The following is a 110,933-nucleotide window of genomic DNA, read 5'->3' as shown; positions in this document are numbered from 1 at the left end:
TCAAGGCGACCACCGACCACTTCAAGCCCAGCGACAAGCCCTACATGATCAACATGCGCGTCGACGATCTCGACGGCGTGCTGGCCGCGTTGAAGGAAGAAGGCTGCCAGGTACTCGACGAGCGTTACTCGGACAGCGAGTACGGCAAGTTCGGTTACGTCGTCGATCCCGAAGGCGGCCTCATCGAATTGTGGCAACAACCGCCGGAAGAACCCGAGGCGTGAAACTGCTCGCATTCGAAACCGCGACCGAAGCGTGTTCGGTGGCCGTGTGGGTCGATGGCGAAGTGTGCGAACGCTTCGAACTCGCGCCGCGCCGGCACGCCGAACTCGCGTTGCCGTGGGCCGACGAAATGCTCGCGCAGGCCGGCATCGCGCGGACCGCGCTCGATGCCATCGCCGTCGGGCGCGGGCCGGGTGCTTTCACCGGCGTCCGATTGGCCATCGCCCTGGCGCAGGGCGTCGCGCTCGCGTTGGATCGGCCGGTCGTGCCGGTGTCCACGCTGGCCGCGCTCGCCTTGCAGGCGCGCGCGCCGCATGTGCTCGCCGCGATCGATGCGCGCATGGGCGAGGTGTACGCGGCCGCATTTCGTTGCGAAGGCGACAACGCGTTCGCGCTGGATGTCGAGCGCGTGCTGGCGCCCGATGCGGTGGTGCTGCCCGATGACTCGAACGATTGGGTCGGCGTCGGGACCGGCTTCGACGCGCTCGATGGCCACTTGCGCAATACGCGCGCGCATCGCTTCGCGCGCATCGACGCGACGGCCTTGCCGCGCGCATCCGACGTCGCGCGCCTCGCCGCGCAGGCATTCAAGCGTGGCGAAGGCGTGGCGCCGGAGCGCGCGGAGCCCGCGTATTTGCGCGACAACGTCGCGCTGACGCTGGTGGAACAGGAAGCGAACCGCGCAAAGCGGCGCTGAGGTTTTGCACGAAAGTACAATGGCGGATCGGCCGCCACCGGGCTGAAATGCGCCTTGCGATCGCGAATTGCGATCGGAAGCAAGGCGATGGACGCAGGTTCGAATTCTCCGGCGCTCGGCAGGGTACACGAACGCGTGGCCGTGACCTGGGGCGATTGTTCGCCGACGCACGCGCTGCAGGACACGGTGGAAGGCTTGCGTCGCTCCGGCTCGGCGTTTTCGTCGGGAATCGGGCGTGCACGGCGTTGCGCTCGCAATGTCCCGCACTGCCGGAGCGGGGCGTTGATCGCGTCCCGCATGTTGGCGGGGCCTTTCGAGGCGCTTCTCGCCAATCGCGTGCGACATCCGTTCCCGGTATCAGCGCGCGATGCTGGGCGCGTAGCCGGGGTCCTGCGCAAACTCAGCGGTCGATCAACTCACCGCCCGGCATGAATTGCCAGGTGCGCGTGACGTGCAACACGTCGACGTCTTCCGGCGTCTTGGGCAAGGGCGCGAAGGGTTCGCTGAGTTTGACGATGCGCATCGCGGCCTCGTCGAGCATCGGCACGTGGCTGGATTCGACGATCAACATCTTCTCGACCGTGCCATCGCGGCGGATCGCCACGCTGATGACGAGCAGGCCACCGATGCGGCGGCGGCGCGCTTCATCCGGATAGTTGAGATTGCCCACGCGCTGCACGCGGTCGACCCAATTGCGCATGTACGCGGCATACGCGTATTCCTTCGTGCTCGCCGAAACGAACTTGCGCTTCGGGCGCTTGGCGTAGGCCTCGCTGCGCAACTGGATCTCGGCGGCGCGGCGTGCCATCTCCATGTCGCGCTCGACCTTCGCGCGGCCTTCGGGGTAGGGCGCTTCGACGGGCGGCGGGGTGTCGAGAGGTTGCGTGGTGTGCGTGTCGCTGCGCATCGCGGTGATCACGCGCGCTTCGGGTGGCGGTTGCGGTGCCGGCGATTGGCGGCGCAAGGGTTGCGTGGCCACGCCCGGCGTTGGCCTGTCGGCGATGCCGATCTGCGCTTCGCCGGGGCGCGAGGCCCTGTCGTGTTCGCCGCCGCCGGCGTTGTTGGCCTGCGCGAGGAAGTCGGCCTGCTTGGCCGTCAGCGGGCTCTGGACCTGCGTGAGGATGACATCGAGCGTGGGCAGCACCGGCGCCGCATCGTCGAGCGCGAAGCCCACGCCCAGCACGAGGATCCCGTGCAGGATCAGCGAGAACACCGCCGTCGCGCCGAGACGTGCGTTGTCGCCGATCTGCGGCGGCGGGGGCGGGGCGGCGACGGCGGACATCGGGTCGGGCGGTCTTCGGCTCTGGCGTCAGCGTTTGGCGAAGGCCACCGCGGCGCGGCGCTCGATCGCGTCGAACAGCGTACCGGCGATGTTGATCCCGAACTGTGCGTCGAGTTCGCGGATGCACGTCGGGCTGGTGACGTTCACTTCGGTCAGCCAATCGCCGATGACATCCAGGCCGACGAAGACCATCCCGCGGCGGCGCATCTCCGGGCCGACCTGGGCAGCGATCCAGCGGTCGCGTTCGCTCAGCGGGCGGCCTTCGCCGCGGCCGCCGGCGGCGAGGTTGCCGCGGAATTCGTCGCCCTGGGGAATGCGCGCCAGGCAATAGTCGATCGGCTCGCCGTCGACCAGGAGGATGCGCTTGTCGCCCTGCGCGATCTCCGGCAGGTACTTCTGCGCGACGGCCTGGTGGCGTCCGTTGGCGGTGATGGTTTCCAGGATCACGTTGACGTTCGGCTCGCCGGCGGCGACGCGGAAGATCGATCGGCCGCCCATGCCGTCGAGCGGCTTGACCACGGCCTGGCCCACTTCGGCGACGAAGGCCTTCAGCGCCGTGGCATCGCGCGAGACCAGCGAAGGCGGGCAGCACTGCGGGAATTCGAGCGACCCCAGCTTTTCGTTGAGGTCGCGCAGGCCCTGCGGATCGTTGACGACCAGCGCGCCGGCGCCCTGCGCCAGGCCCAGGACCTGGGTGTCGTTGAGGTAGTCGGTATCGACCGGTGGGTCGGTGCGCATCAGCACCACGTGCCCCGAACCCAGCTCAAAGTGTGACGTAGTTCCCAGTTTGTAGTGGTCGCCGTAGGTGTCGCGCACTTCGAGCGGGGCCGCGGTGGCCCCCGCGCGCCCGTCGCGGACCCAGAGCCCGCCAGGCAGCACGTACCACAGGCGATGCCCGCGGCGTTGCGCCTCGAGCAGCATCGCGAACGTGGAATCCTTGGCGATCTTGATCGACCCGATGGGGTCCATCACCACGACGACGTCGAACATGTGGGCCTTGGCGACAGCGGCAATGGCGCCGGATGTTAGCAGGCGCGCATCCCGCGCCCCCGCCGGCATGCGTGTGAATGCGTTGCCTTGCGAATCAAGCTGAATTTCCGCTTGACGGCGATTCAATGGTCTGGGATATAGAGTGACCGCAGCGGCGCCGGGAAATGGGGGAGCGACGTGCGATTCGAAGGGGATCCCGTGATGCAGGAAGACGCGACGACCAACCTCAGTGGCTTGAGGGTGATGGTCATCGACGACTCGAAGACGATTCGACGCACCGCCGAAACGCTGTTGAAGCGCGAGGGTGCGGAGGTCGTCACCGCGACCGATGGTTTCGAGGCGCTCGCCAAGATCGCCGACAACCAGCCACAGATCATCTTCGTGGACATCATGATGCCCCGCCTCGACGGGTATCAGACCTGCGCGTTGATCAAGAACAACCAGATGTTCAAGTCGACACCCGTGATCATGCTGTCTTCCAAGGACGGCCTGTTCGACAAAGCACGGGGTCGCATCGTCGGTTCCGAGCAGTACCTGACCAAGCCTTTCACTCGGGAAGAACTGCTCGACGCCATTCGCAAGCACGTCACAGCCTGAACCGGGGGGTAGGGCAGCAACATGGCAAGAATCCTTCTTATCGAGGACTCGCCGACCGATACGGCGGTCCTCACGCAGCTGCTTGAACGCAACGGCCACCAGGTCCTTGCGTCGGCGAGTGCCGAAGACGGCATCGCCGTCTGCAAGCGCGAGCTGCCCGACCTCGTCCTGATGGACGTGATCCTGCCCGGCATGAACGGGTTCCAGGCGACGCGCGCGCTGTCGAAAGACGCCGCGACGAGCGCCATCCCCGTGCTGATCGTCAGCACGAAGGGAATGGAGACCGACAAGGCATGGGGACTTCGGCAAGGAGCCAAGGACTACATCGTGAAGCCGCCGAATGAGCCCAGCCTCATCGCGCGGATCAACGAACTTCTGGGTGCGTAAGGACATGGCCGTGATGACCGCTCCGACCCCACTGCGCCTTTCGCCGTACGAGGTCATCGCGGACTACGAGCGCCGCAGCCTCTCGCACGTCGCGGGCCTGCCCGAACAGCTCGAAGCGCCCGGCCTGTGGCGCGGCGTGGGCTATCGCATCGGCAAGCATCGCCTGGCCTCCGGCTTCGACGAGGTGGTGGAAATCCTGCCGCTCCCGCCGGTGACGCCGGTGCCCGGCGCGCAGCCGTGGATGCTCGGCGTGGCCAACATCCGCGGCAACCTGCTGCCCATCGTCGACCTCAAGCAGTTCCTCGAAGGCGAACGCACCGTGCTGCACGAAGGCCAGCGCGTGCTGATCGTGCGCCAGGCCGGCGGCGACGTCGCGGTGACCATCGACGAGCTGTACGGCCAGCGTTCCTTCGTCGACGAACAGCAGATCGCCACCGACGGGCTGGCAGAAGGCCGCTACTCGCATTTCATCGACCGGGCCTACCGCCTGGGCGAACACCCGTGGGGCGTCTTCAGCCTGTCGCTGCTGGCCCGCACTCCCGAATTCCGACAAGCCGCGGCCTGAGCCGCATCAGCAAGACATATAGAGGTTCGACATGAGCACGATGATGGAAAAGGGCCGCAGCATCGGCACGACGGCGTGGATCGGCTTGCTGGTCCTCTCGCTGGTCCTGCTCGCCGGCAACACGGGCGTCGCGACCTACCGCAGCAGCAAGCTGTCGGGCGCCAACGCCAACGCCGCGAGCCTGCAGGTGCTCTCGCAGCAGATGGCGGTCCAGGGCCGTGAAGCGGTCTCGGGCAAGCCCGAAGCCTTCGCGTCGTTCAAGACGACCAAGTCGGAAATCGAATCGAACGTGGCCCGCCTGCGCGAAGGCTACGGCGACCAGGCCGGCGTCTCCGGTCCGATCGAAAAGGTCGCCGCCACGTGGGCGCCGCTGGGTCGCAGCGCCGACCAGGTGATCGGCGCCGAAAAGACGGTCGTCGAATTCGCCGGCCACGCCGACAAGTTCACCGCCAAGGTCCCGCAGCTCCAGGCGCAGCTCGACGAAGTCGTGCGCGCGATGTCGGCCGGCGGCGCACCCTCCTCGCAGGTCTACATCGCCCTGCGCCAGGTGGTGCTCGCATCGACCATGGCCCAGCGCGTGACGCAGATCCGCGCCGGTGGCGCGACCGCCTCGCTCGCCGGCGACGCGCTCAAGCGCGATACCGACGTGTTCGAAAACGTCCTCAAGGGCCTGCGCGACGGTGGTTCGGCCAACGTGCAGAAGCTGTCCAACGGCGCGGCGATCAGCGCGCTGGGCCAGGCCAACGTCCTGTGGACGGAAATGAAGAAGGACCTCGACGCGATCCTCGCCGGTTCGGGCAACCTCTTCGCCGCGCAGTCGGCCGCCGCCTCGATCACGACCGGTTCGGACGCCCTGCTCGACGACAGCAAGAGCCTGTTCGACGCGCTGACCGCCTTCGGTTCGATCAAGAGCACCAACCCGGTCGGCCACCCGCTGGTCACGCTCGGCGCGGGTATCGCGCTGGTCGTCGCGCTCGGCGGCCTGTTGTTCTCCTTGTGGCGCCAGCAGCAGAAGCGCTTCGAAACCACCAAGGAACTCAACGACCGCAACCAGGAGGCGATCATGCGCCTCCTCGACGAAATGGGCTCGCTCGCAGAAGGCGACCTGACGGTGAAGGCGACGGTCACCGAAGACATGACCGGCGCGATCGCCGACTCGATCAACTTCGCCGTCGAACAGCTCCGCAGCCTCGTGGCCACGATCAACGACACGTCGGTGCAGGTCGCTTCCAGCGCACAGGAAACGCAGGCCACCGCCATGCACCTGGCCGAAGCCGCCGAACACCAGGCGCAGGAGATCAACTCGGCCTCCGACAAGATCACCGAAATCGCGGCCTCGATTAACCAGGTGTCGCGCAACTCGGCCGAATCGGCGGACGTGGCGCAGCGCTCGGTGCAGATCGCGACCAAGGGCGCCGGCGTCGTGCGCCAGACGATCGCGGGCATGGACTCGATCCGCGACCAGATCCAGGAAACCTCCAAGCGCATCAAGCGCCTCGGCGAAAGCTCGCAGGAAATCGGCTCGATCGTTGAACTGATCAACGACATCTCGGAGCAGACGAACATCCTCGCGCTGAACGCCGCGATCCAGGCGGCCTCGGCGGGTGAAGCGGGCCGCGGCTTCGCGGTCGTCGCGGACGAAGTGCAGCGACTCGCCGAACGCGCGTCCAACGCGACGAAGCGAATCGAAACGCTGGTCCAGACGATTCAGTCCGACACCAACGAAGCGGTGAGTTCGATGGAACAGACGACCTCCGAAGTGGTCGCCGGTGCACGCCTGGCGGAAGACGCGGGTACGGCGCTGGGCGAGATCGAAAAGGTGTCGTCCGACTTGTCGAACCTCATTCAGGGCATTTCGACCGCAGCGCAACAGCAGTCCGGCGCCGCGGCGAACATCACCGCCACGATGAACACCATCCAGCAGATCACCTCGCAGACCTCGCAGGGCGCGAGCCAGACGGCCGAATCGATCGGCAACCTGGCCCAGCTCGCTGCCGACCTGCGTCGTTCGGTCGCGGACTTCAAGCTGCCTGCCTAACAACGCGGCAGCAGCTGCAAGGGATCAAAAGGCATGACCGCGTTGCGCGACGCCATCGACACCACCACGCTCGGCTGGATCAAGCCGGAGATCGACGAGACCCTGCGCCAGGCGCGCAGGGACATCGAGGCCTTCGCCGAAGATCCCTCCGACACCAACTACATGCGCTTCTGCGCGAGCTTCCTGCACCAGGTGCACGGGACGCTGCGGATGGTGGAGCTGTACGCCCCGGCGATGGTCGCCGAGGAAATGGAGCGCCTCGCGCTCGCCCTGGTCGTGCCGCAAGGCGCGGCCGGTGCGGTGGCCGATCGCGATGAAGCCTGCGCTGCGCTGATGCGCGGTGTCGTGCTTCTGCCCGATTACCTCGAGCGCCTGCAGGGTGGCCACAAGGACATCCCGATCGTCCTGTTGCCGCTGCTCAACGAGCTGCGCGCCGCGCGCGGCGAAACGGGCCTGAGCGAAAGCGTGTTGTTCGCGCCCAACCTCGACCGCCCGCTGCCCGAACACCTGCCCGCGCCGATGGCGCTGCCGCGCCAGAGCCGCCAGCTCATGGCGGGCCAGCAGTTGTCCGCGCTGCGCGAAGCCCTCGCACAGTGGCCCGAAGACGGTGCGCCGACCAACATCGGCGGCATCGCGAAGGCCATCGACGGCCTGCTCGAAAGCGCCGACCACGAAGCCACGCGCCGCATGCTGTGGGTGGCCTCGTCGGTCGCCACCGCGCTGCGCGACGGTGCGTTGCCCGCCACCAAGGCGCTGCGCCAGGCCTTCGCCGGCGTCGAACGCGAAGCGCGCCACATCTTCGAAGGCGATGGTTTCAACGCGCCGCGCGGTGAACCCACCGCCGAACCGACGCGCCAGTTGCTCTACCACGTCGCCCACAACGAACAGGCGCACAACGCACTCGATGCCTTGCGCGACACCTTCGACCTGGCCGCGCAACTGCCGACCGAATCCGAACTCGCGCACGCACGCGGCAGCCTGAGCGGTCGCAATCGCGCGCTGCTGGACACCGTCGCGGCGGCGATCAAGGAAGACCTGCTGCGCGTCAAGGACGCGCTCGACCTGCATCTGCGCACCAAGCAGACCGGCGTCGCCGACCTGCAGCCGCAGGTGGAAGCGCTCAGCCGCGTCGCCGACACGCTCGGCATGATGGGCCTGGGCGTCGCGCGCAACGTCGTGCTGCAACAGCGCGATGCCATGCACGAAATCGTCGCGGGCAACCGTTCCGCCGACGAAGGCGCGCTGCTCGACATCGCCGGCGCGCTGCTTTACGTGGACGCCTCGCTCGACGACCAGGTCGCACGCCTGGGTCGCGCCGACAGCGAAGACTCGGACACCATCGGTTCCGAATCGCGCAAGGTGCTCGACATCCTGATCCGCGAGGCGATCGCCAACTTCGCCGACGCGCGCCAGGCCTTCGTCGCCTTCGTCGAAACCAGCTGGGACCATTCGCAGCTGACCGACGTGCCGCGCCTGCTGGATGAAGTCGGCGGCGCGCTGCGCATCCTCGAAGTGCCGCAGCCGGCCGAATATCTCGTCGGCGTCGCGCGCTACACGCAGAACGAATTGCTCGCGCGCAGGCGCGTGCCGAACGGCCAGCAGCTGGACACGCTCGCCGATGCGCTCGCCTCGATCGAGTACTACCTCGAAGCGATGCGCGACAACCGCCCGAACCGCGAGGGCATTCTCGACATCGCGCGCCAGAGCCTGGAAACGCTGCACTACTGGCCGCTGCCGGCAGTGGAAGCGGCGAAGGCTGCCGAATCCGAAGCGACGTTCGACATCGGCACCGACGTCGAAGCCGAATCCACGCAGATCGTCTCCACGCCGACGCAGCCCGTCGCCGCCGAGCCGGTTGCGTTCGTTTCCGAACCCACGCCGCCGGTCGCCACGCCGATCGCGCCACCCGCACCGGTCGCCACCGGCGCCGCGGGCGGGTTCGAAGCGACCAGCGACGACATCGACGACGAGATCCGCGAAGTGTTCCTCGAGGAATTCGAGGAAGAGATCGGCCATCTGGAATCAATGCTGCCCGCATGGCGCGCGGCACCGGAAGACAACGACAAGTTGCGTCCGATCCGCCGCGTCTTCCACACGCTCAAGGGGTCGGGCCGCCTGGTCGGCGCGAAGACGCTGGGCGAGTTCAGCTGGAAGATCGAGAACATGCTCAACCGCGTGCTCGACGGCACGCGCCCGCCGAGCGAGGCGGTCATCGCACTCGTCGACCAGGCCTATTACACGCTGCCGCACCTGCACGCCGCGCTGCGCGGCGAAGCGCCGCTGACGGCGGACCTGGCGGGCATCGAAGCCATCGCCGATCGCGTCGCCGCGGGCGAAGAGGTGACGTATGTCGCCGCCGCCGCGCCGGTGGTCGAAGTGGCCGCGCCGATCGCCGAAGCCACGGTCGAGAAGATCGTCGAAGTCGCCGAACAACCGGCGCTCGTCGCCGACGCCATCGTCGCCGACGAAGAACCGACCATCGCCGCGAAGGTCGACCCGGTGCTGCTCGAGATCCTCGGCACCGAAGTGGGCGGGCATCTGGTCACCATCGATGCGTGGCTCGCGCAGGCGCAGTCGCATCCGATCGCCGCCAACGATGCGTTGCTGCGCGCGATGCACACGATGAACGGCGCGTTCGCGATGACCGAAGTGCCGGCCATCACCAACCTGACGGGCCCGGCCGAAACCTACATCAAGCGCATGCTCGCCGCGCACGCGTTGCCGACGGTGCAGGGCGTGGCCGCGCTGGCCGCGACCGCCGAGGCGATTCGCCGCACGGTCGATGCGCTGCAGTCCGACACGCCGCGCGTGCCGGTGTTCGAAACGCTCGCGCGCCAGGTCGCCGAACTCCGCGACTCGCTGCCCGAAGCGAAGATGCCGCTGCTGCCGACCGAACCGGTCGAAATGGAAGCGGCCGAACTCACCGGTGGCATGGATCTGTCGGAGTTCACGGACCTCGCAGCGCAGGCGCCGGTCGATACCGGCCTGGAGTTGCAGGACGAAGCCGCGCAGCCGGAAAGCGAAGGCGTGGCGACGACCGATGCGATGGTCGTGTCCGAAGACCTCTCCGCCTTCCTCGACCTCGCGCAGGAGATCCCGGTCGACGCCGGCATCGTCGGCGGCGAAGCCGAAGACGACATCGAAGAGATCGTGCTCGAAGACATCGTGCTCGATGGCGAGGTCCAGACGCCGACGCACGATCAAATGCGCGCCGACCTGGCGTTCGACGAAGCGTCGATCGAATCGATCACGATGGAAGCGTCGGACCTGTCGCTCGAAGCGCCCGCGATGGAATCGGGCGAAGCCTTCGACGCGGCCGCCGTGGATGCGCAGGCCGCGCTGGAAGCCTCGTTGCTCGATGCCGAGCGCCTCGAATCCGAGCGCATGGAAGCCGAACAGCGCCTCCACGCGCTGGAAACCGCCGAGCGCCTGGAAGCCGAGCGTGTCGCCTTCGAACGCGAAGAAGCCGAGCGCATCGAAGCCGAACGCGTCGAAGCCGAACGCCTCGAAGCCGAACGCCTCGAAGCCGAACGCATCGAAGCCGAACGCATCGAAGCCGAGCGCATCGAAGCCGAACGCCTCGAAGGCGAGCGCCTCGAAGCCGAGCGCCTCGAAGCCGAACGCCTCGAAGCCGAACGCGTCGAAGCCGAACGCCTCGAAGCCGAACGCGTCGCCGCCGAAGAAGAAGCCGAATACGCGCGCATCGAAGCCGAAGAGGCCGCGCTGCGCCAGGCGCGTGAACGTGCCGAGGCCGAAGCCGCGCAGCCGATCGCACCGGTTGAAGAACCCGTCGAAGAACCCGTCGTCGAAGCGGAAGCCGAAACCGAATCCGAACCCGCCGTCGCGCAGATGCTCGCCGACGCGATGGCCGGCCACGGCGATCCGGACGAAGCGCTCGACCTCAGCGACCTGGACCCCGAGCTCGTCGACATCTTCTGCGAAGAAGGCGGCGACCTGCTCGACCATTCCGACGGCCTGCTCGCGCAGTTGCGCGAAGCGCCGACCGAGCGCGAACACCTGGTCGGCCTGCAGCGCGACCTGCACACGCTCAAGGGCGGCGCGCGCATGGCCGGCATCATGGCCGTGGGCGAACTCGGCCACGCGATGGAATCGCTGCTCGAAGCGGTGGTCGAACATCGCTCCGAACTCGGTCGCGACGGCATCCCGTTGCTCGAGCGCGGTTTCGACCGCCTGCATGCGATGGTCACGCGCGTCGCCGAACGTCGCGCGATCGCGATGCCCGATGCCCTGATCGCGCAATTCGACGCGCGCGCCAAGGGCCGCACCTACGAGCCGGAAGCCGAACCGGCTTACGAACGTCCGGTGCACACGCCGAAGGTCGAACTCAAGCCGTTGTCGGCGCCGGTGGATTCGCAGCCGGTCGGCGACGACGACGACGGCAGCGTGCGCGCCCCGCAGGAACAGGTGCGCATCCGCGCCGACCTGCTGGACCGCCTGGTGAACTACGCGGGCGAAGTCGCGATCTATCGCTCGCGCCTGGAACAGCAGCTCGGCGCCTTCCGCGGCGCCATGGGCGAAATGGAGCAGACCAACGCGCGTCTGCGCGACCAGCTGCGCCGCCTGGACATCGAAACCGAAGCGCAGATCATCGCGCGCTACCAGCGCGAGGACACGGCGGACACGACGTTCGACCCGCTCGAACTCGACCGCTTCTCCAACCTGCAGCAGCTCAGCCGCGGTTTGGCCGAGTCCTCCGCGGACTTGACGTCGTTGCAGGGCTCGCTCGAAGACCTGACGCGCCAGTACGAAACGCTGCTGCTGCAGCAGTCGCGCGTGAGCTCGGAACTGCAGGAAGGCCTCATGCGCACGCGCATGGTGCCTTTCGATGCACTCGTGCCGCGCCTGCGCCGCGTCGTCCGCCAGGCGGCGGGCGAAACCGGCAAGAACGTGCAGCTCAAGCTCGAAGGCGCGCAGGGCGAACTGGATCGCAACGTGCTCGAGCGCATGACCGCGCCGCTGGAACACATGCTGCGCAACGCGGTCGCGCACGGCCTGGAAGCGCCGGCCGAGCGCAGGAAGAACAGGAAGAACGAAGAAGGCACGATCCGCATCGCGGTGCGCCGCGAAGGTTCGGAAGTCGTGCTGGAAGTCGGCGACGACGGTGCCGGCCTCAACCGCAACGCCATCCGCAAGCGCGCCGAAGAACGCGGCCTGATCCGCAACGACGCCGTGTTGGCCGACGCCGACCTCGACGCGCTGATCATGGAGCCGGGCTTCTCCACCGCCGACACCGTCAGCCGCCTGGCCGGCCGTGGCGTGGGCATGGACGTGGTGGCCAGCGAAGTCCGCCAGCTCGGCGGCGCGCTCGACATCAAGAGCCGGCAGGGCGAAGGCACGACGTTCACGCTGCGCCTGCCGCAGACGCTCGCGGTCACGCAGGCGGTGTTCGTCAAGATCGGCGAAACCACGTACGCGGTGCCGATCGCATCGGTGCGCGGCGTGGGCCGCATCGGCCGCGAACAACTCTCCGGCGAAGAGAACTACAGCTACGGTGGCGAAGAGTACGGCCTGCACGATCTGGGCCTGCTGCTCGGCCACGCCGCGGCGAAAGCCGAAGGCCAGTTGCAGATGCCGCTGCTGCTCATCCGTTCGGGTGAACTGCGCGCGGCGGTCAGCATCGACCAGGTCGTCGGCAACCGCGAAATCGTGGTCAAGCCGGTGGGCCCGCAGGTCGGTTCGGTGCCGGGCATCTTCGGCGCGACCATCATGGGCGACGGCTCGGTCGTCGTGATCCTCGACGTCGCACCGCTCGTGCGCCGCCAGGCTTCGATGCCGCGCGACATCGCGCCGGCACCGCAGGTCGAAGCGCGCCGCGTGCCGCTGGTCATGGTGGTCGACGACTCGGTCACGATGCGCAAGGTCACCGGCCGCGTGCTCGAACGCCACAACTTCGAAGTCGCCACCGCGAAGGACGGCGTCGACGCGCTCGAGAAGCTCGACGAGCGCGTGCCCGACCTGATGCTGCTCGACATCGAAATGCCGCGCATGGACGGTTACGAACTCGCCACCGCGATGAAGGCCGATGCGCGCCTGCGCAACGTGCCGATCATCATGATCACCTCGCGTACCGGCGAGAAGCATCGCCAGCGCGCGTTCGACATCGGCGTGGAGCGTTACCTCGGCAAGCCGTACCAGGAGCACGAACTGCTCCGCAACGTGTTCGAACTGCTCGCCGAACAGGGTGGCCCGCGCAATGACTGATCCGTCCCCGCGCGTCGCCCTGCTCGCGCGCCCCGGTGAAGCCTGCGAGCGCTTGCGCGCCGCGTTGCGCGAAGCCGGCGGCGACGTGGTGATCGAAGCCGATCCGTCGGTCATCGATCCCGAAGCCCTGCGCATCGCCGCGGTGGAAACCGTGCTCGTCGCGCTGGACCCGGCGGTGGAAGACGCGTTGGAAAAGTTCGACGACGTGCTGGCCGACCGCGCGATCGAAGTGATCTTCGACGAAGCCGATCTCGCCGCGCGCCGCGAAGGCTGGGACGCCGCACGTTGGGTGCGCCATCTGTCGGCGAAGCTGCATCGCCACGACGACGTGTTGCCGCCGGGCCGCGAGCCCGACGCCGACCCGCTGCCTCGCCCGGGCCGTCCGGAAAAACCGGAAGATCGCCACGTCGACGCCGACATCGCGACCTTCGTGGCCGAAGCCGACGATCACGTCGCGCAGGTGCCGCGCGAAGAGGAGATCGGCGCGCCGCCGGCCGTCGAAGCGATGGCCATCGAAGCGATGGCAGTCGAAGCCGTCGCAGTCGAAGCGTTCGACCTTGGCGCCATCGAATTCGACATGCCGACCATCGACGCGGTGGTCGCGATGCCGGAAGTCGAAGAAATTCTCGAAGCGCCGGTCGCCGCGGAAACACAGGAAGACACCTTCTCCTTCGCGCTGCCCGATTTCGAAGCCGCCGAACCCGAAGCGCCCGCCATCGCAGCGGCGCCGCAACACAGTGAAGCGGCGTCCGAATACGGCGCGCTGTCCTTCACCGACGACATCAACGACCTGGACTTCGCCGGCGATACGCCGACGTTCGAAGCGGCCGCGTCGACCTTCCGCGAAGAACCCGCGCAAGACTTCGACACCTTGCTGCGCGACCTGGGCAACGCACCGACCGAAGAATTCGCGCCGAAGGAAGAACTCCCGAGCATGGGCTTCGACATCGCGCCCATCGACGCGCCGCCGACGCCCAAACAGGCCGAGCGCGCGATCCCGAGCTTCGGCAACCTTTCGCTCGAAGACCTGACCGATGCACCCGCGACCGCCACGCAACGCGTGGAGGAAACGCCGGTCGCCGCGCAGTTCAAGCAGAACCTCGACGCGCTGGAAAAGAAGATCTCCTCGCTCGCCCTCGTGGGTGCGGGCGCGTCGGGCGGCGAACACCAGGGCGCGGTGCTGATCCTCGCCGGCATCGGTGGCCCCGATGCGGTGCGCCAGATCCTGACCGCGCTGCCCGCGACCTTCCCGCGCCCGGTGCTCATCAGCCAGCGCCTGGATGGCGGCCGCTACGACCGCCTCGTGCAGCAGATGGCGCGTGCGTCGATCCTGCCGGTGCACCTGGCCGATGCGAGCACGAAGATCTTCCCGAACAACGTGTACATCGTGCCGCCCGAGCTCGGCCTGGACGGTACGCACGGCCTGAATTTCGCCGCGGGTTTCTCGCTGCTCGATGCGCTGCCGGCGGAGGACTCCGCCGTGTTGATGCTGAGCGGCGCCGATCCCGCGCTCGTCGATGCCGCGATGGCGCACGCCGCACGCGGCGCGCTCGTCGCCGGTCAATCGCCCGATGGGTGCTACGACGCGGCCGCGCCGATGGCCTTGTCCGCGCGCGGCGCCAACGCCGCGGCGCCCCAGGAACTCGTCCAGTCGCTGCTGCAGCGCTGGCCTGCTTGACGCATTCGAGAATGACCGCGATGTCCAACGTCCAAGCCACCGATCATCAAACGCACGACGTCCGGGGCGTGCTCATCCAGATCGCCGGCGGCCGCCTGCTGCTGCCGAACGCGACGATCGCCGAAGTGATGTCCTACGCCGACCCCGAGCCGATCGCCAACACGCCCGACTGGATGCTCGGCCGCATCCGCTGGCGCGGCTGGCAGTTGCCGCTGATCGCGTTCGCGCGCCTGTCGGGCATCGCCAGCGGCGAAGCCGGCGGCCTGGGCAGCAAGGTCATCGTGCTCAAGGCGCTGGGTGGCGATTCGAAGGCGCCGTACTTCGCGATGTTGACGCAGGGCTTCCCGCGCCTGGTGACGGTGTCGCGCGAGACCGTGATCACCGACGCCAGCGACCCCGACGAACAACTGCCCGAAGGCGTGCAGGCGCGCGTGCTGCTCAACGAAGACCACGCCCTGCTGCCGGACCTGGAACGCATCGAGGCGATGATCGGCGAAGCGTTGACCGCTTCGGCCGCGTAAGCCTCAGGCCAGATCCCCGAACCGGCCCTGCAACGCCGCGATCGCGGCGATGCCCGCGGTTTCCGTTCGCAACACGCGCGGCCCCAGGCGCAAGCCCGTGAACCCCGCCGCGTGCAATACGGCGCGATCGCGCTCCGACCAGCCGCCTTCCGGCCCCACCGCCAGCACGCACGCGCCCTCGATGGCCGGCAGCGTGGCGATCGTGTGCTGTGCTTCGGGATCGAGCAGGAAACGGTGCGGCGATTCCAATGCCTGCGCGACACCCGACAGCGGCTGCACGACCGCGATCGACGGCACCCTCGCGCGCCCGCTCTGCTCGCACGCCGACACCACCACGCTGCGCCAGTGCGCCAGGCGCTTCACCGCGCGGTCGGCTTCCAGCTTCACTTCGCTGCGGTCGCTTTGCACGGGAAGGACCGAGGCCACGCCGAGTTCGGTCGCCTTCTGCAGGATCCAATCCATCTTCTCGCCGCGTGCGATGCCCTGCACAAGCGCGATGCGCAGCGGCGATTCATTGTCGACCGCGCGACGCGCGCCGACCTGCACCTCCACGCTGCGCTTGTTGGCGACCAGCAGCGACGCCGCGTAATCGCCACCGTCGCCGTTGAACAACACGCACGCATCGCCTTCCTGCAGGCGCAGCACGCGGACCAGATGAGCGGCGGCATCGTCGGGAAGCGAGATGATCGCGCCCGCTTTCAAGGGCATGTCGACGAACACACGCGTGGTGCGCATCAGGCGGCATCCTTCGTGGCGTGGAAGATGGCCTCGCGCGTGACGCGCGCGAGCAGGTCGAGCTGATCATCGTCGGTGCAATACGGCGGCATCCAGTAGAGGATGTCACCCAACGGGCGCAAAACCACGCCGAGCTCCAGGGCCTTGCGATAGGCGTGCAGGCCCACGCGCGAGGCCGCGTCGAAGGGCGTGGCCTTGTCGCCGTGCTTCGTCAGTTCGAAGGCGACGATCATCCCGGCCTGGCGCGCATCGGCCACGTGCGGCGATTGCGCGACCGATGCCGCGAGTTCGGCCATGCGCGCGGCGCGCGCCTGGTTTCGCACGAGTACATCGTCTTCATCGAAGATCGCCTGCGCGCGCAGGGCGGCCGCGCACGCCAGCGGATTGCCGGTGTAACTGTGCGAATGCAGGAAGGCGCGCTCGCGCGAGTCGTCGAGGAAGCCGTCGTAGATCGCCTGCGTCGCAAGGACCGCCGCGAGCGGCAGGAAACCCCCCGTCAAACCCTTCGACAAACACATCAGGTCCGGCTGGATGCCCGCCTGTTCGCACGCGAAGCGCGTGCCTGTGCGGCCGAACCCCACCGCGATCTCGTCGGCGATGAGGAACACGCCATGCGCATCGCACAACTCGCGCGTGCGCTTGAGGTAGAGCGGATCGTGCATGCGCATGCCGCCGGCGCATTGCACGCGCGGTTCGAGGATCAGCGCACACACCTCGTGGCCGTGGCGCTCGAGAATTTCGCGCAAACCGTCTGCCGCGCGTTCTGCGCAATCGACCGGCGTTTCGCCGTCTCGTGCCAGATAAGCATCCGGCGACGGTGCGAAGAGCGCTTCGGCCAGCAGCGGCGCATACACGCGGCGATACAGCGGAATATCGCCGACCGCGAGCGCGCCGATGGTTTCGCCGTGGTAACCGTTCTCCAGCGCGATGAACTTCGTGCGCTGCGGCTGCCCCTGGTTGCGGAACCAGTGGAAGGCCATCTTCAGCGCGACTTCCACGCCCGCCGAACCGTTGTCGGCGTAGAAGACCTTCGCCAGCGGCGCGCGGCCGGGTTCGCGCGGCGCCAGTGCGAGCAGGCGTTCGGCGAGCGCGACGGCGGGCTCGTGCGTGAAGCCGGCGAGGATCACCTGTTCGAGCGTGCCCGCTTGCTGCGCGATCGCACGCGCGATGCGCGGCTCGGCGTGGCCGAACAGGTTGGTCCACCAACTCGACACCGCGTCCAGGTAACGCCGCCCGTCCATGCCGATCAGCCATGCGCCTTCGCCCCGCGCGATCGGCACCAGCGGCAGGGTGGCGGGGTGTTCGCGCATCTGCGTGCAGGGGTGCCACAGCACCGTCAGGTCGCGCGCTATCATCGGGTCGAAGCTGTCCATTCGTGCATTCTGCGTCCATGACCCGCCGCCTGCCCACCATCCACGGCATCACCGAGCACGACGCCGGCCCCTGGCGCATGGAGCGCCTGGACCTGGAGTTCGGCAACGGCGAGCGCCGCCGCTACGAACGCCTTCACGGGCGCGGCCACGGGGCCGTGATCGTCGTGCCGATGCTCGACGCCGACACCGCGCTGCTGGTGCGCGAATACGCCGCCGGCATGCACCGTTACGAACTGGGCCTGGTGAAGGGCCGCATCGACGCCGGCGAGACGCCCGAACAGGCCGCCGACCGTGAATTGAAGGAAGAAGCCGGCTACGGCGCACGCTCGCTGCAGGTGCTGCGGTCGATCACGCTCGCGCCCACCTACATGAGCCACCAGACGCACCTGGTGCTCGCGCGCGACCTGTACGAAGAACGCCTGCCCGGCGACGAACCCGAGGAACTCGAAGTGATCCCATGGAAGCTCGATGCGCTGGACCAGTTGATCCTGCGCGAGGATTTCTCCGAAGGACGGTCGATCGCGGCCCTGTTCGTCGTGCGCGAATGGCTGCGCACGCAGGCGACGAAGTGATGATGAAGATCGACGACACGCTGCGCGAAGGCGCGATCCGACTGGCCGAACAGGCCGCCGTCGCGATCCTCGCGATCTACCAAGCGCCCTTCGACGTGGAGCGCAAATCCGACCAGAGCCCGCTCACCGCGGCCGACCTCGCCGCACATCGCATCCTGGTCGAAGGCCTCGAAACGCTGACGCCCGACATTCCCGTGCTGTCCGAAGAAGCGGCCGAAGACACGACCTGGAACATGCGCCGCGATTGGCGTCGCCTGTGGCTCGTCGATCCGCTCGACGGCACGCGCGAGTTCGTCAAGCGCAACGGCGAGTTTTCCGTGAACCTGGCGCTGATCGAAGACGGCGAAGTGATTTTCGGCGTCGTGCAGGCGCCGGTCACCGGCGATCTGTGGCACGCCTCGCGCGGTGGCCCTGCCTTGCATCGCGATGGCCAACGCGAGCGCGTGATCGCCTCGCGCCGCCCCGCGACCGCGCCGCTGCGCGTGGCCGCCAGCCGCTCGCATCGCGACGAACGCACCGATGCGTTCATCGCGAAGCTCGGTCCGACCGAACCGCTGGGTTTGGGGTCGTCGCTGAAATTCTGCCGCCTCGCCGACGGCGGGCTCGATGTGTATCCGCGTTTCGGCCCCACGAGCGAATGGGACACGGCTGCCGGCCAGATCGTGCTCGAATCCGCCGGCGGCCTGGTCGTCGACCCGAAGGGCCGCCCACTTCGTTACAACCAACGCGAGACGATCCTCAACGGCGATTTCCTCGCAATCGGCGACCCGCAGCTGCCGTGGCGCGAGTGGCTGGCGGCATGAGCAAGCCCGACATCCAATCGCTGCTGCAGATCATGGCGCGCCTGCGCGATCCCAACGGCGGCTGCCCGTGGGATGTCGAGCAGACCTTCGCGACGATCGCGCCGTATACGGTCGAGGAAGCCTACGAGGTCGCCGACGCGATCGACCGCAAGGATCTGCCGGGCTTGCGCGACGAACTCGGCGATCTGTTGTTGCAGGTCGTCTTCCACGCGCGGATGGCGGAAGAGCAGGGCGCGTTCGATTTCGGCGATGTCGTGGAAGCGATCTGCGACAAGATGGTGCGCCGGCATCCGCATGTGTTCGCCGATGCGCAGGTGGGTGATGCGACGGCGCAGACGGTCGCGTGGGAAGAGCACAAGCGCCGCGAGCGCGATGCTGCGGGGCATGAGGATACGAGTGCGCTGGCGGGCATCGCGCGCGGGTTGCCGGAATGGCAGCGCGCGGTGAAGTTGCAGCACAAGGCGGCGAAGGTCGGTTTCGATTGGCCGGGGCCTGCGCCGGTGATCGAGAAGTTGCACGAGGAGATCGACGAGGTGCGCGCGGAGTTCGAGGCCGTTGCCGCGGATTCGTCGGATGCGTTCGCGCGGGATCGGCTGGAGGACGAGATCGGGGATCTGTTGTTCGTGTGCGCGAACATCGCGCGTCACGCGAAGGTGGATGTCGGGTCTGCGCTGCGGCGGGCGAATCTGAAATTCGAGCGGCGGTTCCGGATGATGGAGGTGATGGCGGCGGCGGAGGGCGTGCATCTGTCGTCGTTGGACCTGGATGCGCAGGATGCGTATTGGGTACGCGCGAAGCGGTCGGAGGCGAAATGAAGTTCGCGAGTTTCCGGGAGTTCTATCCGTTCTATCTCGGGGAGCATGCGAACGTGGTTTGCCGGCGGTTGCATTTTGTCGGGAGTCTCGGGGTGTTGGCGCTTGTCGGTGTTTCGATCGTTTCCGGGAACGCGTGGTGGTTGTTGGCGGCGCTGGGCTGCGGGTATGGGTTCGCGTGGGTGGGGCATTTTTTCTTCGAGCACAATCGGCCGGCGACGTTCAAGCATCCGGTTTATTCGTTTGTTGGGGATTGGGTGATGTTTGTGGATGTTCTGCGCGGACGCGTGAAGCTCTAAAGCGCGACACATTCACTGGCGCGCCGCCCGAACGTCGATGGTTCCAAATTTTTTTGGGAAAAAAATTTGAAACCATCAACGCTGGGGCATCACCTTGCGTGCGTCGCTTTCGATCGGGGCGCTTTCGCAGGGGCAGTCATTGGGGGCTGCACGCGCGCTTTGCAGGGCGCCGATCGTTTTCGTTGGGGCTCGAGAGCGCGCAGCGCTCTCTACGTTGCCGTTCGCCAATGGGAGAACGGAGCGCCTGGGACATCGCTCTTTCGATTGTTGAACCAGCGACGCGGGGGCTCCACCGCAGGATCCAGGTCGGAGGGTCTGCCGCGGTCGCGCATGAACTCTCGGCGGCTCAGGCATACGAATGCCGAGCCGGCGAGGCCCCCTTTGAGGATCTTGGCTTGTACGTCGGCGGCGAATCGTTCCACGCCCATCTCCCCCAGGAACTCCATCTCCCGGGCAAGCGGCTGCAGCAGCGTATTTTCGGCGCGCGGGACGACGATGTAGTGACCTGACTCGTGGCGATAGGAGCTCAAGCGCACGTTGTTTCCCCGCGGATCTCCATATCCAAGGCGATGTTGCTGATCTGGAGAACCATTTGCGGAGACTCAGGAAGGATCGAAGTAGATCGTCTGTGACTATGGACCTAATAATACTGGCGTGCCGGAAAGTGGCTTGTTTCGGATGGGCGGTCGTCGCGAAGAGCGCTACTCCATCAGGCTCTACTGTTGGTTGGCATAAATAAGATCTACGACGCAGGCAACCCGCTCTCAATGATCGACTACCTGCAAAGCTTCGCTTTGCAGCCCCCAACGACGGCTCGGGCGAAAGCCCCTTGATCGAAGCGACCCGCAAGGTGATGCCGCAGCGTGGAGAGTTTCAAATTTTTTTCCCACAAAAAATTTGGAACTCTCCGCGTTCCCGGCGGCGCGCAGATCGGTTTCGAAGCGGGCGTTACCGACGCACCCACACCGGACTCTCTCCCCAACCCCTCTCCCGGTAGGAGAGGGGCTCGAGCACAACTCATTCCTTCGGCGGCGTGACCTTCTTCGCCTCGCTCCCAAAATCCCCCTGCGCATCCGCAGCGAGATAAGCAAACACCGCATACGCCGCGACATTCTGCGCGAGCGCCTTCGGATCGATCTTGTCGAGCGTGTCGTCCGGCGTGTGGTGATAGTCGAAATAGTCCGTGCCGTCCTGGCGCAACGCACCCCACGCCAACCCGTTGGCGGCGAACGGACTCACGTCCGGCCCCGGCCCACCTTCCCCCGGCGTGTACGCAATGCCCAGCGACGCCAACACATCGGCGATCTGCTTCACCGCGCCCAGCGCACGCTCCGGCGCACTCGTGCTGAACGCGTAGATGCGCCCCGCGCCGAAATCACTCTCCGCGCCGATCTGATGCTTGCGCACATCCGGCCCATGCTTCAGCGCATACGCACGGCCGCCATGCAGGCCCTGCTCCTCGTTCGCGAACGCGACCACGCGAATCGTGCGCGCCGGGCGCTGCTTCATGTCGCCGATCAACTTGCCCGCGCCCATCGCGATGGCCACGCCCGCGCCGTCGTCGATCGCGCCCGTGCCCAGATCCCACGAATCCAGGTGCCCGCCGATCACGACCACTTCGTCGGGCTTGCTGCGACCGCGCATTTCGCCGATGACGTTGTACGACGTCGCTTCACCGGTCCAACCGCAATCCAGCGCGACCTTGACGCGGATCGGCTTGCCGAGCGCGACCAGGCGCGCGAGTTGTTCGGCATCCGGCGTCGACAGCGCGGCCGACGGAATCGGCGTCAGCCCTTCGTCGAAATGCGTGATGCCGGTGTGCGGGTTGCGGTGCGAATCGGTGCCCGCCGAGCGCATCAGGTACGCCGAAGCGCCGGCCTTGATCGCCGCGGACGGACCCGCGCTGCGGATCTGCGAGCCCATGCCGTAACCGCTGCCGTCCTTCGCGCGCGCCATCGGGAAATCGATGAAGGCGATCTTGCCCTTCAGCGAATCGGCGGGCGCGGCCTGCAGCGATTTCAGATCGGCGAAACGCACGACTTCGCCTTCGACCGTGCCGCCGGGGCTGCCGCCGAGCGCGGTGAGGGTGAGTTTCTGCGAATGCTCGCCGAGGACTTCCGCGTGCTCGCTGGTGCGCACCCACTTCGGGAACGTCACCGGCTCGGTCCACACCTTGTCGTAACCGAGCGATTTGAACTTCGCGACCGCCCACGCGACGGCGCGCGCATCGGCTTCGCTGCCCGCCATGCGCGGCCCGACTTCGGTCGTCAGCGATTCGACGATCGCATAGCCGGTGTTGTCGTCCACGGCCTTGTCGCGCAGTTGCGTGGCGCGCTGGATGGACGCGGAAGAAATCGTGGTGCTTTGCGTCGCCGGCGTCGCGGCGTTGGCGGCGGCGATCGTGGTGGCGAGGACGGCGGCGAGCATCGTCGGAACAAGGCGCATTGCGGACACACCCCAGGATTGCGGAAAGACGCCGAGCGTAGCAGCGGACCCCTGCGGGGCAGGGGTGCTGGTGGTCATGTTTCGCCTATCGCGACTTCAGGGAATCGCGGATTTCGCGCAGCAGCACGATGTCCTCGGGCGTCGCCGCTTCGGGTGCCGGTTCGCGCAGGCGGTTGTAGGCCTTGAGGACCAGGAAGATCACGAAGGCGATCAGCAGGAAGTCGATGCAGGTCTGCAGCACGAGGCCGTACTTGAACGCGACTTCGGGCGTCAGCACTTTGCCCGCGGCGTCGGTGACGCCGGGCGTGACGACGTACTTCCAGTCGGCGACGCTCGCGCCGCCGGTGATCATCGCGATGATCGGCATGACGATGCCGTCGACCAGTGCGGTCACGATCTTGCCGAAGGCCGCACCGATCACGACCGCGACCGCGAGGTCGACGACGTTGCCGCGTGCGATGAAGGCCTTGAATTCCGAGAGCATGCCCATGCGTCGTCCTCCCCCCGGCGACAGGCCGGTGGGGCGAGGTTATCGCAGGGGCGGATCGATGCGGCCGTGGAGGGCGGGCAGGTCGTCGATGCGGGCGGTGAAGACGTCCTCGGGCTGCAGGGGGCCGACGCCCGCGGGCGTGCCCATGAAGACCAGGTCGCCGGCCTTCAGGGCATACAGCTTGCTCAGCTCGGCGAGGATCTCGGGCACGTCCCAGATCAGCTGGTCGAGCGTCGAGGCCTGGCGCTGCGTGCCGTTGACCTCGAGGGAGATACCGCGCGCGGCGAGCGGGCCGATGGCATCGGCGTGAACGAGTTCGCCCACCGGTGCGGAGAAATCGAAGCCCTTGCCGGTATCCCAGGGCAGGCCCTTGGCCTTCGCGGCCGATTGCAGGTCGCGGCGCGTGAGGTCGAGGCCGACGGCGTAACCGAACACGCTTGCGCCTTCGCCGAGGGCGACGACGAGTTCGACTTCATGGTGCAGGTCGCTCGTGCCCGGCGGGTAGGGCACGACGCCATCGATCACGACGGCATCGGCGGGCTTGGCGAAGAACACCGGCGTGCCGCGGTCGGCTTTCGATGCGGGCACCGCGGCGCCCATTTCCTTCGCGTGGTCGGCGAAATTGCGGCCGACGCAATAAACGCGGCGCACGGGAAACGTGCCGCCACCGCGCACCGGGATGCGCACCGGCGCGGTCGGCGCGACGACGTCGCTCATGCGGAGGGGAGGGCGTGCTTGGTGTTGCGGACGGCGCGATATTCGCCGTCGATCACGCGCGGATCGCGCGCCACGCGCGCTGCGTTGCGCGACTTCCACAGCTTGACCAGCAGGCCTGCCGAAATCATCGCCACGCCGACGACGACGCTCACGGCCACCAGCGCGACGAGGAGCGCGACGCCGATCAGCCCGAACAACACGCGCAACCACGGGCGACGCGGCTTGCGCGGCGCGAAGGCGTTGCGGAACGCGGTGGAATCGAAGCGGTGCGTGAAAGCGATCATCGTCGGGGGCCGTGACACAATGCGGCAGTGCCGGGGCGGCGAGTATCCGGCGCCCCTTCGCAAAGCGTGTGAGGACTTCGTTAAATCGTGAACTCCACCGTCCCACAACGCGACGCATTGCTCCGCTTCGACCAACTTCCGGAGGGCGGGCTGACGGAAATCGAGGCGCGCCTGGAAGACAACGACGCCGAATCGCTGATCCTGCTGCGCGAAGGCGACACCGTGCGCGCCTGGCTCAACGTGTGCCCGCACGCGGGCCGCCGCCTGGACTGGGCGCCGGGCCGCTTCCTGCAGGACAAGCAGGGCCGCCTGGTGTGCGCCGTGCACGGGGCGACGTTCGAGCTGGAGAAGGGCGAGTGCGTCGCGGGCCCCTGCCGGGGCGCCGCATTGCGCACAGTTCCCGTCGTCGTGGAGGACGGGCTGGTGCGCGTGGTGCTCGGTCCACGGCGCTAATACATGATGTTGACGGCCGCCACGATCACGACCAGGTAGACCAGCGACAGCGGCGCGCCCAGCCTCCACAGGTCGCGCGGCTGGTAGCCGGCGGGGCCGGTGATCATCGACATCACCGGGTTGGATGCGGTCATGAAGTTGTTCGACGCCGACATCGCGACGAGCAGCGCGAACGCGGTCGGATTGCCGCCCGCCGCCAGGGCCAGGTTGATCGCCATCGGCACCATGACGATGGTTGCACCGACGTGCCCGATCACCAGCGAGAACAGCGTGGTCAGCACGCAGAGCGCGACTTCGACCACGACCAGCGGCAAATCCGATGGCATCTGCTCGATCGTATGTCCCGCGATCCAGGCCGCCGCGCCGCTGGAATCCATCGCCCATCCCAGCGGAATGAGGCAGGCCATGACGAAGACGGTCTTCCAGCTGATCGCAGCGTACGCTTCGTCGATGTGCAGCACGCCGGCGACGAGCATGCCCGCCACGCCGGTCATCAGCGCGATCGACACCGGGATGCGCGTGGACAGCGCCAGCAGCATCGTCACCACGAAGATGCCGATCGCCAGCTTGAACTTGTGCGGCCGCTGCTCGCCCTTCGGGTAGTCGGTGACGACCACGAAGTCCTTGTTCTCGGCGGCCTGCGCGAGGTCCTGCCAGATGCCGTGCAACACCAGCATGTCGCCGGCGCGCAGGCCGAGCTGGCGGACGTTTTCGCGATGCACGGTCTTGTCGCGGTTCACCGCCAGCAGGCTGATGCCGTACTGCTTGCGCAACTGCAGTTCGGCCTGCGATTTGCCGATGTATTGCGAGGTCGGCGGCACCACGGCTTCGGCGATGCCCGCGCGGCTGGGGTTGAACAGGTCGCCGAAGGTGCGCAGGCGCGTGCTCATGCGCAGGAAATGGTTCTGCGCGAAATCCGCGACGACCTGCCGCGGCCCCATCGCACCGAGCACGCTGCCGACCCAGATGCGTGCATCGGCCGGCGGGGCCAGGCGCGATTCGTTGCCGGTCTTCAACGCCAGCAGCAGCGGCGCGCCGCGCTGCGCTTCGGCTTCGCCCAGCGACATGCCCACCAGCGGGCTGTCGGCGGAGACCGTGAGTTCGTACACGTCGCCTTCGATGCCGTAGGCCTGCGCGAAGTAACTCTGCGTGCGCGCGGGCGTGACGCCGCGATCGATGTCGTATTGCTCCAGGCGCTTGTCGCCGAAGAAGCGGAAGTACAGCAGCCCCGCGCCGAGCAGCGCCAGGCCGATCGGCATCGGCGCGAACATGTGCAGCGGTTCCAGCGTCGCCGCGCCCGAGGGCAGGTTGGCGTTGGACGACACCAGCAAGTCGTTGAGCAGGATCAGCGGCGAGGTACCGACCATCGTCAGCGAGCCGCCCATCACGATGGCGACCGCCAGCGGCAACAGGAACCGCGACAAGGGCAGGCCCGTGCGCGAACTCAGGCGCGAGGCGACGGGCAGGTACAACGCCATCACCGACGGGTTCTGCATGAAGGAGGAGTTGAGGCCCGCCACGGTGTTGGTGAGCAGCAGCAGGCGTTCTTCCATGCCGCGCGAGCGCCGCAACAACCAGCCCGCGAGGCGATTGAGCGCGCCGGTGCGGTCCAGGCCCGCGCCGAGGATCATCGTGGAAATCACCGAGATGACCGCGTTGCCGGAGAAGCCGCCGAACAGATCTTCCGGCGCGACCAGGCCGGTGAGCCCGAGCAACACGAGCACGACGAGCGCGACGACGTCGGCGCGGATGCGCTCGAACAGGAACATCACCATCGTGAAACCCACCAGCCCGAGCACGAGCTTCATGTCGGTGGTGAGCATCAACGCGGTGTCGTTCACGCGTTCGTTTCCCCGGTCCTGCCGTTGTCCGGCACGCTGTCGTAAAGAAGGTCCCACACCCCGTGGCCCAGCTTCTGCCCGCGCGTTTCGAAGTGCGTCTGCGGACGCCATTCGGGCCGGGGCACCGTCCCGCGCGGGCCGGCGCGGTTGGCCAGCCCGGGGGTCGCATCGAGCACGTCCCACATCTGCTCGGCATAGTCCTGCCAATCGGTCGCAAGGTGCAAGCGCCCCGTGGGCGCGAGCTTGCGCACGAGCAGCGCGGCGAAGGCGGGGTTCACCAGGCGCCGCTTGTTGTGGCGCTTCTTGTGCCACGGATCGGGGAAGTAGATGCGGACTTCGTCCAGCGATCCGTCGGCGATCTCGTGTTCGAGCACTTCGACCGCGTCGTGGTGGTACAGGCGCACGTTGCGCGCATCGTCGTCGGCCAGTGCGTTGAGCAGGCGGCCCACGCCCGGTGCGTGGACTTCGATGCCGACCAGGTCGCGCTCGGGATCGCGCGCGGCGGCGTAACGCAGCGCCTCCCCGTTCCCGAAGCCGATTTCCAGCACGCGCGGTGCGTGGCGACCGAAGGCGGCGTCGAAGTCGCGCGGCGTGCCGGTGTAGTCGAGGCCGAAGCGCGGCCACTGCTCGTCGAACGCGCGCTGCTGCGCAGGCGTGAACCGCCCTTGCCGCAGCACGAAACTCCGGATCTTGCGCTGCCCCGGCTCTTTGGTGAACGGCTTCTTGTCGACCGGATCGCTCGCCATCGACGCGGCCATCAACCGATGAGGCCGTCGACGGGGCTCGACGCCGAAGCGAAACGCTTGCGCGGAATGCGGCCGGCGCGGAAGGCGGCGCGGCCGGCTTCGACGGCGAGCTTCATCGCGTGCGCCATCAGCACGGGGTTCTTCGCGCCGGCGATCGCGGTGTTCATCAGCACGCCGTCGCAGCCCAGTTCCATCGCGATCGCGGCGTCCGACGCGGTGCCCACGCCGGCGTCGACGATGATCGGGACCTTCGCGTTCTCGACGATCTCGATCAGGTTGTACTTGTTCTGCACGCCCAGGCCCGAGCCGATGGGCGCGGCGAGCGGCATCACCGCGACGCAGCCGATTTCCTCCAGGCGCTTGGCGAGGATCGGGTCGTCGGAGGTGTAGACCATCACGTCGAAACCGTCGGCGACCAGGCGCTCGGCGGCGGCCAGGGTCTGCACGACGTCGGGATACAACGTGCGCGCATCGCCGAGCACTTCGAGCTTCACCAGCTTGTGGCCGTCGAGCAGTTCGCGCGCCAGTCGGCAGGTGCGCACCGCATCGTCGGCGGTGTAACAGCCCGCGGTGTTGGGCAGCAGGGTGAACTGCTCGGGCGGCAAGGCATCGAGCAGGTTGGGTTGGTCCGGATCCTGGCCCAGGTTGGTGCGGCGGATCGCGACGGTGACGATTTGCGCGCCGGCCGCATCGGTGGCGCGGCGGGTTTCGTCGAAATCCTTGAACTTGCCCGTACCGGTGAGCAGGCGGGAACGATAACGGCGGCCCGCGACGACCAGTGCGTCGTCGGCCGCGAAGTCTGGGGTGTCTTGCATCTGCGAATGGTAACGCCGTTCGTCGGTTGGAGCGTCCCGGAGATCGCTATTCGTGGGGATTTGCACACCCGGTGTCCTGTGTTCACCGGGTGGTGCGTAAGGCTGGGGGAGTGGCATCGATTACGGAGGCGGGCTCACCCCTGACCCGACCGACGGATCACGCCGCTGCGCGCGATGCCCATCGCGCGGTACGCCACGGCACACCCGCGCGAAAGCCGGGGTCGCAAAGCTACGGGTCCTCCGGCACTCCCCCTGCCGCGGACAGCCGGGTTCCCGATACCGCCCGATGGTGTCATCGCGCGTCTTTTTTCCTAGCCCCCGCCGAGCGCGTGGACCACTTCGACGCGGTCCCCTTCGATGAGCGCATGCGTCGCATGCATGCCACGCGGCACGATGTCGCCGTTGACTTCGACCGCGACGCGCCGGCCCGCGAGGCCTTCGGCCTCGAGCAGGGCAGCGATGGTGGCACCCGGCGGCAGGGCCCGGGTCTGTCCGTTGAGCAGAATGTCCATGCGCGCATTCTCGCCCGGGGCGTGGCAGAGTTCATCCACCATACCCACCCGTTTGCCCTGGAGCGTTCGATGAAGCAGACCTACCGGGCTTTCAAGCCCGTCCGCAGTCTCCTTGCTGCCGCACTGGCTTTCGCCGCGCTCCCCGCGGCCGCGCAGACCTACACGCAGACCGTGTTCTTCGGCGACAGCCTCACCGACGCGGGCTGGTTCCGCCCGGCGCTGGTCCAGGTCGGCGGCCCGCAGGCCGGCATCCTGGGCAAGTTCACGACCAACCCGACGCTCGTCTGGTCCGAATACCTGGCCGACTACTACGGCACCAATGCCGCCAGCGCCAACCAGGGCGGTACCAACTGGGCCGTCGGCGGCGGGCGCACGGGTACCGACGACGTCGGCGCACTCGGCGTCATCCCGTCGATGAGCACGCAGATCAACGCCTACCTCGCTTCGACCGGCGGCCGCGCCGATGCGCACGGCCTGTACACGGTGTGGGGCGGCGCGAACGACCTGCTCGCCATCGCCAGCGGAGCGCCCGCGCAGTCGACGATGGCGCAGGCGGTCGGTGCGCAGGTCACCAATGTCGCCACGCTGACCGGCGCCGGCGCGAAGTACATCCTCGTGGCCACCGTGCCGGATCTCGGCGCGACGCCGGCATTCCTCGCGCAGGGCCCCGCGGGCGCGGCGGCCGGCACGCAGTTGTCGACGACGTACAACGCCGCGCTGTTCTCGACGCTTTCCTCGCAGGGCTTGCGCGTCATCCCGCTCGACACCTTCAACCTGCTGCATGAAATCATCGCTTCGCCGCAGGCCTACGGCTTCACCAACATCACCGGCGCGGCGTGCACCACGGCATCGTCGGTGACGTGCAACCCGGGCTCGCTGGTCTCGCCGGATGCCGCCAACACGTATCTGTTCGCCGACGGCGTGCATCCCACGGGCCCCGCGCACGCGATCCTCGGCCAGTACGCGATCTCGGTGCTCGAAGCGCCGCGCCAGATCGCGTTGCTGCCGTACACCGAGCAGTTGATCGGCAAGTCGCGCGCCGAGATGGTCGGCTCGCACATGCCGGTCAAGCCCGCCGAAGACGGCACGCACTGGTGGGCGAACCTGCGCGGCGACACGCAGCGCTACGACGCACCGGGCGACTACGACGGCACCGGCCCTTCGCTGCTGTTCGGCGTGGACTGGGCCAACGGCGACGTCGTGTACGGCGGCTTCGCCGGCTTCGGCCGCAACGACTTCGACTACGGCCACCGCATGGGCGACTTCTCGCAGGACGACCTGACCATCGGCGGCTTCGTCGGCTGGTTCTCGGGCAACGTGTGGGTCAACGCGCAGTTGAGCTGGACCAAGACCAGCTACGACGTCACGCGCAACGTGCAGCTCGGCCCGGTCCTGCGCACGTACGAAGGCTCGCCCGATGGCGACAACCTCTCCTTCGGCGCATCGGCGGGTTGGGATTTCCACGCCGGTTCGCTGGTCCATGGCCCGGTCGTGTCCGTGCTCTCGCAGCAGATCGACGTCGATGGCTATGTCGAAAACCGCATCGACTCCGCCGGCCTTGCCTATCCCGACCAGAGCTACGACTCGCTGGTCGGCGCGGCCGGCTGGCAGGCGCGCTTCGAGATTTCGCCGACTGCCGTGCCCTATGCGAAGTTCACGTGGGAACACGAGTTCGAGGACGCGCCGGAAGAAGCCTTCGCGCAGTCGCTCACCATCGCGGGCACCTTGCCGTACGCCGTGCCGAACGTCGAACACGACGAGAACTACGGCACGCTGGTGCTGGGCGTGCGCACGCAGCTGTGGGGCGTGGACACCGACATCGGTGCGACCGCGAGCGTGGGCCAGGAGAATGGCGACAACGCGACGCTGTTCGTGAGCGTGGGCAAGCGGTTCTGATCGACGCGACATCGCTGGAAAAAACGAGGCCCGCGCAAGCGGGCCTCGTTCGTTCCGGGGTCTGGAGCGGGTGATGGGAATCGAACCCACGCTAGCAGCTTGGGAAGCTGCAGTTCTACCATTGAACTACACCCGCGGCAGGCGCGAGTCTATGCCGCGGGGCGGGCGGCTGGCAACGCGGCGGGCCGGCGATTCCCGTCCGTCGCGGACTGCCGACAGTCCTTCATTCCGATAACACGCGCTCGCGTATGCTCCGCGCCCTCGGTCGGTTGGATGCCGGCCCAAACCCCCTGTCCCAATGCATGCGCCCGCATGCGATTCCCCCGGAGGCCATGTGGCCGCACGCGTCATGCTCGGTTGGCGGGAGTGGTTGGCGTTGCCGGCGCTCGGCATCGTCGCCATTCGCGCGAAAGTGGATACCGGTGCGCGCAGCTCTTCGCTGCACGTGGATGCCCAATGGCGCTTCGTCGAAGGCGGCGCGCCCTGGACGGGGTTCCGGATCGCCACCGGCATTCGCAGCGGGCAGGTGATCGAGTCGCAGGCGCCGATCAGCGACGAGCGGGAGGTCACCGACTCGGGCGGCAACCGCAGCCGGCGCGTGTTCCTCCGCACGCCGCTGCTGCTGGCGGGCGTGGAGAAGGAGGTCGAAATCAACCTGACCGATCGGCGTGGAATGCTTTTCCCCATGCTCCTCGGCCGTACTTCGCTGGCCCGTGCGTTCACCATCGATCCGGCCCGCTCTTTCCTGCATGGAAAACCCCCCGCATGAAACTCGCGATCCTTTCGCGCAACACCAAGCTGTATTCGACGCGCCGGCTGGTCGATGCCGCACGCGAGCGCGGCCACAGCGTGCGCGTGCTCGACCCGCTGCGCTGCTACATGCGCATCGCCGTGGACGGCTTCGCCATGCACCACCAGGGCAAGCCGCTCACCGGCTACCACGCGGTCATCCCGCGCATCGGCGCGTCGGTCACCCGGTACGGCACGGCGGTGCTGCGCCAGTTCGAACTCATGGGCACCAGCACGCCCAACCCGTCCGATTCGATCCTCAAGGCGCGCGACAAGCTGCGCTGCCACCAGATCCTCGCCGCCGAAGGCCTGGCGCTGCCGGCGACGGTGTTCGGCGACAACCCCGACGACACCTCCGACTTGCTCGCGATGCTCGGGCCCACGCCGCACGTGATCAAGCTCAACGAAGGCACGCAGGGCGCCGGCGTGATGCTCACCGAGAAGCTCTCGGCCTCGCGCAGCGTGATCGAAGCGTTGCGCGGGTTGTACGCCAACTTCCTGGTGCAGGAGTTCGTCGCCGAAGCCAAGGGCGCCGATCTGCGGTGCTTCGTGGTCGGCGATCGCGTCGTCGCCACGATGAAGCGCCAGGCGCCGAAGGGCGACTTCCGTTCGAACCTGCATCGCGGTGGCACGGCAAAGGCCGTCACGGCCACCGCGGGGGAGCAGGAGGTCGCATTGCGTGCGGCGAAGCTGCTGGGGCTGGGGGTGGCGGGCGTGGACCTCATCCGCTCCCGGCGCGGCCCGCTGATCCTGGAGGTCAACGCATCCCCCGGCCTGGAGGGGATCGAAGCGGCCAGTGGCGTCGATGTTGCCGGCAGCATCATCGAATACGTCGCCAACGGCGGCAAACGGTCGGGATCGCACAAGCGAGCCCCCACCGCCCACGCCGCCTGAGGATCTCGCGATTATCGAATTTTTAACGCGATTCCACCGTCGGTTTTAACACCCGTTTAATCGCCCGGTGCGTAGCCTTTGCCTACCGCGAATCTGTCGTAGACCGCTCGGCCCGCCGCATCGGACGAAGCAGATTACGGTCATCGGGGCTTGATTTGGCCCAGGCACGCGCAACGTGCCTGGGCCTTTGTTTTTTCCGGGCCACGCCCCCACCATCGACACTACCGTCGCTTGCGGCTCTGGCAGAATCCGACGAATTCATCGTGTTGAACCCCGGTGCGTTCTCCGGGTCTCACTCGACCCCCAGCCTCACCTGCAGGACAAAGCCCGGATGCGCATCCTCGTCATCGAAGACAACCAGGACATCGCCGCCAACCTCGGCGACTATCTCGAGGACCGCGGCCACACGGTGGACTTCGCCGCCGACGGCGTCACCGGCCTGCACCTGGCGGTGGTGCACGACTTCGATGCGATCGTGCTCGACCTCAGCCTGCCGGGCCTGGACGGCCTGGAGGTCTGCCGCAAGCTGCGCAACGAAGCGCGCAAGCAGACGCCGGTGCTGATGCTCACCGCGCGCGACTCGCTCGACAACAAACTCGCCGGCTTCGACTCGGGTGCCGACGATTACCTGATCAAACCCTTCGCGCTGCAGGAAGTGGAAGTGCGCCTCAACGCACTCGCGCGCCGCGGCCGCGGCGTGCAGACGCGCGTGCTCAACGTCGGCGACCTGGAATACAACCTCGACACGCTCGAAGTGCGCCGCGAAGCCAAGCTGCTGCAACTCAACCCGACCGCGTTGAAGATCCTGCAGGCCCTGATGGAAGCCTCGCCGGCGGTGGTCACGCGCCAGGAACTGGAGACCCGCGTGTGGGGCGAGGAATTGCCGGATTCGGATTCGCTGCGCGTGCACATCCACGGCTTGCGTGCGGTCGTCGACAAGCCGTTCGGCACGCCGCTGATCCAGACCCGACACGGCATCGGATACCGGATCGCCGCACCCGATGCCACTAGCGCTACCTGAAGCCGCGCGCCGCCCGCGCCGATATCGGCGCCAGCTCCGCAGCCGCATCATCCTGTCGTTCGTCCTGCTCGGGTTCGGGCTGACGGCGCTGTTCGCCTACGCGGTGGACAAGGTGCGCAACCAGGTCGAGGACAAACTCGTCGTCGACCTGATGAACCGCAACATCGACCTCTACGCGCAGCAATACGCGCGCGACCCGCAGAATCCGAGCCTGCCGGTCGACCAGATCCGCGCGTTCGCCTTCACGCCCGACAAGTTCGAGAGCGTGCGCGAGAACCAACCGCAGTGGTACGAACTGCCCGACGGCATCCATCAGCTGAGCGGCGTCGACGACGACGGCCAGGCGTTCTCCTACAAGCTCGCGGTGCGCAAGACGCCGTCGGTGTGGTTCTTCCTCGCCTACGACATGACGCAGACGATGCGCGGCGCGGAGCAATTCAACCGCGGCATCTACGGCGCGGTGGTGGTGTTCACGCTGCTCTCGTTGCTCGTGGGGTGGTGGGCCGCCTCGCGCGTGATGAGCCCGGTGTCGGAACTGGCCAATCGCCTCAAGGGCTCGGGCCGCAGCAGCGAGCCGGTGTCGCTGGCCGAGCATTTCCCGAACGATGAAGTCGGCCAGCTCGCATCGGCGCTCGACGATTACGCCGCGCGCCTGACCGAAGTGGTGCAGCGCGACCGCGAGTTCAACGCCGACGTCAGCCACGAACTGCGCACGCCGCTCGCGGTGATCCGCGGCGCGACGGAGTTGCTGCTCTCGCGCCCCGAACTCGACGAGCGCATGCAGGCGCGCCTGCGCCGCATCCAGCGCGCCGAGCAACAGTGCACCGACCTGATCAGCGCGTTGCTGCTGCTCTCGCGCAACGAGCGTGGCCACGGCGCCACCGACGTGAGCAAGGTCGCCGAGCAGCTGCTCGACATGTATCGCGCGCAGCTGGGCGGCAAGGCGCTGGTGCTGCGGATGGAAGGCGAGGGCGGCCTGGTCGTCGATGCGCCGGAAGCCGCGGTGGCGGTCGCGCTCGGCAACCTGATCGGCAACGCGGTGAAGTACACGCTGGAAGGCGAGGTCATCGTGCGCATGCGGCCCGATGGCGTCGACGTGGTCGATTCGGGCCCCGGCCTCAGCGCGGAAGAAGCCGCGCGCCTGTTCGAACGCGGTTATCGCGGCACCCACGCCGAGCATTCGCAGGGCGCGGGCATCGGTTTGTCGATCGTCCGCCGCCTGTGCGCGATGTACGACTGGGACGTGCGCGTGGTGCCGGGCGAGAAGGTGGGGGTCGTGGCGACGCTGCGCTTCGGCGACGTGGTGCGCTGACCCCCGACGCGCTTACGCGTCCACGTATTCCAGCCAGCCCCACTTGTCCTGGGTCTTGCCGTTGAACAGGCCGAAGAACAATTCCTGCATGCGCAGCGTCACCGGGCCGGCGCGGCCGATGCCGACCTGGCGGCCGTCGACCGAACGGATCGGCGTGATTTCCGCCGCGGTGCCGCACATGAAGAGCTCGTCGCACAGGTAGAGGTATTCGCGCGGGATGTCGCGCTCGACCACGGCGATGCCGTTCTCGCGCGCGAGCGTCATGATCGTGTTGCGCGTGATGCCGTTGAGCAGCGCGGCGCTGATCGGCGTGGTGTGCAGTGCGCCGTCGAACACCAGGAACAGGTTTTCGCCCGCGCCTTCGCTGAGCAGGCCCGTGGAGGCCAGCGCGATGCCTTCGCCGAAACCGAGGCGACGCGCTTCGCGTGCGACCAACTGGCCGGACAGATAATTGCCGCCGGCCTTCGCGCCCGCGGGAATCGTGTTGGGCGCGAAACGCTGCCAGCTCGACACGCAGGCATCGATGCCTTCTTCGAGCACGCCTTCACCGAGGTACGCACCCATCTGCCAGGCCGCCACCGCAGTGTCGGTCGGCGTGTCGGCGGACAAGCCGAAACCGCCCAGGCCTCGGAACGCGACCGGCCGCAGGTAGGCCTTGCCCAATTCGTTCTTCTTCAGCACTTCGCGGCAGGCCGCGTTGATCTGGTCGACCGAATACGGCATCGGCATGTCGTAGATGCGCGCGGAGGCCATCAGGCGACGATTGTGGTCGGTGAGGCGGAAGATCGCCGGGCCCTTGGGCGTGTCGTACGAACGGATGCCTTCGAACACCGACGAGCCGTAATGGATCGCGTGCGACATGACATGCGTGGTGGCGTCCGCCCAGGGCTTGATGGCGCCGTTGTGCCAGATCCATTCGGGGTAGCGCATCGTCATGCCGGCGGCTCGCTTGCAGGGGAACCGCAATTGTAAGCGGCCGGCGGCCTAGAGGCTCACCCACCAGCAGCCGTAATGGCGCCGCAGGCCCAGCACCGTGCGTGCGGGCGTGATGCTTTGCGGGAGCGTCTGTTCCAGGCGCAGGCCGACCGGCGGGCGGCGGACCGTCGTTCGCGGCACGTCGCCGGCCTCGCCCGTGATCGCGCCTTCGGCGACGGGGTCGGCGGAGATCGGCTGGATGTCGAGCAGCGGGCGGTGCGCGATGCGGTCGAGGCGATCCATGACCGACATCGCCGCCGCATCGGACATGCCCACCCAGTCGTAGACACCCGACAGGCGGTTGGCGTCGCCCTGTTCGATCGCCGTGCGGATTTCGAAGACGAGGTCCTGCAAGGTTTGCGTGCAGCCGCCCATGTACAGGCGATTGCTTTTCGCGACCTCCGCCGCCGCGCCGGGATTGAGCGTGGGCGGCGCCGGGAGATCGGTCGCGCCGAGCGCTTCGCAACGCTGGTCGGTGTAGAGCGGGCGCCCATCTGCGGAAATGCATTTGTGCACCTGGGCGTGCGCGACATGCGGGCACGACCAGGCCAGGGCGAACAGGGGGATCAGGAGCAGCGCGCGCATGGGTGCAAGCCTACCAGCCCGCCTGGAACATCCTGCTCAGAAGCGCAGGAAGACGCAGCCTTCGTTGCGAACCACGTCGAAATCCTGGATCGTCGCGGACGCGTCGTTGCCGAATTGCAGTTGCATCACGCCGCCATTGGACGCGCCGCCGCCGGCGTCCGCGGTTTGCATCCATCCGCCGATCTGCGCGTCGTAGAACTGCACATCCACCAGGTTGCGCCGGGCCAGCGATTGCAGGCGCGCCATCGTCGCGTTGGCCGCGCGCTGCGACATGCCGACCCAATGGAAACTCTCCGCGATGCGGTTCACGTCGCCCAGTGCGAAGGCGCCGCGCAGGTCCATCGCCAGTTGCGTGGGCGTGCGCGCGCAGCCGCCATGCATGGAATGCCGGCCGATCGCTTCGCGCGCCGCACGCATCGTGGCGGTATTCGCCGTGGGCGCGGCGCTGCCCGTGACATAGGCCACTTCGACGCCGGTATAGCGGGCTTCGATCGCGCGTTCGCGCACCAGGCGCGTGGCGAGTTCGCCGCGCATCGCCACCGCCCGCGCACCGATGCTGCGGCAGGGTTTGTCGGTATACAGCGTGTTGCCGTCGGCCGTGATGCATTGCTGCACCAGCGGCGGTGCGGCGCGCGCCACTTTGGGCGCGATGCTCAATGCGGCGCACGAAAGCGCGATGCAAAGTCCCGTGGTGATCGAATGCAGCATGGCAGCCGTGCGCGCGTGGAAGTCACGCGCAGCATCGGCTCGCCTGCGTCAACGCTTCGTGCCTGAACACGCCGTTTCGCGGCGCATTCGTCGCAAATCAGTCGAGCAGTTCGATGACGTTCAGCGTCGGCTTGGAGAGGTTCAGCGTATAGAAATGCAAGGCCGGTGCGCCGCCGTCGATGAGGCGTGAACACAACTGCGCGACGAACTCCGCCGCGAACGCACGGATACTCTCGCTGTCGTCGCCGTAAGCCTGCATGCGCTTGGCGATCCAGCGCGGGATCTCCGCACCGCACGCTTCCGAAAAGCGTCGAAGCTGCGTGAAGTTGGAGATGGGCATGATGCCCGGCACGATCGGGATGTCGATGCCGAGCTTGCGCGCGTCTTCGACAAAGCGGAAATACGCATCGGCGTTGTAGAAGTACTGCGTGATCGCGCCGTCTGCGCCGGCGTCGGCCTTCGCCTTGAAGTGCAGCATGTCGGTGAAGGCATCGTCGGCTTGCGGATGCATTTCCGGATAGCAGCCCACTTCGATGTGGAAGTAGCCGTCGTGCTCGCTGCGGATGAATTCGACGAGGTCGGAGGCGAAGCGGAAATCGCCCATGCGCGCCATGCCCGAAGGAATGTCGCCACGCAGGGCGACCACGCGCTTGCACCCCAGCGCACGGTAGAGCTTGAGCAGGGAGCGCAATTCCTCGCGCGTGCCGCCCATGCACGAGATGTGCGGCGCGGCGTTCAGACCGTGGTCTTCGCGCAGGCGCTGCACGGTTTCGGGCGTGTAGGACAGGGTCGAACCGCCGGCGCCGAACGTGCAGGAGACGTAATCGGGCGAACGCGACTTCAGCCGGGCCGCGGTGCGGTCCAGTTGTTGGCGTTGGTCGTCGGTCTTGGGCGGGTAGAACTCGAAGGAGATCGGAACGCGCAGGGCCATGTGTGGGTCCGTTGCCAACGTTTGAAACGAAGCGGGCGGCCCTCAAGCCGCCCGCTCGCGGGACTCAGTAGCGGTAGTGCTCGGGCTTGTACGGGCCCTGCACCGACACGCCGAGGTAGTCGGCCTGTTCCTGCGTGAGCGTGGTCAGCTTGACGCCGATCTTCTCCAGGTGCAGGCGGGCGACTTCTTCGTCGAGGTGCTTGGGCAGGCGGTACACCGTCTTTTCGTAGGTGTCCTTGTTGGCCCACAGGTCGATCTGCGCCAGCGTCTGGTTGGCGAAGGAGTTCGACATCACGAAGCTCGGATGGCCCGTCGCGCAGCCCAGGTTCACCAGGCGGCCTTCGGCCAGCAGGAAGATCGCGTTGCCGTTGGCGAAGACGTACTTGTCCACCTGCGGCTTGATGTTGATGTGCTGCGCGCCGGAGGCGTACAGCGCGTCGACCTGGATCTCGTTGTCGAAGTGGCCGATGTTGCAGACGATCGCCTGGTCCTTCATCGCCTGCATGTGGGCGAGCGTGATGACGTCCTTGTTGCCGGTCGTGGTGACGTAGATGTCGCCGCGGCCCAGCGTGCTTTCGATCGTGTTGACTTCGAAGCCTTCCATCGCGGCCTGCAGTGCGCAGATCGGATCGATTTCGGTGACGACCACGCGGGCGCCGTAGGCGCGCAGCGAGTGCGCCGAACCCTTGCCGACGTCGCCGTAACCGCACACCACCGCGACCTTGCCGGCGAGCATCACGTCCATCGCGCGCTTGAGGCCGTCGGCCAGCGACTCGCGGCAGCCGTAGAGGTTGTCGAACTTCGACTTGGTGACCGAGTCGTTGACGTTGATCGCCGGCACCAGCAGCTTGCCCTGTTCGGCGATCTGGTAGAGGCGGTGAACGCCGGTGGTCGTCTCTTCCGAGACGCCCTTCCAATCCTTGACCACGTTGGTCCAGAAACCGGGGCGCTCCTTGGCCACGCGCTTGAGCAGGTTCTTGATGATCTGCTCTTCGTGCGAACCCGAAGCGGTGTTCACCCAATCCGAACCCTGTTCGAGTTCATAGCCCTTGTGGATCAGCAGCGTCACGTCGCCGCCGTCGTCGACGACGAGCTCCGGACCCTTGCCGCCCGGGAAGGTCACCGCGTCGAGCGTGCAGTCCCAGTATTCCTCGAGCGACTCGCCCTTCCACGCGAACACCGGCGTGCCGGTCGCGGCGATCGCGGCGGCGGCGTGGTCCTGCGTGGAGAAGATGTTGCACGAGGCCCAGCGCACGTCGGCGCCGACGTCCTTCAGGGTCTCGATCAACACGGCGGTCTGGATGGTCATGTGCAGCGAACCGGTCACGCGCACGCCCTTGAGGGGCTTGGCGGCGGCGTGCTTGCGGCGGATGGACATCAGGCCCGGCATCTCGTGCTCGGCGATGTCGATTTCCTTGCGGCCCCAGTCGGCGAGCGAGATGTCGGCGACCTTGTAATCCTGGGCTTGCTTGACTTGCGCGTTCATGGCGTTTGCTCCGAATTTCGAGCGGGCGCCGTTACCTGGTGCACCCCTTCGAGCCTGGCCGTGCCTATCCACGGTCGCAGCGCCCCTCGAAAGAGCAGGGCGCGCGACCCTCGCGGTCGCGCGCCCGAATGGGTGTGGCTTACTTCTTCAGCCCGCCGTCCTTGCGCAGCTCGTCGGCCTTGTCCGTCTTCTCCCACGAGAACGCGGTGGCCTTCTGCTTCTTGCCGGCGCCGTCGACGTATTCCACCTGCGTCGGCTTGCGGCCGAAGTGGCCGTACGAGGCCGTGGCCTGGTAGACCGGGTGGATCAGGTCGAGCATCTTGACGATGCCGTACGGGCGCAGGTCGAAGTGCTTGCGGATCAGCTTCTCGATCTTGTCGTCGGAGATCTTGCCGGTGCCGAAGGTGGTGACCGAGATCGAAGTCGGTTCGGCCACGCCGATGGCGTAGGAGACCTGCACTTCGCACTTGTCGGCCAGGCCGGCGGCGACGATGTTCTTCGCGACGTAACGCGCGGCATAGGCGGCCGAGCGGTCGACCTTCGAAGGATCCTTGCCCGAGAACGCGCCGCCACCGTGGCGGGCCATGCCGCCGTAGCTGTCGACGATGATCTTGCGGCCGGTCAGGCCGCAGTCGCCCACCGGGCCGCCGATCACGAAGATGCCCGTCGGATTGATGTGCACCTTGTTCTTCGGCAGCTTGTCGAGCCAGTTCTTCGGCAGCACGGGCTTGAGGATGTGCTCGTACACGCCTTCGACCAGGTCCTTCTGCTTGATGCCCGGGTCGTGCTGCGTCGACAGGACGACGGCGTCGAGGCCGACGATCTTGTTGGCTTCATAGCGCAGCGTGACCTGCGACTTCGCATCGGGGCGCAGCCACGGCAGCTTGGAATTCTTCGCCTTGCGCACCTTGGCCTGCTGTTCGACCAGGCGGTGCGAGTAATAGATCGGGGCCGGCATGAATTCCGGCGCCTCGTTGCAGGCGTAGCCGAACATCAGGCCCTGGTCGCCCGCGCCCTGTTCTTCGGGCTTCTTGCGATCCACGCCCGCGGCGATGTCCACCGACTGCTTGCCGAGCATGTTGATGATGGCGCAGGTGTGGCCGTCGAAGCCGACGTCGGAATTGTTGTAGCCGATGTCGTTGATGACCTTGCGCGCGAGGGTTTCGATGTCGACCCATGCGCCGGTCGTGACTTCGCCCGCGACGATGGCCGCGCCGGTCTTCACCATCGTTTCGCACGCCACGCGCGCGCGCTTGTCCTGCGCGAGGATCGCGTCGAGGACGGCGTCGGAGATCTGGTCGGCGATCTTGTCCGGATGGCCTTCGGAGACCGATTCGGAGGTGAAGAGGTAGCTGGAGCTGGTCATCGCTGCGTATATCCTTTAATGCGGATGAAAGGATGAGGGCGCGCATTGTACAGGCGCGCGGACCGGATTGGGCAGTTTGCGCCCTCCCGCAGATAAATGAACACCGCCGCGGGGCCCGGGGCCGGGCGAGGGCGGCAGGCTAGGATCGCCGCATGGATTCGATCACGCACCTGTTCATCGGCGGCGCCATCGCGGCGGCCCTCGCGCCGCCGGCGCAACGACGCGCCGCGCTGCTGGCCGGCGCCGCGCTCAACTCCTTGCCCGACCTGGACGTACTGCCGCTGTTCCTCACCGACGACCCCGTCGTCCGCATGACCTGGCACCGCGCGGCGACGCATTCGCTGCTTGTACTGCCGCTGGTGGGCTTGCTGCTGTGGCTGTGGTTCCGCTCGCGCGGCGGGCGCGTGGCGGCGGCGCCGACGCGATGGTTCTGGATCTTCCAGCTCTGCCTGCTGACCCATCCGCTGATCGACGCCTGCACGGTCTACGGCACGCAATTGTGGTGGCCGCTTCCGGTGCCGCCGGCGATGTGGTCCACGCTCTTCATCATCGATCCGATGCTGACCTTGCCGCTCGCGCTGGGCTGCTGCGTCGCGGCCTGGTTCGGCGCGCGCCCGCAGGCGCAACGCGCGTTGGTGGCATCGCTGGCGATCGCGGTCGGCTACGTCGGCTGGTCGTTCGTGGCCAAGGCGATCGTCGAACGCGAAGCGCGGGCCTCGCTCACCGCGATCGGCCTGGGGAATGCGCCGCGCTTCTCGGTGCCGATGCCGTTCAACACCTTGTTGTGGCGCGTGGTGGCGATGACGCCGGAGGGGTTCGTCGAAGGCGAGCGCTCGCTCATCGCCGACCGCGGGCCGATGCGCTTCACCCACTTCGCGTCCGACCGGCGTGCGCTGGATGCGGTGCGCGAAGTGCCGCAGGTCGCGCGGCTGCTGTGGTTCAACCACGATTTCGCGAAGGCGCAGGTGCACGAGGGCAAGCTCGTGCTCACCGACCTGCGCATGGGCGCCGAGCCCGATTACACCTTCCGCTTCGCGATCGCGCAGCGCGATGGCGGCGCGTGGCGCGCGATCCCGGTGCAACAGTTGCACTGGCCGTGGGAGGCTTCGCGTCGCCTGCCCGCAATGTGGTCGCGCATCTGGCACGCACCGCAGTGAGAGCCTTCGTGTCGTCGAAGGGATGGATCGTGCAGACAGGGAACGCGCGCCTTGCGCATGCTCGCGCCGTGGTCGACGTCAGTGTGCAGCCGCCCGTCGTGAGACGCGCCGACGAACACATTCCCCTGCAAAGACCTGTGACTCCGTAGTTTCGGACGTCGCGCACGACGCCACCACATTACGCAAGATCAGGCAGCCGCCATCCAGCCAACCGAGTCACCCGCGATCAACGCATCGAAGTAATCCCGCGTCAGCGCGATCTGCATCTGCGCACTTTCCGCGCGATTCACCACGTGGCGGAAGGCGTTGTTCTCGGGGCGGTCCTTCGCGTACCAGCCCAGGTGCTTGCGTGCGATGCGCACGCCGGAGAGTTCGCCGTAGAAGGCGTGCAACGCTTCCAGATGGCCGAGCAGGACATCGCGCACTTCGACCAGCGAAGGCGGTGCCAGCGTTTCGCCCGTCGCCAGGTAGTGCGCGATTTCGCGGAAGATCCACGGCCGGCCCTGCGCCGCGCGCCCCACCATCACCGCATCGCAACCGGTTTGCGCCAGCACGAAGGCCGCCTTCTGCGGCGAATCGATGTCGCCATTGGCGACCACCGGGATCGACAGCATCGCCTTGATCTCACCGATCGTGTCGTATTCGGCCACGCCGCCGTACTGCTGGTCGCGCGTGCGGCCATGCACGGCGAGCGCGGCGATGCCGCTTTCCTGCGCGATGCGGGCGATCACCGGCGCATTGCGTGCGTCGGCGGCCCAACCGGTGCGGATCTTCAGGGTCACGGGCACGTCGACGGCCTGCACGACCGCTTCGAGGATGCGTGCCACCAGGCCCTCGTCGCGCATCAACGCCGAGCCCGCCCACGCGCTGCACACCTTCTTCGCCGGGCAGCCCATGTTGATGTCGATGATCTGCGCGCCGTGGTCGACGTTGTACCGCGCCGCTTCTGCCATCACCGCAGGCACCGTGCCGGCGAGCTGCACGCTGATCGGTGCCGGTTCGCCGTCGTGGTCCATGCGGTGCAGGGACTTGCTGGTCTTCCAGAAGCGCGGGTCGGAGGTCGTCATCTCCGACACGCACAGGCCCGCGCCCAGTTGCTTGCACAACACGCGGAAAGGCTTGTCCGTCACGCCCGCCATGGGCGCGAGGATCACCTTGGGGGCGATGGAGTGGGGGCCGATCTGCATGGGGGGATTGTACGTCTGCGCCGTCGGGCGTCAGAGGACGGCCGCGACGGCCTGTTCGTCGACGTCGGAAATGATTTCCGCAGCGCCCGTGCCACGCCACAGAACGAAGCGCAGGCCGCCGGCGGCGGCCTTCTTGTCCAGGCGCATGCGCGCGACGAGCGCGGCGGGCGACAGGCCCGCGGGCACGGCGACTGGCAGGCCGAAGCGCGTCAGCAGGCTTTCCAGGTGCGTGGCCTGCGCATCGGTCGACAAACCCAGGCGCGCCGACAGGCGCGCGGCGCACACCATGCCCACGGCCACGGCCTCGCCATGGTTCAAGCCGCCGTAACCCTGTTCACTCTCGATCGCGTGCGCGAAGGTGTGCCCGAAGTTGAGCAACGCGCGTTCGCCGCGTTCGAACGGATCGCGCGCGACGATCTTCGCCTTGTGCGCGCAGCTGCGGGCGATGGCTTCCGCGAGCGCGTCGTCGTCGCGCGCCAACAAGGCGGTGGCATTCGCGTCGAGCCAATCCAGGAAAGCTGCGTCACGGATCGCGCCGTACTTCACCACTTCGGCCAGGCCGGCGCGCAACTCGCGATCCGGCAAGGTCGCGAGCGTCGCGGTATCGGCGAACACCGCGCGCGGCGGATGGAAGGCGCCGACGAGATTCTTGCCCTGCGGCATGTCGACCGCCGTCTTGCCGCCGACTGAGGAATCGACCATCGCCAGCAACGTCGTCGGCAGTTGCACGCAATCGATGCCGCGCATCCAGCACGCCGCGACGAACCCCGCCAGATCGCCGACCACGCCACCGCCGAGCGCGACCACGCAGGCATCGCGGGTCGCGCCGAAGTCGGCGAGTTCGCGCACCAGTTCGCCGAAGCGTTCAAGCGTCTTCGCCGACTCGCCCGCGGGAATGCACGAGACGATGCAGCGGATATCGTCGCGCGCGCCCTGCAAGGCGGCGACAACACGCTGCGCATACAGCGGCGCGACATGCGCATCGCTGATGAGGAAGACATGGCGCCCGCGCACGTGGGCCGCGAGCGCCGCGCCGTCGCCGAGCAATCCGGCGCCGATCGCGATCCGATACGGTTGCGCGCCACCGACATCGACCGTGCGCACGCCGCTCATGCCGCGGCCTCGCTGCGCTTCCACTGCGCATCGACCACGCGGGCCAGTTGCAGCGCCGCTTCGTGGGCGCTCATGCCGTCGGTCGGGAAACGCAGATCGGCGACTTGCGCATACAGCGCCCCACGTTCCTCCGCGAGCTTGTGCAACACCGCTTCGCGATCGGGGCGCTGCAACAGCGGCCGCGTGCGATCGCGCGCCAGCCGCTCGAGCTGCCCATCCACCCCGATGTCGAGGTGGACGACGAACGCACCTTCACGCAACAGCCGGCGATTGTCTTCGGACAGGACCACGCCACCGCCGGTCGCGATCACGCCGGCCGGTGCATGCAGCGCTTCGAGGAGCATGTCGCGTTCGCGCGCGCGGAAGCCGGCTTCCCCCTCCAGGTCGAAGATCGTGGTCACTTTCGTCCCCGCGCGGGCCTCGATGGCCGCGTCCATGTCCGTGAAGGGCAGGCCGAGGCGCTCGGCGAGGCGGCGGCCGATCGAGGTCTTGCCGGCGCCCATGGGGCCGACGAGGATCAGGTGCGGGGCGGGATTCATGCCGGCGATCTTAATGCGCGAGAATGCGGCCATGCGCGCCGACCTCCCCAAAGACGTCCTGTCCACCTTCGACCACCTCTTCGCGCAAGCCGCGGCGGCGGGCGAACCCGACCCGACCGCCATGGTCGTCGCGACCGCCGATGCGCGGGGCCGTCCCTCCTCGCGCACCGTGCTGATGAAGGCGCACGACGCGCGCGGCTTCGTGTTCTACACGCACCTCGATGGCCGCAAGGGGCGCGAGTTGCAGGACAACCCGCAGGCCGCGCTGCTGTTCCACTGGCCGCGCGTGATGCTCGGCGTGCAGGTGCGGATCGAAGGCGAGGTCGAAATCGTCGACGACGCCGAGGCCGACGCCTACTTCGCTTCGCGCCCGCGCGGCAGCCAATTGGGTGCGTGGGCCTCCGATCAATCCGAAACCCTGGCGTCGAAGGAAACCTTCGAAGCGCGCCTGTCCGAAGCCGAGCGCCGCTTCGAAGGCCAGGACGTGCCGCGCCCGCCGCGCTGGAGCGGGTTCCGCATCGTGCCGCGCGCGGTGGAGTTCTGGTACGGCGCGCAGTTTCGCCTGCACGAACGCCACCTGCACGAGCGCGGCGACGACGGCACGTGGACCACGCGCATGCTCTTCCCCTGATGCCGCCGTCCCGCATCGTCTGCCTGACCGAGGAGCCGACCGAAACGCTGTACGCGCTCGGCGAACAGGACCGCATCGTCGGCATCAGCGGTTTCACCGTGCGGCCCACCGCCGCGCGCCGCGACAAGCCGAAGGTCAGTGCATTCACCAGCGCCAAGATCGACGCGATCCTCGCGCTCAAGCCGGATTTCGCGATCGGCTTTTCCGACATCCAGGCCGACATCGCGGCCGAACTGATCCGCCACGGCGTCGAGGTGTGGATCTCCAACCATCGCAGCGTCGAGGGCATCCTCGACTACATCCGCCGGCTCGGTGCGATGGTCGGCGTGGCGTCGCGCGCGGAGGCCTACGCCGATTCCTTGCAACGCCGACTCGACGCGATCGCAGCCGACGCCGCGAAGCTGGACCGCCGCCCGCGCATCTATTTCGAAGAATGGGACGAGCCACCGATCACCGGCATCCGCTGGGTCGCAGAACTGGTGCGCATCGCCGGCGGCGACGACATCTTCCCCGAGCGCGCGCTGGAGCCGCTCGCAAAACAACGCATCCTGGAAGACAGCGACGAAGTGATCCGCCGCGCGCCCGACATCATCCTGGGCTCGTGGTGCGGCAAACGCTTCCGACCCGAACGCGTCGCCGCACGCCCGGGCTGGAATGCGATTCCCGCCGTGCGCGACGGACAACTGCACGAAGTGAAGTCGCCGATCATCCTGCAACCGGGGCCGGCGGCGTTGACCGACGGCGTCGACGCGATCGCGCGGATCGTGCGCGCCTGGGCTACTTCGCCACTTCGCGGGTGAAGGTGAGCGTGCGCGACGTCCCGCCGGCCGGCGTGACCTGCACGGTGAACTGCAACGTGTCGGGCGGGGTAATCGAGAACGTCCCGACGTTGTCGAGCAGGCCGTCGCCCGTGCGCAGTTCGTGCATCGCGATGTCGATCTTGCGGCCCTGCAGGTCGCGCGCATTCGCGACGACCTTCGCCGGCACCGCGACATCGCGGCCTTCTTCGCCCTGTCGCGTGGTCACCAACAGCATCCACGTCTGTTCGCCGCGGGGAATGCCGTAGGTTTTCGTGACGCTTTCGGGCAAGGCGAGGGTATTCACCGCGGTGGCGTGGATGTGCAGGTCGCCGTCGTGCAGTTCGGCCGGCGGCGGCGCGGCTTGCGCTGGCACCGGCGCTGAAGTGCCGCCGCACGCGGCGAGCGCACCGGCGAGCAAGACCACGGCCACGCGTTCAATCGTTCGCATCGGACAACTCCTTGCCGCGCACGGCGGCGGCGTGCACGGCGCGTTGCACGAGTGCGCGGAAACCGCCGGCTTCGAAGGTTTCGATCGCCGCATGCGTGGTGCCGTTCGGCGAAGTGACGCGGCGGCGCAATTCCGCGGCGTCGACGTCGCTTTCCATCAACATGCGCCCCGCGCCGAGGATGGTCTGGAAGGCGAGCAGGCGCGCTGCTTCGGACGACAAACCTTCGGCTTCGCCCGCGGCCTGCATCGCTTCGGCGAGCAGGAACACGTATGCCGGGCCGCTGCCCGAGACAGCGGTGACGGCGTCCATCTGCGCTTCGTCGTCGATCCATACGGTGCGGCCGGCGGCGCCGAGCAACTGTTGCGTGCGTTCGCGCTGCCGCGCATCGACACGCGTGTTCGCGAACAGGCCGGTGACGCCCGCGCCGAGCAGCGCCGGCGTGTTCGGCATCGTGCGCACGATGGGGAGATCGCCGCCGAGCCAACGGTCCAACTGCGCGGTGGTGATCCCCGCCGCGATGGAGACGATCAGCGGGCGCGAGGTTTGCGCGAGGGGCGCAAGCGCTTCGCAGACTTCGCGCAACACCTGCGGTTTGACGCCGAGCACCCACGTGCTCGCCGCGCGCGCGATGGGGGCGTTGGCGGCATCGACGTGCACGCCGAAATCGCGCGCGAGTGCGTCGCGCAGCGCGTCGACCGGTTCGGCCACGTGGATGGACGAGGCGGGCACTTTGCCGGGCACCAGGCCGCCGATCAGGCTGCGCGCCATGTTGCCGCCGCCGATGAATGCGATGGGGTCGTTCATTTGTTGGAGTTTAGCCGCGCGGCGCGCGTTCGCCGAACAACGCGGTGCCCACGCGCACCATCGTCGCGCCTTGCGCAATGGCCAGTTCGAAGTCTTCGCTCATGCCCATCGACAGTGTGTCCATCGAGGGGTGGCGGACGGCGAGGGTGTCGAACAGGGTCGCCATGCGGGCGAAGGCGGCGCGCCGCCGTTCCATGTCTTCGACGGGCGCGGGAATCGCCATCAGGCCGCGCAGCGCGAGCCGGGGCGATGCGGCGGCGATGGCATCGGCCAGTGCGTCGGCCTGCTCCGGGCGGCAACCGTGCTTGCTGGCCTCATCGTCGATGTTCACCTGGATCAGCACGTTGAGCGGGCCGCGATCATCGGGGCGGGCGGCGGCCAGCAGGGGCACGAGTTTGGCGCGGTCGACGGTCTGGACCCAGTCGAAGGCGGCCGCGGCAGCGGCGGCCTTGTTGGACTGGAGATGCCCGATCAGGTGCCACTCCAGGCGCGCGTCGGGGAGTTCGGACTGCTTCCCCAGCGCCTCCTGCACATAGTTCTCGCCGAACGCGCGCTGCCCGGCGGCCGCCAGGGCGGCGATCGCCGCGGCCGGTTGGCGCTTGGACACGGCCAGCAGCCGGGGGGCTGGCCGACCGTACTGCCGAGCCGCGTTCTCAAGTCTTTGAACGACAGCGTCAAGGGCAGGGGTGAGCATCTCGTCGCAACCTCGTGATCGCCGCGGAATCCGCGGTTGACACCGCGGGGAGGGCGGCGCCCATACTGCCTACGGGGGTGCCACTGCACCAGTCGTTCAACGTTGGCACTTCAATCGCCGTGCGGGGGAGCACGTAATGGATATCGCCGAACTTCTGGCGTTTTCGGTCAAGAACAAAGCCTCGGACCTGCACCTGTCCGCCGGCCTCCCGCCCATGATCCGCGTGGACGGCGACGTCCGCCGCATCAACATCCCGGCGCTGGACCACAAGCAAGTGCACGCGCTGGTCTACGACATCATGTCGGACAAGCAGCGGCGCGATTACGAAGAATTCCTCGAGGTCGACTTCTCCTTCGAGATCCCGGGCCTGGCGCGCTTCCGCGTCAACGCGTTCAACCAGAACCGCGGCGCGGGCGCGGTGTTCCGTACCGTTCCCTCCGAAGTGCTGACGCTCGAAGACCTCGACACGCCGCGCATCTTCAAGGAACTGATCGACCAGCCGCAGGGCCTGATCCTCGTGACCGGCCCCACGGGCTCGGGCAAGTCGACCACGCTGGCGGCGATGCTCGACCACGTGAACAAGAACGAGTACGCGCACATCCTGTCGGTCGAAGACCCGATCGAGTTCGTGCACACCTCGCAGAAGTGCCTGATCAACCAGCGCGAAGTGCATCGCGACACGCACGGGTTCAACGAAGCGCTGCGTTCGGCCTTGCGCGAAGACCCCGACTACATCCTCGTCGGCGAAATGCGCGACATCGAGACCATCCGCCTGGCGCTCACCGCCGCGGAAACCGGCCACCTGGTGTTCGCCACGCTGCACACCTCCTCGGCGGCCAAGACCATCGACCGCATCATCGACGTCTTCCCCGCCGGCGAAAAGCCGATGGTCCGTTCGATGCTGTCCGAATCGCTGCGCGCGGTGATTTCGCAGGCGCTGCTGAAGAAGGTCGGCGGTGGCCGTACGGCGGCGTGGGAAATCATGGTCGGCATCCCGGCCATCCGTAACCTGATCCGCGAAGACAAGGTCGCGCAGATGTATTCGGCGATCCAGACCGGTCAGTCGCACGGCATGATGACGCTCGACCAGCACCTCCAGGACCTCGTGAAGCGCGGTCTGGTGACGCGCCAGCACGCCAAGGAATACGCAAAGGACAAGCGACTGTTCGAGTGACAGTCCGGAGCAGACCATGAGCAGCATCGATTTCACCTCGTTCCTCAAGCTGATGGCGCACCAGAAGGCGTCGGACCTGTTCATCACGGCCGGCATGCCGCCGTCGATGAAAGTGCACGGCAAGATCTCGCCCATCACCCAGAACCCGCTCACGCCGCAGCAGAGCCGCGACCTGGTTCTGAACGTGATGAACCCGCAGCAGCGGGAAGAGTTCGAAAAGACGCACGAGTGCAACTTCGCGATCGGCGTCGCGGGCGTCGGCCGCTTCCGCGTGTCGTGCTTCTACCAGCGCAACCAGGTCGGCATGGTGCTGCGCCGGATCGAGACGAAGATCCCGAGCGTGGAGGAACTCAACCTCCCGCCGATCATCAAGACGCTGGCGATGACCAAGCGCGGCATCATCATCTTCGTCGGCGCCACCGGTACGGGTAAGTCGACGTCGCTGGCCGCGATGATCGGCTACCGCAACGGCAACTCGACCGGGCACATCATCACCATCGAGGACCCGATCGAATTCGTGCACAAGCACGAGGGCTGCATCATCACGCAGCGCGAAGTGGGCATCGACACCGACAGCTGGGAAGCGGCGCTGAAGAACACGCTGCGCCAGGCACCGGACGTGATCATGATCGGCGAGGTGCGCACGCGCGAAGGCATGGACCACGCCATCGCCTTCGCCGAAACCGGCCACCTGGTGCTGTGCACGCTGCACGCCAACAACGCCAACCAGGCGATGGACCGCATCATCAACTTCTTCCCGGAAGACCGCCGCGGCCAGTTGCTGATGGACCTCTCGCTCAACCTCAAGGGCGTGGTCGCCCAGCAGCTCATCCCCACGCCCGACGGCAAGGCGCGTCGCGTGGCGATGGAAATCATGCTGGGCACGCCGCTGGTGCAGGACTACATCCGCGACGGCGAGATCCACAAGCTGAAGGAAGTGATGAAGGAATCCACCAACCTCGGCATGAAGACCTTCGACCAGAGCCTGTTCGAGCTGTACCAGGCCGGCGAGATCTCCTACGAGGACGCCCTGCGTTACGCCGACTCGGCGAACGAAGTACGCCTGCGCATCAAGCTTGCGCAGGGCGGCGATGCGCGCACGCTGGCGCAGGGGCTGGATGGCGTCGAGGTTGCAGAGGCGCGATAACGCCAATCCAACGCGTAAGGCGATTCACGAAGGGAGCGGGAAACCGCTCCCTTCTGCTTTTTGGGCGACCTGTCGGCAATTCCGCTGTACGCAGGCTGCGTACAGTCGTGTTCCGAACGCAACTCGAGGCATGGCCCATGTCGAACAAGCGCACCTTGCGCACGCATGTGGTGTCTTCGCGGCCCCCAGCGTCACGCCTGACCAAGGCCCGCGGCCGGGGGTAGAATCCCGCCCATGGAGTCCAACCCGACGCCACTCGCCAATCGGTTGCTGATCGCGCTCCCGGCGCTCACCGATCCGCATTTCGCGCGGAGCGTGGCGCTGGTGTGCCAGCACGATGCCGAAGGCGCGATGGGCGTGGTGGTCAATCGCCCGTCCGAATACACCCTGGGCGATGTCTTCCAGCAGATGGGCATCGATAGCGGAAACGATGACCTTCGCGGGCAGATCGTGCTCTCCGGCGGCCCGGTGCATCCCGAACGCGGCTTCGTGCTGCACGACGGGGGCGATGGCTGGGATTCGACGATGCAGATCGGCGACGCGCTCTACGTCACCACCTCGCGCGACATCCTCGAAGCGATGGCCGGCGGCGGGGGGCCTTCGAACGCCATCGTCGCGCTCGGGTGCGCGGGTTGGGGTGCGGGCCAGCTCGAGCAGGAACTCATTGAAGACAGCTGGCTCACCGTGCCGATGGACCCGAGCCTGCTGTTTACCACGCCGCTGGACGCGCGCTGGCAGGCCGCGGCCGGCAGCATCGGCGTGGATCTCACGCAGATGGCCGACCACAGCGGGCACGCCTGATGCGCCTGGACGGCACCGTGCTCGGTTTCGATGTCGGCGCCCGGCGGATCGGCGTTGCGGTCGGCAGCGCCTTCGGCAGCGGCGCACGCGCGCTCGCGGTGATCGACGTGCATGCGCACGGCCCGGACTGGACCGCGATCGATCGCCTGCGCGCCGAATGGCGGCCCGACGGCCTGGTCGTCGGCGATCCGATGACGCTCGAGGGCGGCGACCAGCCCATCCGCCGCATGGCGCACGCCTTCGCGCGCGAATTGCACGCGCGCTATCGTTTGCCGGTGGTGCTCGTCGACGAGCGCGCCAGTTCGATCGAAGCCGCGCAACGCTTCGCCGCCGATCGCGCCGAAGGCCGCAAGAAGCGCCGCGACGCCGCCGCGCTGGACGCGGTGGCCGCCGCGGTGATCATCGAACGCTGGCTCGCCGCGCCGCAGGATGCGATCGGCGTGGACGACAGCATCGAAATGCTGCCCAATGGCAGCACCCGACCCATCACGACCCAGAGCGGAGCCGCCGAGTGACCGTCGCCCAGGTGGATGCGCAGGGACGCCTGCGCCATTTCCTCACGCTCGAAGGCCTGCCGCGCACGGTGCTCGTGCGCCTGCTCGACCTCGCGCAGAACTTCGACGACCGCCGCGGCGACGTCTCGCTGCGCAGCACACTGGTCGGCCGCACGGTGTGCACGCTGTTCTTCGAACCCTCGACGCGCACGCGTTCGAGTTTCCAGATCGCCGCGCAACGCCTCGGCGCCGACGTGCTGACTTTCGATGCGTCCACCTCGTCGACGAGCAAGGGCGAAACCGCGCGCGACACCATGCGCACGCTCGAAGCGATGGGCGTGCACGGCTTCGTCGTGCGCCACAAGGAAGACGGCGCCGTCGCGGCGCTCGCGGGTGAAGCGCGGCCCGGCACCGCACTGATCAACGCCGGCGACGGGCGCATCGCGCATCCCACGCAGGGCCTGCTCGACATGCTCACGCTGCGCCAGGCGAAGGGCACGGACTTCTCGCGCCTGAAGGTCGCCATCGTCGGCGACGTCAAACATTCGCGCGTGGCACGCACCGACCTGCATGCCCTGCGCACGCTGGGCGCGGGCGAGATCCGCGTGTGCGGCCCGCAAGCGCTGCTGCCGACGGACGCGACGCTCGAGGGCTGCGTCGTCACGCAGGACTTCGATGCGGCCCTGGAAGGCGTCGACGCGATCATGATGCTGCGCCTGCAACGCGAGCGCATGGAAGAAGGCCTGGTCGGTTCGCTGGACGACTACCACCGCGATTACGGCCTCACCGCGACGCGCCTGCGCCGCGCGGCGTCCGACGCCGTGGTGTTGCATCCGGGCCCGATGAACCGTGGCGTGGAAATCGACGACGATGTCGCCGACGGCCCGCAATCGCTCATCCTCCGCCAGGTCGCCAACGGCGTCGCCGCTCGCATGGCGGTGCTGGAAGTGTTGCTCGGGGCCTGATCGCCGCCTTGCGTCCGCGTTCGCGCTCAGCGAACCAGGATGATGCTCGCAAGGCCGAGGAAGACGAAGAACCCCATGACGTCGGTGACCGTCGTCAGGATCACGCCGCCGGCCAGCGCCGGGTCCAGGTTCATGCGCTTGAGCGTGAGCGGTACGAGGACGCCCGCGCTCGCGGCCGCGAGCAGGTTGATCGTCATCGCCGCGCCGATCACGCCGGCGAGCATCGGATCGCGGAACCACGCCCAGGTCGCAAGCCCCACGATGCCGCCGAGCATCACGCCGTTCATCAGCGCCACGCGCAATTCCTTCCACAGCAGGGTGCGCACGTTCGAGGCACCGACCTGGCCGAGCGCCAGGCCGCGCACCATCAGCGCGAGCACCTGCGTACCGGCGTTGCCGCCCATGCCCGCGACGATGGGCATCAGCACGGCGAGCGCGACGATGCGGTCGATCGTGGACTGGAATTCGCCGACGACGCTCGAGGCGAGGAACGCGGTCGCGAGGTTGACGCTCAGCCACACGATGCGGCGCCGCCACGCGCGCGGCACGGGCGAGAACAGATCCTCGTCTTCGTCCAGGCCCGCCGCGCCGAGCACCTGGTGTTCGGCCTGTTCGCGGATGATGTCGACGACGTCGTCGATGGTGATGCGGCCGAGCAGGATGTTGTTGTCGTCGACGATCGGCGCGCTGATCCAGTCGTGGTCGGAGAACTGTCGCGCCACTTCGTCCGACGACTCGTCCACGCCGAGCGCGGGCTGTTCGTCGTCGATCAGTTGGTTGATCGGCGTGCCCGGTTCGTGCGTGAGCAGCGATTGCAGCGAGATGCGCCCGAGGTACTGGTGGCGACGGCTGACGACGTACAGATGGTCGGTGTGGTCGGGCAGCTCGCCGCGCAGGCGCAGGTAGCGCAGGACGACGTCGACCGTGGTGTCGGTGCGCACCGTCACCACGTCGGGGTTCATCAGGCGCCCGGCGGTGTCCTCGTCGTAGGACAGCACCTGTTCCAGACGCTCGCGGTTCTCGCGGTCCATCGACTTGAGGACTTCGTCGATGACCGTGTCCGGCAGGTCTTCGACCAGGTCGGCGAGGTCGTCGATGTCCAGGTCCTCGACGGCCGCGACGATTTCGTCGGGGTCCATCTCGGCCAGCAGGCTTTCGCGCACGTCGTCGCCGACGTGGACCAGCACTTCGCCGTCGTCCTCGGGATCGACCAGGCCCCACACCACCGTGCGCTTGGCGGGCGGGAGCGATTCGAGCAGGTTGCCGATCTCGGCCGGCGACAGCGTGTTGACCAGGCGGCGCACGGGGCCGAGGCGGCCGCTGTCGAGCGCGTCCGATAACAGACGCAGCTGTCGTGCGGTCTTCTCGTGGCGGATCGCTTCGGCCATTCGGGGTCCGTTGGCGCGTCGCACACGAGGGCGCGACAGGGTCAGGCGTTCATGGCGCGAATTATGGCCTGCGCGGGATGAAGGCGCCTACCCCTGTTGCACGGATTTCGCGAATCCGTTGTCCTCGAGCCAGTCTTCGATGCCCTTGCGGTCCCGTGCGCGCAGGAGCGCAGGCGCGTTGCCCCGCAACTTGCCCAGGTCGCTGTTGCGGATCGCGCGGCGCAATTCGAGCAGCGTGTTGGGGTGCAGGCTGAATTCCCCGAGGCCCAGCGCCAGCAGCAGGGGCGCGAAGGTCGCATCGCCCGCCATCTCGCCGCACACGGCCACCGGCTTCCCGCGGCGATGCGCGATGCGGATGATCTGGTGCAGCAGGCGGATGAGCGCCGGATGCAGCGGCGTGTAGATCTCGCCGAGCGCCTCGTTGTTGCGGTCGGCGGCGAGCAGGTACTGGACCAGGTCGTTGGTGCCGACCGAAAGGAAATCCACCACGCCGACGAAGCCGGGCAGGGCGATGGCCGCGGCCGGCACTTCGATCATCGCGCCGAGCGGGATCACGTCGGCGACTTCGTGGCCTTCGCGCCGCACTTCGGCCAACACCTTCTTCAGCAGGCGGCGAACCGAGACGATCTCCTCGCGGCTGCTGATCATCGGCACCAGCACGCGCACCGGGCCGTAGCCCGACGCGCGCGCGATCGCGCGCAACTGCGTTCGGAACAGCGCTTCGCGCGCGAGCGACAAGCGCACGCCGCGCAAGCCGAGCGCCGGATTGGGTTCGCCTTCGAGCACCAGGCCGCTGCGGTCGGCCTTGTCGGCGCCCAGGTCGAGCGTGCGGATGGTGACCGTGCGGCCCGTCATGCCGAGTACGACGTCGCGATAGGCGCGGAACTGTTCTTCCTCGTCGGGCAGTTCCATGCGCTGCAGGAACAGGAACTCGGTGCGATACAGGCCCACGCCCGCCGCGCCGAGCGCATGCGCTTCGGCGACGTCGGCGCGCGATTCGGCGTTCGCCCACAGTTTGATGTCGACGCCGTCGATCGTGCGCGTGGGTTCGCGGCGCAGTCGGTTGAGCTGGCGGCGTTCGCGCACCTGGTCGCGCATGCGCGAACGATGGCCGCGCAGATCGTCGGCATTGGGTTCGAGCACGACCAGGCCGCTCGTGCCGTCCACCGCGAGCACGTCGCCGTCGTTCACCCGCAGCAGCGCCTGCGCGGCGCCGACCACGAGCGGCAGATGCAGGCTGCGCGCGAGGATCGCACTGTGCGACAGCGCGCTGCCGCCCGCGGTCACCACTGCCATCACGCCCTGTTGTTGCAGTTGCGCGAGTTCGGCCGGCGCGATGTTGTCGGTGACCAGGATGTCGCCGGCCAGGCCCTCGACCGGGATTTCGCGACGATGCAACGCGACGTGGATGCGCCCGATCACCTGGTCGATGTCGTCGATGCGGCTGCGCAGGTACGCATCGTCCATCGTGGTGAAGACATTCGCGATGCGGTCGCGCTGCAGGCGCAGCGCGTAGTCGGCGCTGTAGCGGCCGGTGCGGATCAGGTCGTCCAGGCCCTGCAGGAGTTCGGGATCGTCGAGTAGCAGGGCATGCAGGTCGAGGAATTCGCCGACTTCCTGCGCGAGCGCGCCATGCAGGCGCTGGCGCAGCACGCGCATCTCGCCGCGCACGACGTCGATCGCGCCGTGCAGGCGTTCGAGTTCGGCCTCCACCGCATCGGCTTCGATGTGCTCTTCGCGAACGTCCAGTACGTGGGGCAGCCGCACCCGTGCCCGGCCGAGCGCGCTGCCGCGCGAAGCGCCGTGGCCGGGCAGGACGAGCCGCATCAGCCGCCCTCGTCGAAGAGGCGTTCGAACAAGTCCGAGACGGCGGCGGCGGCTTGCTCTTCGTCGTCGCCGTCCACGCGCAGCACGACCGGCGTGCCCTGGCCGGCGGCCAGCAGCATCACGCCCATGATGCTCTTGGCGTTGACCTCGCGGCCCTTCGCCGCGATCGTCGCGCCGCAGCGGTAGCCCGAAAGCAATTGCACGAGTTTGGCCGTGGCCCGTGCGTGCAGGCCCAGCTTGTTGGCCACCATGAGCTCGCGCTCGATCATGCTCGTCCTTGTCGCTCGGGGTCAGGCGTCATCATGGATCACGCCGTTGCGCGCGCCCGCGCCGGCGACGTTCGGAATCTCCTCGAGATCCATTTCTGCGTAATTCATCACGCGCAGCAGCATCGGCAGGCTCAGGGCCGAGACGCGCTTGACCGGCGTGCCGATGCGCGCGAGCTTCGCGGCGAGGTTGCTCGGGGTCGCGCCGTACAGATCGGTCAGCACCAGCACGCCCTGGCCGCCGTCCACGCGCCGCAAGGCCGCGCTGGCCATCGGCAGCAGGGTGTCGGGATCGGCGTCGAAAGGCACTTCGAAGGCTTCGGTCTTCAACGGCAGCTGGCGCAACAGGCGCGTGGCCACCGACAGCATGGCGCTGCCGATGCCTTCGTGGGTGATGAGCAGGACGCCGACGGTCATGGCCGAAGGTTAGTGCAAGTCAGTCCAGCTCGCGATGGTGCACCGCAACCTCGGCCCAGCCCAGGTCGCGGCAATGGCGGGCGAGGCGTTCGGCCAGGTACACCGAACGATGCCGTCCGCCCGTGCAGCCGAAGGCGACGGTGACGTAGCTGCGCGTGTCCGATTGCAGGCGCGGCAGCCAGGTGTCGAGGAAGGATTCGATCTGCCCGGCGTACTGCAGCACTTCCGGCTGCGCCTCCAGGTAGTCGGCCACGTCCTTGTCGCGGCCCGACAGCGGGCGCAGGCGCGCATCCCAGTGCGGGTTGGGCAGGCAGCGCGCGTCGAACACGAAGTCCGCATCCGGCGGCACGCCGCGGCGATAGGCGAAGGATTCGAACAGCAGCGACAGGCTCGAGGCCTCGCCCAGCCCGAATTCGGTGATCACCACGCGCCGCAGCTTGTGCACGTTGAGGTGGCTGGTATCGAGCACGACGTCGGCGATCTGGCGCAGCGGCTTGAGCGCCTGGCGTTCCAGCGCGATCGCATCGGCGAGCGCCAGGCCCAGGTGGCTGAGCGGATGGCGGCGGCGCGTGTCGGCATAGCGGCGCAACAGGACGTCGTCGTCGGCGTCGAAGAACACCAGCTTCGGATCCAGCCCGAGCCCGCCGACTTCCGACAACACATCGGGAATCACGCCGAGGTCGCCGCCGCTGCGCACGTCCAGGCCGACGGCGAGTTTTTCCGGACGCACTTCGCCGCGCGTCACGCGCCGCACGAATTCCGGCAACAGGTCGGCCGGCAGGTTGTCGACGCAATAGAACCCGAGGTCTTCCAGCGTGTTGAGCGCCACCGACTTGCCCGAACCGGACAGGCCGCTGACGATCATCAACTTGGGGACCTCGGGGGTCGGCACCGGAGGTGCGGGAGGCGGCGTGCTCACGTCGTCAGCTGGACCGTTCGAGGAAATGGGAATGGCGCGCCATGAAGGCGGCCGCGGGGTCGACGCCCTTCGCGCGCAGGATGTGCACGCGCGCGGCGGCTTCGGTCAGCACGGCGAGGTTGCGGCCGGGCATGACGGGCAGGGTGATCTGCGGAACGTCCAGGTCGAGCAGGCGGCGCACGCTCAGGTCCCCGATGATGCGCTCCATGCCGGCGGCCTGCGGTTCCAGGTGCGGCTTGGTCAGGTGCACGATCAGGCGCAGGTATTTGTTCTTCTTCACCGCGGTGTCGCCGAACATCTGGCGCACGTTGAGCACGCCCAGGCCGCGCACTTCCAGCAAGTCCTGCAACAACTCCGGGCAGGTGCCGTCGAGCACGTCGGGCGCGATCTGCGTGAATTCGGGCGCATCGTCGGCGACGAGGCGATGGCCGCGCGTCACCAGTTCGAGCGCCAGTTCGCTCTTTCCCGATCCCGATTCGCCGGTGATCAGCACGCCGATCGAATAGATCTCCATGAACACACCGTGCAGCGTCACGCGCGGCGCGAGCGTGCGCGCCAGGTGATATTGCATGTGGTTGAGCAACTCGTGGCCGCGGCGCGGCGAAAGCCATAGCGGCGTGTGCGATTCCTCCGCCGCGTGGATCAGGTCTTCGGGAACGCGTTGTTCCTTGCTGATCACCAGCGCGAGCGGGCGCGCCTGCATGATGTGTTCGATCACTTCCCAGCGCGCGCGCGAATCCAGGCCGTCGAGCCACTGCAGCTCTTCGGTGCCGAGGATCTGCACCTTGTTGGGATAGATGATGTTGAGGTAACCGGCCAGCGACGGACGGCGCGCGACGGTCTCCACCGATTCGAGCACGCGCGTGGCGCCCGACTGGCCGGCGACCCATCGCAAACCCAGGCGTTGCTGGTGCAGGTCGAACAATTCCTGCGCCGCGATGCGTTGCGTCATGGAGTGCGTACCGCTTCGTCGGGCGCGTAGGCCGGGTCCAGGAGCACCTTGCGCAGGGCCGATGCATCGGGCGCGGCGCGCAGGGCGTCGCGGAACCGCGCATCGGCGAACTGCTCGGCGATCTGCGCGAGCAGTTGCAGGTGTTCCTGCGTGAAATGTTCGGGCACCGCCATGGCGAACACCAGGTCGACCGGCTCGCCGTCGCTCGCGTCGAAATCGATCGGCGTGCGCAGGCGCAGGAATGCGGCGCGCGCGTGGTCGAAGGCGTTGGTGCGTCCGTGCGGAATGGCGATGCCGTGCCCGATCGCCGTGCTGCCCAGGCGTTCGCGCTTGCGCAGGCTTTCGGCAATCGCCTGGGTGCCGGCGGGCGAGGCGTCGGACAGCAGGCCCGCGGCGGCGTCGAGCACGCCGTCGCGGTCCCCGGCTTCGTTGAGCAGGACGACGCGTTCGGCGGCGAGCATCGACTGGAACGGCATCGTCTGCGGATCAGCCGCTGGCCGCGGCATCCCCGCCGCGATGGGAGTCGATGATCTTTTCCTTGTGCTTCATCAACAGGCGATCGAGCTTGTCGGCGAGCAGGTCGATGGCGGCGTACATGTTCTGGGCGGAGGCATCCGCGTGCAGGGTGCGACCGGCGATATTCACGTTGGCTTCGGCGCAGTGGTCGGTGCGTTCCAGCCGGAGTTGGGTGCGGACATCGATGGGCTGGTCGAAGTGCCGGGAGAGGCGGGAAAGCTTGGATTCGACGTACTCGCGCAGGGCAGGCGTGACTTCGAGCTGCTGGCCGTAGGTGTCGATGCGCATCGCGGACCTCCTTTGCTCACTTCGGAAAGACAGGATACGCCCGGCGGCCGTGAGGGGAAGTAGGCGGCCGTGGGGCCCCGGATTCAACCGATTCGCAGGCGGTCCTGCGACGAGGGGATGCTCATGGCTTCCCGGTATTTGGCCACCGTCCGCCGTGCGACGGGCACGCCGGAGGCCTTCAGCGACTCGGCCAGGCGGGCGTCGGACAGCGGCTTGCGCGGGTCCTCGGCCTCGACCAGGCGGCGGATCATGGCCTGGATGGCGGTGCTGGACGCTTCCCCACCCGAGCCGGTGTCGATGCCCGAGGCGAAGAACGCGCGCAGCGGAATGGTGCCGCGCGGGGTGCGCACGAACTTGCGCGCGATCGCGCGGGAAATCGTCGATTCGTGCAGGCCGACTTCGCCGGCGACTTCGCGCAGCGTCAGCGGACGCAGCGCCTGGTCGCCGAATTCCAGGAACGCCGACTGCTGCCGCAACAGGCAGCGCATCACCTTCAGCAAGGTATCGCCGCGCGCTTCGAGCGACTTGAGCAACCAGCGCGCTTCCTGCAGGCGACCGCGCAGGTACACCGCATCGTTTTCGCTCGCCGAACGGATCATGCGTTCGTAACCGCGATGGATGGAGATGCGCGGCCGCGCACCGGCCGCGAGCGCGACGCGCCACTGGCCCTGCTGGCGCCACACCACGCAATCGGGCGTGACATAGGTATCGGCGGACAAGCCGCCCAACTGCGCGCCGGGGCGCGGTTCGAGCGAGCGCAGCAGGTGCACCGCCAATTCGATGTCGGCGTGCGGGCGATGCAGTTCGTTCGCCAGGCCCGCCACGCCGATGCGCGGCAGGCGTTCCAGCGGACCGTCGGCCATCTTCTTCGCCAGCTCGCGGCCCGGTGTTTCCTCCGGCAGCATGGCGAGCTGGATGAGCAGGCATTCGTTGAGCGAACGCGCGCCCACGCCCGGCGGATCGAAGCGCTGCACCTGGTGCAACACGGTCAGGACCTCGTTGGGCTGCGCGGCGACTTCCGGCTGCAGGCTCTCGGCGATGGCTTCAAGCGTTTCGCGCAGATAGCCGTCGTCGTCGATCGCTTCGATGATCGCCACGCCGATCGCGCGATCGCGCAGCGACAGGTGGCTCAGGTGCAGTTGCCACAACAGGTGGTCCTGCAGCGTCTCGTCTTCGGCCACCTGTTCGGCGATCGGTTCTTCGCTGTCGGCCGGGCCGATGCGTTCGTACCAGGTTTCGTCGCCGTCCCAGGCCGAGGCGTCGGCGGGCGGCGCATCGTCGTCGTGGTCGGCGCCGTTGCCGTTGGTGTGTCCATCGCCCGGAAGGGGGTCGAGCTGCGCGGGCTCTTCCCAGTCCAGCAGCGGGTTGCTCTCCACCGCGCTGGCGATCTCGATTTCCAGTTCCGCCGTCGACAGCTGTAACAAACGAATGGCCTGACGCAACTGCGGCGTCATGACCAAATGTTGTCCCAGCGATGTCTGGAGGCGGGGCTTCATGTCGAGTCCAACGGTGTCGGTGGGAACCGACGGCCGGACGCGACGAACCTACAGGCGGAAAGCTTCGCCCAGGTACACGCGGCGGACGTCGGGGTTCGCCAGCAGCGCGTCCGGCGCCCCCTGCGCGAGCACGCTGCCTTCGTTGAGAATATACGCGCGGTCGCAGATGCCCAAGGTCTCGCGCACGTTGTGATCCGTGATGAGCACCCCGATCCCGCGCGATTTCAGGTGGCGAACGATGCGCTGGATCTCGCCCACGGAGATCGGGTCGACGCCGGCGAAGGGTTCGTCGAGCAACATCAGGCGCGGCTTGGCGGCCAGCGCGCGGGCGATTTCCACCCGGCGCCGCTCGCCGCCGGACAGGCTGGCGCCCATCTGGCCGGCGACATGGCCGACCTGGAGTTCGTCCATGAGCGACTCCAGCTCGCGCTCGCGCGCGTTGTCGTCGAGGTCTTCGCGCAGTTCGAGCACCAGGCGGATGTTGTCGGCGACCGACAGCTTGCGGAACACCGAGGGTTCCTGCGGCAGGTAGCCCACGCCCAGGCGCGCGCGGGTGTACATCGGATCGCCGGTGATATCGCGGCCATCGAGCACGATCTGCCCGGCGTCGGCCGGCACCAGGCCGACGATCATGTAGAAACAGGTGGTCTTGCCCGCGCCGTTGGGGCCGAGCAGGCCGACGACTTCGCCGGCATCGAGCGTCAGCCCGAAGTCGCGGACGACGGCGCGCGTGCGATACGACTTGCGCAACCCTTGCGCGACCAGCATCAGCGACTGCCCTGTTGCTGGGACTTGGGCACGAACTGCATCTTCACGCGCCCGTTGCCTTCACCGGTGCCCTGCACCTGGCCGGAGTGCATGTTGTACGCAATGCGCCCACCGGCGATGTTGCCGCGGCCGGGCTGGTCGATCAGCGCATCGCCCGTGAAGACGACGGTGTCGGTGGCCATGTCGTAGTCGACGTTCTGCGCACGCGCCTTGATCGTCGAACCGTCGTCGAGTTCCTGCGTCATCTGCACCGGGCTGCCGGTGAATTGCACGCGGCGGATGTCGCCGTTGGCGCGATGGATCACCGCGCGGCCGGCGAGGATCACCATCGAGCCCTGGGTGATGTGCACGTTGCCGGTGAGGATGCATTGGCCGGTGTCGCTGAGCGAACAATCGCTGCCGCCGGCTTCCACGTTCATCGGCTGGCTGCGGTCCGACGTGCGCGCACCCGCGACGGCGGCGACGCCCAACAGCGTCAACGCGAACCAGCGGTGCAGATCAGGGCGCAACAGACGACGGGACATAGCGGGCCTTTACGTTCGACGAGAAGCGGACGCGCTTGGAGTCGAGCCGCGCGTCCATGCCTTGACCGCGAAGTATAGAGCCCGGCTGGACCACCGTGACCGTCCCCGGAGAGGTGGCCCGGTTGGCCTGCGGGAAGACGTTCAGCCGCTCGGTGGCGATCGTCACGTGCCTGTCGGCGCCGCTGGCGGTCTTCGCATCGACCGCGCCGATCAGCCGCAGTTCGTCGCCATCGGCGCTCACCCAGCCGGTTTTCGAACGCACTTCCCAGCCCGCTTCACGCGTCGGCGCCTGCCCGGCGCCGGGCGAGACGGGGATGTAGAACACCGGCGTCTGGATGGTCATCGTCTGGTCGCCCGGGCTGCGCGCCAGCTTCGGCGCCTGCAGCGTGAAGGACTCCCGGCCCTGCTTGTCGAGCACGATGGCCTCGAAATTGGTCAGGACATAATCCGAGCGACCGTTGTCGGCGTTGCTGACGCGGTTCTTCGGTCGGTGTTTCCAGACCGACAACCCCATGCCCAACGCGACGACGAACAGCACGAGCAACAGCACGCCGCGCTTGCTCACCAAACGGCCGAAGTCCGGTCGCTCCACCGTCACGAAGCCCGCTCCACGCGCACGCCAGTGACGTGCACGATGTCGGCCAACAGGTCTTCGGCATGGCCTTGCGCGGCGAGCAGCAGATCGCAGACTTCGCGCGCCGCGCCTTCGCCGCCGCGCGCATGCGTGCGCCAATGCACGCGCTCGCGGGTCCATGCATGCGCCTGCGCCGGCGCGACCGACAGGCCGACCTGCAGCATCACGCGCAAATCGGCGAGGTCGTCGCCCATGAAGCACACCTGGTCGAGCGTCAGCCCCAGGCGTTGCGCGATGCCTTCCACGCACGCGAGCTTGTCGCTCACGCCGGTGTGCGATTCCACGCCCAGCTCCGCCGCGCGCTTCTCCGCCGCGGCACTGGCGCGCGCAGTGACGAACGCCACCGCGATGCCCTTGCGCTGGATCAGCTTGAGACCGAGCCCGTCGAACACATGGAAGGCCTTGGATTCGTTGCCGGCGCTGTCGATGATCAGGCGACCGTCGGTGAGCGTGCCGTCGACATCGAAGCACGCCAGGCGGATCTTCTGCGCGCGTTCGCGGATGTCGGCGGGGAAGTCGTTGAGGTGCGAGTAATTCATGTCAGACGACCCGGGCGCGGAGGAGATCGTGGATGTTCAGCGCGCCGACGACGCGACGGTCATCGTCCACGACGAGCAGGGCGTTGATCTTGTGTTCTTCCATCAGCTGCGCGGCTTCCACCGCCAGCGCATTGGCGCCGATGACTTTCGGCGCGCGTGTCATCACGGACGCGATCGACGTGGAACGCACGTCGATGCTCGCATCGTCGAGCGTGCGGCGCAGGTCGCCGTCGGTGTAGAGGCCGAGCAGGCGGCCGTCGGCGTCGACCACGGCGCTCATACCGAGGCGCTTGCGGCTCATCTCGACGAGTGTTTCGCTGAGCGTTGCGGTTTCGCGCACGCGCGGCACCTCGTCGCCGGCGTGCATCACGTCGCGGATGTGCAACAACAGGCGACGACCCAGCGCGCCGGCCGGATGCGAGCGCGCGAAATCCTCGGCGGTGAAGCCGCGCGCTTCGAGCAACGCAACCGCGAGCGCGTCGCCGAGCGCGAGCGCGGCGGTGGTGCTGGCGGTGGGCGCGAGGGCGAGCGGGCAGGCTTCGGCGGGCACGCTGGCATCCAGGTGGACGTCGGCTTCGCGCGCGAGCGACGAACCGGGGCGGCCGGTCATCGCGATCAGCAGGTTCTTCTGGCGCTTGAGGCCGGGCAGCACGGTGAGCAGTTCATCGCTTTCGCCGGAGTAGGAGAGCGCGAGCACGATGTCGGCGTCGGTGATCATCCCCAGGTCGCCGTGCGCGGCTTCGCCCGGATGGACGAAGAAACTCGGCGTGCCGGTGGAGGCCAGGGTTGCCGCGATCTTGCGCGCGACATGCCCCGACTTGCCCATGCCCGTGCACACCACGCGGCCCTTGCAGGCGAGCATGGCCCGGCAGGCCTCGGTGAACGCACCGTCGAGCCGGCCGGCGACCGCTTCCAGGCCCTGGACCTCGATGGCGATGACGCGGCGGCCGCTGGCGGCGAAGTCGAAGCCGGTGGCGTCCTGGGGAAGAGGGCGAGTCGCCATGGATGCGGATGCTCCGGGGCAGGCGGAAGACCGGGGTGGCGTTCCGCTAAACTGAAGGACGCAGTTTACAGGACCGCCCCGGAATGAACGCCGACACCATCCGCCACCTGATCGAACAAGGCCTGCCCGGTGCGCGTGCGCAGGTGCAAGGGGAGGACGGCGTGCATTTCGAAGCCACGGTCGTGTTCGCCGATTTCCAGGGCAAGTTGCCGCTCGCCCGCCATCGCATGGTGTACGCCACGCTCGGCGACCGCATGGGCGGCGAGATCCACGCACTGGCCCTCAAGACGCTCACGCCCGACGAGGCGAACGCCTGACATGCAGAAGATCCAGATCGAGGGCGGCGCGCCGCTCAATGGCGACGTGCAGATTTCCGGCGCCAAGAACGCGGTGTTGCCGATCCTGTGCGCGACCCTGCTGGCCGACGAACCCGTCGAAATCAGCAACGTCCCGCACCTCCACGATGTGGTGACCACGGCCAAGCTGCTCGCCGGCCTGGGCGCGGAGATCACCGTCGACCAGGGCACGATCGGCAAGGGGAGCGAGAGCGGGATCGTCGTCGATCCGCGCAGCGTGAACAGCCATGTTGCGCCCTACGAGTTGGTCAAGACGATGCGCGCGTCGGTGCTCGTGCTCGGGCCCTTGCTCGCGAAGTACGGTGCGGCCGAAGTGTCGCTGCCCGGTGGTTGCGCGATCGGTTCGCGCCCCGTGGATTTGCACATCAAGGGTATGCAGGCGCTCGGCGCGGAAATCAGCGTCGACCATGGTTTCATCAAGGCGCGCGCGGATCGCCTGAAGGGCGGGCGCGTGGTGTTCGACATGGTGAGCGTCGGCGCCACCGAGAATGTGTTGATGGCGGCGTGCCTGGCATCAGGCACCAGCATCCTGGAAAACGCCGCGATGGAGCCGGAGATCGTGGATCTCGCGGACTGCCTCAACGCGATGGGCGCGCAGATCGAAGGCGCGGGCAGCAATCGCATTGTCGTGCATGGTGTCGAGCGGATGCACGGCGCGAAGCACGCGGTGGTCGCCGATCGCATCGAAACCGGCACGTTCCTCGTCGCCGGCGCGATGACGGGTGGGCGCATCACGGCGCGTCGCACGCGCCCGGAAACGCTGGACGCGGTGCTCGAGAAGTTGATGCAGGCCGGTGCGCAGATCGAGGTCGAAGGCGACCGGATCACGCTCGACATGCAGGGGCGTCGCCCGAAAGCGGTGAATCTCACGACGGCGCCGCATCCGGCGTTCCCGACCGACATGCAGGCGCAATTCATGGCGCTCAACTGCATCGCCGAGGGCGTGGGCGTGATCAACGAGACGATCTTCGAGAATCGTTTCATGCACGTCCAGGAGTTGCAGCGCCTGGGTGCGGACATTCGCGTCGAGGGGCACACGGCGATCGTGCGCGGCGTGGAGAAGCTGAGCGGTGCGCCGGTAATGGCGACGGATTTGCGTGCTTCGGCTTCGTTGATCCTCGCGGGCCTGGTGGCCGATGGCGAGACGGTGATCGATCGTATTTATCACCTGGATCGTGGGTACGAGAACATCGAAGAGAAGTTGTCGGGCCTGGGCGCGCGGATTCGACGCGTCGGCTGAGGGCTGCCGCGTCACGTCGCGGAGACCGCGGTTTCTGCATGCTCGGGGCTCTCGTCATCGAGGCCTTCGATCATGACTTCTCCGATCACGGGTGAACGTTCCAACAGCAAGGTCGCTGCTGTTTTTCCGCAGGAGATCGCTGCGCGCCGCGCCGCGGAGGGTGTGAGCGCTGCGCTTTCGTTGGGCGCGGCGCAGGTGCAGGTGATCACGCCTGCCGAGCCGCATCCGGGCCGGAAGATGGAGCCGGAAAGTGCGGGGATCTGGCGCACGATCGTCGTCGCGCACGTCAAGTTGGGCATCGTGGGGATTGTCGTGGGCGCGGTCGCGTTTTTTGCGATGCGTGCGGCCGGCATCCCTTTCATCGTGAATTCGCCGGTGGCTGCGGCTTTGGTGCTGATGGGCTTTGGTGGCGTCGCTGGGTTGATGCTCGGTGGGCTGGTGGCGTTGCGGCCGGATCATGATCGTTACGTGGCGGCGACGCGGGATGCGATGGCGGCGGGGAGCACGACCGTTGTCGTGCACGCGTTCTCGGAGGAGCAGCGTGCGGAGGCGGCGGAGTTCTTGCGGGGGCAGGGTGGTGAGGTGACGTCGACGCTTTGAGCTTTTGGGTGGGTGCGCGGGAAAGCCCGCTCGAAACCGATTGGCGCGCCGCCGGGAACGTGGAGAGTTCCAAATTTTTTTGGGAAAAAAATTTGAAACTCTCCACGCTGCGGCATCACCTTGCGGGTCGCTTCGATCAAGGGGCTTTCGCCCGAGCGGGCATTGGGGGCTGCAAAGCAAGCTTTGCAGGTAGCCGATCATTCTCGGGGCAGAGCTCCTCCGACCCTTCAGCGCGTTGTCTCCTGCGGCCCGGCGTATCAGTGCGTCGATTTGAGGATGCGCTCGACATCGCGCTTAACGCGTTTGAACATCCAGGCAAGCGCGTGGGGACGCACCATGCTGCTGTCGAAGCTCGCTGCGGTGCCTGACTCGGAGAGTTGGCCCATCAGGCGCAGGTGATCGCGTAGTTCCTCGCGCCGACCCACTAGGTCCGGTAGCCTGCGCCACAGTCAGTCGAGCTGACCATCCGCGGGGAGCGTATGGGAACGACGTATCGATTCGTGCCCGGCTGCATGGGTTTATCGATTCCCTTCTTCGTTGACTGAGCGCGCCATGCAAACCATTCGCCCCGATCTCCGACTGTCATGGCTTGGAACGCCCGACGCAGGCAAGCAACTTGAGCTGTGGGCCACGATCGGTGGCGTCGACCATCAGCTCGCTGCGATCATCGCCGACGACGCGGACGAATCGCTTTGGATCGAGTTCTACGTCGACGGGAAAATCGTACAGATTCCAGTCACCAGACTGCGCCAGGCGCTGGATGCAGCCATCGACGAGGTGCATTCTGAGACCTGGTATGAAAAGAATGTCTACCCAAGTCCAGATGGCGCCGAATAACCCGATCAAGCCGACAACAGACGATGCGATTCAAGGAGCACGACATGACGCCCATCAGGACATGGTTCATCGCCTTTGCGATTTTTTCCGCCGACGCTTCGCTTCCCGCCAACGCGGTTGAAGCGGTCGGACCTTACACATACTCGAACCTCGCTGTCCGCGACGGTGTCTGTGGCGTGTTCGAAGCCGGCACCGAAAGCCAGTTCCCCGCGGCGATCAAGCTCGTCATCGACACCCGCCCGAACGACCACTGGCACGCGCCGCGCGGAACACTCATCGGCTGTCATTCCGTTTCCCACCTCCAATCTTGCGAAGACGAGCACTACTACTGCTTTCGCACCACTGCCACGCATTTCGCAGTACCGAAGGAGCGCGGCCTGCGTGTCGGGCAGCGATGGGAGACGATGGCAAACAAGTTTGAAGTGATTCGTACCGAAGACCTGACCTTCTTTGGCACGCACTTCAAGACCTTCGTCATCGCAACCCCGAACAAGCAGGATGGGACCACTTACTTCTATTGGTCCGAGGACGCCGGGCTGGTGGCAATGCGCGACCTGATGCGTTTGAACGGGGAGGAGTCGGTCGAGGCGTCGGTGTTGGAAGGCGCCAAGGGGTTTCCCTTTTGATGCGCATGCCGCCGATGAACCGTGGACGATTCCTGGCGTTCGCGACCTTGCTTTGGTGCTTCGGCGTCTCTGCCTCGGAATCGATCCGCGCGCCGCAGTACTGGTTGTTCCTGATCCAGAAGGACTTCGAGGCGTCGTGCAACGTCGAGCGTTTCAAGGTCGGTACCGTTGTCGCCGGCTATAACGGTCTCAGGGAAGAGCAGTGGTTCTTGCATACGTGCCACGGGGACGTCGAATATTGGGTCTCCTACTACCCGGAATCGGCATTCCCGGACCGCGCTACCCCATACGAAGTCCGACCCGTGACGCTGACTGGCGGCGGACATCAGCGGCCCAAGTAGCCGCCTGGAGGCGACATGTGCAGGAACATCAAAACCCTATTCAACTTCGCCCCGCCGGCGACGGACGACGAAATCCGCGCCTCGGCCGTGCAATTCGTCCGCAAGCTGAGCGGGTTCAACGCGCCATCGAAGGCCAACGAAGCCGCATTCAACCTGGCCGTGCAGCAAGTCAGCGACGCGGCGACGACGCTCATCAATTCGCTCACGACGTTCAGTCCGCCGAAGAACCGGGAAGCCGAGCGGAGCAAGGCTGCGGCGCTTTCGGTCAAGCGCTTTGGCGCACGCTGAAACCATGTCGATAGCCGTCACCATCATCGTCCTGGCGGCAACGCTTTTCTTCGCCATCTACGTCACGTGGCTTTTCGCGACGCGCATCCGCTCCGGCGAATCCGCGCCAAAAAGCTTCCTGCGATGGCTGCGAGACCTCTACGACCTCGCACTAGGCCTATAGCCGCCCAAGGGCGGCCCCGCTTCACCCATCCAATCGCCGCGAAGGCACCTTGCCCGAGAGAGGACATCGCGCTGGCGCGGACGTTGCACCGCGTATGCCGCGATGTCCTCGACGGGCGAGGTGCCGGCCCGTCGGGTGTGCTGGCAGTCGGCGCGTGCCCACGACGCGCGACGCCCCCCCTCACCGAGTTGTGTCGCGCGACCATCAGTCGAAGTGCGCAGCGGTGCGTCGTGCTGGATGTCCTTTTGCGGAGCGTTTGCTTTTCAGCGGAGTCAAAAGGACATCCAGCACGGCGTGCCGATGCGCCCATCGGGTGGCGACGCCCACAACCCGACGACGCCAATTCTTCGAACAAAAAAAAGCCCCGCATTGCGGGGCTTTCTTGATGAAGACATCGATTCACTTCATCGACTTGAGCTGCAAATCGACCTCATCCTGCCCATCCTTCCGCTGCAGAATCCGCGCAGGCGCAGGCATCCCGTCGACGATCCACACCAACGTCTGCTTGTTCCCGTCAGTCCGCTCAACCTTGGTGGCCTGCCGCGCCTTCCCGCCGACCGTGATCGACTCCTTCCCGGCCACCGTATAGACCATGTCCTTCGCACGCCCATCGTCGACCATCCGATAACGCAACGGCTTCCCCGCCGCGACATCACGCGCCAACGCCAGATTCACCAACATCGCATCCAGATCCCCAGGCTTGAGCTCCACCGGCCCAGCCCGATCCGGCTTCACGTTGCCCGTCCACGTCGCGACACCCTTGTCCCAATCGTACTGCGCGTTCTTGACGACCTTCTTGATCAGGACCGACGAATTGTCGCTGCCCGACACCGGACGCCACTGCCCACCGTTCTCCTCGAACATCGTGACCTGGCTCAACGAAGCAAGACTGCTCTGGATACTCAACGAATACTTCCACTGCGCACCCGCAGGCGCGAGCTGCATGTGCGCATTGCCTTCCATGCCCATGTAATTGGCCACGTACTCGGCATTGAACGACTTCAGCGACGGCCCTGCGGCGAACGCAGGCAAGGACACGCACGCCACCAATGCAGCTGCGACGAACGCGCGACTCAAACGATTGAAAGAACGCATGGGCAAGCTTCCTATTGGTACGCGACCAGTTGCAGTTCGAGATCCCCGTCATCGTCGTGCTGCACGATGCGGACGGGCGTCGGAACGGATTCGACGACCCAGAAAGTGGTGGCATTGCCGCCGCCGCGCACGCGATCCACGCGCAACGCCGCGTAAGCCAGATCATCGACGACCTGCGACTCGCGCGCGGCCGCCACACGGTACTCCTGGTCGCGCGCACGCCCGTCGTCGACGAACCGGTAGTGAAGCGTGGCCCCGGGGGCCGCGTCGCGCAACATCGCCAGGTTGATCAACAGCGCGTTCATGTCCCCGGCCTGCAGCGGCACCGGCGCGCGGCGGGTCTTCTTCACGTCGCCCGTCCACTGCGCGAGATTGCGCGACCAATCGTAGGTCCCGGTGATCTGCTTGCGGCTGAAGAGCGCCTTGCGCACGGTCGCCTGGCTCAGCGGCCGGAAACCACCGGGCGTTTGATCGAACACCGTGCTCTGTTGCAGGTCGAGGTTGGCCAGCGACAGCAGGCCGTGGGTGGCTTCGATGCGCAGGTCGATCCGCCAGCGGGCGTGGTCGAGGGCCACCAGTTCCAGCGTGGCATCGCCCAGCGGCTTGCCGTCGCGGAAGACCGCATAGCGGGCGTTGAAGGGGAACAATGCCTGGACCGCCGGTTCCGGCGCCGCGAGCGTGGTCGCCGCCGGCGCAGGCGCCTGCTGCGCAGCCGCCGGGCATGCCCCTGCGACCACGACCAGCGCGGCAACCAGCAGGGGGCGGACGAAGGAAGTCACCGGGTGGGCAGGGCCATGCAGTCGGGATCGGCGGAATCTAAGGGCAGCGGAGCCAACAGGGGATGACCGTCGAGGAGGACCGTGTCCCCCTGTTCAGCGATCCGGCCCGCCACCGCCAGGCCCAGGACCTTCACCAGCAAGGGGTGTTCGGCGGCGAGCACGCGTTCGGCCAACGCGTCGGGGGTGTCGCCGGGCAACACGGGCACGCGGGCCTGCGCGATGACCGCCCCTGCGTCGAGTTCGGGGCTGACGAAGTGGACACTCGCGCCATGCTCGGCGACGCCGTCGGCGATCGCGCGTGCATGCGTCTTCAGGCCGCGATACGCCGGCAGCAGCGAGGGATGGATGTTGAGTACGCGTCCGCGGAAGCGTTCGACAAACGTTTCATCGAGCACGCGCAGATAGCCCGCGCACACGATCCAGTCCGGCTGCACCGCGTCGATCGCATCAGCGAGCTCCGCGTCGAATTCCTCGCGCGGCGCATACGACTTCGCATCGCGGCTCCAACGCAATTGCGCGGGCACGCGTTCGAGCGCCGGCGCATTGAGCCGATTGGAAAACACGCCGACGATGTCCGCATCGAGCGAACCGGCGGCGATCGCATCCAGCAGCGCCTGCAGGTTGCTGCCGCGCCCGGAGGCGAGGATGGCGAGGCGGCGCTTCATGCGGCCACCGCCCTGCGCGGGAAGGCGAACAGCGCGCCGATCGTGGCGAGCAACATGTCCGCATGCGCGTCCCACGGATCGCCTTGCTGGCCGTTGTAGGACTCGGCGTCATCGGGCGAAAGCGACAGCGCGACGCCCCACTCGAACCATTCGTAGACCAGGCTGCTGCACATGATCGCGCCGACCGCGAGCGCGAAGGCATGGCGCGGCGACAACGCGGGCCAGCGGCGCAATGCGTGTTCGCGCAACGCCGGCGCGAAGCACAGCCCGTACAGGAAATGGATGACGCGATCGGCGGGGTTGCGCTGCAACGAGAACGCCTCCGTCGGCGACCACGTGAACAAGGTGCGCGCCCACGCATCGAAGGGCACGTACGAATACAACCAGTGCGATGCGATCGCATGCGCGGTGATGAAACCGCAGATCGCAACGAAGTCCTGCACGCGCATCGACCAGCGCCTGTCGTGCAACACCAGCCAAACGAGGGCGACCACCGTCAGGCTGGAATGCAGCGCCTGTTCGGCGGGCCACAAGGGCTTGATCCACGATGCGGCGAAGACCGCCAGCGTGACGGCCAAGGCGGCGCGCTTGATGTGTTCGGCGGGGGCCGCATCGACCGGCCGCGTCACAGGGCGGGTCGACACGATGGCGTTCCTCAACCGATGCGCACGCGTTCCGCGCCGCTGGCTTCGACCACCTGTCCGATCTCGCGATGCGCGAGGCCAAGGCGTTTCAGGTCGTCGGACACCGCGGACACCGCGTCGCGCGCGAGGACGAGCACGAAGCCCACGCCGCAATTGAAGGTGCGCCACATTTCTTCGCGCGGCACCGCGCCTTCGCGCTGCAGCCAATCGAACACGGGCGGAAGCACGATGGCCGACGCTTCGATGTCGAGGCCCAGGCCGTCGGGGATCACGCGGATGATGTTCTCCGTCAGGCCGCCGCCGGTGATGTGCGCCATCGCATGGAGATCGTGCTTGGCGAGCAGTTCGAGGATCGGCTTGACGTACAACTGCGTCGGCGCCATCAGCGCATCGACGAGCTTCACGCCGCCGACGTCGAGGTCGGCCGGGCGGCCCGCACGATCGTAGATGCGGCGCACGAGCGAGTAACCGTTGGAATGCGGGCCCGAGGAGGCGATGCCGAGCAGCACGTCGCCCGCGCGCACCTTCGCGCCGTCGAGGATCTGCGACTTCTCGACCGCGGCAACGCAGAAGCCGGCCAGGTCGTATTCGCCCGGCGGGTACATGTCGGGCATCTCGGCGGTTTCGCCACCGATCAGCGCGCAGCCGGAGAGTTCGCAGCCCTTGGCGATGCCGCCGACGACGGCGACCGTCGTATCGACATCCAGCTTGCCGGTGGCGAAATAATCGAGGAAGAACAGCGGCTCGGCGCCCTGCACGAGGACGTCGTTGACGCACATCGCGACCAGGTCGATGCCGATGGTGTCGTGGCGATTGAGCTGCTGGGCGAGCTTGAGCTTGGTGCCCACGCCGTCGGTGCCGGAGACCAGCACCGGCTCCTTGTACTTGCCCGTCAGGTCGAACAGCGCGCCGAAGCCGCCCAGGCCGCCCATCACTTCGGGCCGGAAACTGCGCTTGACCAGCGGCTTGATGCGTTCGACGACTTCGTTGCCCGCGTCGATGTCGACGCCGGCGTCCCGGTAGGTAAGCGGAGTGGGGGTGGTCACGCGGGTGGCCATTGGACGCCGGAAAGCGGCAAGGAGGAGGATTTTAGCAGGCGCGGCGGACGCGCCGGGTTGGCGCTGCGGGCAAGCCTGCGGCACCATGCAGGCCGTCGAGCAGGCAAGGATGGATCGATGCACCTGGCATTTCGCATGGGCAAGGCGTTCGCGGTCGCGGCGGTGTTGTGGCTGGCGAGCGGTTCTGCGTTCGCGCAACGCACCGAGGGCGACGTCGTCGCCGGCGCGCAAGGGCTCTACGAGGCCGAGGTGAAGGTGAACAGCCAGGGCGAGGCCGAGCGCAACGCGGGCTTCGCGCGCGCCATGACCATCGTGCTGGGCAAGCTCACCGGCGATCGGTCCGCGCCGAGCCGGCCGGGGGTGGGGCAGGAGCTGCGCCACGCCAAGGATTACGTGAAGAGCTACGACTACAAGCAGGACGAGGGCCGCTCGAGCACGGGCGCGCCGACGTTCAACACGACGCTGGTCGTGCGCTTCGACCCCGAACAGATCGACGGCATCGCCGCCACGCTCGGTTTGCCGGTATGGGCCGAGCCGCGGCCCAAGCCCGTGCTGTGGCTGGCGATCGACGACGGGCGCGGCCCGCGCCTGGTCGCGCTGGCGCAGACCAACGCCGCCCGCGCCGTACTCGATCGCGCGCAGGAACGCGGCTACCGCCTCGGCCTGCCTTCGGGCAGCGCCGCCGAACAAGCGGCCGTCGGCGCCATCTGGCGCGGCGATACGGCCGCCATCGCGCGCGCGTCTTCGCGCTACAGCCCGCCGATGCAGTTGATCGGCAAGCTGTATCGCACCACGGGCGGCGGCGGCTGGACCGCCGATTGGACCTTCGTCGACTCGGGCAAGGTGCTGTCGACCTGGACGTCCTCGCAGCCCGACGCGCGTCGGGCGATGGCCACCGGCGCCGACGGCGCGGCCGATGCGCTGTCGAAGAAATACGCCAAGCGCAGCACGGCGGCCGGCGAACCGGGCCGCTACACCGTGCAGATCGACGGCATCCGCAATGCCGAGGACTACATCCGCCTGATGTCCTACCTGCAGGGCCTGCCGGTCGTGCGCGGCATGGCGCCGGTGCGTGCGGCGCCCGATGGCTTCATCGTCGAGCTCGACCTGATCACCGGCCTGCCGGGCCTGCGCCGCGTGGTCGGCACGGGCGAGGTGCTGCTCGCCGAAGAAGACCAACCCGTCCTGCACCTGCGCTGATGGAGATGCCCCTGTCGCCGTTCGCGCGCCGCATCCAGTGGGCAGGCATTGTCCTGATCACGGGCCTGCTGCTCTGGCTGCTCGCGCCGATCCTCACGCCTTTCGTGTTCGCCGCGCTGCTCGGCTGGCTCGGCGATCCCACGGTCGACCGCTTGCAGCGTCGCGGCTGGTCGCGCCACATCGCGGTGGTGATCGTGTTCTGCACGATGGCCTTCGTCGTGCTGGTGACCCTGGTGTTGCTGCTGCCGCTGATCGAACGGCAGATCGTCACGCTCGTCGAATCGCTGCCGCATTATCGCGACTGGTTCATCGGCACGGTGCTCCCGTGGTTCGAGCGCCACACGGGCCTGGACCTGATGGCGTGGCTGGATCCGGACCGCCTGTTCCAGCTCGTGCGCGACCACTGGGAACGCGCCGGCGGCGTGGCGACGACGATGCTCGGGTATCTGTCGCGCTCTGGCTTCGCGCTGGTCGGCTGGATCGCGAACATCGTGCTCGTGCCCTTCCTCACGTTCTACTTCCTGCGCGATTGGGATCTGTTGAAGGAGCGCGTCGCCGCGCTCGTGCCGCGCGACCACATCGGCACGGTCACGCGCCTGGCGACCGAATCCGACGCGGTGCTCGGCGCTTTCCTGCGCGGGCAGTTCACCGTGATGCTCGTGCTGGGCGTGATGTATGCGCTGGGCTTGTGGGCGGTCGGCCTGGACTTGGGCTTGTTGATCGGGCTCATCGCGGGCCTGATCAGCTTCGTGCCCTACCTGGGCCCGGCGAGCGGCGTGGTGCTCGGCGTGATCGCGGCGCTGGTGCAATACGGCGACTGGACGCACGTGGCGCTGGTGCTCGGCGTGTTCGGCGTGGGGCAGGTGATCGAAAGCTATGTCCTCACGCCGCGGCTGGTCGGCGACAAGATCGGGCTGCATCCGGTCGCGGTGATCTTCGCGATCATGGCGGGCGGGCAGTTGTTCGGTTTCCTCGGCGTGTTGCTCGCATTGCCGGTGGCCGCGGTCGCGAACGTGTTGCTGCGTTACGCGCATGAGCGTTACACGCACAGCCGCCTGTTCACCGGCGATCGGCCGGGCATCGAACTGGATCCCTACGTCGACGCGGGGCTCGACCGCCCCGCGCCCGGCGACGACCACGTCTGATCGATCGCATGCCTGCACCGCAACTTCCGCTGGCCCTGCGTTACCCGCCGGACCAGCGCCTCGAGACATTCGTCGGCGCGCCCGAGGGCGCGCTCGCGCAGGTGCGTGCGCTCGCCGAAGGCGCGGGGCACGACTGGTTGTTCCTCGCCGGGCCCGCGGGCGTGGGCAAGACGCATGTGTTGCTCGCTGCATGCGCCTCGGCCGAATCGGCCGGGCGCGCGGCGGCCTATCTGCCGTTGAAGAGCGCGGCGGGGCGCTTGCGCGATGCGCTGGAAGCCTTCGATGGCCTGTCGCTCGTCGCGCTCGATGGGCTCGAAGCCATCGCGGGCGTGCGCGAGGACGAAGTGGCCTTGTTCGACTTCCACAATCGCGCGCGGCAATCGGGTGCGAGCGTGTTGTATGCGGCGCAGGCTTCGCCGGATCAGTTGGCGCTGAGCTTGCCCGATCTGCGTTCACGCCTGTCGCAATGCGCGCGCGTGGTGTTGTCGCCGCTCGATGATCAGGCGCGTCGCGATGTGTTGCGTTCGCGCGCACAGCGTCGCGGCCTGGTGCTCGACGAGGCGGCGATCGATTGGTTGTTGCGCCGGCGAGGGCGCGATCTTGCGACGCTGACCGGTTTGCTCGACGTGCTGGATCGTGCCTCGCTGGCGGCGCAGCGGAAGATCACCGTGCCTTTCCTGCGGCAAACGCTACACGACGAGTGACGCATCCAGTTCCGCAAGGCGCTGCGGCGTGCCCACATCCGTCCAGCGCCCCAGGTGATGCGCGCCTTGCACCGCATTGCGCACCATCGCGGCGACCAGCAGCGGCGGCAGCTTGAACCGAGGCGGCGTGCGTTCGACGCCCTCGACATCGCCGATGATCTCGCGCCAGCCTTCGAACAAGGCAGCGCGAAACACACCAATGCCGGCGTAGGTCAGCTTTTCGTGCCCGTGCGCCCGGACCGTGCCGTCGGATTGCAGGTCGTAATCGCCGTTCGGATGCTGCGGGGGATTGTCGACGAACACGAGGTGCGCATCGCGATCCATCGTCTGCGGCAACAGCGCGAAGTCGAAATCGGTCCAGACATCGCCGTTCACCGTGAGGAACGGTTCGTCGCCGAGGATCGGCAGCGCATTGAGCATGCCGCCGCCGGTCTCCAACGGTGTCGGGCCTTCGTAGCTGTAATGCAGCCGCATGCCCCAACGACTGCCATCGCCGAGTACTTCCGGGAAGCGATCGGCCAACCAACTCGTGTTGACGACCACCTCGCGCACGCCGAGCGCCGCGAGTTTCTCCAGGTGCCACACGATCAGCGGCTTGCCGCCCGCCTGGAGCAAGGGCTTGGGCGTGGTGTTCGTCAGGGGCCGCATGCGTTCGCCGAGGCCGGCGGCGAAGATCAGTGCCTTCACGAGACGTCGCCGGTGCCGTCGGTCCAGTGCGTGTATTCCTTCAGCGTCGGCCGCACGTGGCGCTCGATCAGCGCGACCAGCGGCGCGAGTTCCGGATACTTCGGCAGCACGCGGTCGAGATAGGCGAAGAAACGCGGCGCATCTTCGAGGTAATGTGGCTTCGCGTCGCGGTGGTGCAGGCGCGCGAAGATGCCGATCACCTTCAAGTGGCGATGCACGCCGATCCAGTCGACGTCGCGGCGGAATTGCTCCAGCGACGGCACGGGCAGCCCCGCGTCCTTCGCGCGCTGGTGGTAACGCTCCAGCCACGCATCCACGCGATCCTGCGGCCAGCTCACGAAGGCATCCTTGAACAGACAGAGTGGGTCGTAGGCGATCGGCCCGCGCACGGCGTCCTGGAAATCGAGCACGGCCGGACCGTCATCGGCGGGCATGAGATTGCGCGGCATGAAATCGCGATGCACGAAGACTTGCGGTTGTTTCAGCGCCGCGTCGATCAGCACGCGATGCACGCGTTCGAGGAGCTGTTCGTCGTGCGCGTCGAGGACCACGGCCAGGTGCTTGCCGAGGAACCATTCGTCGAACAGGCGCAGCTCGCGCAGCAACAGCGCTTCGTTGTATTGCGGGAAGTCGGCGGGAACGGGAATGGCCTGCAGGCGCAGCAACTGGCCGATGGCGTCGTCGAACAACTGATCGGCGTTGTCCGAGTTCAGCGCGGCCAGGTAGGTATCGGCCCCGAGGTCTTCCATCAGCAGGAAGCCCTGCACGTCGTCCTCGCAGGCGACCTGCGGCACGCGCACGCCGGCGTCCTGGAGCATGGCGCGGATCCGCAACCACGGCTTGACGTCTTCCTTGTCCGGCGGGGAGTCCATCACGATGCGGCTGGGCTCGGCCCCGAGGGTGCGCCAGTAGCTGCGGAACCCGGCGTCGGCCGAGGCGCGGGCCAGGCCGACGGTGTGGTCTCCGAGGATCTGCCGTGTCCAGGCCAGGCGCTGTTCTTCGCGTGGGACGGTTCCGGAGTCCATGGTCGGTGTCTGCGGCGGGCAAGAGCGCGAAGGGTAAACTGCCGGCAATGAATTGGGCGAGACGGACATGAGCGAATTGCGGCCGGTGTTGCTGTCGGGGGGCTCCGGCACGCGCCTGTGGCCCTTGTCGCGCGAGGCCTATCCCAAACAATTCCTGCCCCTGGTCGGCGAGGACACGATGTTGCAGGCGACGTGGGAACGCGTCGGCCCGCTCAGCGCGCAAGCGCCCATCGTGGTCGCCAACGAATCGCATCGCTTCCTCGTAGCCGAGCAGTTGCGCCAGGTCGGCGCGCCCGTGCCGCGCATCCTGCTCGAACCGGTGGGCCGCAACACCGCGCCGGCGATCGCCGTGGCCGCGTTGCAGGCGCTGGCCGACGGCGGCGATCCCTTGCTGCTCGTGCTGCCGTCCGATCACGTCGTCGCCAATGTCGATGCGTTCCGCGCCGCGGTGCGCGAAGCCTGCGCGGCGGCGGAGGCGGGCGCGCTCGTCACCTTCGGCATCCTGCCCACGGCGCCGGAAACCGGCTTCGGCTACATCGAAGGCGACGGCGCGGGCAGCGGCGTGCGCCCCGTGAAACGCTTCGTCGAGAAGCCCGATGCGCAAACCGCGCAACAGTATCTCGACGCCGGCGGTTATTACTGGAACAGCGGCATGTTCCTGTTCCGCGCCTCGCGCGTGCTGGAAGAACTCGAACGCTTCCGCCCCGACATCGTCGCGGCGTGTCGCGCGGCGTTCGATGCGGCAAAACGCGATGGCGACTTCGTGCGCCTGGAAGGCGAGGCCTTCGCCGCGTGTCCGTCGGATTCGATCGACTACGCGGTGATGGAACGCACGGATGCGGCAATGGTGCTGCCCGTCGACATCGGCTGGAACGATGTCGGTTCGTGGTCGGCGTTGTGGGATGTCACCGAGCGCGATGCGCAGGGCAACGCACACCACGGCGATGTCATCGCGGTCGACAGCCGCAATTCGTACGCGTATGCGCGCAGATTGGTGGCGCTGGTCGGCGTCGACGACCTGGTCGTGGTGGAAACCGACGATGCGGTGCTCGTCGCGCGCAAGGACCGCGTGCAGCAGGTGAAGGAAGTCGTCGCCCGCCTGAAGGCGGCCGACCGCACGCAGGTCGCGCTGCATCGCGAAGTGCATCGCCCCTGGGGCAGCTACGACTCGGTCGACGTCGGCGACGGCTTCCAGGTCAAGCGCATCAAGGTCAAGCCCGGTGCCTCGCTGTCCCTGCAATCGCACGCGCATCGCGCCGAGCACTGGATCGTCGTGCGCGGCGTGGCCCGCGTCACCCGCAACGACGATGTCTACGACCTGCGCGCCAACGAGAGCACCTACATTCCCATCGGCGCCAAGCATCGGCTGGAGAATCCGGGCCGCGAAACGCTGGAGCTGATCGAGGTGCAATCCGGGGCCTATTTGGGCGAGGACGACATCGTCCGCTACGATGACGTTTACGGCCGAACGGGCCAGGGAGCCTGATTTTCATGCAGTTGAGCCATCTGGACCGCCTCGAAGCGGAGAGCCTTCACATCCTCCGCGAGGTGGCGGCGAGCTTCCGCAACCCGGTGTTGCTCTATTCGGTCGGCAAGGACAGCTCGGTGTTGCTGCATCTGCTGTTGAAGGCGTTCGCGCCCGGCAAGCCGCCGATCCCGCTGCTGCACGTGGACACCGGCTGGAAGTTCCGCGAAATGATCGAATTCCGCGACCGCCGCGCGGCGGAGACGGGCGTCGACTTGCGCGTGCATACCAATCCCGACGGCGTCGCGCGCGGCATCGGCCCGATTTCGCATGGCGCGACCGTGCATACCGACGTGATGAAGACGCAGGGCCTGAAGCAGGCGCTGGACCAGTACGGTTTCGACGCGGCCATCGGCGGGGCGCGCCGCGACGAAGAGAAGTCGCGCGCGAAGGAACGCGTGTTCTCCTTCCGCAACGCACAGCATCGTTGGGATCCCAAGCACCAGCGTCCCGAGTTGTGGGATCTGTACAACGCGCGCATCGCCACGGGCGAAAGCGTGCGTGTGTTCCCGCTGTCGAACTGGACCGAGCTCGACGTGTGGCTCTACATCTTCCGCGAAGGCATCCCGGTGCCGACGCTGTATTTCGCGAAGGAACGTCCCATCGTCGAACGCGACGGCGCGTTGCTGATGGTCGACGACGAGCGCCTGCCGCTGCGCGAAGGCGAAGTGCCGCAGATGCGTCGCGTGCGCTTCCGCACGCTGGGGTGCTATCCGCTGACCGGTGCGATCGATTCGGACGCCGACACGCTGGAAAAGATCATCGCCGAGATGCTGGTGGCGACGACCTCCGAACGACAGGGCCGCGTGATCGACCACGATCCCACCGCGTCGATGGAGAAGAAGAAGCAGGAAGGGTATTTCTGATGGACCTCATGGACCCCGCGACCAGCGTCGCCGAAGCACTGCGCCGCCACGAACACAAGGGCCTGCTGCGCTTCATCACCTGCGGCAGCGTGGACGACGGCAAGAGCACGTTGATCGGCCGCTTGTTGTACGACAGCAAGCGCCTGTTCGACGACCAGCTCGCCGCGCTCGCCGCCGACAGCCGCCGCCACGGCACGCAAGGCGCGGAGATCGACTACGCACTGCTGATGGACGGCCTGGCCGCCGAGCGCGAGCAGGGCATCACCATCGATGTCGCCTACCGTTTCTTCGATACCGAACATCGCAAGTACATCGTCGCCGATTGCCCCGGGCACGAGCAGTACACGCGCAACATGGCGACGGGCGCGTCGACCGCGGAATTGGCGGTGGTGCTCGTCGATGCGCGCAAGGGCCTGTTGGTGCAGACGCGCCGGCACACGTACATCGCCGCGCTGCTCGGCCTGCGCCACGTGGTGCTGGCGGTGAACAAGATGGACCTGGTCGGTTACGACCAGGGTGTGTTCGAAGCGATCGCCGAGGAATACACGCAGCTCGCGCATTCGCTCGGCATCCCGCACGTGCAGTGCATTCCGCTGTCGGCGCTGAAGGGCGAGAACCTCGTGCATCGCGGCGATTCAACGCCGTGGTACGACGGCCCGTCGCTGCTCGAATACCTGGACACGGTGCAGATCGAACGCCCGCAGGCCGACAGTGGCTTCCGCCTGCCGGTGCAGTGGGTGCAGCGCCCGGATCGCAGCGATGCGAGCCGTGATTTCCGCGGTTTCGCGGGCACGCTCGTCGCCGGCAGCGTCAAGCCGGGCGATGCGGTGGTCGTGTTGCCCTCGGGGCGGCGTTCGCAGGTTGCGCGCGTGCTCGGTCCCGACGGTGCGGTGGACCTTGCGGTCGCAGGGCAGGCGGTGATGATCGTGCTCGCCGATGAAGTGGACGTCAGTCGCGGCGATGTCATCGCGGCGGCCGACGATGCACCGGAAGTCTCCGACCAATTCGCCGCGCACGTGCTGTGGATGGGCGAAGGGCAGTTGCTGCCGGGGCGTCCGTACTGGTTGAAGCTCGGCACGCGCACGGTCGGCGCGACGGTGACCACGCTCAAGCACAAGGTGGACATCGATACGCAGGCGCCGCTGGCGGCGACGCATCTGGCGCTGAACGAAGTCGGTTATTGCAACCTCTCGCTCGACCAGGCGATTCCGTTCGAACCCTATGCGCGCAATCGCGCGCTGGGCGGCTTCATCCTGATCGATCGCATCGACAACGCGACCGTCGCGGCGGGCACGCTCGATTTCGCGTTGCGTCGCGCGGGCAACCTGCATTGGCAGCACATCGATGTCGACCGCGCCACGCGCGCGCGCAGCATGGGCCAGTCACCGCGTTGCGTTTGGTTTACCGGCCTGTCGGGCTCGGGCAAGTCGACGGTGGCCAACCTGGTCGACAAGCGCCTGCACGCGATGGGCAAGCATGCCTTCGTGCTCGACGGCGACAACGTGCGCCATGGCCTGAACCGCGACCTCGGGTTCACCGACGAAGATCGCGTGGAAAACCTGCGCCGCGTGGCCGAAGTGGCGAAGTTGATGACCGACGCGGGCCTGATCGTGCTGGTCAGCTTCATCTCGCCCTTCCGCGGCGAACGTGCGGCGGCGCGCGCGATGTTCGAGGAGGGCGAATTCATCGAAGTGTTCGTCGATACGCCGCTGTCGGTCGCCGAGTCGCGCGACGTCAAGGGTTTGTATGCGAAGGCGCGGCGTGGCGACCTGCCGCATTTCACCGGCATCGATTCGCCGTACGAAGCGCCCGAAGCGCCGGAGCTGCGCCTAGATACCATGGCCGAAACGCCGGAGGCGCTGGCCGAGCGGGTGGTGCGTCGCCTCCTCGGCGAGTGACGCAAAGCCCCTCCCCGCGCAAGGCGGGGAGGGACGGGAACGTTGTTACGCGGGGCGCGCCTTCTTGCCGCGGACCGCTTCCCACAGGAACAACAACACGATGGCCGCCAGGATCGCGATGACCCAGACCAGCGCGCGGTTGGTCACGTTGAGCATGCCTGCGATGTAACCGCCGGCCGCGGCGCCCAGTGCGCCGAGCACGATGGTCATGATCCAGCCGACCGGGTCCGCGCCGGGCTTGAAGAAGCGCGCCAGGATGCCGATCACGGCACCGCCCACGATGTACATCAGGAGCCCTTCGAACATGGTGTCCCCTCCTCGCGGCGCCGGATGACGCCGAGGGGGATGCTAGCGATGTGTGCGGCGCAGCATCGGCGCGACGCCGACGGGCGGCGTCGACGCCCTAGCAGCAACCGTGTTCGCCGCGCTCCTTGCCGCCCGCCATCGCCGCGCTGCCCTTGGTCTCGCCGCGCGCGCTGGCCTCGTGGTGGCGCGCGATCACGCGCGCGACGCAGGAGGTCACGCGCTTGCCCATCGGGATGTGCAGGAATTCGTTCGGGCCGTGCGCGTTGGAATGCGGGCCCAGCACGCCGGTGATCATGAACTGCGCGTCGGGGAATTTCTCGCCGAGCATGCCCATGAAGGGGATCGTGCCGCCTTCGCCCATGTACATCGCCGGCTGGCCGAAGAATTCGCGGCTGGCCTCGTCGATGGCCTGCGTGAGCCAGGGCGACATCGCCGGCGCGTTCCAACCGGTCGAGGCCTTCTCCAGGTCCAGCGACACCTGTGCGCCGTACGGCGGATCCTTTTCGAGCGTCTGCTTGAGCACGTCGCCCGCGCGCTTGCCGTCCAGCGTGGGCGGCAGGCGCAGCGAGAGCTTCACCGCGGTGTGCGGGCGCAGCACGTTGCCGGCCGACGACAGGGGCGGCATGCCGTCGACGCCGGTCACCGACAGCGCAGGGCGCCACGTGCGATTGAGCACGAGTTCGGTGAGGTCCTCGGCCATCGGCTTTTCGCCGGGCAGGAAGGGGAACTTGTCGTACACCGCGGTACCGACGACCTTCGCCGCTTCCTTCGCCTGGACCAGGCGTTCGTCGGGGATCTTGTCGTGCAGGCCGTCGAGCAGGATGCGGCCGGTGGTTTCGTCCTCGATGCGCGAAAGCAGTTCGCGCAGGATGCGGAAGCTCGAAGGCACGATGCCGGACGCATCGCCCGAGTGCACGCCTTCGCTCAACACCTTCACGGTGAGGTTGCCGCCGGCCAGGCCGCGCAGCGACGTGGTGCACCACAACTGTTCGTAATTCGCGCAACCCGAATCCAGGCACACCACCAGCGAGGGCATGCCGATGCGATCGGCGAGGTGGTCGACGTAGGCGGGCAGGTCGTAGCTGCCCGATTCCTCGCAGGCCTCGATGAGGATCACGCAGCGCGCATGCGGGAGCTTCTGTTCCTGCAGCGCGAGGATCGCCGCGAGCGAACCGAAGATCGCGTATCCATCGTCCGCGCCGCCGCGGCCGTACAGGCGATCGCCCTTGATCACCGGCTTCCACGGGCCGAGGTCGTCGTCCCAACCGGTCATCTCCGGCTGCTTGTCCAGGTGCCCGTAGAGCAGCACGCAATCTTCGTCGCTGCCGCCATTGGCCGCCGGGATCTCCAGGAAGATCAGCGGCGTGCGGCCCTGCAGGCGCACCGTCTCGACCTTCATGCCGGCGATCTTCTGCGCCTTCGCCCAGGTTTCCATCAGCGCGACGGCCTGGTCCATGTAGCCGTGCTGCACCCAATCGGCGTCGAACATCGGCGACTTGTTGGGAATGGCGATGTATTCGACGAGGCGCGGGACGATGTCGTCGTCCCACTTGCGCTCGACGTAGCGTTCGAGGGCGGGGGCGTCGAGGGAACGATCCATGCGGGGGCACCTGGGGCGGGAAAGGACGCAATTCTAACGCGGGGGGTCTGCCCGCATCAGACATTCCCTACACGCAGGGCCTGAAAACAGCGACGGGGCGGCGCGGCAAAACCTGATGGGTTCAGCGGGCGTGGATCGGGAAACTGCACCTGTCCGCCGCATCGTGCCGCGGGCAAGGAAGCATCGCCCACCTCGTCAGGGAGACACCCATGCACTCGTTCATCAAGACCACCACCACCGCGCTGCAGGCGATGGTCCTCTCCGTCCTGTTCGCCGGTGCCGCCTACGGCGCCGATTCGGTGGACATCAACACCGCCGATGCGCAGACCATCGATCGCGTCCTGGTCAACATCGGCCCGTCGAAAGCGCAGGCCATCGTCGCCCATCGCGAAGCCAACGGGCCTTACAAGAGCCTGGAGCAACTCGCGAAGGTGAAGGGCATCGGGTTGAAGACGGTCGAGAAGAACCGCGACCGCATCCAGTTGGGCGGCGGCAGCGCGAAGGGGTCGGCGAAGCCGGCAACGGCGGCCGCCGCGCCCTGACCTTCGCAAGGCGACGCGGTTTTACAGGTGGCGTCCCGGCGGCAGGTGCCGTTGGGCGGGGCGTCGTGCAGGGATGGGCAGCAAAGGACCTGCGCCCATTCCTGCCCTTTTTCGCGGCGGGCAGGTAGGCTGGCGCGCATGCCGACCGCTCGCTCCCGCGTGGTGCCCGCCAACGAATATCGCCGCGAACGCTGGCGCAACGGCGCGGGCTGGACGCGCGAGATCGCGGCCGAACCCGCGCACGGCGAGTGGGCGTGGCGGCTGTCGATCGCCGAGATCGAGCAGGACGCGCCGTTCTCGCGCTTCGAAGGGATCGATCGCGAAATCGTGTTGCTGTCCGGCAACGGCGTTGCGCTGCATTTCGACGATGGCAGCGTGCATGCGCTGGAGCCGCCGCACGGGCGGCATCGATTCGCGGGCGAGGCCAATGTTTCGGGCGTGTTGATCGACGGCGCGACGCAGGACTTCAACCTGATGTGGCGGCGCGATGCGATCGATGCGCAGTTGTGGCATCGGCCGCTCGTGGGCCCGATGGTGATCTTTGCCGACCCGGGCACGACCTGGGCCGTGCATCTGCTCGCGGGGCAGGCGCGTTTCGCGGACGACTCGGGCCTGCCGTCGCTCGCGGCGGGCGACACCGCGCTGCTGCAGGCGGGCGATACGCGCCTGCGGCATGTGCTCGATGGTGGCGGTCAGGTGTTGCTCGCGCAGTTGCGGCCGCGCGCGTTGGCGACCGTTGCTTAGAACAGCGCCGGCACCAGCACGACCAGCATCACCACGGACGAAACGCCGAGCACGCTGACCACCAGTTCCTTCGCGTTGCGGCCGCGCGCCCACATCCAGATGCCCGAGATGCCGAGCAGCAACATCGCGATGGCGAAGCTGTCGGCGAGGATCGTCCAACCGATGCCGCCGCCGACCGCCTTGTGCAATCGGTTGAACGAGGCGAGCGTGTCGTTGCGCGTGTGCTTCACCTCGGCGGTCGGTTTGCCCGGCGTGTATTCCATCGACCACGCGTCCTTCGCGGTGCCGCCGGACAAAGTCCACTTGGGCGCGTCGGGCTTCTTGGCTTCGCCACCCTTCGCACCGTCCTTGGCACCGCCCGGCGGCGCCTTGCGGATCACCTGCGCATCCAGGCCCTGCGTGGCGCGCAGCCACAGGGACAAGGCTTCCGGCGAGGTCTGCGCCTGACCCGGAACCTGCAGCGTCACGCGTGCCTTCTCATCGCTCTTGCCCTGCGGCCATGCGCCGTCGCCGAAACGATGGTTCATGACCAGGCCGGTGAATCCGTAGATCACCGCCGCCAGCGCGCCCCACGCGCCGATCCACAGGTGCAGTTGGCGGATCCAGCGGTAGGTGGATGCGGAGCGTCGGGTGGGCAGGGCGGCGGTCGCGTTCATCGGGTTATCTTGGTCAGAAGTTGTAACGGATGCTGAGGGTCGCCGCGCGCGGCGAGCCCGGCATGATGTTGTTGTCGCTGTTCGCCGTCACTGCATATTCCTTGTCGAAGAGGTTTTCGACGTTGAGCTGCAGGGACAGATGTTCGCTGGCGTCGAAGAAAACGGCGGCGTCGTAGCGCGTGTAGCTCCGCAGGGTCACCAGGTTGCTGATGTTCGCGAAGATTTCGTCGCGGTACTGCGCGCCGAAGCCCAGGCCCCAGCGCTCCGACACGTCGAAGCGATTCCACAGCGAGAACGTGTTTTCCGGAAGCTGCGCCAGGCGCTTGCCGCGGTCGGCGCCGGCGAGGATTTCGCCGTCCTGCCGTGCGTACGCGCCCGTGACGTGCCACCACTCCGTCAGCGAACCCGCCAGGCCGACTTCGACGCCCTTGGCGCGCTGGCCGTCGACGAGGGTGGAGGTCGTCGCGTCGATCGGCACGATCACGTTCGAGCGGTCGAGGCGGTACACCGCGGCGGTCACCGCCAGGCGCGGGTTGATGTCCCACTTCGCACCGAGCTCGTAGTTGGTGAATTCCTCGGGATCGAGCGTCTGGTTGGTGACGCTGAGCGAGGTGAGCTGGTCGCCCGAACGCGGCTGGTAGGCCACGCTGTAGCTGGCGTAAAGCGACATCGCTTCGACCGGCTTGTAGACCAGGCCGGCGCGCGGCGACCACAGGTTGTCGGTGGCGTTGAGGTCGCGCGCAGGATTGCCGACGGCCTGGCGATTGTTGGTGTAGTCGACATCGAAACGGTCGAAGCGCAGGCCGAGGATCGCCTGCCAGTGGTCGCTCAGTTCGATCTGGTCCTGCACGTACAGCGCGGCGGTGTTGGCGATGCTGTGGTTGTCGGCGTCGGTCGCGGACGGGCGGAAGCTGATCGGACCCTCGTAGCGCGGGTAGGACAGCGGCACGTTGGCCGAGGTCGCGTCGGAACCCGGTGCGCCGAAGTAGCCGGTTTCGCGATGGTTGCTGGTGTCCTGGTGGCCGAATTCGGCGCCGGCGAGCAAGGTGTGCTGCACGCTGCCGGTCGTGGCCTTCCAGATCAGGTCGGTCTGGTTGAAGAAGTTCCGGCGCGTGGTGGCGTTGTTATACGCGTTGATCGCGACTTCGGTGCGCGTCGCATTGACCGCGCCGGGGAAGATGTTCTGGTAGAACTTGTCGTAGTCGGCGACACGCGTGCGATTGCGCAGCATCGCGCCGCCGCTGAAGCTGTGTTCGACGAGCGCCGTGAATGCGTCGACATCGGCGGTCACGTCGCTGCGGTTCGGGTCGCCGAAGAACGTGGACGGATCGACGTCCAGGGGCGTGCGGCGGCCGTTGTAGGCGGCGGGTTCCGAAGGCACGCCGCGGTCGGCGACACGCTCGTCTTCGAAGTGTTCGTACGAGAGCACGATGTCGGTGGATGCGCCGGCCGAGAAGCCGATCGTCGGGTTCAGGCCCCAGCGGCGGACGTTGAAGTCGTCGCGATAGCTCTCGGAATCCTCGAACATGCCGTTGATGCGGAAGTCGACGTTCTCGTTGATCGACTGGCCGAAGTCGGCGGCGATGCGGCGCTTGTTCCAGCTGCCGAATTGCGCCGAGACCTCGCGCACGGTCTTGCCGTCGGGCTGCTTGGTCACGCGGTTGACCACGCCGCCGGAACCGCCGCGGCCGAAGATCATCGCGTTCGGGCCCTTGAGCACTTCAACGCTGTCGATGTTGTACAGGTCGCGGATGTACTGCACGTCGTCGCGCATGCCGTCCACGAACATGTCGCCGGTGGTGCTGCTGCCGCGGAAGACCAGCGTGTCGCGGTTGCCTTCGCCCTGCGCGACGCCCACGCCAGGCACGAAGCGGAAGACGTCGGTCAGGCTGGTCATGGCCTGGTCTTCGATCAGTTGCTTGGGAATGACGGTGATCGACTGCGGGGTATCGCGCAGCAGGGTCGGGGTCTTGGTGGCGGTCGAGGATTCGGGCACGACGTAGTCGTCGCGCTTGCCGACCACTTCGACGGTGGCCAGCTCGCGCGTCTTGCGTTGCGCGTCGCCGTCGGCGGCGTGGGCGGGGGTGGCGATGGCGAACGCAAGGGCGAGCGCGAGCGGCGTCGCGCGCAAGGCGGCGTGGGGCATGACGTCCTCAGGATTGTCGGTGCGGCGTGGGGCCGCGGCGGCCGCCATGTTAAATGCGAGCGATTCGCAAATGCAAATGGTTTGCATCGAGGGCCGACCGACGGCGCAGGCCGGGCAACGCCCTCAGGTGTCGTCGCGGGTCCAGACGGCCCCGTCTTCGACCTTCACCGGGTACTTGCGGACGGGCGCATACGCGGGTGCGTTGAGGGCGCGGCCGTCGCGCACGTCGAACTTCGAACCGTGCAGCACGCACTCGATCGTCGCCTCTTCGCCGTCGTACGGGCCGGAGGAGAGATCGAAGTCTTCGTGCGAACAACGATCTTCCAGTGCGTAGTAGTCGCCGTCGTAGTTGAACACGACGATGGGCGTGTCGCCGTCCCACGCGACTTTCGATTCGCCGGGCAACAGCTCCGAGGTCGCGCACACGCGCACCCAGGTCACAGCGCCTTCTCCATCAGCTCGAAGCGCAGGTCCTCGCGCAGGGGAATGCCGAAGCGCGCATCGCCGTAGGGAAAGGGCTTCTTGATGCCGGTGCGGATGTAGCCGCGACGCTCGTAGAAAGCGATCAGCTCATCGCGGATGTCGATGACCGTCATGCGCATTTTCGACAATGCCCAGTCTTCGCGCACGATGCGTTCGGCTTCGGCGAGCACCGCCTTGCCGATGCCGCCGCCCTGGATGCCGGGTTGCACGGAGAACATGCCGAAATAGCCGGCGTCGCCGTCTTCGCACACGTGTGCGCAGGCCAGCATCGCGCCGTCGCGCTCGGCGACGAGCACGCGGCTGCGCGGGCGCACGATGTCGAGCCGGAGCACGTCGGCGTCGATACGCGGACCGTCGAGGAAGTCGGCTTCGGTCGTCCAGCCTTCGCGGCTCGCATCGCCGCGGTAGGCCGAAGTGACGAGCGCGACGAGTGCATCGACGTCGCCGACGCCCGCCGCGCGGAATTGCAGTTCGCCCATGTGCTGCGCAGACCCCGGAATCACGGGCGCACAGTCTAGCCGAGCAGGCGCCGCACCTTGCGCAGGGCGGCCGCGAAGGCTTCGATTTCCGCGTGCGTGTTGTAGAAGGCGAGCGAGGCCCGGCAAGTGGCCGGCACGCCGAAGAAGGCCATCAGCGGATGCGCGCAATGGTGGCCCGACCGGACCGCGACGCCTTCGAGGTCGAGCAGGGTGGCCAGGTCATGCGCGTGCGCGCCTTCGACGAGGAAGGACACCACCGCTGCCTTGCGCTCTGCCGTACCGATGATGCGCACGCCGTCGATGGCGCGCATCTCATCGGTGAGGTGCGCAAGCAGCGTGGCTTCGCGCGCGGCGATCGCATCCATGCCGATACCGTCGAGATACGCCACCGCGGCGCCCAGGCCGACGTGGCCCGCGACGTTCGGCGTCCCCGCTTCGAAACGATGCGGCGGGTCGCTGTAGACCGTGCCTTCGAAACGCACTTCCCTGATCATCTCGCCGCCGCCGAGGAAGGGCGGCATCGCGGCCAGCAATTCGCGGCGCGCCCACAAGGCGCCGGTGCCCGTGGGACCGCACATCTTATGGCCGGTGAAGGCGTAGAAGTCGCACCCGATGGCGGCGATGTCCACCGCCATGTGCGGGAGCGCCTGCGAACCGTCGACGACGGTCGTGATCCCGCGTTTGCGCGCTTCGCGGCAGATCTCGGCGACGGGGTTGATCGTGCCCAGGACGTTCGAGACATGCGCGACGCCGAGCAGTTTCACTTCGGGCGTCATCGCCGCATACAGCGCGTCGAGATCGAGCGCGCCATCCGGATGCAGGTCGGCGACGCGGATGGTCGCGCCCGTGCGCTCGCAGACCAGCTGCCACGGCACGATGTTCGCGTGGTGTTCCATGCGCGTGAGCAGCACCACATCGCCGGGCTTCAGGCGCGGCAGGCCCCACGAATACGCGACCAGGTTGATGGCGAAGGTCGTGCCGCTGGTGAGGACCAGGTCTTCGCTCGCGACGTTGAGATGCTTCGCCAGCGCCTTGCGCGTGTCTTCGTAGGCTTCCGTCGCTTCGCTGCCGAGCGTATGCACCGCGCGGCTCACGTTCGCATTGTGGCGGCGGTAGAAGTCATCGACGGTTTCGATCACCGACGCCGGCTTCTGCCCGGTGTTGGCCGAATCGAAATAGATCAGCGGCTTGCCGTGGACCTCGCGGCGCAACAGCGGGAAGTCCGCGCGAACGCGATCCCAGTCGACATCGGCCATCGCGGCGAAGGTGCTCATGCGGCGCCCTCCAGGGCTGCGAGGGCGCGATCGAGTGCGCTTTCGGCGAAGGGACGCAGCGTCGCGTCGAGATCGGTGAGTACGTCACGACAGAACGCCGCGGTAAGCAGCCGGCGCGCATCGCTTTCGGGCAAGCCGCGCGAACGCAGGTAGAACAGCGCCGTCGGATCGAGCCCGCCGACCGACGCGCCGTGCGCGGCCTGCACTTCGTCGGCGTGGATTTCGAGCACGGGCTGCGCGTCGATTTCCGCGTTTTCGCTGAGCAGCAGGTTGCGGCTCGACAAGGTGGCATTGCTACCGTCGGCGCCTGCGCGAATCAGGATGCCGCCGTGCAGGACGGCGCGACTGCGATCCGCCGCCAGGCCACGCCACTTCAGATTGCAACGCGTATCGCCGGCGACGTGGTCGATGTTCAGGCGGGTGTCGACGTGGCGTCGGCCGCTGCCCAGCAACGCGCCATCGGCCTGGACGCTCGCATTCGTACCGAGCAGCCGGCAACCGAATTCGTGTCGCGACAAGCCGCCGCCGAGTTCGAGATCGATGCGGCGATAGCGGGCATCGCTTTCGAGTGAAGCATCGGTGCGCGCGAACAAGGTCGCGCCGACCGATTCGTCCTGCACGCGCACGTGCGTCAGTGCCGCGCCACGAGCGACGCGGATGGTCGCGATGCTGTTGGACAAGTGCGAATGCGCGCCGGCCGCGAGGTGATGTTCGACGATCCGGACGCAAGCGCCTTCGGCGACATCGATCGCATGCCGCAGGTGCCACGCCTGGTCCTGCGCGGCGGCGGCGCCGACGAACACGAGGTGCAAAGGCACATCGACCTGCGCATGGGCGGCCACGCGGAGGATCGCGCCGGTGTGCGCCAACGCGACGTTGAGCGAGGCGAAGACGCGATCCGGCCCGCCGACATCGACCGGCTCGGCGATCGCGCCCGCTTCCAGCGACACGCCACCGGGAAGGGCGCCCAGCGACGAGAGAGACGCATCGAACGCACCATTGACGAACACCAGTCGCGGCCCGTCGATTCCGGTGAGCAACGCGGCATCGACGGTGCCTGCGGCGGCAGGCGCGAACACGCGCCGCTCCAGTGCCCGCAACGAGGTGTACTTCCACGCTTCGCTGCGCGGCTTCGGCAGGCCGTCGCGCAACGCGGCATCGAGCGTCGCGCGACGTGCGTCGTCGCCTTCGAACCCGGCCGCCAACGATTCCAGCAACGCGCTCATCAGGCCGCGGCCTCCGGCGCCTTGCGATCGGCGATCCACGAATAGCCATGCGCCTCGAGTTCGAGCGCCAGTTCAGGACCGCCGCTTTCGACGATGCGCCCGTCGGCGAGCACGTGCACCACGTCGGGCTTGATGTAATCGAGCAGGCGCTGGTAGTGCGTGATCACGAGGAACGCGCGACCGGGCGAGCGCAGCGCGTTGACGCCGTCGGCGACGTTGCGCAGCGCATCGATGTCCAGGCCCGAGTCGGTCTCGTCGAGGATCGCCAGCTTGGGCTCCAGCACCGCGAGCTGGAAGATCTCGTTGCGCTTCTTCTCGCCGCCGCTGAAGCCTTCGTTGACGCCGCGATGCAGCAGCTCGTCCTTGAGGTGCAGCACGGCGAGCTTTTCGCGCACCAGCTTGAGGAATTGCATGGAGTCCAGTTCGGGCTCGCCGCGCGCCTTGCGCTGTGCGTTGAGCGCCGAGCGCAGGAAGTAGGTGTTGTTCACGCCCGGGATTTCGACCGGATACTGGAATGCGAGGAAGATGCCGGCGGCAGCGCGTTCCTCGGGTTCCAGCGCCAACAGGTCGCGGCCTTCGAACAGCACCGAACCCTCGAGGATTTCGTACCCCTCGCGCCCCGCGAGCACGTTGCCCAGCGTGGACTTGCCCGCGCCGTTGGGGCCCATGATCGCGTGGACCTGGCCCGGCGCGACTTCGAGCGAGAGGCCCTTGAGGATGTCGCGCCCGGCGACGCGGACGCGGAGGTTGTCGATCTTCAACATGTGTGGGTTGTCCTGTGGGGTCAGCCGACGGCGCCTTCGAGCGAAACCTCGAGGAGCTTCTTGGCTTCCACCGCGAACTCCATCGGCAGTTCGCGGAACACGCTTTTGCAGAAGCCGTCGACGATCATCGAAACGGCGTCTTCTTCGGAAATGCCGCGGCTGCGGCAGTAGAACAGCTGGTCGTCGCTGATCTTGGAGGTCGTCGCTTCGTGCTCGACGATCGCGGTGGGATGCTTCACTTCGATGTACGGATAGGTGTGCGCACCGCACTTCTTGCCGATCAGCAAGGAATCGCACTGCGTGTGGTTGCGCGCGCCCTGCGCGCTGCGCTCCACCTTGACCAGGCCGCGATACGCGTTCTGCCCGCGGCCGGCGCTGATGCCCTTGCTGACGATCTTCGACTTGGTGCGCTTGCCGACGTGGATCATCTTGGTGCCGGTGTCGGCCTGCTGGCGATGGTGCGTCAGCGCGACACTGTGGAATTCGCCGACCGAGTCGTCGCCCAGCAGCACGCAGCTCGGATATTTCCACGTGATCGCAGAACCGGTCTCGACCTGCGTCCACGACACCTTCGAACGCGCGCCACGGCACTCGGCGCGCTTGGTCACGAAGTTGTAGATGCCGCCGCGCCCTTCCTCGTCGCCGGGATACCAGTTCTGCACGGTGCTGTACTTGATCTCCGCATCGTCCAGCGCGACGAGTTCGACCACCGCCGCATGCAGCTGGTTTTCATCGCGCATCGGCGCGGTGCAGCCTTCGAGGTAAGAGACGTAGCTCTTGTCCTCGGCGATGATCAGCGTGCGTTCGAATTGCCCGGTGTTGACCGCGTTGATGCGGAAGTAGGTGCTCAGTTCCATCGGGCAACGCACGCCCTTGGGAATGAAGACGAAGCTGCCGTCGGAAAACACGGCCGAATTGAGCGCGGCGAAGTAGTTGTCGCCGGTCGGCACGACGCTGCCCAGGTATTGCTGCACCAGTCCGGGGTGTTCGCGGATGGCCTCGGACATCGAGCAGAAAATGATGCCCTTCTCGGCCAGTTCCTTGCGGAAGGTCGTGCCGACGGAGACCGAGTCGAACACCGCGTCCACCGCCACGCCGGCCAGCTTGGCGCGTTCGTGCAGCGGCACGCCGAGCTTCTCGTAGGTATCGAGCAGTTCCTGCGGCACTTCGTCGAGCGAGGCGTATTTGGCCTTCGGCGCGGAGTAGTAGCTGATGGCCTGGAAATCGATGGGCGCGATGTCGAGCTTCGCCCAGTTGGGCATCGGCATCGTCAGCCAGTGGCGGTACGCGGCCAGGCGCCATTCCATCATCCACTGCGGCTCTTCCTTCTTTGCGGAGAGGAAGCGGATGGTGTCTTCCGACAGGCCCGGTGGCAGGGCATCGGATTCGATGTCGGTGACGAAGCCGGCGTCGTAGCGACGACCCAGCTGTTCGAGGATTTCGGCGTTGCTTTCGTGGTTCATGGTCAAACGGTCGCCAGGGTGGCGGGAATCGAACGGCGCGATTCGACGGGGGCGGGGCCGAGCATGTCGGCGAGGGTGACTTCGCGCAGCGCGTGCGCGACGACGTCGTTGATGCGGCGCCAGTTCGCACGCACCCCGCAGGAGGATTCGATGCCGCAATTGCTCGCGTGCAGGCTGCACTCGGTCATGCCGAGCGGGCCTTCCATCGCTTCGACGATTTCGACCAGCGAGATCGCGTGCGCTTCGCGCGCGAGGCGATAGCCGCCGTGCGCACCGCGAAAGCCGGCGACCAGGCCCGCTTGCGCAAGCGGCTTGAGCAGCTTGGCGACGGTGGTGACTTCCAGGCCCGCGCGCTCGGCGAGCTCGGCCGCGCTGTGCACGCGATCGGGCGCAGCGGCGAGCACGGTCAGGACGACCGTGGCGTAGTCGGTGAGTTTCGTGACCCGCAGCATGGGCAGGGCGACCTGTAAAACGGACTGAAATTGTACGTTTTACCGGCCGCCGGTCCAACTCCCTCCCCGCAGAAGGCCGGGAAGGGCCGGGGTGGGGTTCAGGCTGGTGCGGGTTTCAGCCCGCCGAAGCAGGCTTGGCCTGCGCATCGGCCGCCGCGGGCGGCGGCGGGAAATTGAATTCGACGAAGGGCATCGGCGGCTTCTGGCCCGGCGGGAGATAGGCCGGCGCCGGTTCGCCGCCCGCGCCCAGCGATTTCACGAAGCGCAGGATCGCCAGGCGGTCCTGTTCGCTCATGTCGCGCACGGCGAAGTCGGGCATCGGCGGGCGGGTGTGCAGCGTGCTCGTGTAGGCCAGCCACTTCGCGTCGTCCATGTCGGCGACCTTCAGGCGCAGGTTGGCCGGATAGGTCGTGCCCCACGGGCCACTCCAGCCGACCGGCGTCCCCACGAGCCATTGCGCCTTCGGCACCTTGCCGCCGCTCTGCGGATAACCCGGCGTATGGCAATCGTTGCAGCCGCCGATGCGCACCAGGTAGTCGCCGCGTTCGATCAATTGCGCATCGGTCAGCGCGACCGGCGTGGTGGCGGCGGGCGGCGTGGCGACGGCGGCATCGGCCTTGTCTTCGTTCGCCGCGGGCTTGCACGCGCCCAGCGCGAGGACGAGGGCGGCGGGAATCATGAGGGTCGAAACGCGCATGGGTCGGGATCGTCACTTGGATGGAACCGGGGAATACGCATGGCGCGCGCGCGAACGGCCATGAATATGGCGACTTCACCCGCGAAGCCCCACAATCCGCATCTTTCCTCGTTCGGATGCCTGCATGTCCCGCAAGATCGTCGCCCGTCGTTCGCAGATCCACGGCAACGGCGTGTTCGCCGCGGCCCCCCTCAAGAAGGGCGAACGCCTGATCGAATACAAGGGCCAGCGGCGCACCCACGAAGAAGTCGACAACGACACCACCGGCGACGTGGAGAGCGGCCACACCTTCCTCTTCACGCTCAACGACGAATACGTGATCGACGCCAACCACGGCGGCGGCACCGCGCGCTGGATCAACCACAGTTGCGATCCCAACTGCGAAGCCGTGCTCGAGGAAGCCGACGGCGACGACCGCCGCAAGGACCGCGTGTTCATCGAAGCCATCCGCGCCATCAAGCCGGGCGATGAGTTGACCTACGACTACGGCATCACCCTGGACGAGCCCCACACCGCGCGCCTGAAAAAGATCTGGGCCTGCCACTGCGGGTCGAAGAAGTGCACGGGAACCATGCTCAAGCCCAAGCGCTGAGCCACCCCTTCCGGGCGTGATGCCCGGACTAGGCAAAAGGTTTGCATGACTCTCGGGACGCGGCGCGCGCGTCCCGCGTCAATAGCCTGCGCGCATCTTCCCCCGACCCGGACGTCCTTTCCCATGCGCAGCCGCTTGACCGCCGCGACCTTGACCGCCGCCATCCTGCTTGCGCTTTCCGGACAGGCCCTGGCCATCAAGGTCGACGGCAAGATCGATCCGGCCGAATGGCAGGGCGCGCAACACATCACCGACTTCCGCATCACGCAGCCGCTCACCGGCGCGCCGGGTTCGCAGCCCACCGAAGCCTGGGTGCTCGCCACGCCCGAAGGCCTGGCGATCGGTTTCCGCAATACGCAGCCCTCGAGCATCCCGCGCAATCGGCAGAAGATCCGCCGCGACGAGCAGGCGCAGGTCGACCGCAACAACCTGATGATCGATTTCGACGGCGACGGGCGCACCGGCTACAACTTCATGGTGTCCTCGACCGACGGCATCAACGATGCGGTGATCACCAACCAGAACCAGTTCTCCACCGACTGGGACGGCAACTGGCAACACGCCGCCAGCGAAGACGAGAACGGTTGGTCGAGCGAAATGCTGATCCCCTGGTACATCGCGCCGATGGCCAAGGGCAAGGACGGCAAGCGCACGTTCCGGATCTATCTCGACCGCGTGATCGGCAGCACGGGCGAGCGCAGCGCGTGGCCGGCGGCGAGTTTCGAACGCCCGCGCTTCCTCTCCGATTTCACGCCGATCGAATTGCCCGTCTACAACCAGGCGCTGATCGCGATCACGCCCTACGTCTCGGGCGTGTACGACAACGTCGCCAAGGACCAGAATTTCGACACCGGCGCGGACATCTTCTGGAAGCCCAACGGCCAGTTCCAGTTGACCGCCACGCTCAACCCGGACTTCGGCCAGGTCGAGAGCGACGACATCGTCGTCAACTTCAGCGCGAACGAAACCTTCTTCAGCGACAAGCGCCCGTTCTTTACCGAGAACCAGGGCCCGTTCGAATTCACCACGCCCTCCGACTTCAGCCAGCTCGTCTACACCCGTCGCGTCGGCGGCCCGGCGGACGATGGCAGCGGCGCGGGCGACATCACCGCGGCGGTGAAGGCCAACGGCAGCTTCGGTGCGACCAAGTACGGCGTGCTGATCGCCGATGAAGCCGACGACGCCGGCCGCAGGTTCACCGCGCTGCGCCTGTCGCACGACTTCGCCACGCAGAACGTCGGCATGATGGTCACGCAGGTCGATCGGCCGTATTTCGACCGCACGGCGACGGTGGTCGGTTTCGACCAGAACTGGCGCCCGAACCAGAAGTGGAACATCCAGAACCGCCTGATCTTCAGCGACATCGACGAAGGCGCGGCGGGCAGCCCGGACTGGGGCCGCGCAGGCAAGGGCGACGGCTTCACCACCATCATCGACTACGAGATGTCGAACGGTTGGCGCCAGCAGTTGCTCGGCATGCATTTCAGCAACGACCTGGAAATCAACGACTTCGGTTTCCTCTCGCGCCCCGACCTCAACTATCTGCACTACGAGGTCAAGCACCGCATCACCGACATGCCGAAGGACTCGGCGTATTCCTCGCACGACTGGCGCTGGCGCATCGGCGGCTCCAACGACGACTCGGGCCTGGACCTGCAGCGCCAGTTCCGCATGAGCGTCTCCAGCCAGCTGCGCGACGGCGGCAACGACTACGCGCAGATCAACATCAACGCCGACGGCCACGACGACCGCATCCTGCGCGGCAACGGCATCCTGAAAACGCCGTCGAACTTCAACGCCTTCGCCGAAAAGAACTGGCCGCGCAACGGCGCGTGGGCCTTCTACGCCAACTTCGGCGCCAACAACAGCGGCATCGGCGATGCGAACAACCAGCGCCACATCGGCTGGAACACGCAGTTCCAGCCGACTTACTTCGTCAACGACGACCTGAGCCTGTACACCACGCTCTACGTCGAGCGCACGCCGCAATGGATGATCTGGTCGGGCGACAACCTGCTCGGCACCTTCGACGAACGCGCGCAGCAGCTCGACTTCGGCGTGAACTGGAACTTCGCCGGCACCCAGGAGTTGCGCGTGAAAATGCAGGCGCTCGGCCTGGATTCGAACCTGCGCCAGGCGTGGCGCGCTTCGGCCGACGGCACGCCGGTCCCGACCAACGATCCGATCAACGATTTCAGCCTCAGCAACCTGGGGTTCCAGGTCCGCTACCGCTGGGAATTCAAGCCGCTGTCCTATCTGTACGTCGTGTACGGACGTGGCGGCGACTTGTTCAACGAGTATTCGGTGAACGCGCGCGATTCGCTCAACGATGCCTTCTCGTTGCGCGACGACGAACAGCTGGTCGTGAAGCTCAGTTACCGCTTCGAGCTGTAAGCCTTACTGCGTCAGTTCGCGCAGGTCGGCCGAGGCGATGTGCCACGCGCGCTGCTCGGGCGTGGCACCGTCCACGACCGCGCGGCGCAGCGTGTAGGCGCCGACATAACGGCGCACGGTGCCATCGCGCGCGGTGGCTTCCACCGCGACCGGCACTTCGATGTAACGCGATCCCATCGCGCCTTCCATGCGCGCGGGCGCATCGAGCGTCACGACGACATCGGCGGTGTCGGCGAAACCCGCGGCGAACTGCTCCGGCGTTTGCCCGCTGGAACGGCCGCCATCGCTCCACAACGCGTAGGCGCTCGCGTAATCCTTCGAACGAATCGCGTCGTAGTAGCGCTGGACGGCCTGCACGGCGTCGTCGGAGGTCGGTTCGGCCTGCGTCGCGGTGCCGTCGCCGTTCTCGCCCTCCTCCGTCGCCGCCGGATCGGTGTCGTCGATCGCGATGTCTTCCTGGTCGGCGATCGATGCGTTGTCTTCCGGCTGGCCCGGCCCCGGCGCCGCGGGCATGCCGGTGATCGAGCCGCGCGTGCCTTCGGGCGTCGGCAGCGGATCCATCGCGCTGCCGTCGGGGCGACGCGCGACGCCGCCGGGTTTTTCGCCGCAGGCCGCGATCGACAGGACGACAAGGCAGGACAGGCACAACAGGCGAACGCGCGGCATGGAAAGTCCGAAGGCTATTGGTCGAGGTGCAGGACGACCTTGCCGTCGCCGATCGTGGTTTCCCCGATGCGGCGCCCGGCCAGCGTCCCCCACGCATTATCGTCGAGACGATAGACCGGTTCCTGTTTCGCGTAATCCGACAGCCAGGTATTGATCGCGCTGCGCGCCGGCGCGGTCATCGCACCGCCGAGCGCGGGGACGTCGACGTCCATCAACTCCGGGTCCACCAGGTGCAGGCCGCGCGTGGAAGGATCGAAGCGCAACCCGCTCATCAGCGCGAAGTGCCCCGCGGTGGAGGTGCTGTCCATCCCCAGTCCGCCGAAGCCGACGTCGAACTCCATGCGGAGGCGATTGCTGTCGTGCGGGATCGTCAGCCGAGGATGCATCACGCGCAGCGTGACCAGGCCGCCGAGCTTCTCGTAGTCGCGCGGGAATTGCCGGTCCAGGTAGCGCTGCAACTGCGGTTCGGAGAAGGCGACCTGGTTGCCCACCAGGGCACTGATCGTCGTGCAGGCGGTCAGCAGGAGTGCAAAGGCGGCGGCGAAAGCGAAGGGCAGGGTGGGGCGGCGCATCCGGTGGTCTCCATCGAGCGATGCGCGCAGCGTGCGCCACCCATCGTGAATCGTCGATCCACCCGCGCCGGCCAAAAAAACGCCCGGCGAACCGGGCGTCTTCTTGAAGCTTGGGTAGGCGCCTCAGGCGGCCGCGTCCTTGAGCTTCTTCAGCGGACGCACCTTCACCTTGACCGAAGCCGGCTTGGCGGCGAACCACTGCTCTTCCTTGGTGAACGGGTTGATGCCCTTGCGCTTCGGCTTCGCCGGCACGTTGACGACGGTGATCTTCAGCAGGCCCGGCAGGGTGAACGCACCCGCGCCCTTCTTGCTGACCGAACCGTGCACGGCGCCTTCCAGCGACGACATCACGGCGCGCACGTCGCGCGGAGCAACGCCCGTCTGTTCGGAAATGTGCGCAACCAGGCCCGACTTGCCCAGCGCTTCCTTGATCGGCTTCGGCGCGGCCGACTTGGCTGCGGACTTCGGAGCGGCCTTCTTCGATGCGGCTTTCTTCTTCGCCATATGTGTCCTGATGACTCGAGTTTGAGTTGATGGAATGCCTGGTTGTCCCCCTCGGCCAGCGGAATGTAGGGCATGCCCGCGTTGCCGCCAAGCCCCGGAGGCGGTTTTTTTCGGGCTTTTTTTCAAGCTGCGGACGAGCGGGGCTTGTTTGGCCGCTCAATCCTCTTCGATCCGTGGCTTGAAGGCTTCCACCAGGCGTGATTGCACTTGCGCCGGAACCGGCTCGTAATGGCTGAAGTCCAGCGCATAGCGCCCACGGCCGGCGGTCACCGACTTGAGCTCGGCGGCGTAGCCTTCCAGCTCCGAGAGCGGGACCTGCGCCCGGATGACGATTTCGCCGCCGCGCAGCGAATCGGTTCCGCTGATGCGCGCGCGCTTGGAGGACAGCCCGCCGCTGATGTCGCCCATGTGCTGTTCGGGCGCGGCGACCTCCAGGTCGACGATGGGTTCGAGCACCTGCGGGCGCGCCTTGGAAATCGCGTCCAGGAAGGCCTTCTTGCCCGCCGCGACGAACGCCACTTCCTTGCTGTCCACGCTGTGGTGCTTGCCGTCGTAGACGACCACGCGCACATCCTGCAACGGATAACCGGCGACCGCGCCGGCGCCGAGCACCTGCCGCACGCCTTTTTCCACCGCCGGCATGAACTGCCCGGGGATCGTGCCGCCTTTGACTTCGTCGACGAATTCGAAACCGCCGCCGCGCGGCAGGGGTTCGATGCGCAGGAAGACTTCGCCGAACTGGCCCGCGCCGCCGGTCTGTTTCTTGTGGCGATGGTGGCCTTCGGCGTTGGAACTCACGGTTTCGCGGTAGGCGATGCGCGGCGGGCGCGTGGTGACCTCCACGCCGTGCTTGTCCTTCAGGCGCTGCAACATCACGCGCAGGTGCAGGTCCGACAGGCCGCGCACGACGGTTTCGTTGAGCTCGCCATGATGTTCGACGGCGAAGGCCGGATCCTCTTCGGCCAGCTTGTGCAGCGCGCCGGAGAGTTTTTGCTCTTGGCCCTTGTGCGCCGCTTCCACGGCCAGGCCGAACATCGGTTTCGGGAATTGCGCCGGCGCCAGGTGGATCTGGTCCTCGTCGTGCGAATCGTGCAGCACCGCATCGAAATGCAACTCGTCGATCTTGGCCACCGCCGCGATGTCGCCGGGCACGGCCTGCGCGACTTCGACGTGGTCCTTGCCCTTGAGCTTGAACAGGTGCGCGACCTTGAAGGGCTTCTTGCCGTCGTCGACGAACAACTGCGTGTCCTTTTTCACCGTGCCCTGGTAGACGCGGAAGATGCCCAGCTTGCCGACGAAGGGATCGTTGACGATCTTGAAGACATCGGCGATGACATGTTTCGAAGGATCGGGCTGCGCGTCGATCGGCGTGGCGTCTTCGCCCAGGCCCTTGATGAAATTCGGTGGATTGCCTTCGCCCGGATGCGGCAGCAGCTTTCCGGCGATCTGCAGCAGGTCGTCCATGCCCGCGCCGCTGCGCGCGCTGACGAAGCACACGGGCACCAGGTGCCCTTCGCGCAGGCATTGTTCGAAGGCGTCGTGCAATTCCTGTCCGGTCAGGCCGTCCTCGCCCAGGTCCAGGTAATGGTCCATCACCGTTTCGTTCACCTCGACCACTTGGTCGATGATCTTCTGGTGCCATTCGGCGACGGGGCCCAGGTCCGAATCGCCTTCGGCGAGCGTGCCCGAATAACCGAAACAATCCACCACGCGCGTGCCGTTGTCGGCGGGCAGGTTGAGCGGGAGGACTTCGGGGCCGAAGGTTTCGCGCAGCGCTTCGAGCAGGCGCGCGTTGTCGGCTTCGGCGTGGTCGATCTTGTTGATGATGATGACGCGGCAGAGGTTGCGCGCCTTTGCGTACTCCATCATGCGGCGCGTGCCGTATTCCACGCCGCCGCCGGCATCGCAGACGATCGCGACGGTTTCCACCGCGGCCAGCGTCGACAGCGTGGGGCCGCGGAAATCCGGATAGCCCGGCGTGTCCAGGAGATTGACGTGGACCGGCGCGTTGTCGCTGGCGGTGTCGATGCTTGCGATCGCCGCATCGATGGAGTGGCCGCGTTCCTTTTCGATCGGGTCGAAATCCGACACCGTCGTGCCACGCTCGATGCTGCCTGCCGTCTGGATCGCGCCGCCGGCATGCAGCAGGGCTTCGAAGAGCATTGTTTTGCCGGCGCCGGGGTGGCCTGCCAGGGCCACGTTGCGGATGTTTTCGGTCGTATAGGACATGAGGCCGTCTCTCCCGATGTGCGGGTGGAAGGAGGCCGTCATGGCTGTCCGCGGGTGCGAGACGAACCGGAGCGTGTCTGCCGTCCTGGCTGTTCGCCGGGCGGGCCGTCATGGCGGGGGCCCCGGCGGGAAAGCCGCCGGGACCGCAAATCTCCCGCAGCAGCGGTGAAGGGTCAAGCATGGCGGTGGAGTAGGCTGGCCGTCCCCCACCCGTGCGCAAACGGAGCGTAGTGCCATGGCCTCGATCACCCGCAAAGCCACCGCCCATTGGGAAGGCGACCTCAAGTCCGGCCAGGGCCGGCTCGACACGCCGCAGAGCGGCCTGATGGCGGGCACGCGCTATGGCTTCAATACACGCTTCGGTGCCGAGAAAGGCACCAATCCCGAAGAACTGATCGCCGCCGCGCACGCGGGCTGCTTCACGATGGCGCTGTCGGCCAAGCTCACCGAAGCCGGCCACCCGCCGCAATCGCTCGACACCCAGGCCGAAGTGGAGCTGGGCCTGGACGGCGGACCGACGATCCAGGAGATCCGCCTGAAGACGCAGGCGCGCGTGCCCGGCCTGGATGCGGCGAAGTTCCGCGCGCTGGCCGACGATGCGAAGCAGAACTGCCCGGTGTCCAAGGCCCTGAGCGCCGTTCCGATCTCGCTGGAAGCCGAATTGCTGGCGTGAAGGCTTGACGCTGCACAACGCGCGCTGACGATCTGCTGTCGGCGCGCTAAATGCATTTGGCTGCAAGCGTTTCCACGCCCGATCGATTCAGGGTGCATTGCCCGCCGCGACTCGACGATCCCCTCGCGCCATCCCGGCGCTTGGAGTCACGCCATGAAGCGCTTGTCCGCCACCTTGCTCGCACTGGGCCTGGCCGCTGCCGTGGGAACGGCGTCGGCGCAGACGTACGGCGGTTATTCGAACTCGGGGTCTTCCAACCCCGGCTATTCGAACCAGTCCAACGCGATCTACGACTGGGCACGCGTCGTGCGCGTGGATCCGGTGATCGATTCGCGCTATTCGTCGGGCTACGGCAACAACGGGTACGCCAACAACGGATACGTCAACAACAACAGCGGCAATCGCTGCTACACCTCCGGTGGTTCGTACCCGACGAACGGCGGGTACAACAACGGCAATTACGCGTCGAACGATCCTTACTACCCGCAGCAGGGCCGCTACGGCACCGACACCGGTCGCACGGTCGCGACCGTCGTCGGCGGCCTGGCCGGTGCGTTGCTCGGCAGCAAGGTCGGTGGCGGCAGCGGGCAGGTGGCCGCGGCGGCGATCGGTTCGATGGTCGGCGGCCTCGCCGGACGCCAGGTGTATGAAGGCACGCAGCGCCGCAAGTACGAGCGCAGCAGCGTCACCGTGTGCGACGACCAGTACGGCAACAACAACGCCGGCTACAACGGCAACAACAACTACGCCAACAACGACTACGGCAGTTACAACGCGGGCAACGATGGCCGTGTCGTGGGTTACGACGTCACTTACGAATACGCGGGCCGCCAGTTCAGGACCCGCACCGACCACCATCCCGGCGACCGCATCCGCGTGCGCGTGGACGTGAATCCCGAACAGTGATTGCAGGGAAGGGGCCGCGTCTTGCGGCCCCTTTTTTTTCGTCACGGCCAGTCGATGCGGCCTTCGACGACGGTGCACGTGCGACCGCCCGACCAGACTTCGCCGTCGGCGTCGACGGTGAGTTCGATGATCGCGTCGTGGCCGACTTCGCGGCCCTGGCTGATGCGATAGAAACCACCGCTTCCCGGCAGTGCGCCCCGCGAAGCCAGATACGCGGCGAGCGTCGCGTTGGCCGCGCCCGAGGCCGCATCTTCGAATTGCGCCGGCGCGCCGACCCACGCGCGCACCGCGAGGTAATAGACCGGATCGCGGCTGCGCGCGAAGACGCACACGCCCATGCTGTCGGTGTCCTGCGCCAGTTTGCCGATCGCGGCCCAGTCGGGCGACGCGCCGCGCAATGCGGCTTCGTCGGCCATTTCCACCAGCCACCAGCGGCGTCCGCCTTCGACCAGCGCCGGCGGCAATGCGCCGAGCGGCAGGCCGGCGAGGGCAGGGGCCAGGCGCGGATCGTCGGCCAAGGCGGTTTCCAGCACCCGCGAACGCGGCGTGCGCACGGCGATCGTGCGTTTGCGACCGGTTCCGGTCACGCGGAGCGGGAGTTTGCCGGCGATGCCGTCCTGCACGAGCAACCCATCCTCGACCTGCGCCAACCCCGCGGCCAGCGCGACGTGCGCGCTGCCGACGCTCGGGTGGCCGGCGAAGGGAACCTCCCTGCGCGGCGAGAAGATCCGCAACCGATAGCTGCTGTCGGCCGAGGCGGCCGGGAACAGGAAGGTGGTCTCGGGCAAGCGCGTCCACCGTGCGATGGCCTGCATCGCCGCGTCATCCAGTCCTTCGGCGTCCAGCACGACCGCGAGGGGATTGCCGGCACCGGGCCGGTCGGCGAACACATCCACCTGCATGTAGCGGCGCAAGGCCATGGCAATACCCTAGAATCCCGGAGCCGCATTTTGCAGGCATCTGGCGCGAGAGTCGCGCATTCCGGGAACACGACGGGGATCGGTGGTGTCGCAACCAGTGCGGTGGGTGGTCTTGAAGTTCGGCGGCACCTCGGTGTCGCGTCGCAATCGCTGGGACACGATCGGCCGCCTGGCGAGCAAACGGGTCGGCGACGAAGGCGTGCGCGTGCTCGTCGTCGTGTCCGCGCTCTCGGGCGTGACCAACGAGTTGCAGGCGATCGCCTACTCGGCGCCCGGCGAAGCCTTCGATCACCGCATCGATGCGCTCGTCGAACGCCACCGCGCGTTCTGCGCGGAGTTGGACCTGGACGCCGACGCGGTCCTGGGCGAGCGCCTGGGCGCACTGCGCACACTTGCCACCGATGCGCGCGCGCAGATGCGTGCGCTGTCCTGGCAGGCGGACGTGCTCGCGCAAGGGGAATTGTTGTCCTCGACGCTCGGCGCGGCCTACCTGCGTTCGCAGGGCCTGGATTTCGGTTGGAGCGATGCGCGCGATTGGCTCGACGCGGTGTCGCTGCCCAATGCGAGTCCGTGGGCGCAGCGCCTGTCAGTCAATTGTCGCTGCGCACCCGATGCCGCGCTGCAAGCGCGCTTCGATGCGCAGCCCGCGCCGATGCTGGTGACGCAAGGCTTCATCGCGCGCCACGACGATGGCGGCACCGCGATCCTCGGTCGCGGTGGTTCCGATACCTCGGCGGCGTACTTCGGCGCATTGCTCGGCGCATCGCGCGTGGAAATCTGGACCGACGTGCCCGGCATGTTCAGTGCCAACCCGCGCGAAGTGCCCGACGCGCGCCTGCTCACGCGCCTGGATTACGCCGAAGCGCAGGAAATCGCGACGACCGGCGCGAAGGTGCTGCATCCGCGTTCGATCGCGCCCTGCCGCGATGGCGGCGTGCCGATCACCATCCTCGACACCGAGCGCCCCGATCTTCCCGGCACGCGCATCGACGCCAGCGCCGCGACGGTGCCCGGCGTCAAGGCGATCAGCCGCCGCAACGGCATCGTGCTGGTGTCGATGGAAAGCATCGGCATGTGGCAACAGGTGGGCTTCCTCGCCGACGTGTTCGAGCGCTTCAAGCGCAACGGCCTGTCGGTGGACTTGATTGGTTCCTCTGAAACCAACGTCACCGTGTCGCTGGACCCCAGCGAAAACCTGGTGACGACCAACGTGCTGGAAACCCTGTCGGCCGACCTTGCCGAAGTCTGCCGCGTGAAGGTGATCGCGCCCTGCGCGGCGATCACGCTGGTCGGCCGCGGCATGCGTTCGCTGCTGCACAAGCTGTCCGACGTGTGGGCGACCTTCGGCCAGGAACGCGTTCATCTGATTTCGCAGTCGTCGAACGATCTCAACCTGACTTTCGTCGTCGACGAAGCCGACGCCGACGGCATGCTCCCGCAATTGCACGCCGAACTGATCCGTGGCGGCGCGATGCCGGTGCAGGACACGACCGTGTTCGGCCCGAGCTGGCGCGACATCGCGCACGGCAAGCCGGCGCGTCGCGTGCCGTGGTGGGTGGGCAAGCGCGAGGCGTTGCTCGCCATCGCCAACCACGCCACGCCGACCTACGCCTACGACCTGGCGACCGTGCGCGATCGCGCACGCGACCTGGCGTCCATCGATGCGATCGAACGCCGCTACTTCGCGATCAAGGCCAACCCGCATCCGGCCATCCTGCGCACGCTGGTCGAAGAAGGCTTCGGCCTGGAATGCGTGTCGATCGGCGAACTGGAGCACGTGTTCCGCACCGTGCCGTCGCTGTCGCCCGAGCGCGTGCTGTTCACGCCGAGCTTCGCGCCGCGCGCCGAATACGAAGCCGCCTTCGCGATGGGCGCGACGGTCACGCTCGACAACGTCGAAGCGCTGCAGCGCTGGCCCGAGGTGTTCCGCGGCCGCACGATCTGGCTGCGCCTGGACATCGGGCACGGCGGCGGCCACCACGCGAAGGTCAACACCGGCGGCGTCGCGGCGAAGTTCGGCCTGTCGCTGCAACGCTTCGACGAATTCGTCGCGCAGGCGCAGAAGCTCGATGTCCGCATCGTCGGCCTGCACGCGCACATGGGCAGCGGCATCGACGATCCCCGCCACTGGCGCGTGGTGTACGCCGAACTGGCGGGCATGGCCGACAGCGTGGGCACCATCGAATCCATCGACATCGGCGGCGGCCTGCCAGTCGCCTACACACCGGATGCGGAAGACTTCGACCTGGGCGCATGGCGCACGGGGCTGGAAGAAATCCGCGCGGCCTATCCGCGCTTCAAGCTCGTGGTCGAGCCCGGCCGCTTCATGGTGGCCGAGTGCGGCGTGCTGCTGTTGCATGCCACGCAGGTCGTCGAGAAGGACGGCGTGCGCCGCGTCGGGTGCGACGCGGGCATGAACGCGCTCGCGCGCCCGGCGATGTACGGGGCCTACCACGGCATCCACAATCTCTCGCGCATGGCCGACGTCGACCTGCTGGATTTCGACGTCGTCGGCCCCATCTGTGAAAGCGGCGACGTGCTGGGCCATTCCCGCCTGTTGCCGGCGGCGACGGCGGAAGGCGACGTGATCCTCGTCGCCGACGCGGGCGCCTACGGCATGGCCATGGCGAGCACCTACAACCTGCGCGCGCTGCCCGCAGAGGACACCATCGAATGACCGGCTGGACTTTTTCGCGCGACACGATCCGCGCGTTCCGCTTCGTGCGCAACACCTTCGATGCCGCCACCGGCGTGGCGCAGCTGGTTTACGCCTTCGACGAGGGTCCGGAGCTGATCGAGACGATCACGCTGCCGGGCGCACCGTTCACGCTGGACGGCGCGCGTGCCGACGCCGCGCAACGGGCATTGCGCTTGCTGCATTTGCTGGCCGGCGTGAGTTATTACAAGGCGGCCGTGCCTGCGGAGATCCGCATCGAAGGCGAGCCGATCGACGCGGCGACGGCGTCGATGCTCGATTCGTTCTATCTCAACGGCCTGGGCGAGTTCGCCTATCGCAACGGGCTGCACCTGCACGAGCGCATCAAGTTCCCGCATTGGGGAGACAACGCGCCTGCAGCGCCCGCGGTCGGCTTGCCCGAGCACGCGCTCGTCGCCATCGGCGGCGGCAAGGATTCGCTGGTGTCCATCGAAGCGCTGCGCGCTGCGGGCGTTGCGCAGACGGTCACGTGGATCGGCGGTTCGCAGTTGATCAAGGCCTGCGCCGAACGCACGGGCCTGCCGACGCTCAACATCGGGCGCGCACTCGCGCCGGCCTTGTTCGAATTCAATCGACAGGGCGCGTTGAACGGGCACATCCCGGTGACGGGCGTGAACTCGGCGATCATGCTGTTCGCCGCGATCGTGCTCGGCGCCGACCAGGTCGTGTTCTCCAACGAGCGATCGGCCAGCTATGGCTCGCTGATCCCCGGCACGGGCGAAGTGAACCACCAGTGGTCGAAGGGCTGGGCGTGGGAGCAGGCGCTCGCCGACCATGTGCAATCGCATGTGGCGGCCGATCTGCATTACTACTCGCTGCTGCGGCCGATGAGCGAACTCGCAGTCGCGCGGCAATTCGCGAAGACCGACCGCTACGACGCGCACTTCTCCAGCTGCAACCGCAATTTCCACCTGCTCGGCGAACGCCCCGCGAACCGCTGGTGCGGCGTGTGTCCGAAATGCCACTTCGTCTTCCTCGCGCTGGCGCCGTTCATGCCAAAGCCGCGCCTGGTCGGCATCTTCGGGCGCAACCTGCTCGACGATCCGGCGCAGACCGCCGGTTACGACGCGCTGCTGGAATACCAGGACCACAAGCCTTTCGAATGCGTGGGCGAGGGACGCGAATCGCGCGCGGCGATGGCCGCGCTCGCCGCGCGCCCGGAATGGCGCGAGGATGCGCTGGTCGAACGTTTCGCGCGCGAGATCGCGCCGCAACTCGATGCGGGGGAACTCGATGTCGCCGGTTTGATGGTGATCGACGAGGAGCACCGCATTCCTTCCGCGCTGTGGGCCAAGCTGCGTGCGCATTTCGTCGCTTGAGGGCAAGCGTGTCGCCCTCTGGGGCTGGGGCCGCGAAGGCCGCGCGGCGTATCGCGCGCTGCGTGCGCGGCTTCCGCAGCAGGCGCTGACGCTGTTCTGCGATGCGGCCGAAGCCGGACAGGCCGCGGAATTGCACGACGCTGCGCTGACGACGCGCACGCAGGTCGACGGCGATGCACTCTCCGCGTTCGACGTGGTGGTCAAATCGCCGGGCATCAGCCCGTATCGCAACGAAGCGGTGTCCGCCGCCGAGCGCGGCACGCGCTTCATCGGCGGCACGGCCCTGTGGTTCGGCGAGCATGCGGCGAACGGACACGGGCGCACGCTTTGCGTCACCGGGACGAAAGGCAAGAGCACCACGACCGCGTTGCTCGCGCACTTCCTGCGCGCGGCAGGGCATCGCACCGCGCTGGCGGGCAACATCGGCATGCCGATGCTCGAGTTGCTCGACGCCGATGCGTCGGCACAGGACGCGCCCGCGTACTGGGCGATCGAGTTGTCGAGCTACCAGACGGGCGATGTCGCCGATAGCGGCACGCAGCCCGACGTCGCGATCGCGCTGAATGTGTTTCCCGAACACCTGGACTGGCACGGCGGGCAAGCGCGCTACGTGGCCGACAAGCTGCGCCTGGTCACCGACGCGCGCCCGCGCATCGCGGTGCTCAACGCGACCGACCCGACGCTCGCCGCGTTGCTCCTGCACGCCGACACGCAGGTGCGCTGGTTCAATCGCGAAGATGGTTGGCACCTGCGTGGCGATGTGTTGTATCGCGGCGATCGCGCCGTCTTCGACACTGCGTCCTTGCCGCTGCCCGGCCGCCACAATCGCGGCAATCTCTGCGCGGTGCTGACCGCGATCGAAGCGCTGGGCCTGGATGCCGCCGCGCTCGCGCCGCATGCCGCGGCTTTCCGCCCGTTGCCGCATCGCCTGCAAACGATCGGCGTGCGCGACGGCATCACCTACGTCAACGATTCGATCAGCACCACGCCGCATGCGAGCCTCGCGGCGCTGGCGTGTTTCGCCGATCGTCGCGTCGCGCTGATCGCCGGCGGCCACGACCGTGGCATCGATTGGTCGGGGTTCGCCGAGGAAATGCGGACGCATGCGCCCGCGGCCATCGTCACGCTCGGGCAGAACGGGCCGAAGATCCACGATCTGCTCGAGTCGGTCGCACGCGGCGGCGGGTTCCTCCTGCGCGCGGCCACCGACCTGCCCGACGCGATGGACCAGGCGCGCGCGGCCCTGGCGGGCGAGGGCGTCGTGCTGCTTTCGCCCGGCGCGCCCAGCTTCGGCGCCTACAAGGACTACGTCGCGCGCGGGCGCCATTTCGCGGCGCTGGCGGGCTTCGACCCCGACGCGATCAGCGCGATCCCGGGCATCGGCATCGCCTGAGCGTTCACGCCATGGCCGCGTTTCCGGCGTAGTCTGCCGCACCAGAACACCACCCAGGCAAACGGAGTCCGCCATGCGTCGCACGATGTTCGGTCGATCGTTGTTCGCGTTGATGCTCTGCGTTTTCGGGATGTCGGCCGCGCACGCCGAAATGCAGGCAAGGCCGGTCGAATGGAAGGTCGGCAAGGACACCTTCAGCGGTTACCTTGTTTATGACGACACGAATGCGATCAAGCGCCCCGGGCTGTTGATGGTGCCCGATTGGTATGGCGTCACCGATTCGGCGATCGCCAAGGCCAAGCATGTCGCCGGCGACGATTACGTCGTGCTGCTCGCCGACGTGTACGGCAAGGGCGTGCGCCCGAAGACCGATGCCGACGCGCAGGCGCAGGTGAAAAAACTCTACGACGACCGCACGAGCCTGCGTGCGCGCGCGACCAAGGCGCTCGACGTGCTGCGCGCCGCGAAGGACGTCCCGCTCGATACCAAGCATATCGGCGCGATCGGTTATTGCTTCGGCGGGGCCACCGCCCTGGAACTGGCGCGCAGCGGCGCCGACGTCTCGGCCGTGGCGACTTTCCACGGCGGCCTGAACACCACGATGCCCGCCAAGGCCGGCACGGTGAAGGCGAGCATCCTCGTCCTGAACGGTGCGGACGACCAATACACGGCCAGCGACATCCCCGCGTTCGAAAACGAAATGAACGCCGCGCGCGTGGACTGGCAGTTCGTGAACTTCAGCGGCGCGGTGCATTGCTTCGCGCTGCCCGATGCGAACAAGCCGCCGGGCTGCGTCTACAACGAACTGGCGATGCGGCGCGCCGAACGGATGATGCGCGTGTTCTTCGCCGAGCGATTCGCGAACTAACGATCCCGCGAGACCGAATACCGCGCCAACCCCCGCAACGCATCGGTCGCGACGTTCGACGGCAACGCATCGAGCGCCGCCTCCGCCGCTTGCGCGAATTCGAACGCGCGCGCGCGGCTGTAATCGAGCCCGCCAGTGGCGTTGATCGCCGCGACCACCTGCGGCATCGCGTCCACGTCCCCGTGTTCGACGGCATTGCGCAAGGCCGCGCGCGTGGGTGCGTCGCTGTGGAGGATCGCGTGGATCAGCGGCAGCGTGGCCTTGCCTTCTGCGAGATCGTCGCCCAGGTTCTTGCCCAGCGCATCGGCGTCGGCGGCGTAGTCGAGCACGTCGTCGGCGATCTGGAAGGCATAGCCCAGTTGCAGGCCGTATTCGTGCATCGCATCGCAGGTCTTCGCATCCGCGCCGGCGAGCAATGCGCCCAGGCGCGTGGCGGCGGCGAACAGGACGGCGGTCTTGCGCTCGATCACGCGCAGGTACGCCGCCTCGTCGGTGTCGGGGTTGCGCACGTGCAGCAACTGCAGCACTTCGCCCTCGGCGATCTGGTTGGTGGTGTCGGCGAGGATGCGCATGACTTCCATGCGCTCGAGTTCGACCATCAACTGGAAGCTGCGCGAATACAGGAAGTCGCCGACCAGCACGCTGGCCGCGTTGCCCCACACCGCGTTGGCCGTGCGGCGGCCGCGGCGCAGGTCGGATTCGTCGACGACATCGTCGTGCAGCAGGGTCGCGGTGTGGATGAACTCGATGACCGCGGCGAGCTGGTGCGCGTGCGGGCCGCGATGGCCGAGCGCGCGCGCGGCGAGCAACAGCAGCATCGGGCGCAGGCGCTTGCCGCCCGCGCCGATGATGTACTCGCTGACCTGGTTGATCAGCACCACGTCGGAGGCCAGGCGCTTGCGGATCAGCGCGTCGACGGCGGCCATGTCCTCCTGCGCGAGGGCCTGGATCGCGGGCAGGTCGGGGAGGCTGCGGTCGGGGGCTGCGTTCACGTCGGAGGCGGGCAAGGCGGCAGGGCGGGCGGCAATTATAGGCAGCCCCGCACATTCACCGTCC

The 110,933-nt window shown here is 67.3% G+C and carries 115 protein-coding genes, 1 tRNA gene, 2 pseudogenes and 2 riboswitches (1 of these 120 only partly in view); of the genes and pseudogenes, 51 read left to right on the top strand and 67 right to left on the bottom strand.

All coding sequences use genetic code 11. The features are described 5' to 3' along the window. Both AB4059_RS06090 and tsaB read left to right on the top strand, forming a co-directional pair. A protein-coding gene (locus tag AB4059_RS06090; RefSeq protein WP_498977496.1) for a VOC family protein crosses the window boundary here: on the top strand, positions 1-224 show its 3' portion. Its footprint begins 178 nt before the window's first position; 224 of the gene's 402 nt are visible here — the last part of the coding sequence; its start codon lies off the left edge, out of view; its stop codon occupies positions 222-224. Beyond that, on the top strand, positions 221-919 hold the full coding sequence (gene tsaB / locus AB4059_RS06085) for a tRNA (adenosine(37)-N6)-threonylcarbamoyltransferase complex dimerization subunit type 1 TsaB (RefSeq protein ID WP_498977494.1): 699 nt from the start codon (positions 221-223) through the stop codon (positions 917-919). Before AB4059_RS06090 ends, tsaB begins: the two co-directional genes overlap by 4 nt. Positions 920-1,319: 400 nt before the next feature. Here tsaB and AB4059_RS06080 read toward each other — a convergent pair whose 3' ends face one another. Both AB4059_RS06080 and gshB read right to left on the bottom strand, forming a co-directional pair. Beyond that, positions 1,320-2,201 (bottom strand): energy transducer TonB, encoded by an 882-nt coding sequence (locus AB4059_RS06080; protein WP_498977492.1) that lies wholly within the window; start codon positions 2,199-2,201, stop codon positions 1,320-1,322. 27 nt (positions 2,202-2,228) lie between these two features. Then, the gene (gene gshB / locus AB4059_RS06075) at positions 2,229-3,191 is read right to left on the bottom strand and encodes a glutathione synthase (protein ID WP_498977490.1); all 963 of its coding nucleotides are present in this window, start codon (positions 3,189-3,191) and stop codon (positions 2,229-2,231) included. A gap of 201 nt (positions 3,192-3,392) precedes the next feature. Between gshB and pilG the strand changes: the two genes are divergently transcribed. The 5 genes and pseudogenes from pilG to AB4059_RS06050 form a co-directional block, all read left to right on the top strand. Beyond that, positions 3,393-3,788: a twitching motility response regulator PilG gene (gene pilG, locus AB4059_RS06070; RefSeq protein ID WP_036169627.1), complete on the top strand. Its 396-nt coding sequence runs from the start codon at positions 3,393-3,395 to the stop codon at positions 3,786-3,788. A 21-nt stretch (positions 3,789-3,809) separates the two neighbouring features. Beyond that, complete coding sequence (locus tag AB4059_RS06065) at positions 3,810-4,175, top strand: response regulator (protein WP_498960797.1); 366 nt, start codon at positions 3,810-3,812, stop codon at positions 4,173-4,175. 13 nt (positions 4,176-4,188) lie between these two features. Next, on the top strand, positions 4,189-4,740 hold the full coding sequence (locus AB4059_RS06060; protein ID WP_498977488.1) for a chemotaxis protein CheW: 552 nt from the start codon (positions 4,189-4,191) through the stop codon (positions 4,738-4,740). A gap of 31 nt (positions 4,741-4,771) precedes the next feature. After that, positions 4,772-6,778, top strand: coding sequence for a methyl-accepting chemotaxis protein (locus tag AB4059_RS06055; protein ID WP_498977486.1), 2,007 nt, complete (start codon positions 4,772-4,774; stop codon positions 6,776-6,778). A gap of 33 nt (positions 6,779-6,811) precedes the next feature. After that, positions 6,812-8,953: pseudogene (locus tag AB4059_RS06050) on the top strand (FimL-related protein); the annotation flags it as partial. Positions 8,954-10,025: 1,072 nt separating this feature from the next. Here the strand turns inward: AB4059_RS06050 and AB4059_RS06045 are convergent. Beyond that, positions 10,026-10,553, bottom strand: a complete 528-nt coding sequence (locus tag AB4059_RS06045; RefSeq protein ID WP_498977868.1) for a pentapeptide repeat-containing protein — start codon at positions 10,551-10,553, stop codon at positions 10,026-10,028. A gap of 74 nt (positions 10,554-10,627) precedes the next feature. Here AB4059_RS06045 and AB4059_RS06040 point away from each other — a divergent pair, with 74 nt between their 5' ends. From AB4059_RS06040 to AB4059_RS06030, 3 genes are read left to right on the top strand one after another with little or no spacing between them, the layout of a single operon-like run. Then, entirely contained in the window at positions 10,628-13,000 is a 2,373-nt protein-coding gene (locus tag AB4059_RS06040; RefSeq protein WP_498977866.1) for a response regulator, read from the top strand. Further along, complete coding sequence (locus AB4059_RS06035; protein ID WP_498977485.1) at positions 12,993-14,678, top strand: chemotaxis protein CheB; 1,686 nt, start codon at positions 12,993-12,995, stop codon at positions 14,676-14,678. The genes AB4059_RS06040 and AB4059_RS06035 overlap by 8 nt, the downstream gene beginning before the upstream one ends. A gap of 20 nt (positions 14,679-14,698) precedes the next feature. Further along, positions 14,699-15,199, top strand: a complete 501-nt coding sequence (locus tag AB4059_RS06030; RefSeq protein WP_498977483.1) for a chemotaxis protein CheW — start codon at positions 14,699-14,701, stop codon at positions 15,197-15,199. Between the two features lie 3 nt (positions 15,200-15,202). Here the strand turns inward: AB4059_RS06030 and AB4059_RS06025 are convergent, their stop codons facing one another. Both AB4059_RS06025 and bioA read right to left on the bottom strand, forming a co-directional pair. Then, positions 15,203-15,934 carry a 16S rRNA (uracil(1498)-N(3))-methyltransferase gene (locus AB4059_RS06025; RefSeq protein ID WP_498977481.1) on the bottom strand — a complete coding sequence of 244 codons (732 nt, stop codon included), beginning with the start codon at positions 15,932-15,934 and terminating at the stop codon, positions 15,203-15,205. After that, positions 15,934-17,307: an adenosylmethionine--8-amino-7-oxononanoate transaminase gene (bioA, locus tag AB4059_RS06020; protein WP_498977479.1), complete on the bottom strand. Its 1,374-nt coding sequence runs from the start codon at positions 17,305-17,307 to the stop codon at positions 15,934-15,936. Before bioA ends, AB4059_RS06025 begins: the two co-directional genes overlap by 1 nt. Positions 17,308-17,324: 17 nt before the next feature. Here bioA and nudE point away from each other — a divergent pair, with 17 nt between their 5' ends. From nudE to AB4059_RS06000, 4 genes are read left to right on the top strand one after another with little or no spacing between them, the layout of a single operon-like run. Further along, the gene (gene nudE, locus AB4059_RS06015) at positions 17,325-17,879 is read left to right on the top strand and encodes an ADP compounds hydrolase NudE (RefSeq protein WP_498977477.1); all 555 of its coding nucleotides are present in this window, start codon (positions 17,325-17,327) and stop codon (positions 17,877-17,879) included. Then, positions 17,879-18,682, top strand: a complete 804-nt coding sequence (gene cysQ, locus AB4059_RS06010) for a 3'(2'),5'-bisphosphate nucleotidase CysQ (RefSeq protein ID WP_498977864.1) — start codon at positions 17,879-17,881, stop codon at positions 18,680-18,682. The genes nudE and cysQ overlap by 1 nt, the downstream gene beginning before the upstream one ends. Then, complete coding sequence (mazG, locus tag AB4059_RS06005) at positions 18,679-19,497, top strand: nucleoside triphosphate pyrophosphohydrolase (protein WP_498977475.1); 819 nt, start codon at positions 18,679-18,681, stop codon at positions 19,495-19,497. The genes cysQ and mazG overlap by 4 nt, the downstream gene beginning before the upstream one ends. Next, positions 19,494-19,793: an Mpo1-like protein gene (locus AB4059_RS06000; RefSeq protein ID WP_498977473.1), complete on the top strand. Its 300-nt coding sequence runs from the start codon at positions 19,494-19,496 to the stop codon at positions 19,791-19,793. Before mazG ends, AB4059_RS06000 begins: the two co-directional genes overlap by 4 nt. A 209-nt stretch (positions 19,794-20,002) precedes the next feature. Here AB4059_RS06000 and AB4059_RS05995 read toward each other — a convergent pair whose 3' ends face one another. The 5 genes from AB4059_RS05995 to AB4059_RS05975 all read right to left on the bottom strand — a co-directional run bounded on the left by AB4059_RS05995 (position 20,003) and on the right by AB4059_RS05975 (position 23,729). Beyond that, positions 20,003-20,323, bottom strand: coding sequence for a hypothetical protein (locus tag AB4059_RS05995; RefSeq protein ID WP_498977471.1), 321 nt, complete (start codon positions 20,321-20,323; stop codon positions 20,003-20,005). Between the two features lie 487 nt (positions 20,324-20,810). Further along, positions 20,811-22,220 carry a M28 family peptidase gene (locus AB4059_RS05990; protein WP_498977862.1) on the bottom strand — a complete coding sequence of 470 codons (1,410 nt, stop codon included), beginning with the start codon at positions 22,218-22,220 and terminating at the stop codon, positions 20,811-20,813. 103 nt (positions 22,221-22,323) lie between these two features. Next, positions 22,324-22,728 (bottom strand): large conductance mechanosensitive channel protein MscL, encoded by a 405-nt coding sequence (gene mscL / locus AB4059_RS05985; RefSeq protein ID WP_498977469.1) that lies wholly within the window; start codon positions 22,726-22,728, stop codon positions 22,324-22,326. A gap of 39 nt (positions 22,729-22,767) precedes the next feature. Then, entirely contained in the window at positions 22,768-23,445 is a 678-nt protein-coding gene (locus tag AB4059_RS05980; protein WP_498977467.1) for a fumarylacetoacetate hydrolase family protein, read from the bottom strand. Next, complete coding sequence (locus AB4059_RS05975; protein WP_498977465.1) at positions 23,442-23,729, bottom strand: hypothetical protein; 288 nt, start codon at positions 23,727-23,729, stop codon at positions 23,442-23,444. The genes AB4059_RS05980 and AB4059_RS05975 overlap by 4 nt, the downstream gene beginning before the upstream one ends. A gap of 87 nt (positions 23,730-23,816) precedes the next feature. Between AB4059_RS05975 and AB4059_RS05970 the strand changes: the two genes are divergently transcribed. Beyond that, positions 23,817-24,182 (top strand): Rieske (2Fe-2S) protein, encoded by a 366-nt coding sequence (locus tag AB4059_RS05970; protein ID WP_498977463.1) that lies wholly within the window; start codon positions 23,817-23,819, stop codon positions 24,180-24,182. On the opposite strand, the gene AB4059_RS05965 is transcribed toward AB4059_RS05970, so the two are convergent. From AB4059_RS05965 to thiS, 4 genes are all read right to left on the bottom strand, one after another. After that, positions 24,179-26,005 (bottom strand): SLC13 family permease, encoded by a 1,827-nt coding sequence (locus AB4059_RS05965; protein WP_498977860.1) that lies wholly within the window; start codon positions 26,003-26,005, stop codon positions 24,179-24,181. The two genes, AB4059_RS05970 and AB4059_RS05965, sit on opposite strands and share 4 nt — an antisense overlap. 14 nt (positions 26,006-26,019) lie before the next feature. Further along, a complete protein-coding gene (trmB, locus tag AB4059_RS05960) occupies positions 26,020-26,781 on the bottom strand; it encodes a tRNA (guanosine(46)-N7)-methyltransferase TrmB (protein WP_498977461.1) in 762 nt (253 codons plus the stop codon). Beyond that, on the bottom strand, positions 26,781-27,584 hold the full coding sequence (locus AB4059_RS05955; RefSeq protein WP_498977459.1) for a thiazole synthase: 804 nt from the start codon (positions 27,582-27,584) through the stop codon (positions 26,781-26,783). Before AB4059_RS05955 ends, trmB begins: the two co-directional genes overlap by 1 nt. A gap of 187 nt (positions 27,585-27,771) precedes the next feature. Beyond that, positions 27,772-27,862, top strand: a riboswitch (cyclic di-GMP riboswitch). 33 nt (positions 27,863-27,895) lie between these two features. After that, positions 27,896-28,096 carry a sulfur carrier protein ThiS gene (gene thiS / locus AB4059_RS05950; RefSeq protein WP_498977457.1) on the bottom strand — a complete coding sequence of 67 codons (201 nt, stop codon included), beginning with the start codon at positions 28,094-28,096 and terminating at the stop codon, positions 27,896-27,898. Between the two features lie 69 nt (positions 28,097-28,165). Between thiS and AB4059_RS05945 the strand changes: the two genes are divergently transcribed. Next, complete coding sequence (locus tag AB4059_RS05945; protein WP_498977455.1) at positions 28,166-29,992, top strand: autotransporter domain-containing protein; 1,827 nt, start codon at positions 28,166-28,168, stop codon at positions 29,990-29,992. A 62-nt stretch (positions 29,993-30,054) separates the two neighbouring features. Here AB4059_RS05945 and AB4059_RS05940 read toward each other — a convergent pair. Beyond that, positions 30,055-30,128, bottom strand: a tRNA-Gly gene (locus AB4059_RS05940). Between the two features lie 198 nt (positions 30,129-30,326). Here AB4059_RS05940 and AB4059_RS05935 point away from each other — a divergent pair. The 4 genes from AB4059_RS05935 (at position 30,327) to AB4059_RS05920 (ending at position 34,008) form a co-directional block, all read left to right on the top strand. Continuing rightward, positions 30,327-30,761, top strand: a complete 435-nt coding sequence (locus tag AB4059_RS05935) for an ATP-dependent zinc protease family protein (RefSeq protein ID WP_498977453.1) — start codon at positions 30,327-30,329, stop codon at positions 30,759-30,761. Further along, positions 30,758-31,675 (top strand): 30S ribosomal protein S6--L-glutamate ligase, encoded by a 918-nt coding sequence (gene rimK / locus AB4059_RS05930; protein ID WP_498960750.1) that lies wholly within the window; start codon positions 30,758-30,760, stop codon positions 31,673-31,675. The genes AB4059_RS05935 and rimK overlap by 4 nt, the downstream gene beginning before the upstream one ends. A gap of 331 nt (positions 31,676-32,006) precedes the next feature. Next, the gene (locus AB4059_RS05925) at positions 32,007-32,696 is read left to right on the top strand and encodes a response regulator transcription factor (protein ID WP_498960748.1); all 690 of its coding nucleotides are present in this window, start codon (positions 32,007-32,009) and stop codon (positions 32,694-32,696) included. Next, positions 32,677-34,008: a sensor histidine kinase gene (locus AB4059_RS05920; protein ID WP_498977451.1), complete on the top strand. Its 1,332-nt coding sequence runs from the start codon at positions 32,677-32,679 to the stop codon at positions 34,006-34,008. Before AB4059_RS05925 ends, AB4059_RS05920 begins: the two co-directional genes overlap by 20 nt. 12 nt (positions 34,009-34,020) lie before the next feature. On the opposite strand, the gene AB4059_RS05915 is transcribed toward AB4059_RS05920, so the two are convergent. From AB4059_RS05915 to metK, 6 genes are all read right to left on the bottom strand, one after another. After that, complete coding sequence (locus tag AB4059_RS05915) at positions 34,021-34,944, bottom strand: branched-chain amino acid transaminase (protein ID WP_498977449.1); 924 nt, start codon at positions 34,942-34,944, stop codon at positions 34,021-34,023. Positions 34,945-34,992: 48 nt separating this feature from the next. Next, positions 34,993-35,568: a hypothetical protein gene (locus tag AB4059_RS05910; RefSeq protein WP_498977447.1), complete on the bottom strand. Its 576-nt coding sequence runs from the start codon at positions 35,566-35,568 to the stop codon at positions 34,993-34,995. A gap of 36 nt (positions 35,569-35,604) precedes the next feature. After that, on the bottom strand, positions 35,605-36,276 hold the full coding sequence (locus AB4059_RS05905; RefSeq protein ID WP_498977445.1) for a hypothetical protein: 672 nt from the start codon (positions 36,274-36,276) through the stop codon (positions 35,605-35,607). A gap of 97 nt (positions 36,277-36,373) precedes the next feature. After that, complete coding sequence (metF, locus tag AB4059_RS05900) at positions 36,374-37,207, bottom strand: methylenetetrahydrofolate reductase [NAD(P)H] (protein WP_498977443.1); 834 nt, start codon at positions 37,205-37,207, stop codon at positions 36,374-36,376. 64 nt (positions 37,208-37,271) lie between these two features. Beyond that, complete coding sequence (gene ahcY / locus AB4059_RS05895) at positions 37,272-38,693, bottom strand: adenosylhomocysteinase (RefSeq protein ID WP_498960736.1); 1,422 nt, start codon at positions 38,691-38,693, stop codon at positions 37,272-37,274. A gap of 16 nt (positions 38,694-38,709) precedes the next feature. Continuing rightward, positions 38,710-38,787, bottom strand: a riboswitch (S-adenosyl-L-homocysteine riboswitch). Between the two features lie 45 nt (positions 38,788-38,832). Beyond that, complete coding sequence (gene metK / locus AB4059_RS05890) at positions 38,833-40,059, bottom strand: methionine adenosyltransferase (RefSeq protein ID WP_498960734.1); 1,227 nt, start codon at positions 40,057-40,059, stop codon at positions 38,833-38,835. A 152-nt stretch (positions 40,060-40,211) separates the two neighbouring features. On the opposite strand from metK, the gene AB4059_RS05885 reads away from it, so the two are divergent. Further along, the gene (locus AB4059_RS05885) at positions 40,212-41,216 is read left to right on the top strand and encodes a metal-dependent hydrolase (RefSeq protein ID WP_498977440.1); all 1,005 of its coding nucleotides are present in this window, start codon (positions 40,212-40,214) and stop codon (positions 41,214-41,216) included. A gap of 188 nt (positions 41,217-41,404) precedes the next feature. Here AB4059_RS05885 and dusB read toward each other — a convergent pair whose 3' ends face one another. From dusB to AB4059_RS05870, 3 genes are read right to left on the bottom strand one after another with little or no spacing between them, the layout of a single operon-like run. After that, positions 41,405-42,403, bottom strand: coding sequence for a tRNA dihydrouridine synthase DusB (gene dusB, locus AB4059_RS05880; RefSeq protein ID WP_498977438.1), 999 nt, complete (start codon positions 42,401-42,403; stop codon positions 41,405-41,407). 30 nt (positions 42,404-42,433) lie between these two features. Then, entirely contained in the window at positions 42,434-43,516 is a 1,083-nt protein-coding gene (gene aroB, locus AB4059_RS05875) for a 3-dehydroquinate synthase (protein WP_498977436.1), read from the bottom strand. Beyond that, entirely contained in the window at positions 43,513-44,055 is a 543-nt protein-coding gene (locus tag AB4059_RS05870; RefSeq protein ID WP_498977858.1) for a shikimate kinase, read from the bottom strand. Before AB4059_RS05870 ends, aroB begins: the two co-directional genes overlap by 4 nt. A gap of 31 nt (positions 44,056-44,086) precedes the next feature. Here AB4059_RS05870 and pdxH point away from each other — a divergent pair, with 31 nt between their 5' ends. Next, entirely contained in the window at positions 44,087-44,686 is a 600-nt protein-coding gene (gene pdxH, locus AB4059_RS05865) for a pyridoxamine 5'-phosphate oxidase (protein WP_498977434.1), read from the top strand. After that, complete coding sequence (locus AB4059_RS05860) at positions 44,686-45,486, top strand: cobalamin-binding protein (protein ID WP_498977431.1); 801 nt, start codon at positions 44,686-44,688, stop codon at positions 45,484-45,486. The genes pdxH and AB4059_RS05860 overlap by 1 nt, the downstream gene beginning before the upstream one ends. Here the strand turns inward: AB4059_RS05860 and AB4059_RS05855 are convergent. From AB4059_RS05855 to AB4059_RS05845, 3 genes are read right to left on the bottom strand one after another with little or no spacing between them, the layout of a single operon-like run. Beyond that, entirely contained in the window at positions 45,464-45,934 is a 471-nt protein-coding gene (locus AB4059_RS05855) for a DUF4426 domain-containing protein (protein ID WP_498977429.1), read from the bottom strand. The two genes, AB4059_RS05860 and AB4059_RS05855, sit on opposite strands and share 23 nt — an antisense overlap. Then, positions 45,921-46,739: a pyrroline-5-carboxylate reductase gene (proC, locus tag AB4059_RS05850; RefSeq protein ID WP_498977427.1), complete on the bottom strand. Its 819-nt coding sequence runs from the start codon at positions 46,737-46,739 to the stop codon at positions 45,921-45,923. The genes AB4059_RS05855 and proC overlap by 14 nt, the downstream gene beginning before the upstream one ends. A gap of 10 nt (positions 46,740-46,749) precedes the next feature. After that, a complete protein-coding gene (locus AB4059_RS05845; protein ID WP_498977425.1) occupies positions 46,750-47,433 on the bottom strand; it encodes a YggS family pyridoxal phosphate-dependent enzyme in 684 nt (227 codons plus the stop codon). A gap of 136 nt (positions 47,434-47,569) precedes the next feature. On the opposite strand from AB4059_RS05845, the gene AB4059_RS05840 reads away from it, so the two are divergent. From AB4059_RS05840 to AB4059_RS05820, 5 genes and pseudogenes are all read left to right on the top strand, one after another. Beyond that, a complete protein-coding gene (locus AB4059_RS05840) occupies positions 47,570-48,607 on the top strand; it encodes a type IV pilus twitching motility protein PilT (protein WP_498960716.1) in 1,038 nt (345 codons plus the stop codon). Between the two features lie 16 nt (positions 48,608-48,623). Then, positions 48,624-49,754, top strand: a complete 1,131-nt coding sequence (locus AB4059_RS05835; RefSeq protein ID WP_036171929.1) for a PilT/PilU family type 4a pilus ATPase — start codon at positions 48,624-48,626, stop codon at positions 49,752-49,754. Positions 49,755-49,988: 234 nt separating this feature from the next. Next, complete coding sequence (locus tag AB4059_RS05830; protein WP_498977423.1) at positions 49,989-50,555, top strand: YqgE/AlgH family protein; 567 nt, start codon at positions 49,989-49,991, stop codon at positions 50,553-50,555. Next, positions 50,555-50,989: pseudogene (ruvX, locus tag AB4059_RS05825) on the top strand (Holliday junction resolvase RuvX); the annotation flags it as partial. The gene AB4059_RS05830 and the pseudogene ruvX, both read left to right, overlap by 1 nt. A 77-nt stretch (positions 50,990-51,066) precedes the next feature. Next, positions 51,067-52,014 carry an aspartate carbamoyltransferase catalytic subunit gene (locus tag AB4059_RS05820; protein ID WP_498977421.1) on the top strand — a complete coding sequence of 316 codons (948 nt, stop codon included), beginning with the start codon at positions 51,067-51,069 and terminating at the stop codon, positions 52,012-52,014. A gap of 26 nt (positions 52,015-52,040) precedes the next feature. Here AB4059_RS05820 and mgtE read toward each other — a convergent pair whose 3' ends face one another. The 14 genes from mgtE to AB4059_RS05750 all read right to left on the bottom strand — a co-directional run bounded on the left by mgtE (position 52,041) and on the right by AB4059_RS05750 (position 63,551). Next, positions 52,041-53,402, bottom strand: a complete 1,362-nt coding sequence (mgtE, locus tag AB4059_RS05815) for a magnesium transporter (protein ID WP_498960705.1) — start codon at positions 53,400-53,402, stop codon at positions 52,041-52,043. A gap of 87 nt (positions 53,403-53,489) precedes the next feature. Further along, a complete protein-coding gene (gene ptsP / locus AB4059_RS05810; RefSeq protein WP_498977419.1) occupies positions 53,490-55,229 on the bottom strand; it encodes a phosphoenolpyruvate--protein phosphotransferase in 1,740 nt (579 codons plus the stop codon). Beyond that, the gene (locus tag AB4059_RS05805; protein WP_498960701.1) at positions 55,229-55,498 is read right to left on the bottom strand and encodes an HPr family phosphocarrier protein; all 270 of its coding nucleotides are present in this window, start codon (positions 55,496-55,498) and stop codon (positions 55,229-55,231) included. The genes ptsP and AB4059_RS05805 overlap by 1 nt, the downstream gene beginning before the upstream one ends. 21 nt (positions 55,499-55,519) lie before the next feature. After that, on the bottom strand, positions 55,520-55,912 hold the full coding sequence (locus AB4059_RS05800; RefSeq protein ID WP_498977417.1) for a PTS sugar transporter subunit IIA: 393 nt from the start codon (positions 55,910-55,912) through the stop codon (positions 55,520-55,522). A 19-nt stretch (positions 55,913-55,931) separates the two neighbouring features. Next, positions 55,932-56,777, bottom strand: coding sequence for an RNase adapter RapZ (gene rapZ / locus AB4059_RS05795; RefSeq protein ID WP_498977856.1), 846 nt, complete (start codon positions 56,775-56,777; stop codon positions 55,932-55,934). A gap of 58 nt (positions 56,778-56,835) precedes the next feature. After that, positions 56,836-57,783, bottom strand: a complete 948-nt coding sequence (hprK, locus tag AB4059_RS05790; RefSeq protein WP_498977415.1) for an HPr(Ser) kinase/phosphatase — start codon at positions 57,781-57,783, stop codon at positions 56,836-56,838. Beyond that, on the bottom strand, positions 57,780-58,259 hold the full coding sequence (locus AB4059_RS05785) for a PTS sugar transporter subunit IIA (protein ID WP_498977413.1): 480 nt from the start codon (positions 58,257-58,259) through the stop codon (positions 57,780-57,782). The genes hprK and AB4059_RS05785 overlap by 4 nt, the downstream gene beginning before the upstream one ends. A gap of 10 nt (positions 58,260-58,269) precedes the next feature. After that, positions 58,270-58,587 (bottom strand): ribosome hibernation-promoting factor, HPF/YfiA family, encoded by a 318-nt coding sequence (hpf, locus tag AB4059_RS05780; protein ID WP_498960693.1) that lies wholly within the window; start codon positions 58,585-58,587, stop codon positions 58,270-58,272. An 83-nt stretch (positions 58,588-58,670) separates the two neighbouring features. After that, positions 58,671-60,083, bottom strand: coding sequence for an RNA polymerase factor sigma-54 (locus tag AB4059_RS05775; protein WP_498977411.1), 1,413 nt, complete (start codon positions 60,081-60,083; stop codon positions 58,671-58,673). A 48-nt stretch (positions 60,084-60,131) separates the two neighbouring features. Continuing rightward, the gene (lptB, locus tag AB4059_RS05770) at positions 60,132-60,851 is read right to left on the bottom strand and encodes an LPS export ABC transporter ATP-binding protein (protein WP_498960689.1); all 720 of its coding nucleotides are present in this window, start codon (positions 60,849-60,851) and stop codon (positions 60,132-60,134) included. Then, positions 60,851-61,375: a lipopolysaccharide transport periplasmic protein LptA gene (gene lptA / locus AB4059_RS05765; protein WP_498977409.1), complete on the bottom strand. Its 525-nt coding sequence runs from the start codon at positions 61,373-61,375 to the stop codon at positions 60,851-60,853. Before lptA ends, lptB begins: the two co-directional genes overlap by 1 nt. Then, a complete protein-coding gene (lptC, locus tag AB4059_RS05760; RefSeq protein ID WP_498977407.1) occupies positions 61,350-61,925 on the bottom strand; it encodes an LPS export ABC transporter periplasmic protein LptC in 576 nt (191 codons plus the stop codon). The genes lptA and lptC overlap by 26 nt, the downstream gene beginning before the upstream one ends. Before the next feature lie 44 nt (positions 61,926-61,969). Then, on the bottom strand, positions 61,970-62,548 hold the full coding sequence (locus AB4059_RS05755; RefSeq protein WP_498977405.1) for a KdsC family phosphatase: 579 nt from the start codon (positions 62,546-62,548) through the stop codon (positions 61,970-61,972). A gap of 1 nt (position 62,549) precedes the next feature. Next, positions 62,550-63,551, bottom strand: coding sequence for a KpsF/GutQ family sugar-phosphate isomerase (locus AB4059_RS05750; RefSeq protein ID WP_498977403.1), 1,002 nt, complete (start codon positions 63,549-63,551; stop codon positions 62,550-62,552). Positions 63,552-63,634: 83 nt separating this feature from the next. Here AB4059_RS05750 and AB4059_RS05745 point away from each other — a divergent pair, with 83 nt between their 5' ends. The 3 genes from AB4059_RS05745 to AB4059_RS05735 all read left to right on the top strand — a co-directional run bounded on the left by AB4059_RS05745 (position 63,635) and on the right by AB4059_RS05735 (position 65,747). Then, the gene (locus AB4059_RS05745; RefSeq protein ID WP_498960682.1) at positions 63,635-63,868 is read left to right on the top strand and encodes a BolA family protein; all 234 of its coding nucleotides are present in this window, start codon (positions 63,635-63,637) and stop codon (positions 63,866-63,868) included. Between the two features lies 1 nt (position 63,869). Continuing rightward, positions 63,870-65,147, top strand: a complete 1,278-nt coding sequence (murA, locus tag AB4059_RS05740) for a UDP-N-acetylglucosamine 1-carboxyvinyltransferase (protein WP_498960680.1) — start codon at positions 63,870-63,872, stop codon at positions 65,145-65,147. Between the two features lie 72 nt (positions 65,148-65,219). Next, positions 65,220-65,747: a hypothetical protein gene (locus AB4059_RS05735; protein WP_498977401.1), complete on the top strand. Its 528-nt coding sequence runs from the start codon at positions 65,220-65,222 to the stop codon at positions 65,745-65,747. A gap of 257 nt (positions 65,748-66,004) precedes the next feature. On the opposite strand, the gene AB4059_RS05730 is transcribed toward AB4059_RS05735, so the two are convergent. Continuing rightward, the gene (locus AB4059_RS05730) at positions 66,005-66,172 is read right to left on the bottom strand and encodes an XAC0095 family protein (RefSeq protein WP_498977399.1); all 168 of its coding nucleotides are present in this window, start codon (positions 66,170-66,172) and stop codon (positions 66,005-66,007) included. Between the two features lie 127 nt (positions 66,173-66,299). Between AB4059_RS05730 and AB4059_RS05725 the strand changes: the two genes are divergently transcribed. The 4 genes from AB4059_RS05725 to AB4059_RS05710 are packed head-to-tail and all read left to right on the top strand — an operon-like array spanning position 66,300 to position 67,839. Beyond that, on the top strand, positions 66,300-66,584 hold the full coding sequence (locus AB4059_RS05725) for a hypothetical protein (protein ID WP_498977397.1): 285 nt from the start codon (positions 66,300-66,302) through the stop codon (positions 66,582-66,584). Positions 66,585-66,628: 44 nt separating this feature from the next. After that, positions 66,629-67,210, top strand: coding sequence for a hypothetical protein (locus AB4059_RS05720; protein ID WP_498977395.1), 582 nt, complete (start codon positions 66,629-66,631; stop codon positions 67,208-67,210). Then, complete coding sequence (locus AB4059_RS05715) at positions 67,210-67,551, top strand: hypothetical protein (RefSeq protein ID WP_498977393.1); 342 nt, start codon at positions 67,210-67,212, stop codon at positions 67,549-67,551. The genes AB4059_RS05720 and AB4059_RS05715 overlap by 1 nt, the downstream gene beginning before the upstream one ends. Before the next feature lie 15 nt (positions 67,552-67,566). Beyond that, on the top strand, positions 67,567-67,839 hold the full coding sequence (locus AB4059_RS05710; protein WP_498977391.1) for a DUF2277 domain-containing protein: 273 nt from the start codon (positions 67,567-67,569) through the stop codon (positions 67,837-67,839). A 562-nt stretch (positions 67,840-68,401) separates the two neighbouring features. Here AB4059_RS05710 and AB4059_RS05705 read toward each other — a convergent pair. Genes AB4059_RS05705 through purM form a run of 5 tightly spaced genes read right to left on the bottom strand, consistent with a single transcriptional unit; the run spans position 68,402 to position 72,243 of the window. Further along, entirely contained in the window at positions 68,402-69,097 is a 696-nt protein-coding gene (locus tag AB4059_RS05705; protein ID WP_498977389.1) for a DUF3108 domain-containing protein, read from the bottom strand. An 11-nt stretch (positions 69,098-69,108) separates the two neighbouring features. Then, a complete protein-coding gene (locus tag AB4059_RS05700; protein WP_498977387.1) occupies positions 69,109-69,876 on the bottom strand; it encodes a DUF3108 domain-containing protein in 768 nt (255 codons plus the stop codon). Further along, on the bottom strand, positions 69,873-70,541 hold the full coding sequence (gene purN, locus AB4059_RS05695; RefSeq protein WP_498977385.1) for a phosphoribosylglycinamide formyltransferase: 669 nt from the start codon (positions 70,539-70,541) through the stop codon (positions 69,873-69,875). The genes AB4059_RS05700 and purN overlap by 4 nt, the downstream gene beginning before the upstream one ends. Then, positions 70,538-71,185, bottom strand: coding sequence for a DUF2238 domain-containing protein (locus AB4059_RS05690; protein WP_498977383.1), 648 nt, complete (start codon positions 71,183-71,185; stop codon positions 70,538-70,540). The genes purN and AB4059_RS05690 overlap by 4 nt, the downstream gene beginning before the upstream one ends. A gap of 11 nt (positions 71,186-71,196) precedes the next feature. Further along, positions 71,197-72,243, bottom strand: a complete 1,047-nt coding sequence (gene purM, locus AB4059_RS05685) for a phosphoribosylformylglycinamidine cyclo-ligase (RefSeq protein WP_498977381.1) — start codon at positions 72,241-72,243, stop codon at positions 71,197-71,199. A gap of 117 nt (positions 72,244-72,360) precedes the next feature. On the opposite strand from purM, the gene AB4059_RS05680 reads away from it, so the two are divergent. From AB4059_RS05680 to hda, 3 genes are read left to right on the top strand one after another with little or no spacing between them, the layout of a single operon-like run. Next, positions 72,361-73,443: a DUF2066 domain-containing protein gene (locus tag AB4059_RS05680; protein WP_498977379.1), complete on the top strand. Its 1,083-nt coding sequence runs from the start codon at positions 72,361-72,363 to the stop codon at positions 73,441-73,443. Continuing rightward, complete coding sequence (locus AB4059_RS05675) at positions 73,443-74,588, top strand: AI-2E family transporter (RefSeq protein WP_498977377.1); 1,146 nt, start codon at positions 73,443-73,445, stop codon at positions 74,586-74,588. The genes AB4059_RS05680 and AB4059_RS05675 overlap by 1 nt, the downstream gene beginning before the upstream one ends. An 8-nt stretch (positions 74,589-74,596) precedes the next feature. Then, a complete protein-coding gene (hda, locus tag AB4059_RS05670) occupies positions 74,597-75,292 on the top strand; it encodes a DnaA regulatory inactivator Hda (RefSeq protein ID WP_498977375.1) in 696 nt (231 codons plus the stop codon). On the opposite strand, the gene murU is transcribed toward hda, so the two are convergent. Next, positions 75,278-75,979 (bottom strand): N-acetylmuramate alpha-1-phosphate uridylyltransferase MurU, encoded by a 702-nt coding sequence (gene murU / locus AB4059_RS05665; RefSeq protein WP_498977373.1) that lies wholly within the window; start codon positions 75,977-75,979, stop codon positions 75,278-75,280. The genes hda and murU overlap by 15 nt on opposite strands. Then, entirely contained in the window at positions 75,976-77,004 is a 1,029-nt protein-coding gene (locus AB4059_RS05660) for an aminoglycoside phosphotransferase family protein (protein WP_498977371.1), read from the bottom strand. Before AB4059_RS05660 ends, murU begins: the two co-directional genes overlap by 4 nt. 67 nt (positions 77,005-77,071) lie before the next feature. Between AB4059_RS05660 and AB4059_RS05655 the strand changes: the two genes are divergently transcribed. Genes AB4059_RS05655 through cysN form a run of 3 tightly spaced genes read left to right on the top strand, consistent with a single transcriptional unit; the run spans position 77,072 to position 81,293 of the window. After that, positions 77,072-78,490, top strand: a complete 1,419-nt coding sequence (locus tag AB4059_RS05655) for a mannose-1-phosphate guanylyltransferase/mannose-6-phosphate isomerase (RefSeq protein ID WP_498977369.1) — start codon at positions 77,072-77,074, stop codon at positions 78,488-78,490. A gap of 5 nt (positions 78,491-78,495) precedes the next feature. Continuing rightward, positions 78,496-79,395 carry a sulfate adenylyltransferase subunit CysD gene (gene cysD / locus AB4059_RS05650; RefSeq protein WP_498977367.1) on the top strand — a complete coding sequence of 300 codons (900 nt, stop codon included), beginning with the start codon at positions 78,496-78,498 and terminating at the stop codon, positions 79,393-79,395. After that, positions 79,395-81,293, top strand: a complete 1,899-nt coding sequence (gene cysN / locus AB4059_RS05645; RefSeq protein ID WP_498977365.1) for a sulfate adenylyltransferase subunit CysN — start codon at positions 79,395-79,397, stop codon at positions 81,291-81,293. The genes cysD and cysN overlap by 1 nt, the downstream gene beginning before the upstream one ends. A gap of 45 nt (positions 81,294-81,338) precedes the next feature. Here cysN and AB4059_RS05640 read toward each other — a convergent pair whose 3' ends face one another. Beyond that, complete coding sequence (locus AB4059_RS05640; RefSeq protein ID WP_498977363.1) at positions 81,339-81,599, bottom strand: GlsB/YeaQ/YmgE family stress response membrane protein; 261 nt, start codon at positions 81,597-81,599, stop codon at positions 81,339-81,341. 97 nt (positions 81,600-81,696) lie between these two features. After that, the gene (locus AB4059_RS05635) at positions 81,697-83,199 is read right to left on the bottom strand and encodes a M20 family metallopeptidase (RefSeq protein WP_498977361.1); all 1,503 of its coding nucleotides are present in this window, start codon (positions 83,197-83,199) and stop codon (positions 81,697-81,699) included. A gap of 209 nt (positions 83,200-83,408) precedes the next feature. Here AB4059_RS05635 and AB4059_RS05630 point away from each other — a divergent pair, with 209 nt between their 5' ends. Beyond that, entirely contained in the window at positions 83,409-83,741 is a 333-nt protein-coding gene (locus tag AB4059_RS05630; protein ID WP_498977359.1) for a ComEA family DNA-binding protein, read from the top strand. Between the two features lie 138 nt (positions 83,742-83,879). Next, the gene (locus AB4059_RS05625) at positions 83,880-84,485 is read left to right on the top strand and encodes a HutD/Ves family protein (protein ID WP_498977357.1); all 606 of its coding nucleotides are present in this window, start codon (positions 83,880-83,882) and stop codon (positions 84,483-84,485) included. Here AB4059_RS05625 and AB4059_RS05620 read toward each other — a convergent pair. The 10 genes from AB4059_RS05620 to AB4059_RS05575 all read right to left on the bottom strand — a co-directional run bounded on the left by AB4059_RS05620 (position 84,482) and on the right by AB4059_RS05575 (position 94,125). Beyond that, entirely contained in the window at positions 84,482-85,141 is a 660-nt protein-coding gene (locus tag AB4059_RS05620; RefSeq protein ID WP_498977355.1) for a PepSY-associated TM helix domain-containing protein, read from the bottom strand. The genes AB4059_RS05625 and AB4059_RS05620 overlap by 4 nt on opposite strands. Before the next feature lie 13 nt (positions 85,142-85,154). Then, complete coding sequence (locus AB4059_RS05615; RefSeq protein WP_498977353.1) at positions 85,155-87,287, bottom strand: TonB-dependent receptor; 2,133 nt, start codon at positions 87,285-87,287, stop codon at positions 85,155-85,157. Between the two features lie 123 nt (positions 87,288-87,410). Then, the gene (locus AB4059_RS05610) at positions 87,411-87,728 is read right to left on the bottom strand and encodes a Rieske (2Fe-2S) protein (RefSeq protein ID WP_498960625.1); all 318 of its coding nucleotides are present in this window, start codon (positions 87,726-87,728) and stop codon (positions 87,411-87,413) included. Then, positions 87,725-88,249, bottom strand: coding sequence for a GNAT family N-acetyltransferase (locus AB4059_RS05605; protein WP_498977351.1), 525 nt, complete (start codon positions 88,247-88,249; stop codon positions 87,725-87,727). The genes AB4059_RS05610 and AB4059_RS05605 overlap by 4 nt, the downstream gene beginning before the upstream one ends. Before the next feature lie 35 nt (positions 88,250-88,284). Beyond that, entirely contained in the window at positions 88,285-89,523 is a 1,239-nt protein-coding gene (locus tag AB4059_RS05600; protein ID WP_498977349.1) for a cysteine desulfurase, read from the bottom strand. Continuing rightward, positions 89,520-90,749: a Fe-S cluster assembly protein SufD gene (gene sufD / locus AB4059_RS05595; RefSeq protein WP_498977347.1), complete on the bottom strand. Its 1,230-nt coding sequence runs from the start codon at positions 90,747-90,749 to the stop codon at positions 89,520-89,522. The genes AB4059_RS05600 and sufD overlap by 4 nt, the downstream gene beginning before the upstream one ends. Beyond that, positions 90,749-91,513 carry a Fe-S cluster assembly ATPase SufC gene (gene sufC / locus AB4059_RS05590; protein WP_498977345.1) on the bottom strand — a complete coding sequence of 255 codons (765 nt, stop codon included), beginning with the start codon at positions 91,511-91,513 and terminating at the stop codon, positions 90,749-90,751. Before sufC ends, sufD begins: the two co-directional genes overlap by 1 nt. A gap of 20 nt (positions 91,514-91,533) precedes the next feature. Next, positions 91,534-92,976, bottom strand: a complete 1,443-nt coding sequence (gene sufB, locus AB4059_RS05585; protein WP_498977343.1) for a Fe-S cluster assembly protein SufB — start codon at positions 92,974-92,976, stop codon at positions 91,534-91,536. Between the two features lie 2 nt (positions 92,977-92,978). Next, positions 92,979-93,428, bottom strand: a complete 450-nt coding sequence (locus AB4059_RS05580) for an SUF system Fe-S cluster assembly regulator (RefSeq protein ID WP_498977341.1) — start codon at positions 93,426-93,428, stop codon at positions 92,979-92,981. 115 nt (positions 93,429-93,543) lie between these two features. After that, a complete protein-coding gene (locus AB4059_RS05575; RefSeq protein WP_498977339.1) occupies positions 93,544-94,125 on the bottom strand; it encodes a cytochrome C in 582 nt (193 codons plus the stop codon). Positions 94,126-94,249: 124 nt separating this feature from the next. Here AB4059_RS05575 and AB4059_RS05570 point away from each other — a divergent pair, with 124 nt between their 5' ends. Both AB4059_RS05570 and AB4059_RS05565 read left to right on the top strand, forming a co-directional pair. Next, a complete protein-coding gene (locus AB4059_RS05570) occupies positions 94,250-94,717 on the top strand; it encodes an SET domain-containing protein (protein ID WP_498977337.1) in 468 nt (155 codons plus the stop codon). Between the two features lie 123 nt (positions 94,718-94,840). Then, positions 94,841-97,111 carry a DUF5916 domain-containing protein gene (locus AB4059_RS05565; protein ID WP_498977335.1) on the top strand — a complete coding sequence of 757 codons (2,271 nt, stop codon included), beginning with the start codon at positions 94,841-94,843 and terminating at the stop codon, positions 97,109-97,111. Positions 97,112-97,114: 3 nt separating this feature from the next. On the opposite strand, the gene AB4059_RS05560 is transcribed toward AB4059_RS05565, so the two are convergent. From AB4059_RS05560 to fusA, 4 genes are all read right to left on the bottom strand, one after another. Further along, positions 97,115-97,777 (bottom strand): hypothetical protein, encoded by a 663-nt coding sequence (locus tag AB4059_RS05560; RefSeq protein ID WP_498977333.1) that lies wholly within the window; start codon positions 97,775-97,777, stop codon positions 97,115-97,117. A gap of 14 nt (positions 97,778-97,791) precedes the next feature. Continuing rightward, positions 97,792-98,349, bottom strand: coding sequence for a DUF1439 domain-containing protein (locus tag AB4059_RS05555; RefSeq protein ID WP_498977331.1), 558 nt, complete (start codon positions 98,347-98,349; stop codon positions 97,792-97,794). Between the two features lie 123 nt (positions 98,350-98,472). Beyond that, positions 98,473-98,853 carry an HU family DNA-binding protein gene (locus tag AB4059_RS05550; protein WP_498960603.1) on the bottom strand — a complete coding sequence of 127 codons (381 nt, stop codon included), beginning with the start codon at positions 98,851-98,853 and terminating at the stop codon, positions 98,473-98,475. A 156-nt stretch (positions 98,854-99,009) separates the two neighbouring features. Continuing rightward, complete coding sequence (gene fusA / locus AB4059_RS05545; RefSeq protein WP_498977329.1) at positions 99,010-101,082, bottom strand: elongation factor G; 2,073 nt, start codon at positions 101,080-101,082, stop codon at positions 99,010-99,012. Between the two features lie 235 nt (positions 101,083-101,317). Here fusA and AB4059_RS05540 point away from each other — a divergent pair, with 235 nt between their 5' ends. Then, positions 101,318-101,755: an OsmC family protein gene (locus AB4059_RS05540; protein ID WP_498977327.1), complete on the top strand. Its 438-nt coding sequence runs from the start codon at positions 101,318-101,320 to the stop codon at positions 101,753-101,755. A gap of 153 nt (positions 101,756-101,908) precedes the next feature. Then, the gene (locus AB4059_RS05535) at positions 101,909-102,661 is read left to right on the top strand and encodes a glycine zipper 2TM domain-containing protein (RefSeq protein WP_498977325.1); all 753 of its coding nucleotides are present in this window, start codon (positions 101,909-101,911) and stop codon (positions 102,659-102,661) included. A gap of 41 nt (positions 102,662-102,702) precedes the next feature. Here the strand turns inward: AB4059_RS05535 and AB4059_RS05530 are convergent, their stop codons facing one another. Beyond that, on the bottom strand, positions 102,703-103,581 hold the full coding sequence (locus AB4059_RS05530; protein ID WP_498977323.1) for a PhzF family phenazine biosynthesis protein: 879 nt from the start codon (positions 103,579-103,581) through the stop codon (positions 102,703-102,705). Between the two features lie 85 nt (positions 103,582-103,666). On the opposite strand from AB4059_RS05530, the gene AB4059_RS05525 reads away from it, so the two are divergent. The 4 genes from AB4059_RS05525 to AB4059_RS05510 all read left to right on the top strand — a co-directional run bounded on the left by AB4059_RS05525 (position 103,667) and on the right by AB4059_RS05510 (position 109,877). Continuing rightward, positions 103,667-106,258 (top strand): bifunctional aspartate kinase/diaminopimelate decarboxylase, encoded by a 2,592-nt coding sequence (locus AB4059_RS05525; protein WP_498977321.1) that lies wholly within the window; start codon positions 103,667-103,669, stop codon positions 106,256-106,258. Then, complete coding sequence (murL, locus tag AB4059_RS05520; protein WP_498977320.1) at positions 106,255-107,616, top strand: UDP-N-acetyl-alpha-D-muramoyl-L-alanyl-L-glutamate epimerase; 1,362 nt, start codon at positions 106,255-106,257, stop codon at positions 107,614-107,616. The genes AB4059_RS05525 and murL overlap by 4 nt, the downstream gene beginning before the upstream one ends. Beyond that, a complete protein-coding gene (murD, locus tag AB4059_RS05515) occupies positions 107,597-109,009 on the top strand; it encodes a UDP-N-acetylmuramoyl-L-alanine--D-glutamate ligase (protein ID WP_498977319.1) in 1,413 nt (470 codons plus the stop codon). Before murL ends, murD begins: the two co-directional genes overlap by 20 nt. A gap of 85 nt (positions 109,010-109,094) precedes the next feature. Next, a complete protein-coding gene (locus AB4059_RS05510) occupies positions 109,095-109,877 on the top strand; it encodes a dienelactone hydrolase family protein (RefSeq protein WP_498977854.1) in 783 nt (260 codons plus the stop codon). Here AB4059_RS05510 and AB4059_RS05505 read toward each other — a convergent pair. Next, positions 109,874-110,869 carry a polyprenyl synthetase family protein gene (locus AB4059_RS05505; protein ID WP_498977317.1) on the bottom strand — a complete coding sequence of 332 codons (996 nt, stop codon included), beginning with the start codon at positions 110,867-110,869 and terminating at the stop codon, positions 109,874-109,876. The two genes, AB4059_RS05510 and AB4059_RS05505, sit on opposite strands and share 4 nt — an antisense overlap. Positions 110,870-110,933: the final 64 nt, after the last annotated feature.

The organism is Lysobacter sp. 2RAF19, assembly GCF_052115395.1.
Classification (GTDB): domain Bacteria; phylum Pseudomonadota; class Gammaproteobacteria; order Xanthomonadales; family Xanthomonadaceae; genus Noviluteimonas.
Note: the sequence above shows the minus strand (reverse complement) of the source record. Positions and strands in the feature narration are given on the sequence as shown.

Coding starts and splice junctions, on each gene's coding strand:
- AB4059_RS05615 (WP_498977353.1), bottom strand. CDS start 87,287: ATGCCCCACGCCGCCTTGCGCGCGACGCCGCTCGCGCTCGCCCTTGCG.
- AB4059_RS05680 (WP_498977379.1), top strand. CDS start 72,361: ATGCACCTGGCATTTCGCATGGGCAAGGCGTTCGCGGTCGCGGCGGTG.
- AB4059_RS05910 (WP_498977447.1), bottom strand. CDS start 35,568: ATGCGCGCGCTGCTCCTGATCCCCCTGTTCGCCCTGGCCTGGTCGTGC.
- AB4059_RS05735 (WP_498977401.1), top strand. CDS start 65,220: ATGACTTCTCCGATCACGGGTGAACGTTCCAACAGCAAGGTCGCTGCT.
- AB4059_RS05855 (WP_498977429.1), bottom strand. CDS start 45,934: ATGCGAACGATTGAACGCGTGGCCGTGGTCTTGCTCGCCGGTGCGCTC.
- pilG (WP_036169627.1), top strand. CDS start 3,393: ATGCAGGAAGACGCGACGACCAACCTCAGTGGCTTGAGGGTGATGGTC.
- rimK (WP_498960750.1), top strand. CDS start 30,758: ATGAAACTCGCGATCCTTTCGCGCAACACCAAGCTGTATTCGACGCGC.
- AB4059_RS05630 (WP_498977359.1), top strand. CDS start 83,409: ATGCACTCGTTCATCAAGACCACCACCACCGCGCTGCAGGCGATGGTC.
- AB4059_RS05550 (WP_498960603.1), bottom strand. CDS start 98,853: ATGGCGAAGAAGAAAGCCGCATCGAAGAAGGCCGCTCCGAAGTCCGCA.
- AB4059_RS05750 (WP_498977403.1), bottom strand. CDS start 63,551: ATGGCGACTCGCCCTCTTCCCCAGGACGCCACCGGCTTCGACTTCGCC.
- AB4059_RS05530 (WP_498977323.1), bottom strand. CDS start 103,581: ATGGCCTTGCGCCGCTACATGCAGGTGGATGTGTTCGCCGACCGGCCC.
- AB4059_RS05840 (WP_498960716.1), top strand. CDS start 47,570: ATGGATATCGCCGAACTTCTGGCGTTTTCGGTCAAGAACAAAGCCTCG.
- AB4059_RS05915 (WP_498977449.1), bottom strand. CDS start 34,944: ATGACGATGCGCTACCCCGAATGGATCTGGCACAACGGCGCCATCAAG.
- cysD (WP_498977367.1), top strand. CDS start 78,496: ATGCAGTTGAGCCATCTGGACCGCCTCGAAGCGGAGAGCCTTCACATC.
- AB4059_RS05640 (WP_498977363.1), bottom strand. CDS start 81,599: ATGTTCGAAGGGCTCCTGATGTACATCGTGGGCGGTGCCGTGATCGGC.
- lptA (WP_498977409.1), bottom strand. CDS start 61,375: ATGTCCCGTCGTCTGTTGCGCCCTGATCTGCACCGCTGGTTCGCGTTG.
- AB4059_RS05565 (WP_498977335.1), top strand. CDS start 94,841: ATGCGCAGCCGCTTGACCGCCGCGACCTTGACCGCCGCCATCCTGCTT.
- dusB (WP_498977438.1), bottom strand. CDS start 42,403: ATGCAGATCGGCCCCCACTCCATCGCCCCCAAGGTGATCCTCGCGCCC.
- AB4059_RS05920 (WP_498977451.1), top strand. CDS start 32,677: ATGCCACTAGCGCTACCTGAAGCCGCGCGCCGCCCGCGCCGATATCGG.
- AB4059_RS05725 (WP_498977397.1), top strand. CDS start 66,300: ATGCAAACCATTCGCCCCGATCTCCGACTGTCATGGCTTGGAACGCCC.
- lptB (WP_498960689.1), bottom strand. CDS start 60,851: ATGCTGGTCGCGCAAGGGTTGCGCAAGTCGTATCGCACGCGCGCCGTC.
- thiS (WP_498977457.1), bottom strand. CDS start 28,096: ATGGACATTCTGCTCAACGGACAGACCCGGGCCCTGCCGCCGGGTGCC.
- AB4059_RS05625 (WP_498977357.1), top strand. CDS start 83,880: ATGCCGACCGCTCGCTCCCGCGTGGTGCCCGCCAACGAATATCGCCGC.
- nudE (WP_498977477.1), top strand. CDS start 17,325: ATGACCCGCCGCCTGCCCACCATCCACGGCATCACCGAGCACGACGCC.
- metF (WP_498977443.1), bottom strand. CDS start 37,207: ATGGCCCTGCGCGTTCCGATCTCCTTCGAGTTCTACCCGCCCAAGACC.
- AB4059_RS05705 (WP_498977389.1), bottom strand. CDS start 69,097: ATGCGTTCTTTCAATCGTTTGAGTCGCGCGTTCGTCGCAGCTGCATTG.
- cysN (WP_498977365.1), top strand. CDS start 79,395: ATGGACCTCATGGACCCCGCGACCAGCGTCGCCGAAGCACTGCGCCGC.
- mscL (WP_498977469.1), bottom strand. CDS start 22,728: ATGGGCATGCTCTCGGAATTCAAGGCCTTCATCGCACGCGGCAACGTC.
- AB4059_RS05775 (WP_498977411.1), bottom strand. CDS start 60,083: ATGAAGCCCCGCCTCCAGACATCGCTGGGACAACATTTGGTCATGACG.
- AB4059_RS05965 (WP_498977860.1), bottom strand. CDS start 26,005: ATGCTCACCACCGACATGAAGCTCGTGCTCGGGCTGGTGGGTTTCACG.
- AB4059_RS05830 (WP_498977423.1), top strand. CDS start 49,989: ATGGAGTCCAACCCGACGCCACTCGCCAATCGGTTGCTGATCGCGCTC.
- rapZ (WP_498977856.1), bottom strand. CDS start 56,777: ATGATCGTCAGCGGCCTGTCCGGTTCGGGCAAGTCGGTGGCGCTCAAC.
- AB4059_RS05560 (WP_498977333.1), bottom strand. CDS start 97,777: ATGCCGCGCGTTCGCCTGTTGTGCCTGTCCTGCCTTGTCGTCCTGTCG.
- purM (WP_498977381.1), bottom strand. CDS start 72,243: ATGGCCACCCGCGTGACCACCCCCACTCCGCTTACCTACCGGGACGCC.
- AB4059_RS05925 (WP_498960748.1), top strand. CDS start 32,007: ATGCGCATCCTCGTCATCGAAGACAACCAGGACATCGCCGCCAACCTC.
- pdxH (WP_498977434.1), top strand. CDS start 44,087: ATGCGCGCCGACCTCCCCAAAGACGTCCTGTCCACCTTCGACCACCTC.
- AB4059_RS05535 (WP_498977325.1), top strand. CDS start 101,909: ATGAAGCGCTTGTCCGCCACCTTGCTCGCACTGGGCCTGGCCGCTGCC.
- sufC (WP_498977345.1), bottom strand. CDS start 91,513: ATGTTGAAGATCGACAACCTCCGCGTCCGCGTCGCCGGGCGCGACATC.
- aroB (WP_498977436.1), bottom strand. CDS start 43,516: ATGAGCGGCGTGCGCACGGTCGATGTCGGTGGCGCGCAACCGTATCGG.
- AB4059_RS05605 (WP_498977351.1), bottom strand. CDS start 88,249: ATGGGCGAACTGCAATTCCGCGCGGCGGGCGTCGGCGACGTCGATGCA.
- AB4059_RS05785 (WP_498977413.1), bottom strand. CDS start 58,259: ATGCCGTTCCAGTCGATGCTCGCCGCCGAACGCGTCGTCCTGCTCAAC.
- hpf (WP_498960693.1), bottom strand. CDS start 58,587: ATGCGCATCGACACCTACGGCCAGCAGCTCGAAGTCACGCCTGCCCTG.
- sufD (WP_498977347.1), bottom strand. CDS start 90,749: ATGAGCGCGTTGCTGGAATCGTTGGCGGCCGGGTTCGAAGGCGACGAC.
- AB4059_RS06025 (WP_498977481.1), bottom strand. CDS start 15,934: ATGCGCACCACGCGTGTGTTCGTCGACATGCCCTTGAAAGCGGGCGCG.
- AB4059_RS05955 (WP_498977459.1), bottom strand. CDS start 27,584: ATGCAAGACACCCCAGACTTCGCGGCCGACGACGCACTGGTCGTCGCG.
- proC (WP_498977427.1), bottom strand. CDS start 46,739: ATGAACGACCCCATCGCATTCATCGGCGGCGGCAACATGGCGCGCAGC.
- AB4059_RS05975 (WP_498977465.1), bottom strand. CDS start 23,729: ATGATCGCTTTCACGCACCGCTTCGATTCCACCGCGTTCCGCAACGCC.
- AB4059_RS05570 (WP_498977337.1), top strand. CDS start 94,250: ATGTCCCGCAAGATCGTCGCCCGTCGTTCGCAGATCCACGGCAACGGC.
- AB4059_RS05755 (WP_498977405.1), bottom strand. CDS start 62,548: ATGAATTACTCGCACCTCAACGACTTCCCCGCCGACATCCGCGAACGC.
- AB4059_RS06040 (WP_498977866.1), top strand. CDS start 10,628: ATGCTCGCCGACGCGATGGCCGGCCACGGCGATCCGGACGAAGCGCTC.
- AB4059_RS06060 (WP_498977488.1), top strand. CDS start 4,189: ATGACCGCTCCGACCCCACTGCGCCTTTCGCCGTACGAGGTCATCGCG.
- trmB (WP_498977461.1), bottom strand. CDS start 26,781: ATGGCCGCGTCGATGGCGAGCGATCCGGTCGACAAGAAGCCGTTCACC.
- AB4059_RS05745 (WP_498960682.1), top strand. CDS start 63,635: ATGAACGCCGACACCATCCGCCACCTGATCGAACAAGGCCTGCCCGGT.
- hda (WP_498977375.1), top strand. CDS start 74,597: ATGCCTGCACCGCAACTTCCGCTGGCCCTGCGTTACCCGCCGGACCAG.
- bioA (WP_498977479.1), bottom strand. CDS start 17,307: ATGGACAGCTTCGACCCGATGATAGCGCGCGACCTGACGGTGCTGTGG.
- AB4059_RS05675 (WP_498977377.1), top strand. CDS start 73,443: ATGGAGATGCCCCTGTCGCCGTTCGCGCGCCGCATCCAGTGGGCAGGC.
- AB4059_RS05990 (WP_498977862.1), bottom strand. CDS start 22,220: ATGCTCGCCGCCGTCCTCGCCACCACGATCGCCGCCGCCAACGCCGCG.
- mgtE (WP_498960705.1), bottom strand. CDS start 53,402: ATGGCCGAAGCGATCCGCCACGAGAAGACCGCACGACAGCTGCGTCTG.
- ptsP (WP_498977419.1), bottom strand. CDS start 55,229: ATGCGGCTCGTCCTGCCCGGCCACGGCGCTTCGCGCGGCAGCGCGCTC.
- AB4059_RS05845 (WP_498977425.1), bottom strand. CDS start 47,433: ATGCTCACCCCTGCCCTTGACGCTGTCGTTCAAAGACTTGAGAACGCG.
- AB4059_RS05540 (WP_498977327.1), top strand. CDS start 101,318: ATGGCCTCGATCACCCGCAAAGCCACCGCCCATTGGGAAGGCGACCTC.
- gshB (WP_498977490.1), bottom strand. CDS start 3,191: ATGTTCGACGTCGTCGTGGTGATGGACCCCATCGGGTCGATCAAGATC.
- AB4059_RS05885 (WP_498977440.1), top strand. CDS start 40,212: ATGGATTCGATCACGCACCTGTTCATCGGCGGCGCCATCGCGGCGGCC.
- AB4059_RS05635 (WP_498977361.1), bottom strand. CDS start 83,199: ATGGATCGTTCCCTCGACGCCCCCGCCCTCGAACGCTACGTCGAGCGC.
- ahcY (WP_498960736.1), bottom strand. CDS start 38,693: ATGAACGCGCAAGTCAAGCAAGCCCAGGATTACAAGGTCGCCGACATC.
- AB4059_RS06030 (WP_498977483.1), top strand. CDS start 14,699: ATGTCCAACGTCCAAGCCACCGATCATCAAACGCACGACGTCCGGGGC.
- murL (WP_498977320.1), top strand. CDS start 106,255: ATGACCGGCTGGACTTTTTCGCGCGACACGATCCGCGCGTTCCGCTTC.
- purN (WP_498977385.1), bottom strand. CDS start 70,541: ATGAAGCGCCGCCTCGCCATCCTCGCCTCCGGGCGCGGCAGCAACCTG.
- AB4059_RS05655 (WP_498977369.1), top strand. CDS start 77,072: ATGAGCGAATTGCGGCCGGTGTTGCTGTCGGGGGGCTCCGGCACGCGC.
- AB4059_RS06080 (WP_498977492.1), bottom strand. CDS start 2,201: ATGTCCGCCGTCGCCGCCCCGCCCCCGCCGCCGCAGATCGGCGACAAC.
- AB4059_RS06055 (WP_498977486.1), top strand. CDS start 4,772: ATGAGCACGATGATGGAAAAGGGCCGCAGCATCGGCACGACGGCGTGG.
- sufB (WP_498977343.1), bottom strand. CDS start 92,976: ATGAACCACGAAAGCAACGCCGAAATCCTCGAACAGCTGGGTCGTCGC.
- AB4059_RS05715 (WP_498977393.1), top strand. CDS start 67,210: ATGCGCATGCCGCCGATGAACCGTGGACGATTCCTGGCGTTCGCGACC.
- mazG (WP_498977475.1), top strand. CDS start 18,679: ATGAGCAAGCCCGACATCCAATCGCTGCTGCAGATCATGGCGCGCCTG.
- AB4059_RS05860 (WP_498977431.1), top strand. CDS start 44,686: ATGCCGCCGTCCCGCATCGTCTGCCTGACCGAGGAGCCGACCGAAACG.
- AB4059_RS05980 (WP_498977467.1), bottom strand. CDS start 23,445: ATGAGCGACGTCGTCGCGCCGACCGCGCCGGTGCGCATCCCGGTGCGC.
- AB4059_RS05660 (WP_498977371.1), bottom strand. CDS start 77,004: ATGGACTCCGGAACCGTCCCACGCGAAGAACAGCGCCTGGCCTGGACA.
- AB4059_RS06065 (WP_498960797.1), top strand. CDS start 3,810: ATGGCAAGAATCCTTCTTATCGAGGACTCGCCGACCGATACGGCGGTC.
- AB4059_RS05555 (WP_498977331.1), bottom strand. CDS start 98,349: ATGCGCCGCCCCACCCTGCCCTTCGCTTTCGCCGCCGCCTTTGCACTC.
- AB4059_RS05945 (WP_498977455.1), top strand. CDS start 28,166: ATGAAGCAGACCTACCGGGCTTTCAAGCCCGTCCGCAGTCTCCTTGCT.
- AB4059_RS06035 (WP_498977485.1), top strand. CDS start 12,993: ATGACTGATCCGTCCCCGCGCGTCGCCCTGCTCGCGCGCCCCGGTGAA.
- AB4059_RS05835 (WP_036171929.1), top strand. CDS start 48,624: ATGAGCAGCATCGATTTCACCTCGTTCCTCAAGCTGATGGCGCACCAG.
- AB4059_RS05870 (WP_498977858.1), bottom strand. CDS start 44,055: ATGAATCCCGCCCCGCACCTGATCCTCGTCGGCCCCATGGGCGCCGGC.
- AB4059_RS05805 (WP_498960701.1), bottom strand. CDS start 55,498: ATGATCGAGCGCGAGCTCATGGTGGCCAACAAGCTGGGCCTGCACGCA.
- cysQ (WP_498977864.1), top strand. CDS start 17,879: ATGATGAAGATCGACGACACGCTGCGCGAAGGCGCGATCCGACTGGCC.
- AB4059_RS05620 (WP_498977355.1), bottom strand. CDS start 85,141: ATGAACGCGACCGCCGCCCTGCCCACCCGACGCTCCGCATCCACCTAC.
- AB4059_RS05580 (WP_498977341.1), bottom strand. CDS start 93,428: ATGCTGCGGGTCACGAAACTCACCGACTACGCCACGGTCGTCCTGACC.
- AB4059_RS05720 (WP_498977395.1), top strand. CDS start 66,629: ATGACGCCCATCAGGACATGGTTCATCGCCTTTGCGATTTTTTCCGCC.
- AB4059_RS05510 (WP_498977854.1), top strand. CDS start 109,095: ATGTTCGGTCGATCGTTGTTCGCGTTGATGCTCTGCGTTTTCGGGATG.
- AB4059_RS05800 (WP_498977417.1), bottom strand. CDS start 55,912: ATGACCGTCGGCGTCCTGCTCATCACCCACGAAGGCATCGGCAGCGCC.
- AB4059_RS06000 (WP_498977473.1), top strand. CDS start 19,494: ATGAAGTTCGCGAGTTTCCGGGAGTTCTATCCGTTCTATCTCGGGGAG.
- metK (WP_498960734.1), bottom strand. CDS start 40,059: ATGACCAGCTCCAGCTACCTCTTCACCTCCGAATCGGTCTCCGAAGGC.
- AB4059_RS05710 (WP_498977391.1), top strand. CDS start 67,567: ATGTGCAGGAACATCAAAACCCTATTCAACTTCGCCCCGCCGGCGACG.
- fusA (WP_498977329.1), bottom strand. CDS start 101,082: ATGTCCTATACGACCGAAAACATCCGCAACGTGGCCCTGGCAGGCCAC.
- hprK (WP_498977415.1), bottom strand. CDS start 57,783: ATGACGCAACGCATCGCGGCGCAGGAATTGTTCGACCTGCACCAGCAA.
- AB4059_RS05575 (WP_498977339.1), bottom strand. CDS start 94,125: ATGCGCGTTTCGACCCTCATGATTCCCGCCGCCCTCGTCCTCGCGCTG.
- AB4059_RS05600 (WP_498977349.1), bottom strand. CDS start 89,523: ATGAGCACCTTCGCCGCGATGGCCGATGTCGACTGGGATCGCGTTCGC.
- AB4059_RS05905 (WP_498977445.1), bottom strand. CDS start 36,276: ATGCTGCATTCGATCACCACGGGACTTTGCATCGCGCTTTCGTGCGCC.
- murA (WP_498960680.1), top strand. CDS start 63,870: ATGCAGAAGATCCAGATCGAGGGCGGCGCGCCGCTCAATGGCGACGTG.